This window comes from Rhodococcus sp. AZ1 (assembly GCF_054979605.1).
In genome coordinates this window covers 345,549-448,058 of the sequence record NZ_JBUEQF010000002.1, presented here as the reverse complement: position 1 = coordinate 448,058, position 102,510 = coordinate 345,549, and the positions used below count along the sequence as shown (strand labels likewise).

Genomic DNA, 102,510 nt, shown 5'->3' with positions numbered 1-102,510 from the left:
CCGGGATGGTGGTGCCGTCCCCGCATTCCCGGTTCCGCCGCCCCTGATCGCGATCGGCCGCCTCCGCGCGATCGTGCAGACGCGCGATCACACGCAGCTGCTCGGCGGCGGCGAACGCCACCACCCGCTCCAACGACCCCAACGCCCGCTCGAGGCCACCATCGGACAACCCGTCACCGACCCTCAGAGCCGACCGCACCACCGCCTCGTCCACCCCCGCACCGACCACTGCTCGACACCCCCTCACCGGCATCCCCCGACGCCTCCGCCCACCCTACCACACAATAGAACATATGTTCTATACAAGAGTGGCAATTTCTGGGATCAGCTCGTCGGCTCCGTGGGTGCGCTTCGGGCCCCGTTCCCGCGTCCAGGTACTTGTCTCGCACCCTGCGCAGTAGGTACCGTCTGCCCACCTCCGAGCGAATTCGGGAGCGAGAGGACGCGTCGTGACCCAACCCGGCTACGACGCCCTGGCGCAGGTGTACGCCGAGCGATTTCCGGACCCGTTCCAGTCGCCGACGGAGCTTCGCGCCGCGATCCTCTTCGCGGACCGGGTGGTTGAGGGCGGGTGCGTCGTCGATATCGGGTGCGGCCTCGGACACGTGACCCACGTTCTCGGGCAACGGGGTCTGACCGTTATCGGCTGCGACCCCAGCGAAGCGATGCTCCGACTAGCCCGCGATCACTACCCCGAAGCCGAGTTCGTCCGTGGCGACGCCACTCTCGCGGCATTGTCCGACTGCGCGTTCGACGGAATCATCGCGCGATTCAGCCTGATTCACATCGAACCGGTCGACATCCCGGCCATCCTGCACTGCTGGCGGACACGCTTGGTCCGCGGGGCACCGGTACTGGTGGCGGTCACCGGGTCCGACACGGACGGTCCGCCGGCGCCCTTCGATCACGCCGTTGCACCCGCCTGGCGCTGGCACCCGAATGAACTCGCCAGACACCTGACGGCTGCAGGTTTCGTCGAGGAATGGCGCTGCGTCGACGAACCGAACAGCAGAAACCGCTTCCCAGCCGTGCACCTTCTGGCGAGAGCCTGACGCGCGCAATTCGCTCAGAGGTGGGCACAACGTACCTACCACCAGGATCTGGCGGGTACGTCACCCGGATCAGCTCGACCCGAACAACCCCCCACCGCTGGACCCGAAGCCGCCACCGGCCGGCGGGGTCGGGGCGCCGGGGAGAACACGCACCACCTGCGGGTCGTGGTCGGACGTCTGATCGGCGAAATCGGCGTTGAGGTGGATCACCTCGTACCGCGCCGTCCCGGTGAGGGTGCGGCCCAGGACGATGTGGTCGAGCACCTGCGAGACACCGTTGAACACGTATGTGTACTGCTTCTCCGGGGGCAGGGTGGTGATCATGTCGGTCAGCCCGGTACCCCCGCCGGTCAGCGTGGCCAGGGCGGGGCTGAACTGGTAGTCGTTCAGGTCACCGGCGATCACGATGTGTGCGTTCGGGTCGATGGCCTGCAGCGACTTCACCCAGGCGTTCTCCACCGTCGCCTGAGCCACACGCTGGGTCTCGGACGAGCGGACCGGCGGCTGGAACCGGCCGTCCGCGGACTGGTCGCCACCCTTGGAGTTGAAGTGGTTGCCCACCACGAACACCGTCTGCCCGCGGAACACGAACTCCCCCACCAACGGCTTGCGGCTGTTGTTCCATGCCGGATTACCCGGGTCGATGCGGCCGGGAGAGAGCGAAATCTGGGCGACACCGGGCCGATCACCCTGCTGCGCAACAGTTCCCACCGTCGACGACGGCGTACCGCGGTCGGTGAAGCTCACCCGTGCCGGGTTGAACAGGAACACGATGCGAATGTTGCCGCCGGGCTGACCGCCGTCGGCACCGTTCACCGGGTCGATGCTGCGGCTCTGGTATTGCGGACCTCCTGCTGCGGTCACCGCCGCGGTGAGGGTGTCGATGGTGGTCTGGGCGGCGACGGTGCCGTCGTCGGTGGCCCCGGAGTTGTCCTGAACCTCTTCGAGCGCCACGACATCCGGGCTACCGAGGTTGGTCACGATCCCGCGGGCGAGCGCGGCGAACTTGGCCGGTGGATCCTTCGGCGCAAGGTTCTCCACGTTGTAGGTGGCCACCGACAACTCGGACGGGTCGGCGCCCGAGACCACGGTCGGCGCGATCCCACCGGGTGTCACCGCAGGCAGGGTGGACGCGTTGACGGTGTAGCCACCGAACTTCGACCAGTCCACCGGCCCGACCAGCGAGCCGGAGAACCGGTCACCGACGAACAGCTTGGGCTTGGCCCCATCGAGGGCGAGCACGTGCACCCGGCCGGTGGGCAGGTTGTAGTCGGTGACCAGCGCACCGCCGTTGGGTGTGCGCGGGGCGTCAGGCTTGGTGGTGACGTAGACATCGCCGAAACTGTTGGAGGGGGCCACAACTCGCGGCGAGTCGATCTGCACACGCTCACCTTCGAGCGACTCCCAGTACTCCTGAGCCGAGCCCTGCGGGTTGACGCGCGGCAAGGTCTCGACGTTGCCGCCGGCCACCGTCGGCGCGAACAGCGTGGGCACCGACTGCGGGGTCACCACAACCGGAGCGGGCAGCGGGTTGCCACTCGAGACCACGGTGACATTGGGCTTCTCGATCTCGGTCACCGACATCGAGTCGACGGTGGTGTCGCCCGGCGAGGTGGCATCGGCGCGGAACTCCCCGACGGTGCCGTCCACGGTCACCGCGTCGCCGACGGCGACGGTGGGCACCGCATTGGTGAACACGAACACCCCGTCGGAGGTGGATGGGTCGGCGTCCGGCGTGGCCGACTGGATCCAGAACCCGCGCGAACCCTTGGTGCGCAGCGCTGTCACGATGCCGGGCACACCGGTGACGGCCTGGCCCACCAGAGGTGAGGTGAAACCGCTGCCCTGGATCGCAGCGATGGTCACCGGATCACCGGGGGCGGCAGAGGCCGTGCCGAGGGAGGTGGTGGCGGCGGTTCCGAAGGACACGGCCAGGGCGAGCGCGGTCAGCGCGGACGAGGAGCGTCGTGAGATCACACGAAAACATTAGCTGCGCTGACTACTGGTAGGTGAACACCACGCAAACTCTCAGCGGCGGGTGAACACCCCCGTGCTCTCGTCGTCCTGGTAGTACTCGATGATCATGTTCGGGCCGTCGAAGCCGACCTTCGAGATCGACCCCAACTCGGCGTTCTCGGCGCGCAGGGTGAAGGTGAAGGTGTTGCCGTCCCACGGCTCGAGCGTGTGGGTCACCTGACCGCCCGGCCCGAGGGCCAGCTGCAGCGCTCCCCCCACCTCGGTGACCACTGCGGGACCGTAGAACGGGTTCTCGTAGGTACCGACGTACGAGGCGAGCGGTGCGGGCGCAGCGGCGCCGGCAGGTCTGCTCTGGCCGACCAGCGACCCGAAGGGCTTGCCGTATTGCGCGAAAGCGTTGCGGTACAGCCCCGCCCAGTCCTGCGTGACGCGACCGTACTGCACCTGATCGACGAACTCGGCGCCGATCGCCTCGGCCACCCCGATCGGAGCGCCGTTGGTGAGGGTCACGATGGCGACGTCGGCGGACGGGATCACCACGAAGTTGGTCGCCGCGCCCGAGCCGAAGGCCCCCGAGTGCGAATACGTCACCCGACCGTCGGAGGTGACCGACGAATTGAAGCCGTAGCCGTAGAAGCCGGTGCGGTCGGCCGAGGCGGCCGGTGGATTGGAGACGATCTTCGGCGAGTGCGCGGTGATCAGCTGATCGGCTTCGACCACCTGCGCGCCGTTGAACGAGCCGTCCGCGAGCAGCATCTTCAGCCAGGCGGACAGATCTCGCACCGACGAGCTCACCCCGCCCGCGGGAGCCTGCCCCTCGTACGAGCGGGCGATCGGCGAGACGATCCACGCTCCCGACTGGTCACGCACGTGGGCGGTCGCCTTGTTGGTGCGTGCGGTGAACTCGCTGTATCGCGAACTGGTGGAGGACATTCCGAGCGGGGTGTAGAGCACGTTCGCCGACAGTGTCGCCCAGTCGGTGCCCGCTTTCGCCGCCACGGCCTCGGCCGCCGCCGTCAGCCCGTAGTTGGTGTACTCGTACTGGGCACGGAACGGCCCCAGTGGTGCTTGGCGCACCCGCGCGAAGATCTCCTGCTGGGAGTAGCCGAGGTCCTCGAGTTTGTCGCCGATGTGCTCGGGTAGGCCCGATCGGTGCGAGTACAGATCTGCCACGGTCATGTTCGCCGTCACCCACGGATCGGCCACCACGAAGCCGGGCACCAGGGGCGCGATGGGCATCTCCCACGTGGCGGCGCCGACACCGACCTGGTGAGCGACGACCGACGCGCCGATGGGCTTGGACAGTGAGGCCAGCGGGAACACGGTGTCGGGGTCCACTGCGGCCCCGGACCGCAGGTCGGTGGTGCCGAAGCCCTTCAGATACGGCACCTGACCGGCGTGCACCACGGCCACCGCCACACCGGGCACCCCGGAATCCTTCATCAACCGCTCGACGATGCCGTCGAGCTGGGCCACGGCCTTGTCCACGGCATCGGGAGCGAGGTCGGTGCCGGCCTGCTCGTCGACCTGCTCGACGCTCGCGGTGCCCGGAGGCGGCGGGGGTGACGAACTGCAGGCAGCGAGCATCACGCAGGTCAGGACGAGAATCATCGGTCGTCCGACGGTCATGTCGATCTCCCAACACCAGTCTTGGGCCCCGGATATGCATCGAACGGTAACCCTCCACGATGTCCACAATGGTGCATTTGCCGGAAATCGACTCGCGCCCTGATCCCGGCTGGGAACCGGTGATCCTCGACACCGCGCCGGTCGGCGGCGACGGCAAACCTGCGAGCACCGCGTACAGTGGGCCGTGCTGCCGCGCCTACTGCGCGGCGTACGTCGTGGAAAATTGACACGAATTCTTCTTACGGCGATCGGAACTGCCCACCGGCAGTCTCGCCCTTCTCGCGCTCGTCACCCAGGCGCGCCGATGCCCGAAAGGCACTCGACTCCTTCATGACCTCCGACCTCGGTACCACCACGCCCTCCGGCACCAACCCCTCCAGCACCAACCCCGGTTTCGCGGCACTCGGCGTGCCCGACCGCCTGGTCCGCGCACTCACCGCCGCGGGTATCGCCTCGCCGTTCCCCATCCAGGCCGACACACTGCCCGACACGCTCGCCGGAAAGGACGTCCTCGGACGCGGAAAGACCGGCAGCGGAAAGACTCTCGCGTTCTCGATCCCCATGGTGGCTCGCCTGGCCACCAGCGCCCCGAGCGTGCGGGCGGCCGGTCGCCCGCGCGGGTTGATCCTCGCTCCCACCCGCGAATTGGCCACGCAGATCGCCGCCGCACTCGAGCCGATGGCCCTGGCCACCAACCTGCGCGTCACCACCATCTTCGGTGGGGTGTCCCAGAACCGGCAGACCACGGCGCTCGGCCGCGGCGTCGACATCGTCGTCGCCTGCCCCGGCCGCCTCGAGGACCTGATGAAGCAGGGTTTCGTCCACCTCGACAAGGTCGAGGTCACCGTGCTCGACGAGGCCGATCACATGGCCGACCTGGGCTTTCTACCCGGCGTCACCCGCATCCTGACTGCCACCCCTGCGGGCGGGCAGCGGCTGCTCTTCTCCGCCACACTCGACAACGGTGTGGACAAGCTGGTCACCCGCTTCATGAACCGTCCCGTCCAGCACTCGGTCGACGAGGCCAACTCCCCGGTGGCCGCCATGACCCATCACGTGTTCGAGGTGGGCGGCGTGGACACCAAGAGGGCGCTGGTGCATCGCCTCGCATCCGGTCGCGGCCGCCGAATCCTGTTCATGCGCACCAAACATCAGGCGCGCAAGCTCGCCCGCCAGCTCACCGAGGCCGGTATCCCGTCGGTGGATCTGCACGGCAACCTGTCCCAGGCCGCACGCGATCGCAACCTGCTCGCCTTCTCCAGCGGCGACGCGCGGGTGCTCGTTGCCACCGACGTCGCCGCCCGCGGTGTGCACGTCGACGACGTCGAACTGGTGGTGCACGTCGACCCGCCCGCCGAGCACAAGGCCTACCTGCACCGCAGCGGCCGCACTGCGCGCGCGGGAAGTGCCGGCGACGTGGTCACCGTGGTGCTGCCCGAGCAGCGACGCGACCTGAACGTGCTCATGCGCAAGGCCAAGATCGACGTGACCCCCGTGCGTGTCACCGCAGACTCCGAGCGTGTACACACACTCGTCGGCGAAGCGGCTCCGCACGTCACACCCACTCCCGCTGCACCGGCCGCCGCGCCGTCACGGCAGCAGCGCGCTCCGCGCAGGCCCGGCGGCGACTCGGGCGGCGGCCAGGGTGATCGCCGCCGGCGCGCACCCTCGGGCGGCCGCGGCCGGGGCGGGGCTGCTGGTCGGGGCGGGGCTGCTGGTCGGGGCGGGGCCGGCGGTCGGGGCGGGGCCGGCGGTCAGAGCGGGTCGTCGGGCCGTCGGGGCTGATCGGTGAGCCGGACTCCACGGGCCCCGCTTCGTCCTGCGGAAATGGCCACGGGATCGGTGATGGCCGCCCTGGCCGTCGCCTTCACCGTGGTGGGTGCCGTGATTCCGGCTGCGGCGGCTCTGCAGATCGTGGCCATCGTCCCGCTGGCCGTGGTGGCCCAGCGCCATCGAGTTCGGGCCCTGGCCGTGACATCGACGGCAGCGGTGATCGTCTCGTTCGTCGCGGCCGGGTTCGGCGCCGCTCTCACCATGGCCATCTCGGCCGTGGTCGGGGCCATCGTGGGGCGCACCAAGCGGCTCGGGCGGGGATTGCCGAGCGTGGTGGTCCAGTCGAGCGTGGCCGGCCTGGGTGTCGGCCTGTTCACCACCGTCATGCTGCTGATCCTCACACCGCTGCGGACGCTGTTCCTGAAGGCGATCGAGAACACCGTCGACGCTCTCGCGCGCCTGATCGGGTCGATTTCCCCCCTGGCTGGGGCGGCGAACGCGGTGGCCGACGCCGTCGGTGTGATGGTGCGTCTGTGGTGGGTGGTGGTCTTCTCCTCCGGTGTCGCCTCGACCGTCTTCAGTGCCGTCGTCGCATGGTTCGTCCTGGGTCGGCTGCTCGATCGACTGCAGGGCCTCGAATCGGTCGACTCGCTCGACGCGGTACTCGCCGCACCGGGTGAACCCGCACCGCTGCCGGTGCGGCTGCATCAGGTCGGCTACCGGTATCCCGATGCCAATTCCGCTGCGGTGGAGGATGTTTCGCTCGACATCGGAATCGGCGAGTTCGTCGCGGTGGTCGGGGCCAACGGCTCCGGGAAGTCGACGCTCTCGCGCATCCTCGTCGGCCTGGAACCGAGCACCGGCACCGTCACCCGCCCCGGATCACCCGGCTTGGGACGCACCGGCGGGACGGCGCTGATCCTGCAGCACCCCGAGACCCAGGTTCTCGGTTCACGCGTCGCAGACGACGTGGTGTGGGGCATCCCGATCGCCGAGCGACCCGACGCCCGAGGGATCGACGCACTCCTGGCCGAGGTGGGGCTGGCGTCGATGGCCGACCGTGAGACCTCGAGCCTGTCCGGCGGCGAACTCCAGCGCCTGGCGGTGGCCGCCGCACTCGCCCGAACACCTCGTCTGCTGGTGGCCGACGAGGCCACGGCCATGATCGATCCCGACGGGCAACGTGACCTGGTTCAGCTTCTCGCCGACCTGCCACGCCGACACCGGATGTCGGTGGTGCTGGTCACCCATCGCATCGAGGAGGCCGAGCGCGCCGACCGCATCGTGCACCTGCACTCCGGTCGACGCGTCGAGCACGTGCGCGACTGGATGACCCCGGTGGCGTCCCGACCTCCGGCGCGACCACCCGTGGCCACTCCCGCGCAGCTCGAGCTTCGCGGCGTCGGGCACGTCCACAGTTCCGGAACACCCTGGGCCACAAGGGCTCTGCAGGGGATCGATCTCACGATTCATCGGGGCGAGGGCCTGCTGGTGGTGGGCGACAACGGCTCCGGAAAGTCCACGCTCGCATGGATCCTGGCGGGGTTGATCAAGCCCACCGAAGGCACGTGCACCATCGACGGCAAGGCGGTGGCGGCCACGGTCGGCACTGTGGCCCTGGCCTTTCAGCACGCCCGCCTGCAACTACTACGCCGCACCGTGGCGGAGGACATCGCGTCGGCCGCGGGCTCGCGCGGTGGATCACGAGCAGTGTCGGAGGTCCTGGACAAGGTCGGCCTCGACCGCCACCTCGCCGGGCGCGGGGTGGACGAACTCAGCGGAGGGCAGATGCGTCGTGTCGCCCTGGCCGGGCTGCTCGCTCGCCGACCTTCGGTTCTGGTTCTCGACGAGCCGCTCGCCGGCCTCGACCCGCCCGGGCGCCAGGAGATCACGGGCGTGCTCGCCGATCTCCGGGCGAGCGGGCTGACGGTGGTGGTGATCTCGCACGACTTCGAGGGCATGGAATCGGTGTGTACCCGTGCGGTGACCCTGCGGCAGGGCACCCTGGTCGAGGCGGCGATGTCATGAGCGCCACCCTGTTGCGACAGATCCCCGGCACCTCCGTCGTCCACCGGCTCTGGGCGGGAACGAAGTTGATCTCCGTGGCGGTGATCGGTGGGTGCCTGATCGCTCAGCCGAGCTGGCCGGTGCTCGCGGCCGTCTCCCTGCTGCTCGTTCTCGCGTGCGCCCTCGCCCACGTCACGCCGGGAGCGGTCCCTCGACCCCCGCTGGTGCTGATCATGCTCGTCGTGGGCGGGGCTGCGGTGAACACCGTTCTCGGACTCGACGCGGTACTGGTGTACGGGCGGAGCTTGCTGTTCGCGTTGGTTCTGCTGTGGGCGTCGTTGACGTTGGCGTGGACCACCCGAATCGCCGACATCGCCCCCGCCGTCGCCACGATACTGGCGCCCCTGCGTGTGGTTCGCGCACCGGTCGACGAGTGGGCGGGGTCTCTGTCGCTGCTCCTGCGGTCGCTACCGCTGATCGTCGACGACATCATGACCCTGATCGCTGCGAGAAAGCTGCGGCCCCGCACAGGTGCGGCGCAGGAAGGCTTCGTGGACTGGCTCGTGGTGATCGTCTCGACCACCATTCGCCGCGCCACGGAAATGGGTGTGGCCATCGAGGCTCGCGGGGGCACCGCGCTGATCACCGAGGATCGGACGCGACCCGGCCTGGCCGATGCTGTGGCTCTGATCGTGGTGCTCGGGGCGTGCGGTGCGGGACTGGCTGTTACGGTCGCGACATGACCGGGTCCGAACCGCAGCGATACACCACCGGCGAGCGGGTGTTCGGGCCTCCGAGGGGAACGTTCGACCCCGATTGGGCGGCCACCGCCCTGCGTTCGAATCGGCCCGACCTGGACTTCCCCACCTCGGTACGGCTCGTCGAGCTGGCCTGGGATCTGCTTCGAAGCGAGGACCTTCGCGGCGTCGACCTCACGGCGGCACTACAGGACCGGCACGGTGTCGACCCGGACATCGCGGCGGCGGTGTCGGCCGTGGCCACCGAGATCGCGACCTTCTACCTCGACCGGGAGTAGTCGGCCGAGCCCTGCTCAGCCGGCGTAGAGCGCGAGGAACTTGTCGAGCGAGCCACGTACGTCGCCCTTGAGCGCATGCGCGACCGTGGCACCGACGGGCCCGAACAGGGCGCGGCCACTCATGTCGACACGAAGTTCGAGAATCGACGCGTCGTCCTTGGGGGTGACGATCAGGGCCAGATCCAACTTGACGCCCGCCTTGCCCTTGCCGAGCAGGCGCAGCTTGTGGGGCGGCTCGCACTCGACGACGGTCCAGTCGACCCGGGTCCGCAGCCCCTTGACGCTGACGATGGAGGTCATCGTCAGGTCCTTCTCCAGTGTCTCGGGTACCGGACCGCGCCAGTCCTCGTGGATGGTGAGCCAGTCGCCGTAGTCCGCCGGATTCGACGCGTGCCCCCAGGCCTTCGCCGGGGTGAGGGGGACGTCGATCGCCAGATCCAGTTTCGCCATGGCGGACACTGTAATAATTCGACGCGACAGCACGCCGCCCGGGTCATGGAGCCGGGCGGCGTGCTGCGGCGGTTCGTCGTTCCGGAACTGCAACGGCGCGGGGTATACCGCACCGAGTACACCGCGGGCACCCTGCGTCACAAGCTGCTCGGGCGCGGCGACCGCCTGCCTGCCGAGCACCGCGCCGCGCAGTGGGCTCGGCGCACCGGCGCCGGAACTCCCCCGCACCCAGCGGTTCCGGTCGCCTGACATTCTGTACAACTTTTCTGTACAGTCTCGTACATGAGCGAGCAGTCCATCCCGATATCCGAGTTGCGAGAACGGCTTGCCGCCGTCATCGAGGATCTCCCCGGCCACGGCAAGGCGGTCACACTCACACGCCACGGCGCACCGGTGGCGGTGCTGATGGGCTACGACGCGTTCGAGGCCCTACTCGATGACCTCGACGATGCGGACGACTACCGAGCGCTCGCCGAGCATGACGCCGATGACGAAGCCGAGCACGACACCATTCCGTGGGCGCTCGCGGCCCGGGACCTCGGAGTTGCGTGAGTTGTTCGGTTCACCGCACTCGCGCCGCGGACAAGACCCTGCGCGGGCTCGAGAAGCGGGATCGTCTGCGGATCGAAGGGGCGATCGCACTGCTCGCAGACACTCCACGGCCACCGCGAGCAACGAAGATGGTCGGATATGCAGACCGGTGGCGTATCCGCATCGGTGACTACCGAGTGCTGTACTCGATCACCGACGAGCGGCTGACCATCCTCGTCATTCGCATCGCGCACCGGCGCGAGGTGTTTCGCTGATCGTTGATCAGCGCCGGCAGTATTCCCCGCCAGAAGACCCCGCAGGCCTGATTCGCGGCCCACGGGGTCTTCTCGATGTCGCGGCGGGGCTAGTGCGCGACGGCCTTCTCCACGCCGACGCCCGTGTGCGAGCGCACCTCCATCTCGGCCGACTTGGCCCGATCCTCGTTGTCCTTCGAGGTCAGGGTGCCGATGATGCCGAGCACGAACGCCAGCGGAATGGACACGATGCCGGGGTTCGAGAGCGGGAAGTAGGCGAAATCGCTGCCCTTGATCATCGCCGTCGACGATCCGGAGACCGCCGGCGAGAAGATGATCAGCACGATGGTGGAGATCAATCCGCCGTACATCGACCACAGCGCACCGCGAGTGGTGAACCTCCGCCAGAACAGCGAGAACAGGATGGTCGGCAGGTTCGCCGCGGCCGCGACCGCGAAGGCCAGGGCCACCAGGAACGCCACGTTCTGACCGTTGGCCAGGATGCCCAGGCCGATGGCCACCACACCGATCACCACGGCGGTGATGCGCGAGACGGTGATCTGCTTGTTCTCGTCGACCTTGCCCTTCTTGATCACCCCGGCGTAGATGTCGTGGGCGAAGGACGCCGACGCGGTGATGGTCAGACCCGCGACCACCGCCAGGATGGTGGCGAACGCGATGGCCGAGATGATGCCCAGCAGCACCACGCCACCGAGTTCGAAGGCCAGTAGTGGGGCCGCCGAGTTCTGACCACCCGCAGCGGCGAGGATACGATCCGGGCCCACGATGGCCGCGGCGCCGTAGCCGAGCACCAGGGTGAACAGGTAGAACGCACCGATCAGGCCGATGGCCCACACCACGCTCCGGCGCGCTTCCTTGGCGGTGGGCACGGTGTAGAAGCGCATGAGCACGTGCGGCAGGCCGGCGGTACCGAGCACCAGCGCGAGCCCCAGGGACAGGAAGTTGATCTTCGAGGTGGCCGATCCGCCGTACTGGGCACCGGGTTCGAGCACATCGCGCGCGGCGACACCCTTGGTGGTGGCCTCGGAGACCGTCTTCTGTGCACTGCCGAGGATGTCGGAGAGGTTGAAGCCGAACTTCGCCAGCACCAGCACGCTCATGATCCCGGCGCCCGCGATGAGCAGCGCCGCCTTGATGATCTGCACCCAGGTGGTGCCCTTCATGCCGCCGACCAGCACGTACACGATCATCAGGATGCCCACCACCGCGATCACGATGGATTGTCCTGCGCGATCGGTGATGTCGAGCAGCAGTGCCACCAGACCACCGGCACCGGCCATCTGCGCGAGCAGGTAGAACAACGACACCGTGAGGGTGGACAGCGCGGCGGCCGTGCGCACCGGGCCCTGCTTGAGGCGGAAGCTCAGCACGTCGGCCATGGTGAATCGGCCTGTGTTCCTGAGCATCTCGGCGACGAGGAGAAGGGCGACGAGCCAGGCGACGAGGAAGCCGATGGAGTAGAGGAACCCGTCGTACCCGTACACGGCGATAGCCCCCGCGATGCCGAGAAAGCTTGCGGCAGAGAGGTAGTCACCGGCGATGGCGACGCCGTTCTGCGGCCCGGAGAACCCACCGCCGGCGGTGAAGAAGTCGGATGCGGTCTTGTTGTTGCGGCTGGCCCGGATCACCACCACCATCGTCACGGCCACGAAGATGCCGAAGATGGTGATGTTGACGGCCGGGTTACCCACCTTCTCGGAGGCGGCGGCCAATACGGAGACGTTCATGCGGCGGGTCCTTCCAACTTCTCGCGCAGCGCGGCGGCGCGGGGGTCGATCTCACGCCCGGCGAACTTCACGTACAGGCCGGTGATCGCGAAGGTGGTGACGAACTGCGCCAGGCCCAGCAGGAGCCCGACGTTGATGTTGCCGATGACCTTGATGCCCATGAAGTCGTGGGCATAGGCGCCGAGCAGCACGTACGCGGCATACCAGACGAGGAAGAACGCCGTCATGGGGAAGATGAACCTGCGCAGGCGACGCTTGAGGTCGGCGAACTCCGGGCTCGCCTGCATGTCGATGAACTCCTGCGGAGTGGGGGTGCGCCGCGCCACCCCCAGCGGGGGTGTGGCGGTGGGTGACGAATCGGTGGTCACAACTGCTCCTGACGCTGCTCGGGCCGAACTCTCTCGAGGCAAACCTAGGGAGACGCCCGTCACAGCGGAACGCTATGGCGCCGGTCACACGGTGGCCGGTGCGCCTGATCGACCAGCGGTCGGTGAGGCGCGACGAGCGGCGGGTACGGTCGAAAGTTATGTCGTCGACATTTCGCCAGTTCGTCTTTCGACGCCCACTGTTGCGGACGGGCGGTCCGACCCGGCTGGACTGGTTCGTCGCCTTCGGCTCGCCCGCCTTCATCGGGGTCGGCTTCGCCTTTGCCCGGCTGCTCTTCCCGTCCGAGTCGGCGATCATGCAGCTGCTGACAGGGGTCGCCGGAGGAACTCTCACGGGACTCGCATTCCTGTACGGCGCGTACCGCGTGGAACGGCACAGGGGTACTGACGCGGAACCTTAGCCGAGACCAGCAAGGAGAAAAGTGTGGCGGGCCTGAAATTCTTTGGCGGTTGTGTTCAGTTGAATCGGGTATACGCGCTGCACCATTGTCGATTTCCGTCTCCAACCATCAGACGTTCGAGAGATAGGTTCGTGCGCGTGCGAGGATAGCTCGTCGATTGTCGATCTCGTGTCAGACCGCTCATCGGTTTCCTTGGTAACGTGAGATTACATTCGGATGAGCGTCACTGTCAGTATCAGCGAAAGATCTCGGCCTGCTGATCGAGGAGGACCTGATTGGGGATGGTAGCTCCGAAACGGCGGAGAAGAAGCTGAGCGAGCTTGACCCCAGTCCCCCGGGTGTCGGTGAGCAGGCTCGCGGTATCGATGCTAAGTCGATCCTGCATTCGGCTTGAAGTGAATAACAGACCGTCGGGCAGTTCACGTTTATTCTCGCCAGCGATGAGTTGTCGTCCGCCGATATTGTCAAGGGCAACATCAAACGTAATGGCATCAAGACGGAGAGCCGTTGCCCAGCGGGCACCGAATTCGGCTATCTCGATCATATAGAGCAGCACATCCCATACTGCGACCACCCCGGTGGCACAAGGGTGGTTGGCAGCGAACTCGTGGCGGTTGGGGCTGCGATCAGTGGCGAGGGCTCGGCGGTGCAGGAATTGTGCACTCGTGAACAACCGCCATGCTTCTTCGTGGTCGACGAATTGGGCAGAGATGTCCTGTGCGATCCACGTGCTATGCCGGCCTACCGGCTTTCGCTGATCGACCATCGGAACTGGCCAACCGCGAAGTCTCACGACGTGGTCGACCAGGAGTGACTCAAGACGATCGGGCCCTATTCTATTTGAATTATAGGTGGCGGGTTTGATGGAAATGTCGGTGTAGGCCATGGCACCGAAAAACTCTCCTGATTTCCCTGCCGCCGGGCCAGGGTAGCTGATGTGCGGGATCTTCCAAGCAATGATTCGTTCTTCGTTGTAAGCGGCCTCTCCCGAGTTCAAATCCTCGCCGGAGGTGGCAACTACTAATCCAGCGGCGCCTGCACGGCGGACGAAGTCGCGCACACCTTTGTCGATGGCGATATCGAGCAGGTCTCGCATTTCTGAGGATGAGGGTACAGCAATCGATTCCGGCTTTCCTCGTGGCCGAACGTAGGTCAGACCTTTTTGAAGGACATCAGGGTAGCCCTTCCTGCATACGTGAGGGACACTCTCGAATTCATCGATTATCAGAATGCACACGGTTGCATCCGTTGAAAGGGTGCAACACATAAGGTCGAACGTGACTGGGGGATCGCTGTAACTTGCCAGTGCCGCACTGACTCTGTCAAAGTCGGACCATTCCGTCGCCTGCTCGGGGTTCAGCCCCGGTGTCATATCTCTGATTCGATCATCGTCTATTCCAAGACAAACGATACCGCCGTCGCTAAGATTTCCCATCGCCATGGCTGCACGTGCCACGCGAGTAAGGTACTGCTTGTCGGCCAGAGAACCGGGCCCCTTGACTTCGAACGCACGCGTTTCGTGGCCCAGCGCGAGCTGGTCCTCGACCTCCTGCTGACTGATCATGGACAGATACTACGTAGCTCTAGGCGGCCGTCGAGGAACCCGTGGATTCTGAAACGAGAAACTGTCCCGGCGTTCGTACGATCGGCGGATCTGGCACCACGAGAAAAAGCATCGCAACCAGCGCGGCGCGCTTCGACTGGCTGACGTGCATCCGTGAGACCACCGTGCGGACCGCGACAGTGTGGGCCGCGTCGATCGAGCGCCGTCTCTAGAGCCGGGTTTCCGAGGCAGGTTCTCGTCGACTGCGCGTCGAATGATATCGGCGACAGGATCGCCAACAACTCGAGCGTGCCGATCGATCTCCGCTCGCATGGCGTCCGGGAATCGGATAGACATCGCGGGTGTGTTGCCACCTTTGCCTGCGCCGACGCGGGGCCGCCCGAAACCGAGCGCGGCGGGATCGACTTCGGCGGCGATGACCTCGTCGCAGGTCGGCGGGTTGGCGGCATAGTCGTCGGCCATTGCCGCGTAGTCGCCGTCGCGCAGTGGATGTGACATGAGGTCCCTACGGTAGCGGCAGCCTCACTGCGGCGGATGCCGCCACCACGCGCGCTCCCGGGGCGATCGCCGACCGAGAAGCGGCACAGGTCGCCGTCACAGAACCGGTCGACATTCTCCGTGAATCAGCCGCCCTGTCCGACGTAGCCCGACGAATCGCGATCAACCGCGCGAGATGGCGGAGACGGGCGACAAAGTAGCGCTCGTCGTCCTGTCCGTGCAGACCACCTACAACCGCTCGACACCCATTCCCAGCCGCTCGGGGGCGTGCATGCGGGTCATGATGCGGCCGACGTCGGCGGGGATGAATCGGCGGGTGAGCAGGCTGACGGCGACCATCACCACGAACGCCGCGGGCACGCTCACCGCGGCCGGGTACCCGACGACGGCCGACGGCCACCCGCCCAGCAGATCCGCCGGTAGGCCCCCCGCGACGGTGATCGCGGCGGCGGTGCCCGAGAGCGCCGCCCCCACACCGATCCCCGCCATCGCCCCCGCGGCGGTCAGACCGCGCCACCAGATGCCCACCACCAGCAGCGGGCAGAGGGTCGAGGCGGCGACCGCGAACACCAGACCCACCGTGCGGGAGAGGTCGAGAGAAACCAGGCCCACCGACAGTCCCAGCGGGACGACGGCCGCCACCACCGCGGCGACGCGGAAGTCGCGCACTCGGCCGCGCAGCACGTCGGTGCTGATCACCCCCGCGATGCTCACCAGCAGACCCGACGACGTGGACAGGAACGCCGCGATCGCACCGGCGGCCACCAGCGCCGCGAGCAACTCCCCGCCCCACCCACCGATGGCCGACGAGGGGAGCAGCAGCACCGCCGCATCGGAGGCACCGGTGATGAGCAGCTGCGGCACGTACAGGCGGGCGAACACCCCCAGCAGCGTCGGGAACAGGTAGAACAGCGACAGCAGACCCACCACCGCGAGAGCCGTGCGCCGCGCCGCGGGGCCGTCGGGGTTGGTGTAGAAGCGCACCAGCACGTGCGGCAGGCCCATGGTGCCGAAGAAGGTGGCGATGAGCAGCGAGTACACCTGGTACAGCGGGAGCGGGCCACCGAGCCCGCCGCCCGGGGTCAGCCACTGCTCCCCCGAACTCGGCGCACCGGCCACCACCGGCACCGCGGCCCCGGCGGGCAGGTCCAGCACCGTGCCCGCCGCCAGGGTGTGCTCGCCCGCGGGCAGGGTCACGGGCCCGTCGATCTGCTCGCCGTCGAGACGACCGTCGACGCGGACGGCGATCGGCGCCGTCACCTGCACCGTCACATCGGTGGTGACGTCGACGGTGGTGGCGCGGTCGAGCGTCGGCGGGGCGGGGGTACCCACCGCCCGCCCCTCGCCGGCGACGTGCATCGCCAAAACCAGGGCCGGGAGCGCGATCGCGGTGAGTTTGAGCCAGTACTGGAACGCCTGCACGAAGGTGATCGAGCGCATGCCCCCGCCGACCACGTTGATCACCACGATCGTCGCGATCACCACCGCACCCACCCAGCCCGGCACGCCGAGCAGGATGCGCAGCGTGAGCCCGGCACCCTGGAACTGCGGCACCAGATACAGCCCGCACACCGCTGCCACCACGATCATCGCGATGGTGCGCAGGCGAGGTGAGCCGAGGCGGAACTCCGCGAAGTCGGGCACCGTGTACGCACCGGACCGCCGCAGCGGCGCGGAGACGAACACCAGCAGCCCGACGTACCCGACGGTGAATCCCACCGGGTACCACAGTGCGTCGGCGCCGTACTTGGCGATCAGCCCCGCGACACCGAGAAACGATGCCGCCGAGAGGTATTCACCGGATATTGCCGCGGCGTTCCATCGAGGCCCGACACTCCGGGAGGCCACCAGGAAGTCGGACGTGGTGCGTGCCAGGCGAACTCCGTACACCCCTACCGCCACCGTGGCGACGGCGGAGGCGATCACCGCCACCAGCGTCGCGTAGCCGCCGACGTGCCCGTCCATCGGCGCGGATCAGTCCTCGACCAGGTCCACGAACTCCCGCTCGTTGCGAGCGGCGGCACGCACGAACAGCCACCCGGCGCCGATCATCACCGCGTACGCCACCACGCCGAGCACGATCCACGGCAACCGCACCCCCAGCACGTCCCCCGCTGCCACGGCAGGTAGGAGTACTGCAACCAGGGGAAACGATCCGACCAGTGCCAACACCACCGCAGCAGTGCGCACGGCCAGCGCACGCTGGGTGCGAATCAGGCCGCGCACGAGGGCCTCGCCCACCTCGGTCTGCTCCTGCACCTCGACTCGCGGACGCACCACCCGCGCGCCGCGCCGCGCCGCGAGCACGACGCGTTCACGCTCGCCGGTCATGTGCTCACCCGTCGCGGGGCGCGAACCAGGCGGTCGCGCAACTCGCGCGCGTGCCGTCGACTGACCGGAAGTTCCACCGCCGGTGAGGTTCCCGAGTCGCGCACGCACACCACCAGACCCGAACCGACGGTGCGGATACCGGTGATGAGCGCGCGCGAGACGAGGTACGAGCGGTGCACCCGGATGAAACCGTGCCGCGACCACCGCGATTCCAACGTCGACAGCGGGATTCGCACCAGGTGGCGCCCCGCCGAGGTGTGCAGGCGCGCGTAGTCGCCCTCGGCCTCCACCCAGACCACCGAACTCCGCTGCACCAGTGTGGTCACCCCACCGAGTTCGACGGGGATGACCTCGTCGGCCGACTCGGCCGCACCGGCACCGGCCGAACTCCGCGCCACCACCCGCTCGACGGCCTCGGCCAGCCGCGACCGGCGAATGGGTTTGAGCAGATAGTCGACGGCTCCGATCTCGAACGCGGCCACCGCGCGGTCGTCGTGGGCCGTCACGAACACCACCGCGGGCGGTGACGCGAAGTTGGCGAGCACCCCCGCGAGCTCGAGCCCGTCCAGGCCGGGCATGTCGATGTCGAGGAACACCGCGTCGAACCCGCCGTCACGCAGCAGCCGCAGAGCCGTCGTCGAATCCTGCGCGGCGGCCACCGATTCCACCGCGGTCTGCGCGCTCAGCAGGTAGGTCAGTTCGTCGAGAGCCGGGCGCTCGTCGTCGACTGCGAGCAGCCGCAGCGCGCGGGGCGGATGCGTGGAGATGTCCATCGGTTGCCATGCTCCCACGACGGCCTCGCCCGGTGGGGCGATCGGGTCAACCTGCGAGCAGGCGTGCCACCGCACCCGCGGCGCGAGTGCCCGAGGCCAGCGCGCCCTGGATCGAGGGGGTATCCCGGTGATCGCCGGCTACGAACAGCGACGGGCCGACCCGCTGCGTGCGGCGGGTGGCCATGCCGGGTTCCTGAATCGGCAGCGCGTGCACCACGTCGTGCCGGGTCAGCAGACCCCACGACGACGCCGACGCGCCCCACAGGGTGGACAGATGGGCGCGCACGTCCTTCTCCCGGGCGGGTCCGTCCCCGCGCAGCAGTGTCGTGGCCTGCACCAGCGTGCGTCCCGGCGGGGCATACCGCGCGGCGGTGGCCGACATGTTCGCGGTGTTCACCAGCGGCGACGGGCCGCCTTTGGCCGGCACGCGGAGGAACTTCTCCGCCGGAGCGTCGTCGGCTGCGAACCACCAGGTCGACAGCCCGCGCATCCCGGCGATGCCGATGCGGGTGAGACGGTCCGCGGTGGGCGGGTCGGTGGCCACCACCACCGCCCGAGCCCCGATCGTCTCCCCGCCCGCGGTGGTCACGGACGTGTCCGTGACGGACTCGACGGCAGTGTCGTAGGTGATGTCGAGACCGGTGGCCAACTGCGCGGGTAGTGCAGCCATCCCGAGCGCGGGCACCCCCGGTGTCCCACGCAGAAAACTTCGAAGCACAAGCCGCACATAGCGATCGGAGGTCTGCCCGCCGTCGTCACCGAGCACCCCGGACAGGAACGGTGCGAGCAGGTCATCGCGCAGCGGTCCCTCGACACCGAGCCGCGACCAGTCCTCGCCCATGGCTCGGTCGCGGTGGGACTCGAGCGTCGAGACCTTGCCCACCGCGGGCAGAGCCCAGCGGACCGCGCCCACGGCGCTGCGCGGACGCACGTAGCGGCCGATCAGGGCCGTGACGGTCGACGCGATCTGCCCCGGGTGCGCGAGCGGGTCGGCGAGGGTGTGGATGGTGCCGTCGGTGTCGACGACGCGCACACCGCGCCCGAACTGGCCGAGGTCGAGCGCATCGACGTCGACGTGTCGCCGCACCGCCGGGTAGGCCGGGTTGAGCAGCTGGAATCCCCGATCGCACCGGAAGCCGTCGATGACCTCGGTGCACACTCGTCCGCCGGGAACGGACGCCGCTTCGAGCACCCGCACCGACACCCCGCGTGCCCGCAGCGCCCCCGCGCAGCGCAGACCGGCCAGGCCCGCACCGACGACGAGAACCTCCGCCTCGCTCACTCGCCCTTCTCGACGATGATGCTCACGTCGTCGGGCCCCTCGTGATCGGCCGCGTCGACGCCGGTGCCGTCGCTGTTCTCGTCGAGGATGCTCACCGACATCCCGTAGGGCAGGAACCGCACGCGGCGCGCCGGGTCGGTGTTGTCCCGGTGCGCCCGCAGGGCGTCGATCTCGGAAGCGAACACCCGCTCGATGTGCGCGGACCCGTCGTCGGAGATGGTGAGGATGCTCCACACGCCGTCGCCGGTCTCACCCGCCGTCTCCGGTGCCCCGGCCGGACGCCGGGACCTGACGGTGGAATCGCCGAAGAAGGAGAACGACGGGTTGCCGTCGGCGGAGCGGAAGAACTGGCCCAGCACCTCACGCGCCGCGCGTTCGAAATCCTCGGGCTCGAAGCCGAAACGTCCGTTGCTCATACCACCAGTGTGCCCGAATTCGACCGATCAGGCCGTGACCCCGGCGCGGAACTTCGGAACCCGCATGCTCACCTTCGTCCCGGCGCCCACCCCGGTGTCCACCACCAACCCGTAGTCGTTGCCGAATGCCGCGCGCAGCCGATCATCGACGTTGGCCAACCCCACATGGGCGCCGTCGCCGGCGTCGAGGCCGCCCGAGCGCAGGAACTGCGGGTCCATACCCACACCGTCGTCCTCGACGCTGATCAGTGCGTCGGGACCACCGTCGGCGGCCACCACGGTGATGCGGCCCCGGCCGCGGCCGGCGATGCCGTGACGTACCGCGTTCTCGACCAGCGGTTGCAGAGCCAGGAACGGCACCACCACGTTGAGCACCTCGGGTGCGATCTGCACACTCACCTCGAGTGCGTCGCCGAAGCGCGCCCGCTCGAGGGTGAGGTACCGGTCGATGTTGCGCAGCTCGTCCGCCAACACCGTGTACTCCCCGGCCGAGCGGAACGAGTAACGGGTGAAGTCCGCGAACTCGAGCACCAGCTCGCGCGCCCGGTCGGGATCGGTGCGCACGAAGGACGCGACCGTGGTGAGGGCGTTGTAGATGAAGTGCGGGCTGATCTGCGCTCGCAGCGCGCGCACCTCGGCACGATCGAGACGCGCGCGGGAGGCGTCGAGCTCGGCCAGTTCCACCTGCGCACCGACGTAGCGGGCCACCTCCGACGCCGCACCGAGCATGCCGGGTCCCGGCTCGGCGGCGGTGACGGCACCGAGAACGCAGCTGACCTCACCGCCGTCGATCACCACCGGTTGCACGAGCAGCGAACGCGCCGGGCCGGCGTCGTCGGCGGGAATCCGCACGAGCACCTGACGACGGCCGTCGACGGCGCGGGCCAGTGCGTCGGCGAACTGCGGCTCGTGACGGCCCGGAGGTGAGCAGGCCAGCACCGCGCCGTCGGCGTCGGCGATCACGATGGCCTCCGCGCTCATCAGCGCCATCAGGTGCGGGGCGGCCTCGGCGGCGGACTCGGCGTTCACCCCGCGCCGCAGTGGACGGGCGGCGAGCGAGGCGGTGTGCAGGGTGGCGTGCACGGCGCGCTCGGTGGGGGTGGTCAGATCCGACCGCGAGCGCCGTGCGATCACCACCAGCGCCGCCGCGGCTCCCGCCACGATCACGGCGAGCACGGCGATCGCGGGAACGGTCACGTGCTCTGCTGGTCGAGGCGGGCCAGCAGGGCGGCCGGGGCGACGGCGCGGTAGGCGTCGACGATGACCGTCTCGAGGCGATCGTCGTCGACCCCGGTGTCGAGGTACACCCCCACCCAGCCGCGGCTGCCGACGTAGGACGGGATGTAGAAGAGATCCGGATCGCTGCGCAGCCACACCTGCTGCGCACCGTCGGGGGCCGCCGCCCACAGCCCGATCCGTTGGTCGTGGTGGTGGTCGGCGAACATCGCGAACTGCGGGGACCTGCGGACGAACCACGCGGGCTCGCCGTGGCTGATGCGCTCGGTCGCCTCCGGGAGGGCCATCGCCATGGCCCGCACCCGCTCGATGTGCGCCCGCGCCGCCGCGCTCGGTCGATCCGGCCTGCTCACGGCAGTGACGCGCAGGAATCGGTGGTGGCACCGCCGTTGATCAGCGCCGTCACCCACGCGATGCCCTCGGCGTTGCCGGCCGGTTCGGCGTGGTTCTGGGCTGGTCGGGGACGGTAGTCCACGCGGTCGCCGAGCGCGCACGCCCGCTGCACCGCGGCGCGGGTCCACGCCGCCGGGATCAGCGAATCCTGACCGCCGACCAGCACCATCATCGGTGCCGCGATGCGTTTGGTGGGCAGGGTGTTCTCGGTGAGCCACTGAGTGAGGGTGGACTGCGCCTGCTCGGTGGCCGGGCCGACGTCCGCAGGATCGATCCGCGCTATCGCGGCCATCTTGTCCTCGGCCATCGGGCCGGTGCACGAGATGATCGCGTCGAGGTCCTTCGCCGTCGACCCGCGTAGGTAGTCGCTCTCGACCAGGCCCGAACGCACGGCGGTCAGTCCCTCGTAGATCAGCGGGAACAGTTGCCGCTGCGCCGGGGTCAGCGTGAAGGTCCCGCCGGCGACGATCGGGCTCAGATCCAACGCGGGCGAGAGCACCGCACCGCCGAGGAACTGCAGGCCGTCGCCGTACGAGTCGGACATCTCGGCGGCCGCCCAGGACGCCTGCCCCCCTTGCGAGACCCCCAGCGTGGCCCATCTGGGCGACGAACCGGGTGCGACGGCGCGGGCGGCGCGCACCGCGTCGATCATCGAGTATCCGGCGGAATCGGCGTCGAGGTAGGGGTGCGGGCCGTCGGTGCCCAAACCCTCGTAGTCGGTCATCACCACCACGAACCCGGCCTGCACGAGCGGGGTCACCAGCCCGATGTTGCCGAGGAGGGACGGGTAGATCGACGGGGCACACTCGTCGGTCACCCCGGTGGTTCCGTGGCCGAGGCTCACCACGGTGCGCCCGCCTGCGGGATCCGGCCCGCCCGGCACGAACACCGTTCCGGAGACCACGGTGTTGCCGCCGGTGATCCCGGAGGTGGATCGGTACGTCACCCGATGCTGGGTTTCGCCGAGGTTGCGGATGCTCTGATCCGGTTGTCCGAGAACGTCGTCGGACACCAGAGAGCCACGCTGCTCACCGACGGGCGGTGGGACGGCCGCGGTGGTGGGTGGGGTCACCGCGGCGCTGGTCTCGGTTGCGCGCGGGGACGAACACCCGCCGGCCACCAGGGCCAGTGCCAACGCTGCGCACAGCATCACTGCGCGCGCCGGAACGGTGCCCGATCGGCGACGGGGCGAGGTGCGCCCACCCCGCGCGGCGAGCACCGTTCCGGATCGCATCAGCGGTGCTCGGTCACTGCTTGTCGCCGAGCGCCTTCTTCGCGGCGTCCTGCACCTTGTCGACGGTCTCGGCGTACTTGCCGCCGGTCTTCTCGTCGATGAGGTCGCCGGCCTTGTCGACAGCGCCCTCGATCTTGTCGCCGTGCTCGGCAGCAAGCTCCTTGCCCTTGTCGACGATGCCCTTGAGCGAATCTCCGATACCCATGATGTGTCTCCTTCGACGTGTCGATGGTGTGCCGATCGATGTGCGAAATGGTGCGGAACTCACCCTACCTACGCGGCTCTCTCCCGCGCACCGGTGATGCGGTGGGCAATTTCCACCAGCACGGCCCCGGCCACGCCGATCGCCAGCGCCGTGAGGGTCATGGTGGTGTCGGACGGGTCGAGTTGGAAGAACTCGCGGAAGAACGGCACCGAGAACAGCACCACGTACCCGCCCGCGGAGGCCACCAGCAGCAGCACCTTCCACCACACGTAGGGCCGCGCGACCACGGCCAGCACCCACAGCGCCACGGTGATCAGGGTGAGCAGCGCGGCGGTACCCGCCTGCACGGTCTGGGTCTGGGTCGACTGCGGTCCGGAATACGCCAGCAGGTACGACGCGAACGTGGCCACACCCACGATCAATCCGGACGGCACCGCCAAACGCACCACGCGTCGCACGAAACCGGTGCGGGCTCGTTCGTTGTTCGGCGCCAGCGAGAGCAGGAACGCGGGGATGCCGATGGTGAACCACGCCGCGATGGTCACGTGCCGCGGCAGGAACGGGTACGGCAGCGGGTCGGTGCCGATGATCTGCGACAGCGGCCCGGACACCCCGACCAGGAACGCCAGCACCACCGAGTACACCGTCTTGGTCAGGAAGAGGTTGGACACCCGCTCGATGTTGCCGATCACCCGCCGACCCTCGGCAACCACGTACGGCAGGGTGGCGAACCTGTTGTCCAGCAACACGATCTGCGCGACGGCGCGGGTCGCGGAACTGCCCGAACCCATCGCCACGCCGATATCGGCATCCTTGAGGGCCAGCACGTCGTTGACCCCGTCGCCGGTCATGGCCACGGTGTGGCCACGGGACTGCAACGCCCCCACCATGTCTCGCTTCTGATCGGGGCGCACCCGGCCGAACGCGGTGGAGGTGGCCAGCACGTCGGCGAGCGAATCGCGCTCGGCGGGCAGGGACCGTCCGTCCACGGCGCCACCGGCGGAGGTCAACCCCAGCGACGACGCGACCGCACCCACGGACACCGCATTGTCACCGGAGATCACCTTCACCGACACGTCCTGCGAGGCGAAGTACTCGAGTGTTCCGCGGGCGTCGCCGCGCACCTTCTGCTCGAGCACCACCAGCGCGCGCGGGGTCACCTCACCGGGGGCGTCGGGGGCGTCGACGGGGCGATCGGACTCGGCGAGCAGCAGCACACGCAGCCCGTTCGAGCCCAGTTCCTCGGCGCGGGTCGCCGCTGACGACGACGGGTCGAGCAGCACGTCCGGCGCGCCCAGGAGCCAGTTGCCCTTCTCGCCGAAGGAGAACCCGCTCCACTTGCGGGCCGAGGAGAAGGGGGCCTCGGCCGTGGCCGTCCATCCCGGTGCCTGCGGGTGAGCGTCGGCGATGGCCTGCACGGACGCGTTAGGGTGCTTGTCGTTGGCTGCGAGCGAGGCCAGAGCGTCGGCGACGGCAGTGCTGTCGGCGACGGCACCCCCGCTGCCGACGGCCTCGACGTCGGAGACGCGCATGCCGTTCTCGGTGAGCGTTCCGGTCTTGTCGGCGCACACCACGTCCACGCGAGCGAGGCCCTCGATGGCGGGCAACTCCTGCACCAGGCATTGGCGCTGCCCGAGTCTGATCACACCGACGGCGAACGAGATGGAGGTCAGCAGTACCAACCCCTCCGGCACCATGGGTACCAGCGCCGCCACCATGCCGTTGAGAGCCTTGGGCAGGCTCTGCTCGCTGGCGAACAGCTGGTTGTAGATGATCAGGGCGCCCGCCGGGATCAGCAGGTAGGTGATGATCTCGAGGATGCGGTCGATGCCGCTGCGCAGTTCGGACCTGACCAACGTGAACTTCGACGCCTCGGCGGCCAGCTTGGCCGCGTACGCCTCACCGCCCACCTTGGTTGCGCGGTACGCGCCGCTGCCGGAGACCACGAAGCTGCCGGAGAGGATCTGCGCGCCCTCGACCTTGTGCACCGCGTCGGCCTCACCGGTGAGCAGCGACTCGTCCACATCCAGGCTCGCCGCCTCGAGCACCTCGCCGTCGACCACGATCTGGTCGCCGGGGGCGAGTTCGATCACGTCGTCACGCACCAGCTCCGACGCCGCCAGCTCCACCACCGAACCATCGCGGCGCACCGTCGGCTTGGCGGCCCCGACGATGGCCAGCGCATCGAGGGTCCGCTTGGCGCGCACCTCCTGAATGATCCCGATCGCGCTGTTGGCCACGATGAGGAAGCCGAACATCCCGTCGATGAACGAGCCGGTTGACAGCACGATCACCAGCAGCACGCCGAGTATGGCGTTGATGCGCGTGAACACGTTGGCCCTGACGATGTCGGAGACACTGCGACTCGCGCGGACCGGAACATCGTTGGACAACCCATCGCGCCGGCGCTGCTCGGCTTCTTCCGTGGTCAGGCCCGCGATCGTTGCAGTCACGGGACCAGAGTAGTCACGGCACGCTAGATCGACCGCCACCATCGCGCGGGCTCATCCACCGGCATGGTGACATCGACTCGCTGACCCGGCTTCGGCACGGTGGTGCTCACCCCTCGCCGCCCGGCCTCGGTGGTCAACCGCTCCGCCGGTTCTGCCCACGGGTGCAGGGCCAGGTTGAACGTGGCCCAGTGAATCGGCACCACCACCCCGCGATCACCCACCCCACCTTGGAGATCGATGTGCGTGCGCACCGCCTCCTCCGGATCCATGTGGATGTCACGCCACTGCTCGTTGTACGCCCCCACCGGCAACAACGTCAGATCGAACGGCCCGTGGGCATCGCCGATGTCGGCGAACGCCGGGGTGTACCCGGTGTCGCCGCCGAAGAACACTCGATGCGACGGCCCGGTGATGGTCCACGACGCCCACAGGGTGGTGTCGCGAACAAGGCTCCGGCCCGAGAAGTGCCGAGCCTCGGTGCAGGTGATCTCCAGCTCGCCCACGATGGTGGAGTCGTTCCAGTCCAACTCCACGATGCGGGCGTCCGGAACGCCCCACATCCGCAGGTGCTCCCCCACACCGAGCGGCACCACGAACGGCATGCTCTGATGCTCTGTCAGATCTCGGATGGTGGCGCGGTCGAGGTGGTCGTAGTGATCGTGGGAGATCACAACGGCGTCGACCGTGGGTAGCGTGCGCAGCGGGGCGGGCACCGGATGCAGACGGGCCGGCCCCACGATCTGCGACGGCGAGACCCGTTCGCTCCACACCGGGTCGGTGAGGACGCGATGCCCGTCCACCTCCACCACCGCCGAGGAGTGGCCGTACCAGGTGACGGCGCACTCCGCTGCCTGCGCCGGGGCGAGCGGGGTGGCCAGCGGGATCACCCCACCGGGCCGACCGGCTCGCAACTTGGTCACGGCCTCGACCATCAAACCCGGGGTCGGGGTGGTCAGCGGCGAGCTGGGCAGGGTGTTGCGGAATCGCCCGCCCGCGTAGTTCGGTGACGCCTGCGCCACCGGTGCGATGCGATCGCGCGAGGCACCCAGCTCCGACGGCAGGTTCCACGCGGCGCGCGCCACCCACCCGGCACCGACCGCTGCGGCCGTCAGTGCGCCGGCGAGGGGCGCGGGACCACGACGGTTACTCACCGCGAAAAACCGGCTGCCGCTTCTCCGTTCGGGCGGTGTACGCCTCGAGCAGATCCTTGCTGGCCCACGCGGCGTCGTGAGCGGCCTGCTGCTCCTCGGACTGCGGGTTGAGCGCACCGTCGTCGTTGAGAACCATCTTCAGATGCGCCAGGGTCAGCGGTGCCAGGCCCGCGATGGCGTGGGCGTACTGCTGCGCAGCAGCCAGATCACCGATCTCACTGGCCAACCCACACGCGAGAGCCCGATCGGCGTCGATCTTGGCGGCCGCGAGCAGGATCGACCGGGCGATACCGCCGCCGGCCACCGCGCTCAGACGCCGCACCGTCCACGCGTCGAGTCCCACGCCCAGCTTGGCCGCCGGGATCGCGAAGTGTGCCTGCGGCGCGACCACCCGCAGATCGGCGGCGATGGCCACCTGCACACCTGCGCCCACGGCCGGGCCGTTCACCGCGGCTATCACCGGCAGGGGTGAGCCGAGCACCGACTTGTGCATGCCGGTCAGCGCGTCGATGAACGGCGAACTCACCCCGCCCGTCAGGTCCGCGCCGGCGCAGAAACTGCTCCCCTGCCCGGTGATGACGATGGCGCGCACGCCCTCGTCGGGCGCGGCGACGACGGCAGAGCGCACAGCGTCGCAGACCTCCGAGGTGAGCGCGTTGCGCCGCTCCGGTCGCTGGAACTCGATGGTGAGAACGTCGCCGTCCCTGCTCTTCCCGATGGTCATCGACCCGATCCTGCTTTCCTCGCAGCTGTGCTGTCAGCTCGAGAATACGGTCCGCCCGACAGCGCGGTCAGCTCGAGAACTCGTCGGGGTGGGGGCCGACCCGCCCGTCGGCGGCATCGAGGGCCGCGATGGCGGCCATCTCGCCGTCGGAGAGCGTGAAGGAGAAGACGTCGAAGTTCGACGCGATACGCGACGGCGTCGCCGACTTCGGGATCACGATGTTGCCCAGCTGCAGGTGCCACCGGATGACCACCTGCGCGGCGCTGGCGGAGTGGGCGGCGGCGATGTCGGTGAGCACCTCGTGGTCGAGCAGGGTGCCCTGTCCGAGCGGGCTCCACGCCTGAGTGGCGATGCCGTGCTGGGCGTGGAAGGCGCGGAGCTCGACCTGCTGCAGGCGCGGGTGCAACTCGACCTGATTGAGCACGGGCACCTCACCGGACTCGGCGATCAGCTTCTCGAGGGTGGGGGCGGTGAAGTTGGAGACGCCGATCGACCGAACGCGTCCGTCCTTCTTGATCTGCTGGAACGCCTTCCAGGTGTCGAGCCACTTGCCGCGGTCGAGCTGCTGCCAGTGGATGAGGTACAGATCGAGGTAGTCCAGCCCCAGCCGCTCCATGCTGGCGTCGAAGGCCGCGAGGGTCGAGTCGTACCCCTGGTCGTCGTTCCACAGCTTGGTGGTGATGTAGATGTCCTCGCGGGCGATGCCCGACTCGGCGACCGCGCGGCCGACGCCGGTCTCGTTGCCGTAGATGCGGGCGGTGTCGATGTGGCGGTAGCCGACCTGCAGCGCGGTGGACACGGCGTCGAAGGCCTGATCATCCGGGATCTGCCACACCCCGAAGCCGAGCTGCGGGATGGTGGTGCCGTCGTTGAGGGCGGTCGCGGGGGAAGTCGTTAGTTCAGCCATGTAGCTGCCAACGTCGAGCGGACGCGGGATTGTTCCTCGGGGGCAGCGATACTTGGATCCCATGACGGCTGTCCTGCGACTATCCGACCTCGGCGCGCACCGCGGGGACCGCACTCTGTTCACGGGCCTGAACCTCACCGTCTCTCCCGGGGACGTGATCGGGCTCGTGGGGGCCAACGGCGCGGGCAAATCGACGCTGCTCTCACTCGTCGCGGGCGAGAGCACCGCGGAGAGCACCGGCACCGTCGCCGTGACACCCCCCGATGCGACCATCGGCTACCTGACGCAGGAGATCGGGCGCGGCCCCGGCGAGGGTGGCACCGAATCTGTTGCCGAGTTCCTGGCCAGGCGCACGGGCGTCGCGGCCGCGGAGGCCGCGATGAACGCCGCCGCGCAAGCCCTGGCCGACGGCGTCGTCCAGGACGGGGGTTCGCAGGATGCGTACACACCCGCACTCGAGCGCTGGCTCGCCCTCGGCGGCGCGGATCTGACCGAACGCATGCACGTGGTGCTGGCCGACCTCGGGTTCGAGGTGGGTGTGGACCTGCAGATGTCCGCGCTCTCGGGTGGGCAGGCCGCGCGAGCCGGCCTCGCTGCGGTGCTGCTCTCGCGGTACGACGTGCTGCTGCTCGACGAACCGACCAACGACCTCGACCTCGCCGGACTCGAGCGGTTGGAACGCTTCGTGGTCGAGACCGAATGCGCGTTGATGCTCGTCAGCCACGACCGAGAATTTCTCGCCCGCACGGTCACCGGCATCGTCGAACTCGATCTCGCGCAGCAGCAGATCGCCGTGTACGACGGCGGGTACGAGGCGTATCTCGTCGAACGTGAGGTGGCTCGTCGACACGCGCGGCAGGAGTACGAGCAGTTCGCCGATACCAAGGCCGAGCTCGAGGATCGCATACGGATGCAACGCAATTGGCTCGAACACGGTGTGCGCAACGCGCGTCGCAAGTCCACGGACAACGACAAGATCGGTCGCAAGTTCCGCGCCGAGTCCACCGAGAAGCAGGCCGCCAAGGCGCGCCAGACCCAGCGCCGCATCGAACGCCTCGACGTGGTGGCCGAACCCCGCAAGGAATGGGAGCTGCGCATGGAGATCGCCGCGGCGCCGCGCGGGGGTTCGGTGGTCTCGGCGTTGAACAGTGTTGTGGTCGAACGAGGTTCGTTCACGCTCGGCCCGGTGACCACACAGATCGACGCCGGCGATCGCATTCTCGTCACCGGCCCCAACGGCTCGGGCAAGTCCACGCTGCTCTCGGTGATCCTGGGGCGCGTGCAGCCCACGAGTGGTTCGGCGATGCTCGGCTCCGGTGTCGCGATCGGCGAGATCGACCAGGCACGTGCCGCTTTCGTCGGTTCGGCCTCGATCGCCGAGGCGTTCGCCGCCGAGGTGCCCGACTGGACGCAAGCCGACGTGCGCACCGTGCTCGCCAAGTTCGGTCTCCGCGGCGACAACGCTCTGCGCCCGTCCACCGCACTGTCGCCGGGTGAACGCACCCGCGCCGCGCTGGCCCTGCTCCAGGCGCGCGGGGTGAACCTGCTGGTGCTCGACGAACCCACCAACCACCTCGACCTGCCGGCCATCGAGCAGGTGGAGTCGGCCCTGGACTCCTTCGACGGCACCCTGCTGCTGGTCACCCACGATCGACGCATGCTCGACTCCGTCCGCAGCACCCGCCGGTGGGCGCTCGAGAACGGGGTGCTCACCGAGTCGCTCAGCTGAGTACTCGTCGAACCAATTTGTGCTGACATCTTGACAATGCATTGGGTTTTTACAACACTTTGATGCATGAGTCCGGTACGACGTGGGGACACCCTCCCTATCCACAACCGCATCGCCGTCCTGCGGGCCGAGCGACGCATGACCCGTGCTCAGCTTGCCGAGGCAGTCGAGGTCAATCCACAGACCGTCGGCGCCCTCGAACGCGGGGACCACTATCCGAGCCTCGACCTCGCGATGCGCATCTGCGACGTGTTCGCGCTGCCCATCGAAGCGGTGTTCTCGCGCACCGAGTTCACCCCCCTATCCGCCGAGGTCTACCGATCCGCCGAGAAAGGCCAGTCATGACCGAATCCACACTGCTCGACCGCTACCAGGACTACCGCACCCGCCGCTTCATCGAGAACCAGAACCGGACCAGCTCGTGGTTGCCGACATGGCGCACCCAGCGCCGCCGCCGGGTACTCGTCGTCACCATCCTGACGGCGCTGGCGCTGTGGCTGGCGATCTCGGTTCTCACCATGATCGACGGGGAATTCAGTGCGCTACTCCTGCTCGTCGGGCTGGTGTTCCTACCGGCCTGGACGATGCTGCAGATCGTCACCGCACGGGTCGGCGACGCCCCGCAGGACAGCCTCGACGAGTGGGAGTTGCAGCGCCGCAACCTCGCCCGATCGATCGGGCTCACCATCACCGGCGCCCTGGTCGCACCCGCCGCCATCGTGACGGTGTACCTCCCGATTCTTCTCGACACCGACCGCGACTTCACGATCGGCTGCGGCCAACTGGTGCTCGGCGCCCTGCTCCTCGGTAGCTGCAGCCCGGCCATGATCCTCGGCTGGAGCACTCCGGACGCCGATCCCGACCCCGTCTCCTGACCCGCACAGCACCGTCTCCCGACCCGCACGGCACCGCTCACCGACGAGGAATCTCATGACCAACCTGACCATCGACTCGATCCACAAGCGCTACGGTGGGAAGGTTGCGCTCGACGGCGTCAGCTTCGACGTGCGGCCCGGCGAGATGTTCGGCTTCGTCGGCAGCAACGGCGCCGGCAAGACCACCACCATGCGCATCATCCTCGGCATGCTCACCCCCGACGCCGGGCAGGTGCGCCTCGACGGCCGACCGATCGACCTCGACGTGCGCCGCCGCTTCGGATACATGCCCGAGGAGCGCGGCCTCTACCCGAAGATGAAGGTCGGAGCGCAGTTGACGTACCTTGCCCAGCTGCACGGATTGTCGACCGCACACGCCCGCGAGGCCGTGGGGCGTTGGACGGACCGACTCGGCATCGCCGACCGGGTGAACGACACCGTCGACTCGCTGAGCCTGGGCAATCAGCAACGCGTGCAGTTGGCCGCCGCGCTGGTCCACGATCCCGACGTCCTGGTTCTCGACGAACCGTTCTCCGGACTCGATCCCGTCGCCGTGGACGTGATGAGCACTGTGCTGCAGGAGAAGTCGGCCGCCGGGGTACCGGTGCTGTTCTCGAGCCACCAGCTCGAGCTGGTGCAGCGACTGTGCGATCGCGTCGGGATCCTCGTCGGCGGATCCATGAAGGCCGTCGGCACCGTCGACGAACTGCGCGGATCTGCCCCTGCGCGGCTCGCGGTGGTCGCACCCGGCGCACCCGTCGGGTGGGCGTCGAACCTGCACGACGTCACGGTGATCGAGCACCGCGGCGATCGCACCACGCTGCAACTCGAACCCGGCTCCGACGATCAGGCCGTTCTCGCTGCCGCGCTGGCCACCGGGCCGGTGCACGAGTTCACCGTGGTAACCCCGTCCCTGACCGACCTGTACCGAGAGGTTGTCGCATGAGCACCACCGAATCGTCGAACCGCCTGACCCCCACCCGCGCGATCGGTTTGATCGCCAAGCGCGAGTTCGTCGTTCAGGTTCGCAAGAAGAGCTTCATCGTCTCCAACGCGCTCGTGGTGCTGGTGATCGTCGGCGGGATCATCGCCTACTCGCTGTTCTCGGGCGGGAACGAACCGGACCGATCGACGGTCGGACTGGTGGGCGACCAGGCACTGTCGTCGTCGATCACCGCCCTCGGCGACCGCGTCGGATCACCGGTCGAGGTGCGCGAGATCGCCTCCGCCGAGCAGGCACGGTCGCAGGTGTCGGCGGGCGACCTCGACGTCGCGCTCGTCACCTCGCCGAACGGATCCGCAACGGCCATAACCGATTCCGAGATCGGCCCGGCGCTGCGCTCGGTACTCGACGCCGCGGTGTCGTCGGCCGCACAGAACCGGGCGCTGACCGAACGCGGCGTCGATCCCGGTGACGTGGCCGCCGCTGCCTCCGCCGCCGTGGTCACCGTCGACGCCATCGATCCCCCCGATCCGGAGGCCGGCCAACGCACGGCTCTCTCCTTCGCGGCGGCGCTTCTGCTGTTCGGTCAGATCCTCGCCTTCGGCACCTACGTGGCGATGGGTGTGGTGGAGGAGAAGTCCTCGCGCGTGGTCGAGCTTCTGCTCTCGACGGTCAAGCCGCTGCATCTGCTGTGGGGCAAGATCCTCGGTATCGGAGCCGTCGGGCTGGTTCAGCTGGTGTTCTACGGCGGCGCCGGGCTGGCAGCGGGTATCGGCACGGGGGTACTGACCGTCACCGGCGCCGCGATCGGGGTGTTCGCGAGCACGCTCGGGTGGTTCATCCTGGGATTCGCCTTCTTCGCGGTGCTCTACGCCGCGGGCGGCTCACTGGTCTCGCGGCAGGAGGACGTCAACTCCACCACCATGCCGATTCTGCTGGTGATCATGCTCATGTACTTCAGCGCATTCAGCGTGATCGGAGATGTTCGCGGCACGTTGTCCGAGACGCTCAGCTGGGTGCCGCCGTTCTCGGCCATCCTGATGCCGCTGCGCATCGCCTCCGGCGTCGCCCCGGTGTATCAGATCGTGGGCACCGCGATTCTCATGCTGGTGGCAACGGTGGCGCTCGCCGCCCTCAGCGCCCGCGTCTACCAGCGCTCCATCCTGCGGATCGGGTCCTCCATCTCCTGGAAGCAGGCCCTCACCGCCCGCTGACCCCTCCCGACCCCGCGAGCGCACGGATTTTCCACGACACCGGCAACTGCTGCTCGCGGGCGGATTACAGTGCCAACCATGACCGAGACCGGGGCATATCGGGCGGCCTTCGACGCTGCCGCACAGGATCCGAACACCTTCTGGCTCAGTGCCGCCGAGGCCGTGGACTGGGATGTAGCGCCCACCACGGCGCTCGACGACTCGGCCCCGCCGCTCTATCGCTGGTTCCCCGGGGCGCGGCTGAACACCTGCCACAACGCCCTGGATCGTCACGTCGCGGCGGGGCACGGCGATCGCGCCGCGCTGGTGCACGACTCGGCCATGACCGGCACCGTCACCACCTACACCTACGCCGAACTGCTCGACGCCGTCGCGCGCTTCGCCGGGGTTCTCACCGCCCGTGGCGTACGCACCGGCGACCGCGTGATCGTGTACATGCCGATGATCGCCGAGGCCGCGATCGCGATGCTCGCGTGCGCACGCATCGGCGCCGTGCACTCGGTGGTGTTCGGCGGGTTCGCCGCCAAGGAACTCGCCGCGCGTATCGACGACGCCGAGCCGGTGGCCGTTCTCACCGCCACCGGCGGCCTCGAACCCGGCCGCGTGGTGGAGTACCTGCCGCTCGTCGAGGCGGCGATCGAGATGTCCACGGCATCGCCGTCGACCGTGGTGGTCAAGCACCGCGACGAGATACCCGGCGCCGCCCCGACGGGATGGCTCGACTGGGACGCCGAGGTTGCGGCGGCGGAACCCGTTGCACCGGTCAGCGTTTCGGCCACCGACCCGCTGTACGTGCTCTACACCTCAGGGACGACGGGTAAGCCGAAGGGCGTGGTGCGCGACAACGGCGGCCACGCCGTGGCGCTGGCGTGGTCGATGCGCAACATCTACGACGTGGGCCCCGACCAGGTGATGTGGGCCGCCTCGGACGTGGGCTGGGTGGTGGGGCACTCGTACATCGTCTACGGCCCGCTCATCGCCGGCGCCACCACGGTGATGTATGAGGGCAAGCCCGTGGGCACCCCGGACGCCGGCACGTTCTGGCGCGTGATCGAACAGCACGGCGTGCGCGCCCTCTTCACCGCCCCGACGGCCCTGCGGGCGATCCGCAAGGTCGATCCCGACGCCGCGCTGCTGGAGAACTACGACATCTCCTCTCTGACAACGCTGTTCGTGGCCGGTGAGCGTCTCGATCCCGACACCTACGAGTGGGCGGGCCGGGTACTGGGCCGCCCCGTGGTCGATCACTGGTGGCAAACCGAGACCGGCTGGGCGATCTGCGCGAACCTGCGCGGCCTCGAGCCGATGCCACTGAAGGCAGGATCGACGTCCGTGCCGTGCCCGGGATTCGGTGTCCGCATCGTCGATGCCGCGGGCGCGCCGCAACCACCGGGCACCGAGGGCAACATCGTCGTCGAACTACCCCTGCCCCCCGGGGACATTGGCCGGTCTGTGGCGTGACGACGAGCGGTACGTCGCGTCGTACCTCACGGCATTTCCCGGCCACTACCTCACGGGCGACTCCGGGATCGTCGACGCCGACGGGTACGTCACCGTGCTCGGGCGCACGGACGACGTGATCAACGTGGCCGGGCACCGACTGTCCACCGGCAGCATCGAAGCGGTGGTGGCCACGCACCCGGCGGTGGCCGAGTGCGCCGTCATCGGCATCCACGACGATCTCAAGGGCCAGCGCCCCAGCGGCTACGTGGTGCTCAAGTCCGGGGTCGAGATCGACGACGACACCCTGCGCGCCGACCTGATCGGCATGGTCCGCGACCAGATCGGTCCCGTCGCCACCTTCCGCGACGTGACCGTGGTCGCCGGTCTGCCCAAGACGCGCTCGGGGAAGATCCTGCGCAAGACCATGCGACAGATCGTCGACGGTGAGGAGGTGGTGATCCCGTCGACCATCGAGGACGTCGCCGTACTCGACGCCCTCGAGCAGCTGCTGCGGGACCGCACTACTTGATCTTCGCGAACCGGTCGAGCGAGACCTGCCGCTCGTGCGCATGGTCGACGATCGGATCGGGGTACTGCTCCGGCCGCCCGGTCTTCAGCGCGTGCACCGCCTTGCCGGGCACCGAGCGCAGTTCGGGCACCCAGCGGCGCACGTAATCCCCCGTGGGATCGAACTTCTCCCCCTGCGTGGTGGGGTTGAAGATGCGGAAGTACGGCGAGGCGTCGGTGCCCGTTCCCGCGGTCCACTGCCAACCGTGGGAGTTCGACGACAGATCACCGTCGACGAGCTTGTCCATGAAGTACCGCGCGCCCCGCCACCACGGGATGTGCAGATCCTTGACCAGGAACGAGGCCACGATCATCCGCACGCGGTTGTGCATCCAGTTCTCCGAGTTCAGTTGCCGCATACCGGCATCGACGATCGGATAGCCGGTTCGCCCCTCGCACCAGGCGCGGAATGCCACGTCGACGGACGGGCCGGTGTCGTGCTCGATGGCGTCGAACTTGGCAATGTAGTTCTCGCGCGCACTGTCGGGTCGACGATGCAGGATCTCGGCGTAGAAGTCGCGGAAGCACAGCTCACGCCGATACGACTGCGCCCCCGCGGACGGCGTCGCATTGCGCCCGATGTCGGCGAGCAGCGTTCGCGGATGCACCGTGCCGTACTTCAGGTGCACCGACATCCGGCTGGTGGTGTCCAGGTCGGGGCGGTTGCGCTCGTCGTCGTAATCACGAATTCGGCTGTCGTAGAAGTTTTTCCACTGCTCTAGCGCCGCGAGCTCGCCCGCCGCGACGCGTGCGCCGGTCGGCTCCGAGGGGATCGCCACCCGCGCCGGACCCCACCGCACATCGTCGGGGTCGATCCAGCGCGCGGTCTCGGCGGAGGTGTCCGCCGGTGCCCGCCACCCGTGCTCGAGCCAGCGTCGGTAGAAGGGCGTGAACACCTTCAGGCCTTCCCCGTCGTCCTTGGTGATGCGTCCGGGGGCCACTGCGTAGGGCGACCCGGTGGCGATCAGCGGCACCTCACCGAGGGCCTGCGCCACTGCCGCGTCGCGGGTACGCCCGTACGGGCCGTAGTCGGCGCTGATGTGCACCGAGGCGGCACCGACGGCGTCGACGACGGCCGGAACCGCCTCGACGGGATCACCGCGGACCACCATCAGTCGGCCGTCGAGCTGAGCGTCGAGGGCAGCGAGGTTGCGGTACAGCACATCCCGCCGGACGGCCCCGGATGGGCCGAGCAGCTTCTCGTCCAGGACGAACAGCCCGACAACCCCGTCGCCCTGCTCGGCGGCGAGGCCGAGGGCGGGATGGTCACCGACACGAAGATCGCGACGGAACCACAGGACGGCGGGGGTGTCGGTCATGACCCCATCATGGCAGGGCCCTACACCGGGGACCGGCAGATGCGGCGGGTCAGAGGATGTAGAGCATCTCCTGGTAGGTGGGCAGCGGCCACAGATCGTCGGCCACCAGCGCCTCGAGCGCATCCGAGGCCGTGCGGACGGCCTCCATCGCCGGCAGCACCGCATCCTTGGCGTGCTGAGCGTTGGCGAGGGAGTCCTCGACGTGCTCGTGCGCGATCGCCGCGGTCAGGCTCGCCAGCCCCGCACGCAACGCCGTCACCTGTGCGGTGACCGCCTCAAGGTCGGCGGTGTCGGCGTCGATCCCCGCCGCCTTCAGGGCGGTGACGTTCTGCGCCAACTCCGTCTGGTAGCGCACCGCTGCGGGCAGGATCGAGGTGCTGCCGACCTCGAGGGTGATGTTGGCCTCGACACCGATCGTGAGGATGTACTGCTCGAGACCGACCTCGTAGCGCGAGTGCATTTCGCGGTTGTTGAACACCCCGTACTTCTCGAACAACTCGAGCGCCTCGGGCGAGATCAGTTCCGGCAGAGCGTCGACCGTGGTCTTGAGGTTCTTGAGCCCGCGCGACTGCGCCTCGATGGGCCACTCCGCCGAGTAGCCGTCACCGTTGAACACCACGGCGCCGTGCTCGGTGATGATGTCGGTGAGCAGGTTCTGCACCGCGGTGTCGAAGGCGGTTCCGCCCGCGACGGCAGCCTCGAGTTGGCCGGCGATGAAGTCCAGCGAGTCCGCCATGATCGTGTTGATCACCACCATCGGCACGTTGACCGTCTGCATCGAACCCGGCGCGCGGAACTCGAAGCGGTTGCCCGTGAAGGCGAAGGGGCTGGTGCGGTTGCGGTCGCCGGGATCGGTGGGCAGCACCGGGAGGGTGTCCACGCCGATCATCATCGAACCCTTGCCGCGCGAGGAGGTGGCCGCACCCTTGGCGATCTGGTCGAAGATCTCCGCCAGCTGATCGCCCAGGAAGATCGAGATGATCGCGGGCGGGGCCTCGTTGGCGCCGAGGCGGTGATCGTTGGTGGCCGAGGCCACCGAGGCGCGCAACAGACCCCCGTACCTGTGCACCGCGCGAATGACAGCGGCGCAGAACACCAGGAACTGCGCGTTCTCGTGCGGGCTGTCGCCCGGGACGAGCAGGCTGCCGAGTTCGGCGTTGCCGAGAGAGAAGTTCACGTGCTTACCCGAGCCGTTGACACCGGCGAACGGCTTCTCGTGGAACAGACACTCCATGCCGTGCTTCTTGGCGATGGCCTTGAAGGTGGTCATCAGCAACTGCTGGTGATCGGCGGCGATGTTGCTCATCTCGAACATCGGCGCGATCTCGAACTGGCCGGGGGCCACCTCGTTGTGCCGGGTCTTGGCCGGAATACCGAGCTTGAACAGCTCCCGCTCGGTATCCATCATGAAGCCCAGCACGCGCTCGGGGATGGCGCCGAAGTAGTGATCGTCGAACTCCTGCCCCTTGGGCGGCTTCGCGCCGAACAGGGTGCGCCCGGCATTGAGCAGGTCCGGACGGGCGAGGAAGAAGTGCCGGTCCACCAGGAAGTACTCCTGCTCGGGACCGCAGAAGGAGACGATGTTGCCCGGCTTCTCGTGCCCGAAGAGCTCGAGGATGCGGGCGGCGTGCGTGCCCATCGCCTGCTGGCTGCGCAGCAGCGGGGTCTTGTGGTCGAGCGCCTCGCCGGTCATGGACACGAACACCGTCGGGATGCACAGGGTGTTGCCGTTGGGGTTCTCGAGCACGTAGGCGGGACTGGTGACGTCCCAGCCGGTGTAGCCGCGCGCCTCGAACGTGTTGCGCAGGCCACCGTTGGGGAAGCTCGACGCGTCGGGCTCGCCCTGGATGAGTGTCTTCCCGGCGAACTCCGCCAGCGCCGTTCCCTCCCCGGTGGGGTCGAAGAAGCTGTCGTGCTTCTCCGCGGTGAGGCCGGTCAGCGGGTAGAACACGTGCGCGTAGTGGGTGGCGCCCTTCTCGAGTGCCCAGTCCTTCATGGCCGAGGCCACGGCGTCGGCGACGAGCGGGTCGAGCTTCTTGCCGTTCTCGATGGTCGCGATCACGGACTTGAAGACCGACTTGGGCAGTCGCTTCTGCATGACGACCTTGCTGAAGACGTTGTCGCCGTAGAAGTCGCTCGGGGTCTCCGACACCGAGAAGTCGAACTTCGGCGGCACGTAGCCCTCGACATTGACGATCGCCTGCAACCGGGCTGCGTTACCACTCATGTTCTCTTCTACTCCTCGCGAGCTTTCCGATGTCGAACTCTTCCGATCCGCAACGGTTTTGCGGACCCCGACGCGGGCGACTCTACGAAGCACCCGTGGCGGGAGTGTTACGTAGCTGTGACCGTTGCGAACCGGGCAGAATGACCGTGTGCAGGACAAACGAGCCACCGTCCTCGTCGTCGACGACGATCCCGACGTTCTGGCATCCATCGAACGCGGGCTGCGACTGTCCGGGTTCACGGTGCTGACCGCCGTCGACGGCGCGCAGGCCCTGACCGTCGTCGGCCAGGACGTTCCCGACGTGATCGTTCTCGACATGAACATGCCCGTGATCGACGGCAACGGGGTGGTGACCGCACTGCGGGCGAGCGGCAACGAGACCCCGGTGTGCGTGCTGAGCGCCCGCAGCTCCGTCGACGACCGAATTGCCGGCCTCGAATCCGGCGCCGACGACTACCTGACCAAACCCTTCGTCCTCGCCGAGCTGATCGCCCGGATCAACGCGATGCTGCGTCGTCGCGCGGCCACCGCCGCCGCCCCCACCGAACCCACCACCGCGCAGCTGCGGGTCGGCCCTCTGCTGGTCGACGCCGACGGTCACCGCGCCACGATCGGCGGACGTGAGCTGGAGCTGACCAAACGCGAGTTCGAACTGCTCACGGTGCTCGCCCGCAACGCCGGAGTGGTGCTCAGCCGCGAGCGGCTGCTCGACCTCGTGTGGGGATACGACTTCGTCGCCGACACCAACGTCGTCGACGTGTTCGTGGGCTACCTGCGTCGCAAGATGGAGTCCGACGGCACCGCGCGCCTGCTGCACACCGTGCGCGGCGTCGGCTTCGTGCTGCGGGTGAACTCGTGAGATCCGGCCGCAGGGGGTCGGCTCTCCTGCGGATGCGCCCGGTGTCACTGCGGGTGCGCCCGGTGTCGCTGCGGGTGCGGGTGGCTGCCGCGGCTGCGCTGGGCGCCCTGGTGATCGTCACGGCGATCGGGGTGTACGTGGCCCTCGCGATCTCGCGCAACAACCTCTTCCAACTCGACCGACGACTTGAGATCGCCTCGGAGGTCGTGGTGGCCCGCGCGCCGACCTTCGAGATGTTCCTGGGCAGCCTCTCCGAGTCCCGCGCCTTCGGGGTGACCATCCGCGATCAGAATCGAGTGCGCGCCACCACACGGCCGGAGATCCCCGAACTGCCGCTCGGGTCGGCCACCACCAACCTCGCGGGGGTGGACTTCCGCGTGTTCACCGCCGTGGTGCCGGACGACCCGACCGTGGTGGTCTCGATCGCCGTACCGCTGGCCGAGGCCCGCGACGTCAGCAGTTCCCAGCAACGGTCGGTGGTGCTCGGCGGCATCATCGCCGTCACCGCGGCCGCCGCGTTGGGCTGGGTGTTCGGTGGTCGAGCGGTCCGCCCACTGACCCGACTGACCCAGCAGGTGGGCGCACAACCTCCCGTCGCACCGAACACGGACACCGGTGTGCGTGAGGCCGACGAACTCGCCGCAGCCGTCGGTGGCATGCTCGAACGACTCTCCGAGGCCCGCAGCCGCACCGAGGCCGCCCTCGACACCGCCCGCGACTTCGCCGCCGTCTCGGCGCACGAGCTGCGCACCCCTCTGACCGCCATGCGCACCGACATCGAGGTGCTGCGCACGCTCGACCTCGACGACCGGCAGCGACAGGAGATCCTCGCCGACCTCGACCGCACTCAGGGGCGCGTCGAGGCCACTCTTTCGGCGCTGGAACGCCTGGCCTCGGGCGAGCTGAGCCGCGACGACGATCGCATCGCCACCGACCTCACCGACATCGCCGACATTGCTGCTCAGGACGCCGTGCGTCACTACCCGGACCTACGCGTACTGGTGGACGCGGATGGCCCCGTCGTCGCCCGGGTTCATCCCACCGGAGTGCGCCTGGCCCTGGACAACGCCCTCGCCAACGCCGTGCACCACGGCGGGGCCGACACCGCGACGATCGGGATCGCCGGCGACGGCACCGACGTGGTGATCACGGTGGACGACAACGGCTCCGGCGTACCCGAGGCCGACCGCACACGTGTTTTCGGGCGCTTCGAACGCGGCGCGAACGCCGCCACCAGAGGCTCCGGACTGGGCCTGGCCCTGGTAGCTCAGCAGGCCGAACTACACGGCGGCACAGCCCATTTCGAGGACAGCACAGGGGGCGGAGCCCGCCTGGTGCTGCACCTGCGCGGGGTCAGCGCGCGCTGAGGAGGTCGATCACGAAGACCAGGGTCTTGCCCGACAGCGGGTGACCCGACCCGGCCGGACCGTACGCCAGATGCGGCGGGATGGTCAGCTGGCGGCGTCCACCGACCTTCATGCCCGGAATGCCGTCCTGCCAGCCCTGGATCAGCCCCTGCAGCGGGAATGTGATCGACTCGCCCCGCCCCCACGACGAGTCGAACTCCTCGCCACTGTCGAACTCCACACCCACGTAGTGCACCTCGACCGTTCCACCGGGCACCGCCTCGGCCCCGTCGCCGACCGTGATGTCGGCGATGGTCAACTCGGTGGGGGCGGGACCGTCCTGGAACTCGATCTCGGGCTTGCTCACGTGGCTTCTCCTCCTGCTGTGCGTCGGTCGTGCGGATATCGACGACCGAACCGTCGGTGATCCTCGAACCCTATAGTTGGGCACCGACAGGGTCGGCGGGGGCACCGACAGGGTAGGCATGGCCACCGAGCAGGAGGACGACGGACGTGAGAATCGGGCTCGCCCAGATCTGCTCCACCCGCGACCCGGCGGCGAACCTCGCGCTCGTCGCGGCCGCCATCGCCGAGGCGGCGCAGCGAGGTGTGCGTCTGCTCGTCTTCCCCGAAGCCACGATGGCCAACTTCGCCGGACCCGTCGTCGACCTCGCCGAGCCCACCGACGGTCCCTGGGCCGACGCCGTCCGCGCACTGGTGCCCGACGGCATGACCGTCGTCGTCGGCATGTTCACCCCCGGCGACGACGGGCGCGTACGCAACACGCTGCTCGTGACCGGGGCGGGGGTGTCGGCGACCTACGACAAGATCCACCTTTTCGACGCGTTCGGATTCACCGAATCCGTCACCGTGGCACCGGGTTCGGAGCCGGTGGTGATCGATGTCGACGGCGTCGGCGTCGGACTCGCCACGTGTTACGACATCCGATTCCCGGGTCTGTTCACCGCCCTCGCGGACGCCGGAGCCCGGGTGATCGCGGTACCCGCCTCGTGGGGACGCGGGCCGGGCAAGGTCGATCAGTGGACCCTGCTTGCCCGAGCGCGCGCACTCGACTCCACGTGCATCATCGCCGCCTGCGACCAGGCCGACCCCGGGCCCGCTGCAGCCGGCTCGGCCCCGCTCGGCGTGGGTCACTCGATGATCGTCGGCCCCGACGGCACCGTCCTGGACTCATTGACCGACGCCCCGGGACTGCTGGTGCACGAGCTCGACCTCGCGACCGTCACCGCAACCCGCACCACCCTCCCCGTCCTCCTCAACCGCCGGTTCTGACCCACGGCAGACCGTACCCAATGTCACATTGGGTCATCTGGGATGACCCAATGTGACATTGGGTACGGAATCGAGGGCCATCGACGGCGGTCGGGGGCCTAGGTGGAGGGGTAGGGGCGCTCGGTGTGGCCGGTGTAGATCTGACGGGGGCGGCCGATCTTGGCGGTCGGGTCCTCGTGCATCTCGCGCCAGTGAGCGATCCAGCCGGGCAGGCGACCGAGGGCGAAGAGAACGGTGAACATGCGGGTCGGGAAGCCCATCGCCCGGTAGATCAGACCCGTGTAGAAGTCGACGTTCGGGTAGAGCTTGCGCTCGATGAAGTACTCGTCGGTCAGTGCTGCTTCCTCGAGCTGCATGGCGATGGTGAGCAGTTCGTCGTTGCTGCCGAGCTTGGAGAGGATGGTGTGTGCGGTCTTCTTCACGATCGCCGCGCGGGGGTCGTAGTTCTTGTAGACGCGGTGGCCGAAGCCCATGAGCTTGACCCCGTCCTCCTTGTTCTTGACCTTGCGGACGAAATCCTTGCCGTCGCCGCCGGCGGCCTTGATGCCGTCGAGCATCTCGAGGACCGCCTGGTTGGCGCCACCGTGCAGCGGCCCCCACAGGGCGTTGATGCCGCCGGAGATGGAGGTGAAGAGGTTGGCGTCCGACGACCCCACCAGACGCACGGTGGAGGTGGAGCAGTTCTGCTCGTGATCGGCGTGCAGGATCAGCAGCATGTCGAGTGCGGCGACCACCTCGGGGTCGGCCTCGTAGGGCTCGGCGGGCAGCCCGAAGGTCATGCGCAGGAAGTTCTCGACGTAGCTCTTGGAGTTGTCCGGGTACAGGAACGGCTGACCGACCGACTTCTTGTACGCATACGCCGCGATGGTGGGCAGCTTGGCCAGCAGTCGGATGGTGGACAGCTCCACCTGCGCGGGATCGAAGGGGTCCAGCGAATCCTGGTAGTACGCCGACAGTGCGTTGACCGCACTCGAGAGCACCGGCATGGGGTGCGCGTTGCGAGGGAAACCGTCGAAGAAGCGCTTGAGGTCCTCGTGCAGGAGGGTGTGGCGACGAATCTTGTCGGTGAACGCCTCGAGCTCGGCGGGCGAGGGCAGCTCGCCGTAGACGAGCAGGTAGCTGACTTCGATGAACGTCGACTTCTCCGCCAGCTGGTCGATGGGGTAGCCCCGGTACCGCAGGATGCCGGCGTCGCCGTCGATGTAGGTGATGGCCGACTTGGTGGATGCGGTGTTGACGAACCCGCCGTCGAGGGTGGTGTAGCCGGTCTCGGCGAGCAGCTTGCCGAGGTTGATGCCGTCGTTGCCCTCGGTGGCGGTCGAGATGGTCATCTCGAACTCGCCACCCGGGTAGGTGAGCTTGGCCTTGGGTGTCGAGTCGACGTTCTCAGCGGACACGAAGTGGTCCCTCTCGCGTTCAGGTGGCAGGCACGGCGTGAAACGAACTTCTCGCCTAGAAACTAGTCGCCTTCGAGCTCGCTCGCCCAGGGAGGGTCCGCGCCCGGTCTGGAGACGGTGATCGCAGCGGCGCGAGCGGCGAACTCGAGGGCCTGTCGCCACCGATCGGCGCCGAGGGTGGCCAGTTGTGCGCGCCCCAGCGACCCATCGCGCGACAAATCGTGCAGGAGAGCGCCGTGCACGGTATCGCCTGCACCGATGGTGTCCGCGACGGTGACCGGTGGCGACGCGAGGTCGACGCTCAGAGTGTCGGTCACCACCGAGAGCCCCTCACCCCCACGAGTGACGACGACGGCTGTGACCCCCGCCTCGATCCAGTCCCGCACGGCAACTTCCACCTCGCCGGAGGCCAGCCACTGCGCATCCTCCACCTCGCCGGAGGCGAGCCACTGCGCATCCTCGACGGAGACCTTGAGCACATCCACCGACGGCAGCCAGGTGCGGAACCGGGCGCGGTAGGCATCCGGATCGTCGATCGCTGCCGGGCGGATGTTCGGGTCGAGCATCGTGGTCACACCGAGCCCGTGCAGGTGTGCGAGCAGCTCGGAGTAGACGGTGGCGCCCGGTTCGAACAGCAGCGACAGGGTGCCGAACGAGGCCGCCACGAGATCACCGGGCAGCTCGGCAGGCGCGGTGACGAGGCGGTCGGCGGTGCCTCCGGCGTAGAAGGAGTACTCCGCTGCGCCATCGGGATCGAGCGAGGTCAGAGCCAGGGTGGTCGGCTGGTCACTGCGCTGCAGGATCGACGTGCGCACACCGGCGGCGTGCAGACTGCCCACCAGCTCCCGACCGAAGGCATCGGTGGAGATGCGGGAGAAGAACTCCACGTCGCCGCCGAGCCGCCCGAGCGCGACGGCCACGTTGAACGGTCCGCCACCGAGCCGCGGCGAGAGCAGGGGCCCGTCGTGACCGGCGACCGTCGTCGGCACCAGATCGACCAGGCCCTCCCCACACACAAGGATCGTCACGACGAGATACCCCAGCTCCCGCGCCACGTCCGACCCGGCGCGAGCACCACGCGCCCGATACCGGTGTTGAGAGAATCGGCCGGTCCGGTCATCGGTTCCACGGCCAGCGCACGGCCGCGATCCGGGTACCCCTGATCGTTGACGGGATCGGCGATGAACACCTGCACCCACGGGAAGGCGTCGTCTGTCCACAGCACGGTCGGCGGTCCGTCGGGCGGGGTCAGCACGGTCCGCGCGACGGCCGCGTTCGAGGTTCCTGCGCCCGACTGCAGGCCGCCCAGGGGGGTGTCGAGCTGGGCACCGGCCAGCGAGCGGGCCGAGGTGAAGTCGAGGTCGGTGCCGATCACCGACACGGGGTCGCCGACGGGGATGAGCCGCACGGGATCCAGCGGCACGGTGAGCGTGGCGGGAACGGTGAGCGTGCAGGTGTCGAGCGGGGCGTCGCCGGCGCGCAGGAACGTGTGCACCCCGAGCGCGAAGGGCGCGTCGACGTCACCGAGGTTGGTGGCGGTGTGGACGGCGACGAGCCCGTCGGGTGTGAGTTCGTGCACCACGCCCAACCGCAGTGGGTACGGCCATCCCGGCTCGCCGCCGATGTCGATGGACTGCTCGACGCGATGCGAGCTGTGCTCGATCAGCGTCCAGTCGCGCCGCCGGACCAGACCGTGACTGGCGTTCGACCGGGAGGGCTCGGTGATCTCGAGTTGGTGCTCGACACCACCGAAGTTGTAGCGGCCGTCGCGAATTCGATTGGGCCACGGCGCCAGAACCAGTCCGGCTGCCAGCGGCGGCCGGGTGCCCACGGGCCAGGTCTCGGTGAGAGCTCGCCCGGAGCGTTCGAGTACCCGCAGGCCTGCACCGGTGGCGGAGATGTCGGCGCGGTAGTCGCCGAACTCGATCTCATACGACCCCGTCATGTGATGGAGGTTACCGTCCGACGCCCCCGGCCCCGATCGACTCCGGCCGCCCGGCACCGCTTTCTTGCTACGTTCGACAGGTGACGCTCGCTGTACCGAACAAGGCTGTTCCCGCGCTCGACGCCGTGCCGCCTCCACGTTCGCGCTGGTTCAACCGAACGGTTCTCGACATCGTCGTCGTGGTTGCCGCACTCGTGGTCTTCAACATCACCGCCAACTTCGCCCCCACCCCGCTCGCGGTCGCCGCGGTTCCGATGGGCGCCCTGATCCTGCTGGCCTTCGCGCGCTGGCGCGGACTGCACTGGAGCGATCTGGGTCTGAGCCACCTCGGCCGGGGCGCCAAACACGGCGCCGCCGCGGCCGCGGTGACGCTGCTGGTGGTGGCCATCGCGGCGTCGATCCCCTTCACCCAGAGCGCGTTCCTCAACGAGCGTTACGGGGTGAACGTCGGGGCCACCCTGTTCGCCGCGCTGGTGATCATCCCGCTCCAGACCGTGGTTCCCGAGGAACTCGCCTTCCGCGGCGTACTGCACGCCAAGCTGTCGCGGCGGTTCGGCATTCGCGGCGTAGCGATCGTGGGATCGGTGCTGTTCGGGCTGTGGCACGTGGCGTCGTCGCTGGGGTTGACCTCCGGCAACGCCGGCTTCTCGAGCGTGCTCGGCAGCGGTGCGTTCGGGCAGATCGTCGGGATCTGCGGTGCCGTCGCCGGAACCACACTCGCCGGGTTCGTCTTCACCTGGCTGCGACACCGCGGCCGCAGCATCCTCGCCCCCATCGGCCTGCACTGGGCCCTCAACGGGGCCGGCGCACTGGCCGCCCTCGCGGTATGGCACCTGACCGTGCACTGACGGCCACAACCACCAGGCGCTCTACGACTCGACGGGCCGCAGTCGGTACCGCGTGAAGGCCGGGAAGGCCAACGCGGCGGCCAGCACCAACACGATCACCAGAACCCCACCGCCGGCCGCGGCTGCGGCGGTTCCCACCGCGGCCGCCGCAGCACCGTGAGCCACATCGCCCAGACGCGGACCGCCGGCGACGACCACGGTGAACACCCCCTGCAGGCGTCCCCGCATCTCGTCGGTGGCGACGGTCTGGAGCATCGAACTGCGGAAGGCCGCGGAAACCATGTCCGCCGCACCGCCGATCGCCAGGAACGCCAGGGCCGCGTACAGGGCCCACGACGCGCGCCCGACCACGGCGACCGCGACACAGATCCCGAACCCGGTCATCGCCGCGCCCCACACGGCGATGGCTGCGATCACCGCCGCACCCTGCCGCTGAACACGCGGGAGCCAGCCCGAGAACACGCCACCGAGCACCGCCCCGGCGGCCAGCGCGGCGAACAGCATCCCGAGGATCGGTCCGCCGTCGAGCGGGTCGCCGAACGTCTCGTGCGCGATCTGCGGGAACAGTGCGCGCGGCATGCCGAAGACCATGGCGATGATGTCGACGACGAACGACGCCAGCAGCACCTTCTGAGTGGCGAGGTAGACGAACCCGTCCAGAACATCGCGCAGGCTCGCCCGTCGCGTCTGCCCGGCAGGGGGCATGGCCGGGAGCGCATACACCGCCCACAGCGTCGCGAGCAGGAACACCGTGTCCAGCAGGTAGAGCGTGGACAGACCCAGCGGCTTGATCAGCACTCCCGCCAGCAGCGGACCGGCGATGGCCCCGATGTTGAACACGGTCATGTTGAGCGAGTTCGCCGCCGGGAGCTGTTGCGGCGGGAGAAGTCTGGGAATGATGGCGTTACGGGTGGGCGAGTTGACGGCGAAGAACGCCTGCTGCAGCGACAGCAGCGCGAGCACCACCCACACGTTGTTCAGGCCGGCGAAGGCTTGAGCCCACAGCAGCAGTGACGTCGATCCGATGCCCGACGTGCTGATCAGCAACAGCGTGCGACGGTCCATCACATCGGCCAGCGCACCGCCGTAGAGTCCGAAGACGATGAGCGGGACGAGCGCGAACACACCGGCCAGACCGACATAGGCCGAACTCTGGGTGATCGCGTAGATCTGTTGCGGCACAGCGACGATGCTCAACTGAGCGCCGATCACCGTGACGATGCCGGACACCCAGAGACGCCGGAAGGCCAGGTTCTGGAGCGGGGTGGTGTCCGCGAGAATGCGGGGGCTCACGGCTGCAGGCGAATCAGGGTTCGGGACCCGTCGGCTGCGATGTCCACCCGTATCCGGTTGTGCAGCCGGTTCTGCCAACCCTGCCAGAACTCCACCGACATCGGCTCGATCCGCAGGCCACCCCAGTGTGGTGGCACCGGGATCGGCTGACCGTCGAACCGCGCCGTGACCTCGGCCAGCTGCCGTTCCAGCTGCGCGCGGTCGGCAAGGACCTGCGACTGAGCCGACGCCCACGCGCCGAGCTGCGATCCACGCGGGCGCGTGTCCCAATACTGCTGCGTCACCGCCGGATCGACGCGCACCACCCGGCCTCGAAAGGTCACCTGACGTTCGATCCCGATCCACGGGAACGTCGCCGACGCGACAGGTCGCGCCGCCAGGTCCTGCCCCTTGGCCGAGCCGTAGTTGGTGTAGAACGTCACCCCGCCGGTGTCGAGGCCCTTGCACAGCACCGTGCGGGTGGCAGGGACCCCGGCGCCGTCGACGGTGGCGAGCACCATCGCGTTCGGTTCCGGGATCCTCGCCGCCACCGCGTGCGCCAGCCAGGAACGCATCACCGGCAGCCAGCCGTCGGAGAGGTCGTCGAGATCGAGGCTCGGGATGTCGGCGACGCGGTCGCCACCGTAGCTCTCGCGCATGTGCGCCAGGCTCGGGAGCTCGGCGGCGTCCCGCTCGCCGGAACCGGGCACATCGGGACTGTTCGTGGGCGTCACGACCCTCGACGCTACTCTCGAGTATCCGCCGACGGTTCGCACCGGGGACGGGACTAACGTGTGGGCCGCAGGACTGGGGTCCGATCAGCGAGGAGTGTCATGTCCGATCAGAAGGTGCCCGACGGGTTCGTCGGTGGTCTCGAGGGCGTCGTGGCGTTCACCACCGACATCGCCGAGCCGGACAAGGACGGCGGCGCTCTGCGCTACCGCGGCGTCGACATCGAGGACCTCGTCGCCAAGGGCGTGACCTTCGGCAGCGTGTGGGCTCTACTCGTCGACGGCCGTTTCGGCCCCGGGCTGCCGCCCGCCGAGCCGTTCCCGCTACCCATCCACACCGGCGACGTACGCGTGGACGTGCAGGCCGGCCTGGCGATGCTCGCTCCGATCTGGGGATACGAGCCGCTGCTCGACATCGACGACGACACCGCGCGCGAACAACTCGCGCGTGCCTCGGTGATGGCCCTGTCCTACGTCGCGCAGTCTGCTCGCGGCATCTACCAGCCGGCTATCCCGCAGAAGAAGATCGACGAATGCTCCACCGTCACAGCACGTTTCATGACTCGATGGAAGGGCGACCCGGACCCGGCGCACATCGAGGCCATCGACGCCTACTGGGTCTCCGCCGCCGAGCACGGTCTCAACGCCTCCACCTTCACCGCGCGAGTGATCGCATCGACCGGCGCGGATGTGGCGGCCGCGCTCTCCGGCGCCATCGGCGCGATGTCCGGGCCGCTGCACGGAGGAGCACCGGCGCGTGTACTGCCGATGATCGAGGAGGTCGAGCGCACCGGAGACGCGCGGGCCCTGGTGCGCGGCATCCTCGACCGCAAGGAGAAGCTGATGGGCTTCGGGCACCGGGTGTACCGCGCCGAGGACCCGCGCGCCCGCGTGCTCCGTGCCACCGCCGCACGCCTGAACGCCCCCCGCTACGAGGTCGCCGCCGCACTCGAGCAGGCCGCGCTCGCGGAGTTGCGTGAGCGTCGCCCCGACCGCGCCATCGAGACCAACGTGGAGTTCTGGGCGGCGGTGATCCTGGACTTCGCGGAGGTCCCCGCGCACATGATGCCCGCCATGTTCACCTGCGGGCGCACCGCCGGGTGGTGCGCGCACATCATGGAGCAGAAGCGCCTGGGCAAGCTGGTACGCCCGGCGGCGATCTACACCGGGCCCGCTCCCCGCAGCCCCGAATCGGTGGAGGGCTGGGCCACCATCGCCTGAGGCGCGCCCTCCGTCCTCGTACCCGGCCCCCGCGCGCCCAATTGCTGGGCGCGCGCGCAATCAGGGGTGCGTGCGACGAGCCGGGGTGCGCCCACGAACGGTGGTGGGGGCGGGCATCGTGCCGGCGATGGTGAAGGCCCGCCGCAGCCGCTCGAGTTCGTGCCGGCGGGCAGTGCCCGCCCCGACGCCGAGCACCCCGAGAACCCCCACTGTAAGGGGCCGGATCGGGCATCCACAGGACTGTTCTGGCACGCGCACCTGCCGGGTGCGCGCCCAATAGTGCGCGCGCTCGGCAACTCGGGGTGCGCGGGGATCGGGGGCAGGCCCCCGACTACCCTTGGGTTTCGCCCCCTCCCCACAGCGAAGGACGCTCATGGCCGACACCGTCACCATTCCCGCCGACCTCAAGCCGAGCGACGGCCGATTCGGGTGCGGGCCGTCGAAGGTGCGGCCCGAGCAGCTGGCGCACCTGGTGGACGTGGGTGCGAGCGTGTTCGGCACCAGCCACCGCCAGAAGCCGGTCAAGGACGTGGTGGGTCGAGTGCGCTCCGGTCTGCGCGAGCTGTTCTCCGTTCCCGACGGCTACGAGGTGGTGCTCGGCAACGGCGGGTCCACTGCCTTCTGGGACGCCGCCGCGTTCGGGTTGATCCGCGAGAAGTCGCTGCACCTGACCAACGGCGAGTTCAGCTCCAAGTTCGCCTCGGTGGCCAAGGCCAACCCGTTCGTCGGCGAGCCGATCGTGATCTCCGCCGACCCGGGCAGCGCACCCGAGCCGACCTCCGACCCCTCCGCCGACCTGATCGGGTGGGCGCACAACGAGACCTCGACGGGCGTGGCCATCGCGGTGCAGCGGCCGACCGGTTCCGAGCACGCTCTCATCGCCATCGACGCCACCTCGGGCGCGGGTGGTCTGCCGGTGAACGTCGCCGACGCCGACGTCTACTACTTCGCGCCGCAGAAGTGCTTCGCTGCCGACGGCGGGTTGTGGGTGGCTCTGATGAGCCCCGCGGCGCTGGCGCGAGTGGACGAGATCGCGTCGTCGGGTCGGTGGGTGCCGGACTTCCTGTCGCTGCCCATCGCCATCGACAACAGCACCAAGGACCAGACGTACAACACCCCGGCGCTGGCGACACTGCTGCTCTTCGCCGACCAGATCGAGTGGATCAACGGCCAGGGTGGGCTGGACTGGGCCACCGCGCGCACCGCGGACTCGTCGTCGCGTCTGTACGAGTGGGCGGAGCGCTCGGAGTACGCCACACCGTTCGTCGCCGATCCGAAGAACCGCTCACAGGTGGTCGGGACCATCGACTTCAGCGACGAGGTCGACGCCGCGGCGGTGGCGAAGACATTGCGCGCCAACGGCATCGTCGACACCGAGCCGTACCGCAAGCTCGGCCGCAACCAGCTCCGCATCGGGATGTTCCCGGCCATCGAGCCCGACGACGTCTCAGCGCTCACCGCCTGCATCGACCACGTGGTGACCGCGCTCGCCTGAGCGCAGCACGCGGCAGCGTGTCTCACCCCGTTCCGGCAGGTCGGTGCTCTAGAGTCGGTCTCGGCCCTGTGGAATCGCGCTCACGCGTCGACGGGGCACCGGATCCGGGAGGAGGGATCGTGCGCGACATCCACGTGGTCGGCCTGACACCGGATGCCTCGCATGTGATCTGCACCGATTCGTCCGGGCAGCGGTTCAGGATTGCAGCCGACGAGACACTGCGCGCCGCTGCGCGCGGTGACACCACGCGGCTCGGACAGATCGAGATCGAAATGGACATGTCGATCCGCCCCCGCGAGATCCAGTCGCGCATTCGCGCGGGAGCGTCCGTGGCGCAGGTGGCCAAGGAATCGTCGATGCCGTACGAGAAGATCGAGCGGTACGCCTACCCGGTTCTGCTCGAACGCACCAGGGCCGCCGAACTCGCCCAACTCGGACACCCCGTCCGCGCCGACGGGCCCGCCGTGCTCACCCTCGCCGAGATCGTCGCGCTGGCCTTCCGCGGCCGGGGACACTCGATGGACGGCGTGGACTGGGACGCGTGGAAGGACGACGACGGTCACTGGGTGGTGCAGTTGCACTGGCAGGCCGGCAGAACCGCGAACGCCGCCCACTGGCGCTTCACCCCGGATGCGCACGGCGGCAGCATCGAGGCGCTCGACGAAGCGGCGCGTGAACTCATCGACCCCGATTTCGGCCGCCAACTTCGGCCCGTGGGAGCCCACGATCCGGCTCCGTCCCAACAGACCCTCGACGACTACTACGGCGTCGACTCCTCCTCAGCCGAAGAACCTGCTCCGACGCACGACGCGCGACCGGCACAGCCGAATCCGGGCACCAAGGGCAAGCGCGGTAAGCCCGCGATGCCATCATGGGAGGACGTGCTGCTCGGCGTTCGTGGCAACGGGCGCTAGATTCTCCAGAGGGAGAACGCAGTAGCCGTCGGGGTCTTTCGCGGACGGTCCGGACGAGAGGAGCATCGCCGTGGGGATCGGGTCAGCATCGATCTGGTACGTCGACGTGCCCGACGCGTCGGCGGTCCTGCGCAGCGGTGAGCCGTCCGACCCCGCCGCTGCCGAGGCCCTGACCCGTCGGCTGTTCCCCGGCCTCGAACCCGTCCCGATGGGCACGGCGCCCGTCACGTCGTTCACCCTCTCCACCGATCCCGCGCGGGTGCTCGTGGGCTGCTACCCCGGAGTGACCGTGGTGTGCACCAGCGACGCAGCGGTGCTGACCCCGTCGACCATCGACGAGAAGTGGATCCGCCCTCTCGCGTCCGAGCACACCTACCTGATCGCGGCCGAGAACGCCCACGCGTGGGGCGCGTTCGCGGAATGGGAGCGCGGGATCCTGCGGCGCTCGTTCAGCGCGAGCCTGGCCTACATCCACGAGAACGAGGGGCTGCCCCGCACGTGGGAGCGGCCCTACTGGGCCGGTGAGCACCCGATCGCCTTCCCCGACGGGGCACTGCCCGATCCTCAGGCCCTGCCGTTCCACCCCCAGCAGTTCGCCGACGCCGCGAGCGCACAGTGGTTGGGCACCACCGTCATCGGCGGCCCGATGGGCGAGCTGATCGACCCGAACACCGTGATGGTCTCGGACTTCGTCCTCCGGGACCCGGCGTCCGTGCCCGTCGCCGAGCAGCCCGCTGCGAGCGCGCCGCGCAAGTCCTTCTTCGGCAAGTTCAAGCGCGCAGCGTCCTGAGCGCAAGCACTCACAGTGCGGCGATCACGGTCATCGCGAGGCCGACCAACGCGCCCACCGCAACCCCGCGAATCAGCCAGCGCCACACCGGCCGACGTCGTCGTCGAAGCAGGGTGGGTGCGGCGCCACCGATCATCACGATCAGCAGGGCCACGGCGAACACCGGGTTGATGCGGACCAGTTCCACGCCGAGAGAACCCACCGCTGCCGCGGTCAGTACCGCGAGGAGCGCGAGTGCGACGATTCCGATGCCCCACGGGGTCTGCTCAGCCCGCACCGCGCACCCGTTCGTAGAAGGCCATCGCCGCGGCCGTGGCGACGTTGAGCGAATCGGTACCCGGCGCCATGGGGATGCGGGCTCGAACGTCGGTGGCGCGCATGGCATGTTCGGTCAGACCCGGACCCTCGGCACCGAGGAGCACCGCCACCCGCTCGCCGGTCATGGCCGTCGCCAGTGGCACGGCCGCGGGGTCGGGGGTGAGCGAGATCAGCTGGAAGTTGCTCTCTCGCAGCGCAGCGAGCCCGCGGGGCCAGTCCGGAACGGTGGCGAACGGCACCCGCAGTACGTGCCCCATCGACACTCGCACCGCGCGCCGGTAGAGCGGGTCGGCGCATCCGGCACCGAAGAGCACGGCGTCCACGCCGAGGCCCGCCGCGTTGCGGAACATCGATCCGAGATTCTCGTGGTCGTTGACCCCCTCGAGGACCGCCACGGTGCGGGCGCCGTCGAGGGCCTCGGACAACTCGATCGGATCGGGTCGCGCCGCGGCGGCCAGCACACCACGGTTGAGGTGGAAACCCACCACCTCGGCCATGACGTCCGCCGTGGTGCGGTAGAAGGGAACGTCGACGTGGGCGAGATCGGCGTCGAGTTCACGTAGTCGACGATCGACACCCAGCAGGGACAGGGTGCGAAACCGCGATGTCACCAGGCGCTGAACCACCAGGACACCCTCGGCGATCACCAGCCCCTTGCCGCCGGGAAGGTCGGGGCGACGGTCCGAGGAGTTCAGGTGACGGAAGTCGTCGAGCGCGCGATCCTGCGGATCGGAGATATCGACGACGTGCACCACCGCACCATCCTCGCAGCCCTGCTCCGCCCCCGCGGAACCCGGCCGTGTGTGACGGGAACTGCCCACTGTGTCAGGCTCGTGAGGATGACCGACACCGAACACACTCATCGCGCCGCGACCGAACACACTCATCGCGCCGCGACCGAACACACTCATCGCGCCGCGACCGAACACACTCATCGCGCCGCGACCGAACACACTCATCGCGCCGCGACGGGTCACACCGCTCCGATCGGCCTCCGACCGGCCACCGACGACGACTGGGACGCGATCGCGCTCCTCGACGCCCAGGCGTTCGGTATCTCCCACATCGAGGAGGAGATCGCCGAGACGCGGCGGTTGACCTCGAACGAGAACGTCGTGCTGGCGTGCGACGACGACCGACCCATCGGTGTCACGATGCACTTCCCCATGACCGTGACCGTGCCCGGCGGCGCGGGCCTCGCGGCGACGGGCGTGTCGTGGGTGTCGGTTGCGCCCACCCACCGCCGTCGTGGGGTGCTGCGGTCGATGTTCACTCGGCAGCATCAGCAGTTCGAGGCTGCAGGTGCGCCCCTGTCGGTGCTGACCGCGAGCGAGGCGACCATCTACGAGCGGTTCGGCTACGGCCCGGCGACGACCGAGATGTCGGCGGTTCTCGATCGACGCCGAAGCGCGCTGCGCTCGCACATCCCCGACGAGGGCGGTGTGGCCCTCGTCGACGGCACCACTGCACGCGCGGTGCTGCCGGGCATCTATCAACGGTGGCACCGGATCACAGCCGGCGCCCAGGCCATGCCGGAGCCGCGGTGGGAGCGCACGTTCGCCGACCGCGAGAACCGACGCAACGGGTTGGGACCGCTGTTCTACGCCGTGCACGAGGACGGGTACGCGCTCTTTCGCCGGGGGTCGCGCGACGGGCGACGCATCGCGCGCGTCGAGCACTTCGTCGCGGTCACCGACTCGGCCCGAGCTGCACTGTGGCGGGTGCTGTGCAGCCTGGACCTGGTCGACGACATCGAGGCCACCCTGGTGCCCGAGGATCCGCTGACGGCTCTGCTGGCAGATCGACGCGCCGCCAGGGTGACGGGCAGTTCGGACGGGATGTGGGTGCGGCTGATGGACGTCGCGGCGGCGCTGAACGCACGCACCTACTCGACGGACCTCGATCTGGTTCTGCGCGTCGACGATCCGTTCCTGAGCGCCGGTGGACTGTTCCATCTGCAGGTACGCGACGGGCAGGGTCGGGCCACCCGGGTCGAGGATTCGGCGAGGTCGGCCGATCTCACGCTGCCACTGCCGGTTCTGAGCAGCATCTACCTCGGCGGACACCGTCTGACACCGTACGTCGCGGCCGGAATGGTCACGGCCTCGTCCCCGACGGCGATCAGGGCTCTGGATCTGGCGTTCGCGACCGATCAGCCGCCGCAGATGGGCTGGTTCTTCTGATGCTCTCGCGCCCCATCCGCAGCGCGCGGGCGGCGCAGACGCCGGCCAGGAGCGCCACCAGGCCACCGATCACCAGGGGGGCGCGGGGATCGATGAGGTCGGCGAGCTTGCCCAGCAGCGGACTCCCGATCGGTGTTCCACCCAGGAAGCACAGCATGTAGATCCCCATCACCCGACCACGCATCTCGGGCGGCACCGACGCCTGCAGGATGGTCATGGCCGAGGTGGTGAAGGTCAATTGCGCTGCGCCGGTAGGGATCAGGAGCACTGCCGCGAGCACGAACGTCGGCATCACGCCGGTGAGCATGGACAGCACACCGAACACCAGGGCGGACCCGACGAACAGCCGGATCGCCTGCCGCTGACCGTCGAGAGCTGCGGAGGCGTCGACCGCGGCGGATCCGCGTCGCGCGGCGAGTGTGGCGCCGATGAGCGTTCCCACCGCCAGGACCGTCGAGAGCAACCCGTAGGCGTCGGCGCCCTTGCCGAACGCGTTGCGCGCGAGCACCGACAGACTGAGAGGAAAGTTGATGCCGAAGGTGGAGACCGCGAAAACCGTTGCCAGCAGCACGATCAGGTCACGGCGGCCGGCGACGTACCGGAAGCCTTCGCGTATCTGCCCTTTGGCGCGGGGGGCCCGCGGACCGCGGTAGAGATCGCCCGGCCGCATCATCGCCAGCGCTGCGAACACCGCGGCGAACGACGCCGCGTTGACCAGGAACACCCACCCGGTCCCGACGGCGGTGATCATCACGCCCGCGATGGCCGGCCCGACCACCCGGGCGGTGTTGAAGGTCATCGAGTTCAGCCCGATGGCGTTGGACAGCCGCTCGGGTCCGACCATCTCGATGGTGAACGACTGCCGTACCGGCGCGTCGATCGCCGACGAGCACCCCAGGGCGAGCGCGAGCAGGTACACCTGCCACAGAGAGACCATGTTGCCCACGTCGAGAAGGCCCAGAACGAGCCCGAACACCGCCGCGGCGGCCTGCGTGAGCATGAGGATCCGACGCTTGTCGTAGCGGTCGGCCAGTACGCCGCCCCACACCGAGAGCACCAGCGTCGGCCCGAACTGCAATGCCATCACCACGCCGACGGCGAACCCGTTGCCGCCGGAGAGAGTCAGCACCAGCCAGTCCTGGGCGACGCGCTGCATCCAGGTTCCGACGAGCGAGACGATCTGCCCGGAGGCCCAGAGGCGGTAGTTGCGGGTGCGCAGCGCGGAGAACAGGCCGGAGCCCGCTGTCGGTCGCTGCGTCGATGTCACAAACTATTAAGTTACGCTCACGATCAGCGGCCGTGCTACTCGGACTCGTTGACCAGCGCCGTCATGATGTCGACCGCCACGCGAATGGACGCCAACTGCTCGGGCGAGAGGTTGCGGAGTTGCTCGGTGAGCCACGCCTCGCGGGCGTTGATCTCGTCGGCGACCACCTGCCGACCCTCCTCCGAGAGCGCGACGATGATCTGGCGCCCGTCGGTGGGATGCGGCATGCGGGTGACGAGCCCGAGGTCGCCCAGCGAGGCCACCACCCTGGTCATGGACGGTGGCTGGACGCGCTCACGCGCTGCGAGCGTGCCCGGGGTCATCGCGCCCTCACGGGCCAGGGTCGACAGTGCGGACAATTGGGTCAGCGAAACCTTGCTGTCCGCGCGACGCCCTCGCAGGTGGCGCGTCAAGCGCACGACCGAAAGTGACAGATCACCCGCGAGCAGACGGAGTTCCAGAGGCATGGGCGGACAATACCTCACAACACCCTTAGCTACTACGTGCGCAACGTAATTGCCCCTCGGAACACCGCGCCGAGTATTGTTCGCGTGGTGAGCGAATCATCCGACCAATCGACAATTCCGGATATTCCGCGCCGATGGTCCGAGCCCACGCCGGTTATCGCCGGGGGAATTGTTTTATGGGTGATCGCTACGGTCGCGGTGTATTTCGGTGGCGCCGAGTGGGAGTCCGCCCGCAACACGTGCTGGGCCGGGATCGGAGTCGGAGTTGCCGGATTCGTCCTGTTCACCGCTCAGCGGGCGGCTGCGCGCCGCGGAGCGAAGACCGCCCAGCGCGGGCTCACCTGAGCCGACGCCACCTCTTTCAGGCCTGGAGTATCGACGCAGCAGCGCATACCCCACCCACACCCAGATCACGCCGAACAGCCACCCCGCCAGCACATCCGAGAGCCAGTGCGCCGCGAGGTAGATGCGCGAGATTCCGATCAGCGCGGCCCACAGACCCAGCAGGATTCCGACGAGAACGCGGCGACGGCGCACCGCGATCGCAGTGATCGACGCGGCGAACACCGCAGCCACCATCGCGTGTCCGGACGGGAACGCATACGTGGAGATCTCCGACAGGCGCGGCGGCATGGGCGGTCTCTCTCGCCGCACCGCGTACTTGATGCCATTCATCGCCAGCCACCCGGTGAACCCGATCACCACGAGCCCAGCGGCGTCGCTGCGCCGGCCACGACGGGCGAGGACGACGGCGACGGCCACCGTGATCACCGCGATCGCGACCGTGCCACCCACCACGCTGATCGCCGTGAACACCGAGGTCAGCCATGGGACGCGAACCCCGACCACCCAGTCGAGAACCCGCTCGTCGATCATCGCGTCACCTCCTGAGCCCACCTCGCCTGCACGTGTACGGACTCGTCTTCCACCCAGAACGGCACTCGAAACACACGCGGCGAATTTTCCGAGCCCTCGATCCTCACGCGCACGAGCAACTCGTCGTGCACCTCGATCGGTTGATCGGGCGATGCACGCAGCAGCGTGGAGCCCGAGGGTCCGGCCAGGGCCGCGAGTGCGATCACCAGCGGGACGCAGGACCCCACAGTGCTCACGCGACCCCGCGTCGTCACCTCCGTTCGCACCCGTTCCGACGCGACGGGCAGATCGAGCAGGTCCGCGAGCGCCTCGGACCCCGCCTGCTCGGACCCCGCCTGCTCGGACCCCGCCTGCTCCAGCGGCCCGGCCACCAGGGTCGCCGGGTCGAGAACCATCGCCAACCACGCACGGTCGAGCACCATCGCCTCCGCGGCCGCGCACACCGAGCCGTCGACGGCACGAACAGCCTCCGGTGGATCGAGACGCGCAACGTCCACCGCACCTGTCAGCACCGCATCGGCCAGCAGCCTGTGCGCCCGCACCGCCGCCTCGGGGCCGATCACGATGTCCGCGTCCGCCAAGCGGGTGAGCAGCACGCGCGCCAACTCCGCGGAGTCCACGCGATCCGGCGCCAGCACCGTCGCCAGCCGCGCCGCGTCGGGATGATCGAGTTCGGGCAGCAGTTCGTCGAACACTGCAGAGCCGGGACCACGCAGGTGACCGAGCAACTCGCCACCGACGCGCGCGTGCGTACGCAGCCACCACGCGGTGTACCCGTCGCGGTCGGACAGCGCCCGCGCGACGGCCGGATCGGCCACGAGCATCGACAACGCCCGCGGCCACGCGTCGTCGTCGACGAGGTCGAGATCGCGCACCGCCACCAGCGGTCCGGAATCGGCGCCGGGGGCCCGTGCCCCCGAGGTCGAATCCAGGCTCTCCCACCACAGTTCCTCGTCGGCCAGGTGGTGATCGGGACCGACCGGATGCTCGTCGACCAGCACCGAGAACGACCACCCGACGCCCACTGCCCGCAAGGCCGACGTGCCATGGGCGGTGACCACCGCGGGTGCCACGGTCGTGAACGGATGATCGGCCACGAGCACCCTCGCGAGGGGCGCATCGGGCAGCAGCAGTTCGTCGGCCGCCCGCACCTCGCCGTCGACGTCGGGCAGCGGCAGGGCACCCAACCCGTCGATCGCGGAGCCGTCCGGCGGCGCGGCGAGACCCGCGAGGGTGAGCACGGCGGCCACGGTGTCGGGATCCGGGTCGGGGAGATCGGGATCGGACGGGTCGAGCATCGCTGTCAGCGCGGGGTCCGCGAGCAGGTCCGCCGGGCGCGCTTCCCGCGCCCCGAGTCGAGTCAGCAGCGGGTGCATCGCCTCGGGATGGACCAGTCGCGCCCAGGACACCGCAGCGACATCGGCGGTGCCGTCCGGTCCCGGATCGACGTACACCACCGTGCGCGGGCCGGTGACGGTACGGCCATCGGAGAGCGGAACCGGCAGCGCTGCACACTCGCCGAGCTCCACCGGCCCGGTCAGCACCGGGTCGAGAGCAGTGTAGAGGCCGTGCCACCAGCCGGGCTCGCGCGCGATCCCTGCCACCCGCGCCGTCACGTCGGCCCAGCCGAGATACTCCATTCCCAGACTGCGGCATTGTGATTCCGGCATCCCGGCAGCGAACTCCGGGTCGACGAGCCCGTCGATCGCCTCGGCGAGAACCCCGCACAGCGCAGTGTCCGCCCCGCCGATCACCACGGCGCGCGAGGGCCGCACGTCGGGCCCCGCCACCGTGGGGACCCACGTCGACGCCATCAGATCGTCGACAATCGCGCTGCGCAGAACCGAATCGACCTCGCCGACCGCCAGGGACGGGGTCGGCACGAGGGCCACTCGCTCGGCGGGCGCACGGCCCGCCACCCCGGCGCTGTACCCGCGAGCAAGACCGGCGACGTCGGCGCCGGGCATCACCCGTCGCCGGTCGGGAGCGAGTTCGATCCCGGTCGTGATCACCAACGCGGGTAGAGACAACGCCTCGTCCGAGCGGGTGGGTGCCCGCAGGACATCACCGATGACCGGTACCAGTCGACCGTCGACCTCGGGCACCAACCAGCGCGCACGATCGGTGCTCCAGCAGTACCACCGCCGGTCACCGACTGTGATCGACGATCCGTCGATGACACGCCGAATTACTCTGCCCTGCAGGGTGATCGACTCGAGAGCCGGAAGTTCGAGGAGCAGGTCGACGACCTCTGCTTCGGTGCCGGCGAGCAGGGTTCGCTCGTCGCCGCGCACGGTGATCACCACTTCGGAGTCCCACCCGTCGGCGGGTGGCACGTCGATCGCGAACGGCAGCCGCAGAATCGGCGGTCGCTCCACCCCGGCCACCGCGATGCCCGCGGACTCGAGGGCGTCGGCCGTCGCACCGGCATCGAAGACCACCGATCCCGTGGTCGATCGGAACTCGACACGATCGCCCACCGACACGGTGGACGTGAATCCCACACCGTAGCGGCCGGTGTCGGACGCACCCGTCTTGCTCGACGCCCGCAACGACGCCAGCGAATGCAACCCCGCGGCGTCGAGTGGGGCCCCGACGTTGGCCACGTGCAGTCGGCCGTCCGCCAGCCGTATCGACATCGCCCCGGGTACTCCCGCCCGCGCTGCGGCGTCGGCCGCGTTCTGGGCGAGTTCGGTGAGCACCCGATCGCGGTACCCGCCGTCGACCAGATCGCGCTCGGCCGCCGCATCCTCACGGAGCCGAGTCGGCGACGCCGCCCACGCTGCGATGACGGCAGCGCGCAGGCCCGCGGTGTCGAACGGGTCGGTCACTCAGCAGTGTGTACGACGGTCTCGAGCGCGCCGTCGTCGTACGGGTCGAAGCTGGGCGACCCGGCACCCGTCGGACCCGTGGTGTCCGAATGCGCGCCGCAACCGTAGCCCGCGTGCACCACGCGACCGTCGGCAGCGAGCTCGTTGCCGCACACGCCGAACGCCGCCTTGAGCGAACCCGCGATGGGCAGGTAGAAGCCACAGTTCACGCAGGTCGAGGGGGCAGCCTTCGCCATCGCGGAGTCGGGCCCGAACTCGCCGTCGGCCCACCGCTCGGCGGCATCGAGACGACCCTCGAGGCTCATCACGCGGCGACGACCGAGGCCGATCTCGAGTGCGACGTCGTCCACCTCCGGATCACCGGTGGCCACGTACCCGGGGACGAGGCGGGGATCGTCCGGCCGCGGCGGCAGCAGATCGCCGGGGGCGAGATCGCCCGGTCGAATCCGCTCGTCCCACGGCACCCATGCGGGCGCGACGACGGCGTCCGGACCGGGCAGCAGCACGACCTCGCTGACGGTGGGGGCCTGCGCGGACGGGGGCGCGGCCAACACGACGGCCCACTGCCACCCGCGGTAGCCGGGCAGCTGCGCCTCGAACCGGTGGACTGCGGCGCTGTCGCCGACGCCGTCGACGCCGAGATGCGCTCCCACCGGGCCCTCACCGAGGTCGACCACCGCGGCACGGGCGATGTCGACGGCTCCGGCGAACACGTCGCGGACTGGTTCGGTCTGGGTCTGCGCACTCACGGTCTCAGTTTGCCGCATGAGAGCGCACATCGGTGTCGGCGGGGCATGATCGAGCGCGTGCGTTTCTGGCGGGCGGTTGTGGTGATGACCCTGGTGGCGGCAGTGGCCGGGTGCGCACAATCCGGATCGGGCACCTCCACAGCACCGTCGTCCACCGCGAGCGCGGCGCCCGCGCAGTGGGGTGTGCGGATCGAACGCACCCTCCCACACGACCCCACCGCGTTCACCCAGGGATTCGAGATCGACGGCGGACGTCTGCTCGAGGGCACGGGCCTCACGGGCCGATCGCGGGTGACCGCGACCGACCTCACCACCGGCGTCACGCTCGCTCGCGTCGACCTGGACGGTTCCCTGTTCGGCGAGGGGATCACCCTCGCCCGCAGCGCCACGCCCCCCACCCTGTGGCAGCTGACCTGGCGTGACGGCGTCGCCATCGCCCGCGACCCGTCCACGCTCGGCGAGCGTCGGCGAGTTCCGCTCGACGTGGAGGGATGGGGAATCTGCACGCTCGGCGACGGCTCGGTGATCACCAGCGACGGGTCGGCCACCCTCACCCGGCGAGACCCGACGACCTTCGCGGCACGCTCCACCGTCACGGTCACCTCGGGCGGGGTTCCCCGCCGGCAACTCAACGAACTCGAGTGCACACCCGACGGCGTCTACGCCAACATTTGGCAGACCGATACGATCGTGCTGATCGACCCGGACAGCGGGACCGTCCGCGCCTCGATCGATGCGTCGCCGCTCCGCGTGGCACTGGGGTCTGCGGGCGAGAAGGTGGACGTACTCAACGGCATCGCCGCCGTGCCCGGCACCGATCGGTTCCTGCTGACCGGCAAGCTGTGGCCCTCGATGTTCGAGGTCACCCTCGTGAAGGGGCCCTGACCGGTCTGTCCCTCATTCGCGGGGCCCTCACTCGTGAACCGCTGACTCGTCGGGCGCGGGCTCGTGGGGGAAGATGGTCCTGTGGGGGACAATGGGTTCGTGAACACCGACGGCGATCCCTCGCACCCGTCGCGGCACCCCGGCTGGAACAACTACCACCCTGGTGAGCGCGCACGCGGGGCCCCGCCGAGCGGGCACGATCGCGCACGCTCGGGGCGTCGCACCCCGCTCCCGCCGCTGCATCCACCCGCCTCCCCGCCGCAGCAGCCAGCCGCTCCTCCGCCGCTCCCCCCGGTTCCTCCGCAGCCCGCGGACTCTCGCCGAGCGCCGGAGCGGATGCCTCGCAAACTCACCGTCACCCGCGTCGCCGCGCTGCGCGGACGCGAATTCGTGGGCCGTGGCGTGGACTCGTTCGTCCGCGCGGCGACGGCCGACGGTGCCGACAAGTCGGGGCTGACCGCGCTCACCTACGCGACGATGGCGAACTTCGCCTCCGACGCCGCCATGGCCGTCGCGCTGGCCAACACCCTGTTCTTCTCCGCGGCGACGGGTGAGGACAAGACCAAGGTGGGCCTGTACCTGCTGATAACCATCGCTCCGTTCGCGATCATCGCCCCCCTCATCGGTCCGATGCTCGACCGCCTGCAACACGGTCGGCGCGTCGCGCTCGCCACGTCGTTCGTGCTGCGCGCGGTTCTGGCCGTGATGCTGGTCTTCACGTTCGGCACCTGGGGTCTGTATCCGGAAGCGCTGGCGATGATGGTGCTGAGCAAATCGTTCTCGGTGCTCAAGTCCGCGGTCACCCCGCGTGTTCTGCCGCCGGACATAGATCTGGTGCGTGTGAACTCACGGCTGACCGTGTTCGGCCTCCTCGGCGGCACCCTCGGTGCCGGCGCCGTGGCCGCGGGCGTCGCGTTCCTGTTCGGCTCGGCCGGAGCGCTGTGGTTCGCCTTCCTGATCTCGGTCCTCGGGGCCTACCTGAGCATGCGGATCCCAGCATGGGTGGAACGCACCGAGGGCGAGGTCCCCGCCACCATCAGCTACCACGCCGAGGCCGTCACCGAGGTCATTCCAGCGACGGTGGCTCCCAGTAAGCGTCGTCAGCCGCTGGGCCGCGAGGTGCTGACCGGACTGTGGGGCAACGGCACCATCCGCGTACTCACCGGCTTCCTGACCCTCTACATCGCGTTCGTGGCCAAATCCCGCACCGAGCACGAGCCGCTGCAGCAGGCCGCGATGCTCGGGCTGGTCGGGGCCGCCGCGGCCCTGGGCAACTTCGCCGGCAACGGGGTCGGGGCCCGGCTCAAACTGGGCCGACCGAGTCAACTGGTGGTGCGCTGCACGGCGGCGGTGACCGCGGTGGCGATCATCGCGGCGATCACCGACCATCTGATCGCCGCTGCGGTGGCCGCCCTGGTTGCGGCGGCGGCGAGTGCGCTGGCCAAGGTCTCCCTCGACGCGTCGCTGCAGAACGATCTGCCGCCGGAATCGATCGCATCGGGGTTCGGGCGCAGCGAGACCGTGCTGCAGCTGAGCTGGGTCATCGGCGGCGCCCTGGGTGTTCTGCTGCCCACCAGATTCTGGATCGGTTTCACCGTCGTATCGGTGGTCCTGGTCCTGGGTCTGCTCCAGACCTACCTCACCTACCGAGGGACATCGCTGATTCCCGGGGTCGGCGGTAACCGCCCGGTCCGGGCCGGGCAGGAGGTCACGCGCGGCAACGTCGTGGTGGCCGAACCGCCCCCCGACACCCGGGCCGGCCGGCCGGGTACATCGCACTACCGATCAGGAGGACAGACTCGATGAGCCTGCGCACCCGTGGGGCGAAGATCGCTGCCGCCGTCGTCGCTTCGGCGGCGGTGCTGGCAATCGCCTTCGCCGCGCTGATGGTGGTGTTGATCCGCAACGCTCCGGACCGCCCGCCCACGGTCGCGGTCTTCGGCGACGGCAAGTACGAGGACGTGGCGCCGTTCCGATACTGCCCGGTGCGCGAGCCGCTCTGCTCGTACGACGGGCAGACCAGCGAGATCCCGTTGCGCGCGGGCCGCCCACTGCAGATCTCGCTGCCGAAGGAGATCTCCGGGGCGCCGTGGGGCCTGGCGACGGTGTACCAGCGCGCGGACGGCTCGGTCGTGGAGAACGACGTGTTCTACGAGCCCGATTCCACGGTCGCCATCACCGTGCCCGGCACCGACGCCGACGGCGGTTCGCTCATCGGCGTGGAGGTGCGACTGCCGTCGGGCGTCATCGACTCCGACACCGCCAAGGAGGAGATCGTCAGCCACGCGATCTGGTCGATCGCGACGCCGCCGAGGGACTGACCGGTACGCACTGCCCCCCGGCCCGGACGGAAGCCGCTCTAGCTGTCCAGCTCGCGCGCGACGGCGCGGACCACCTCGGAGATCTTTTGGGCGGTCTTGCGATCGGGATACTTGCCCTTGCGCAGTTCGGGCTGAACGGTGGCCTCGAGCAGGGTGATCATGTCCTCGACCATGCCGTGCAGTTCGTCGGGGGTGTGCTTCTTGGCCGTCTCCTTGCGGGCGGCCGCAACGTTCTGGCGCACCGAGGGCGCAGGCTCGAGGACGGTCACCGACAGAGCCTGCGGCCCGCGCCGACCGGCAGCCATGCCGAACTCCACGCGCTGGCCTGCCCGCAGGCCCTCGACCCCGGACGGCAGCGCGGAAGCCCGCACGTACACGTCCTCACCCTCGTCCTGCGAGAGGAATCCGAAGCCCTTGTCGACGTCGTACCACTTCACCTTGCCGGTCGGCACCGATCTCACCCGATTCGCGTTGTTCCCGATGTTCGATCACGAGCCTGCTCAGGTCGACCCGTGACCATAGAAATAGCGCGCCGCAACACGGCGCGCGTGTCACGGAATGCTACCCCCAGCAGCACGCGGTCAGCACCGGGGTTTTCGGGCGGCGGTAACCTTTCCGGGGTGTCCGAGAAGCGATCCACCTCCACCCCACCTCTGTTGACGGCGTCCTTCGTGTGCTTCGCGCTGGGGTTGCTGTCGATCGTGGTGATGTTCACGATCAAGTTCGCGGGCGGCTCGCCCGGTCTGTGGCTCTATCTCGCGGCGATGTTCTTCCTCCCGGTGGGCTTCCTGCTGGCGTTGATCCTCGCGCTGCGATCGGGTCGTCGTAGTCGGAGACCGTGAGCGCACGTCGTGATTTATGTGAAATAGATCACATCACGACGCGATAACGGGTGGGCGTCCACTGCGATAACGGCCACGTTTCGGCGCGCTAGCTGCGACGACGATCCGATGCGCGTCCAGAGCCCCGGACCAGCACCGAGACACCGGTAGTTATCGAACAGTGACATTGGCGCGTCGTCCCCGATATGTTGACCTCGGCCACTGAACCGGCCACGTCCGGCCCGCCGCGCCAAGCCTCGTCCCACGGGTCCGGACCACCTACTGAGCCTTGTCAGGGACGAGGGCGGGGGACCCACACGTCCTCACAGATATCGACCGCGAGCCTCACGCTCACGGTCTCGGGGTGAAGCCGAACCGACCATCCAGGTCGGAGCGGCCGGGCCAACCTCTTCCGGCCCGAATCCGACAGCTGACCTCGCAGGCGCGTGTGGAGAGGATCCGAACGACACATGACCGGACGCCATCGCAAACCCAGTACCACCGGCCGGACAGTCGCCAAGGTCGCCGTCACCGGCGCCATCGTCGGCACCGCGAGCATGGCCTTCACGGCCGGCACCGCGAACGCCGCCCCCGACAACGACTGGGACCGCCTCGCGCAGTGCGAATCCGGCGGCAACTGGGCCATCAAGACCGGCAACGGCTTCGACGGCGGACTGCAGTTCTCGCCGAGCACCTGGACCTCGCACGGCGGTGGCGCCTTCGCCCCGTCGGCCAACCAGGCCACTCGCGAGGAGCAGATCGTCGTCGCCGAGCGAGTTCTCGCCAGCCAGGGATGGGGTGCTTGGCCGTCCTGCTCGGCGCGCCTGGGCCTGAGCAGCGGGCCGACGGAACGCAGCGCACCGGCCGCGCCGGCCCCGGCTCCTGCCGCCCCGGCGCTGCCCGCTGCCCCCGACGTCGCCGCGATCTCCCAGAACATCACCGACCAGATCACCACCGCGGTCAAGAACTTCACCAACGACCCCACCGTGGTCGCCTTCGTGGAGAACGCCACGGCCAACCTCCGTCAGAACCCGCAGCTGGTGAGCTTCTTCGCGGCCAACCAGAACCTGCTCCCGCGCTGACGCGTACGCCCCGCACGCAGAACACCCCCCGACCGCCAACGGTCGGGGGGTGTTCTGCGTATGTCGGGGTTCGGGCTGCGAACTCCGTACCGGGCTACTTGTTGATGCGGGTCACCGGGTGCGCGTACGGGAGGGTCTCCACCGGCACGGGGAACTCCGTCTCCTCACCGTACGGGGAGAGGTTGCCCGCTCGCGAGGACGACAGCTCGGTCACGGGGTGATCATGCTCGTCCACGCCCTGAGGCCAGCCTGGATCGACGTAACGGGTCTTCGGTGAGTTAGCCATGGCCCATTTTGACATCCGCCCAGGCACGGGCGCCAGTGGGCGTGTATTCCCGCCGGGGCGTCCGGCCCCGACGCCTCTACTGTGGGAGGCGACATGAGCGATATCGAACGCGAGACCGCCGAATGGCTGTCCGCACGCACCGACGACGACATAGCCGAGCTGCTGAGGTTGCGGCCGGATCTGACCGTTCCACCGGCCTCGAGCTTCGAGGTGCTGGCAGGTCGCCTGCTCCAGCGCGCGTCGGTGATTCGGGCGTCCGAGGACCTCGACACCCTGGCCCTGACAATCCTCGAACATCTGCTGCTCGACGGCGCCGACGTCGAGCCGGTCGCTCGCCGCACGCTCGACGGGCACCTGTCCGGCCGCGCGCCGAAGAAGGCGGTGGACGCCGCGCTGGCACACCTGCGAGCGCGAGCTCTCGTCCGCGGCACCACCGAGATCTCTGCGGCCCCGTCCGCGCGGGACGCGGTGCCGTGGCGGGTCGGCCGAATTCGGTCGGTGAAATCGGACCTGACCGAGGACGCGGTACGGGCCGCCCTCGAGGATGCGGGCACCCGCGAGTACGAGTTGCTCTACACCCTGGCCGCGTCCTCGACCATCGGACGCACTCGCGACGCCGCGCCCGGCACGCCCGCCGACCGTCCGGTGCAGAAACTGCTGTCGGCCGGGCTGCTGACGTGGTTGGACGAGAGCACCGTGGAGCTGCCGGCGCAGGTCGCGCAGGTGCTGCGTGGGGAACCGGTCACCGACCCGTCCATTCTGACGCCACCGAAGGTCACCGCGATCGCCCATGCTCCCCCCGATGTCGACGCCGCAGCCGCCGGCGAAGCCCTCGAGCTGTTGCGGCAGTGCGCGGCGGTCATCGAGGTCCTCGGGCTCTTTCCCGCGCCGGCACTTCGGGCCGGGGGCCTGGGTGTGCGGGAGGTCCGCAGACTGGCCAAGAGCACCGACGTCGACGAGACGCGGGTGGGTCTGATCCTCGAGTTGCTCGCCGGGGCCGGGCTCATCGCCTCGGGCCTACCCGACCCCCCGCCGGCCGGCGACACCGGTTCGCTCGACGACATGTGGGCGCCCACCGCGGCCGTCGACACCTGGGTGAGCGCCACCCCCGCCGCCCGCTGGGCCACCCTGGCCCGGGCCTGGCTGGACCTGGCGCGGTCGCCGGGGCTGATCGGGCTTCGCGACCCCAACGACAAGCCCATCGCCGCTCTCTCGGACGAGGTGCGCTCGGGCGCCGCACCGCGCGATCGACGAGTTCTGCTCGACATCCTGGCCCGCCAGAAGCCGGGTCATGCACTCACCGACGCCGACCTCGCGCGGCTGGCGGGCTGGTTCCGACCGAGGCTGAGCGCTCGCTTCGCCCTCGCTCCGGTGGCCCGGTTCCTCGCCGAGACGCAGGCGCTGGGGATCACCGCGCGCGGCGCCCTCGGCAGCGCGGGACGGGCGCTGCTCGAGGATTCGGGCGACCTCGCGGACGCGATGGACCGCACGATGCCCGAGCCCGTCGATCACGTCCTGATCCAGGCGGACCTGACGGTGGTCGCCCCGGGCCCGCTCACCGCCGACCTCGAGATGCGCATGAAAGCGCTGGCCGACATCGAATCGACCGGAGCGGCGACGGTCTACCGGATCACCGAGGCATCCCTGCGCCGCGCGCTCGACGCCGGCACCACCGCCGCCGAGATCGCGTCGTTGTTCAGCACTCACTCGCGCACCCCGGTTCCGCAGGCGCTGACCTACCTCGTCGAGGACGTCGCCCGCCGTCACGGACGGCTGCGAGCCGGGGTGGCGTCGTCGTTCGTGCGCTGCGAGGACCCCGCTCTACTGGCCGAGGTCCTCGCCTCTCCGGCTGCGTCGGCCCTCGCCCTGCGCTCACTCGCGCCGACGGTCGCCATCTCGCAGGCACCCCTGGCCGACGTGCTCGCACGTCTGCGCGATGCCGGATTCGCCCCGGCCGGTGAGGATTCCAACGGCACCATCGTCGACCTGCGACCGAAGGGATCACGTGTGCCCGCCCGTCGTGTCCGACTCGGCTACCGTGGCCCGACCGCGCCGACGGACGAGCAGCTCACCCGGCTGATCACCGAGATGCGTGCCGGCTCGCGGGCAGCGACGATGCGTCGACACCGGGGCGTGCGCGCCGACGGGACACGGGCGTCCGGTGCGGCCACGATCTCGCTGCTCCAGCAGGCCGCGATGAAGCGCTCGTCGGTGAGTATCGGGTACGTCGACGTACACGGGGTGGCCACCCATCGGGTGGTCGAGCCGGTGACCATCGGAGGCGGTCGACTCGACGCATGGGATGCCACCACCCAGACGATGCGGCAGTTCACTCTGCACCGGATCACATCGGTGGACCTGGTGAGCTGAGGGCAGCCTTCGGCACAATGGTGTGGTTACCCCGTCGACGACACGCCTCGGTGGGTACGTGAGGAGTGAATGTGACCGACGGGCCCCTGATCGTCCAGTCCGACAAGACCCTGCTGCTCGAGGTCGACCACCCGTTGGCCGCGCAGGCTCGGGCCGCGATCGCACCGTTCGCCGAGCTCGAACGGGCGCCCGAGCATGTTCACACCTACCGGGTGACCCCGCTCGCGCTGTGGAACGCGCGCGCTGCCGGGCACGACGCCGAGCAGGTGGTCGACGCCCTGGTGCGCTTCTCCCGCTACTCGGTACCGCAGCCGCTGCTGGTGGACGTGGTGGACACCATGGCTCGCTACGGGCGCCTGCAACTGGTGAAGAACCCCGTGCACGGGCTGTGCCTGGTGAGCCTGGACCGGGCGGTGCTCACCGAGGTGATGCGCAACAAGAAGATCGCCCCGATGCTCGGAGCCACCATCGACGACGACACCGTGCTGGTGCATCCCAGCGAGCGCGGGCGCCTGAAGCAGATGCTGCTCAAGGTGGGCTGGCCCGCCGAGGACCTCGCGGGGTACGTCGACGGTGAGGCCCACCCGATCGACCTGGACTTCTCCGACGGGCAATGGGAGCTGCGCGACTACCAGCAGATGGCGGCGGACTCGTTCTGGGCCGGCGGCTCGGGAGTGGTGGTGCTGCCGTGCGGTGCCGGCAAGACGATGGTCGGTGCGGCCGCGATGGCGAAGGCCGCCGCCACCACGCTGATCCTGGTGACCAACACCGTGGCCGGGCGTCAGTGGAAGCGAGAGTTGTTGGCGCGCACCACGTTGACCGAGGACGAGATCGGCGAGTACTCCGGGGAGCGCAAGGAGATCCGGCCGGTCACCATCGCCACGTACCAGGTGATCACTCGTCGGACCAAGGGCGAGTACAAGCACCTCGAACTCTTCGACTCCCGCGACTGGGGCCTGGTGATCTACGACGAGGTGCATCTGCTGCCGGCGCCGGTGTTCCGCATGACGGCGGACCTGCAGTCGCGTCGTCGTCTGGGCCTGACCGCCACCCTCGTGCGCGAGGACGGGCGCGAGGGCGACGTGTTCTCCCTGATCGGCCCCAAGCGTTACGACGCGCCGTGGAAGGACATCGAGGCCCAGGGGTGGATCGCTCCCGCCGACTGCATCGAGGTTCGCGTCACCCTCACCGACGCCGAGCGCATGGCCTACGCCGTGGCCGAACCCGAGGAGCGCTACAAGCTGTGCTCGACCGCGCACACCAAGATCGCGGTGGTGAAATCCATTCTGGCGCAACATCAGGACGCGCCGACACTGGTGATCGGGGCGTACCTGGACCAGTTGGACGAACTCGGCGCGGCACTGAACGCGCCGGTGATCCAGGGCTCGACCAAGAACAAGGAACGCGAGGCGCTGTTCGACGCGTTCCGACGCGGTGAGATCGGCACGCTCGTGGTGAGCAAGGTCGCCAACTTCTCCATCGATCTGCCGGAAGCGTCGGTGGCGGTGCAGGTTTCGGGCACCTTCGGCTCACGCCAGGAGGAGGCGCAGCGGCTGGGTCGACTCCTGCGGCCCAAGGCCGACGGCGGGCAGGCGCACTTCTACTCCGTGGTCGCTCGCGACACCCTCGACGCCGAATACGCCGCTCACCGGCAGCGCTTCCTCGCCGAGCAGGGCTACGCCTACCGAATCACCGACGCCGACGACCTGCTCGGCCCGGCCATCTGATTCCCGCTCACGCGAGAGCGGGAATCACCTCGCGCTCGAACAGCTCGATGCCCGAGGTGTCGTAGGCGGCCTCCGGGAAGTAGAAGATGCCATAGGTCATGCCGAGTCTCTTCAGCTCGGTGAGCTTGTCGACGATCTGCTCCGGCGTGCCGACGGCGGGGAGCCCACGATAGGCGGCCATCGACGCCTCGGCCTTCTCCTCCCCCACGTATGGGATCAGCCTCTCCTTGGCTGCTCGAAGCCGTTCCTGCACCTGAGCTTGCGTGGATCCGATCGCCACGTTGTAGTTCGAGGAGCGCACGATGGCGTCGAAGTCGGTGCCGACGCTCTCGCAGTGCCCGCGCAGCAACTCGGACTTGCGGGTGAACCCCTCGACGGTGCCGTCGAAGTTGGTGTACTGGGCGTACTTCGCCGCGATCTTCAGCGTCACCTTCTCGCCGCCGCCGGCGATCCACATCGGAATCCCGCCCTCCTGCAAGGGAAGCGGACGTACCCGGGCACCGTCCACCTGGTAGTACTTGCCGTCGAGGGTCGCGCTGCCCGTGGTCCACGCCTGGCGCATGATCTGCACGCCCTCGTCGAGGCGGCCCAATCGTTCACCGGCGGTGGGGAACCCGTAACCATAGGCGCGCCACTCGTGCTCGTACCAGCCGCCGCCGATGCCCATCTCGACGCGCCCACCGGAGATGATGTCGGCCGTGGCCGCCACCTTGGCCAGGTAGGCGGGGTTGCGATAGCCCATCGACGTGCACATCTGCCCGAGCCGCACCCGGTCGGTCACCGCCGCGAACGCGGAGATCAGCGACCACGCCTCGTGCGTGGCCTCCTCGGTGGGCTCGGGGACGGTGTGGAAGTGGTCGTACACCCACAGCGACTCCCACGGGCCGGTGTCCGCGCGCTGGGCGAGGGACTTCATCACCGCCCACTGCTCCTGCGGGGCGATGCCCACCAGATCCAGCCGCCAACCTTGAGGTACGAACAATCCGAATCGCATGGCCACAATCGTAGCGACGGCAACGAGTTGGTAACACCGATTCGAGGCACACGACTACGCTCGGACCCATGTCCGCACCGACGACGAGTCGCACCGTGGGTCGGCTCCGCCCGTTCGCGGCCACGATCTTCGCCGAGATGACGGCTCTGGCGGTGGCACACGACGCGGTGAACCTCGGGCAGGGTTTCCCCGACACCGACGGACCGGCGGCGATGCTGGAGATGGCGCGCGAGGCGATCGCGTCGGGAGTCAACCAGTACCCGCCGGGACCGGGCATGCCCGCGCTCCGGGAGGCCATCGCCCGCGATCGACAACGCCGCTACGGCACGAGCTACGACCCGGCTACGCAGATCCTGGTGACGGTCGGGGCCACCGAGGCCATCAGCGCAGCAATGTTGGGGCTGCTCGAACCGGGCCGCGAGGTGCTGCTGATCGAGCCGTTCTACGACTCCTACGCGGCGGCGATCGCCCTGGCCGGAGGGGTTCGCCGGACGGTTCCCCTGGTCGCCGACGGCGACGGATTCGCCCTCGACCTCGATGCCCTGCGCGCCGCGGTCGGAGAGAACACGTCGATGATCGTGGTCAACTCGCCCCACAACCCGACCGGCACCGTCCTCACCCGCGCCGAGCTGACGGCCATCGCGGAGGTGGCGTGCGAGCGCGATCTGCTGGTGATCACCGACGAGGTGTACGAGCACCTGGTGTTCGGCGGGCAGGGTGACGCCGGGCAGGGTGACGGGCATGTGGCGATCGCAACTCTGCCCGGGATGTTCGAGCGCACGGTCACCGTCTCCAGTGCGGCGAAGACCTTCAACGTCACCGGCTGGAAGACCGGGTGGGCGTGCGGACCCGCACCGCTGATCGACGCCGTGCGGGCAGCCAAGCAGTTCATGAGTTTCGTCGGCGCCGCACCGTTCCAACCTGCCGTCGCCTACGCTCTCGATCACGAGCAGCAGTGGGTGCTGGGGCTGCGAGAGTCGTTGCAGCACAAACGCGATGTTCTCAGCGCAGGCCTGCGCGAGGCGGGGCTCGACGTGCGGACCACCGAGGGAACGTACTTCGTGTGCGCCGATGTTGCGGCGCTGGGGGTGGGCAACGGCGACCAGTTCTGCCGCGCCCTCCCGGCCGCCGCCGGAGTCGCCGCGGTGCCGGTGTCCGCGTTCGTCGACGACTCCGAGCCGCCGGGTTCCGCCCCGTGGGACACGCTGGTGCGTTTCGCGTTCTGCAAGCGCGACGACGTCCTCGCCCTGGGCGTGCAGCGGCTGATCGCGTGGGGTTCGACGAGGTGACCGTCTCCTACGTCCACGGGGGCACGATCCCCCTCGACTTCGTCCGCGCTGCAGTGACACTGGGGTCCGAGGCCGGGGTCGACGTGACCCCCGCCCTGCGCGCGGCCGAGATCGACGACCGGGCCCTGCTGACCAAGGACGCGCGCATGACCTCGGAGCAGGTCACCGTGTTCACCCGCGCGCTCTGGGACATCACGGGCGACGAACTGGTGGGACTCGGATCGGCGCCGGTGCGACGCGGCACGTTTCGCGTGGTGTGCCTGACCCTGATCCACTGCCCCGACCTCGGAAGCGCGCTCGCGCGCATGAACGAGGTGGTGCAGGTGTTCCCCGGGGTTCCGCAGTCGTCGCTGATCACCGATGAGAACACCACGACGCTCGAGATCCACCGCACACGGTCGATCCTGGCGGCGGCGCTCTCACCGTCGTCGGCCGAGCTGGCATTGCGCCTCCAGGTGGATTTCCTGCTGATCCTCTGGCACCGCTTCTCGGCGTGGTTGGTCGGTCGTCGGGTGCGTCTGGCCGCGGTGCACATCCCCTTCCCTCCGCCGACGGCGATGCGGGCGCGGGTGTACGACGACATCTTCGGTGTCCACGTCACCTTCGATGCTCCGGACGCATCTCTGCGCTTCGAGAACTCGATCCTCCGCTCGCCCGTCGTGCAGACCGAGCAGACACTGGCCGACTACCTCCGCCAGTCCCCGAATCTGCTGTTCTCCGAACGTGATTACGACACCAGCGCGTCAGCTCTGGTACGCCGTGCGCTCGAGACGGGTATTCGAGGGCGTGCCGCGACCGCTACGGACATCGCCGCGATGCTCTCGGTGAGCGTGCCGCACCTGCGACGACTGCTTCGCCAGGAGGGCACCTCGCTCGGCGGTATCCGCGAGGAGGTGCTGCGCGACATGGCAATTGCCGGTCTGGGGCGCGGAGAATCCGTGGACGACCTCTCCGCTCGGCTCGGCTTCTCCGAGCCCAGCGCCTTCCGCCGCGCGTTCAAGCGCTGGACCGGGTCTACGCCGGGGGCGTATAGGTAAGGACGGCCCGGCCGGGCAGTTCGTTATCTAGATGTTATCGAACATATGTTCTAAGCTGCGAAGATGTCGCGTACGGTTGGACCATGACCACGGGGGGTTCGGAGAGCGACAGCGCAACAGGCGCAGGTGATTTCGCCGATCCCGCGCTCCTGCCGGATGGCACGGTCCTGACGGATGCCACGGTCCTGACGGACGCCACTGTGGCGGACCGCATCGAGGATTTCCTCGACACCGTGCGCGTGTTCACCTCTGCCGATACCTCTCGGCTGTCGGCGACCATGGCCCTCGAGCTGTACGGCGCACTCCAACACGCGGGCGCCCTCCTGGCGGGCATGGCGCCGAGCCTGTTGGCCCGCGTCATCGCCGACGGCGGCCTCGCACCGCACGGACGCACACCGAAAAGTGCGCTGGTGTCGCTCTACGGCCTCTCCGACCGCGACGCCGCCCGGCAGGTGGTGCTGGCGAGCAAGCTCGGACCGCGGCGCGAACTCGGGCAGGTGCTGCCGCCCGAGTGGGAGCACGTGGCCGCGGCGGTACGAGCCGGCGCGATCACCGACGGCCATCTGACGGTGATCATCGACTTCTTCGCCAAACTCCCCACCTCCGTGGACCCATTCACCCGCACGGACTGCGAACGGACGCTGGCCGATGTTGCGCGCACCGTCTCACCGGCAGGCCTGCGAGCGGTGGCCACACGGCTGCTGATGTGGATCGATCAGGACGGCGACGAACCCATCACCGGACCCGAGCCCACACCCACGCCGTACCTGCACCTCGACGCGCAGGATTCGCATGGCTTCAGCAAGGGTCGCCTGTACGTCAGCGCCGAGGCCCGCCTGTTCCTCGAGGCGATCTTCGCCAAATGGGCTCGCCCCGGTGTCAACAATCCCGCAGACAGCACACCGGTCACCGATTCACCCGACACCGAGGGGCCGGCCACCGGGCCACCCGACACCGAGGGGCCGGCCACGGAGCCACCCGACACCGAGGGGCAACCGCCCGACACCGTGCCCGATACTCGCACCGTCGGCGAGCGACAGCACGACGCGCTGGTGGCCGTGCTGCGGGCGATGCTGGCCTCGGGTCAGCTGAAGCAGCATCGAGGCAGCCCGGTGACGGCCGTCATCACCGCCACACTCACCGATCTCGAGTCCCGCACCGGGCTGGCACTGACCGGTACCGGCACGGTGCTGCCGATCCGTGATGCCATCAGGCTCGCCTCGCACACCAGCCCGTACCTGCTCCTGCTCGGCGAGGACGAGCGGCCACTGTTCCTGGGCCGCACCAGACGCATCGCCAGTCACGATCAGCGCCTGGCACTGACCGCGTTCGACCGTGGCTGCACATTCCCCGGATGCACCCGCCCCGCTGCCCTCAGCCAGGTTCACCACCGCACCGAATGGGCCGACGGTGGATGTACCGACATAGACCAGCTGACATATGCCTGCGACCACCACCACGCACTCGTCGGTGACGGCCCGACGCAGTGGCGTACCACCGCTGCGCCTGTCGGACACGAGCATCGGGGGCGAACGCTCTGGCACCCGCCGGCGTGCATCGACCCGAGGCGCGAAGGCCGAGTCAACCTCTACCACCACCCCGAGGACCTGCTCGCCGGCGCGCGAGCGAATCGGACCGCCCCGCGGCAGGAGCAGACCAACCCGGGACGGCGGGAGGCCGAGCGTCGAGCTCGTCAGGCCCGTGGCGTAACAGACCGCGAGGGAACGGACCGCACGGGAATCGACACCGCCGTCAAGCGACGATCAGGTCTGCCGCCTTCTCCCCGATCACCACGCTCGGTGCGTGGGTGTGGCCGCGAATGATCGACGGCATGATCGACGCGTCCGCCACCCGCAGACCCTGAACGCCCCGAACCCGCAGTTCGGGGTCGACGACGCTGCCCGCGTCCCGGCCCATCCGACACGTACCCACCGGGTGGTACAGCGTGTGCGAGAGCTGTTCCAGCGCAGCGACGATCACTTCCTCCGACGGAGTGGTCGACGGGAGGGCGGGGCGCACCAGGTCGCCGAGGAGGCCCTTCAACGGCGGGGACGACGCGATGGCCTCGCAGTACCGCAGACCCTCGAGCATCGCGGCGCGGTCCACGCCCCCGCTGTCGCTGAGGTACCGGGGATCGATGATGGGCTTGTCTCGCGGATCGGCGCTCGCGAGCTCGATGACCCCGCGGCTCTCGGGCTTGAGCAGGATGGTTCCGACCACGGCGGCGTGACCGGGATGTGTTCGAAGGCCCTCGTCGAAGAACGGGGCCGGACCGAAGATCAACTCGAGGTCGGGAAGCGCCAGATCCTCACGGCTGCGGGCAAATCCGTAGGCCTCGCCAACGTTCGAGGTGAGCATCCCACGCCGTCGAGTCAGGTAGTTGACCAGTTCGGGAATCTTCTCCGCCGCGTACAGCGTGTCCCCCGAGGCCTCCCAGCCGAGCATGGAGACGAGGTGATCCATGAGGTTGCTGCCCAGCTCCGGCGCGTCGGCGACCACCTCGATGCCCTTGGCCCGAAGGTCCGCAGCTCGGCCGATACCCGAGAGCATCAACAGGTGCGGCGAGTTCACCGCGCCCGCGGAGAGGATGATCTCCTTGTTCGCCCGCACGGTCTGGGTGCGACCACCCGAGATGTACTCCACCGCGACGGCGCGGGTGCCCTCGAACACCACCCGCGTCACCAGCGCCTCGGTGATGAGCGAGAGGTTTCGGCGGGCAAGGGCGGGCCGGACGTACGCGTCGGCGACGCTCCATCGTGCGCCCCGCTTCTGGGTGACCATGGTCTGCGAGACACCCTGCGGCTCAGCGCGATTCGCTCGCTCGGTGGGAAATCCCACCTGCCCTGCCGCCTCCAGGAAGGCGGAGGTGATCGGCCGCGGACTGCGCTGGCGGGACACCTGGATGGGGCCGCCGGTCCCCTGGTCCGGATCGGCCGCGCCCTCGGTGTTCTCGATTCGCGCGAAGTACCGGGACACCTCGGTGAAGCCCCACCCGGCGCCGGCGTGCTCGGCCCACTCGTCGTAGTCGGCCGCGAAGCCGCGCACCCACATCATCGCGTTCATCGACGAGGATCCGCCGAGCATCTTCCCGCGCGGCCAGTAGATGCGACGGTCCGCCAACCCTGCCTGCGGCACCGTCGTGTAGTCCCAGTCCACGTCGCTCTTGAAGAGCTTCGAGAACCCAGCGGGGATGTGGATGAACTTGTTCTTGTCGCGCGGCCCCGCTTCGAGAACCACCACCGAGTCGGAGGTCTTCTCCGCCAATCGCGCAGCGAGAACGCCACCCGCAGAACCCGTTCCGATGACGATGTAGTCGGCCGAGGCTGGATTGCTCATGGTGGCTCCGTTCTACTGCGGTGGGTCTACTGGAGGATCTCTACTGCAGGGGTTGTCAGCCGCGCAGGGCGGAGGCGAACAGGGCTGGCATCTTGGCCCAGGAGGGTGAATCGGCGAACTCGGCGAGCAGCCGTCCGGTCTTGGCACCGGTCTTGTTGGTGACGAACCACGGCGGCTTCGGGCTCATCGACATCTCACCCGCCGCGAACGACCGGGGCGCGGGCCGGAACGGTCCTCGCACGACGCTGCGTTCGGTGTCGGCCATCAGGAAGCCGTTGTGCACCACGCCGATCCCGCTCTGCACGTCGTCGCGGGTGTGGCCGGGGAAGGCGCCCCAGGTTGCGTGCGCGGAGAGGTAGGCCAGGGCGGTCCAGGCGTTGACGGCGACGGTGCCGTAGCGGAGGGACTCGATGACGTTGTCGAGTTCGCTGCCCATGTCGGAGAGGGTCTTCGGGTGCGCGATGATGTTGACCCCGAGTGTGCCGACGAAGTCGTCGTTGACCGTTTGCACGGCCTTGGCGACGTACTCCCGACCGGAACCGGGCAGCTCGATCACACCCAGAACGGGTGAGAAGTACTCCGTCTGCAGCAGCGGGCCGTACTGATCGGGCTGCAGATCGGTGACGAACACCCGGCCGCCGCCCGGCCCGCGCCGCTCGGCATCGGGGTAGCTGGCGAGGGCCGACTTCACCCGGGTGTCGCTGCCGGGGTAGTACGCCGGGCGCGCCGGTGCCTCGTCGAGGTACTTGCGCACGGCGTCGAGGAACTCCGCCTTCTGCGGCCACTCGGCCGAGACCACGATCACCTGCGAGGCGACGCAGTTGTAGCCGCTGTTGTGCAGCCGCTGGGTTGCCACGTGCTGGGCCTGGAAGTCGATGTCGGCCTTGCTCCACACGCCGGGGAGCACGATGGTGGGCGAGACACCGCCGAGTTCGCTGGTGATCGGCTTGTCCAGCAGAGGTGTGTCGGCGCTCTTGCGAGCCGCGCCCTCGTCGCCGGGGCCGTAGACGATGACGTCGTGCGTGATGGCGCTGCCGGTCATGTGGACGTGCGCCACGTCCTCGTGATGAACGAGGTAGGTGCCCACATCGGCGCCGCCGGTGAGGATCCGCACGGCTCCGACCTCGATGAACGGGGCCAGCACAGCGGCGAACACGTCATGGAGCGGATCGGTGACCGGGTTGAGCTTGAGTGCGACCACACGGTTGTTCGCGTAGAGCTCGTACAGCGTGTCCAGCGGAGCGATCGAGCTGATGTTGCCCGCGCCGAGAACCACGCCGATGCCGCCGGTGGCCGTCGGGTCGAGCTGCGCCAGGCCCGCGTCACGGCGGGCGCTGTCCGCGCTCACGCCGGGCCGCAGCCACACCTCCCCGCTGAACCCGCTCATCAGAAGCGTGTCGAAGACGTTGAGCGGCAGCACCTTCACCGTGGTGCGGCCACCGGGTGCGGTGCCGAAGGTGGCGTCGGCCAACGGGCTCGAGCCCTTCTCCAACTGTGCCAGGGACCCCATGAGCGCCCGGGCGGAGCTGATCACCGGGTACGGTCCGGCCATCCACTCCTCGCCGGCCAGCGGCGAGTCGGTGGACAGACCCTTGATCGACAGCGCCGCCGTCACCCACTGCTCGGCGTGCTTGCCGGTCAGTTCGGCTGTGCGCTGCAGCAGACCGCGACGATCCGCCAGGGTCAACGTGGCCCACTTCTTCTCCCCGGCCCTCAGATCGGCGATCGCGCTGTCGACATCGGGGAAGGCAGGAGTGGACGCGCTGGAGAGACTGGTGTCTGCGGTGTTGGTCGTCATGAGTGTGATTGTCGTCTCTTCCCTGCCGATGCGGCCATAGGCCGATGCTCTCAATGTGAGCGGGGTCATTGTGCAGCTGCACAAACCGCAGTGTGGTGCACACAACACCGGGCGTCTAGGCTCGGACCATGACCACCGTCGACTCGGTTGTGCCCGCGCTCGCCGCCCGCCCCGACACGGCGCTCCACCAGCGAGCACGCCTTCGCATCGAGCTGGTCGACATGCTCACCGACTCGACCCCGGTCATGGTGACGGAGCTGATGGGCCGAATTCTGGACGCCGAACAGTCCTATCGCGATGCCACCCGCCTCACCGAGGACCAGCTGCGCACCGCCTGCGAGGCCAACATGGTGGCCATGCTCGCGGCACTGCGCGGCGACGGGCCTGTGCAGCTCGACAGCGCGCGAGCCGCGGGTCGACTCAAGGCGCGGCAGGGGGTGCCGCTGGTGGCGTTGCTGCACGCGTTCCGTCTCGGTGGGCGAATGATCTGGGAACACCTCACCGCACTCGACGACGGGACTCGGACGGCGTCGCTGCTCCCGATGGCGACAGACGTGTGGGCGATAGTCGACGACTTCTCCGATGCCGCGTCGGACGCCTATCGGGAGGAGGCCGACCGTGCGGCCCGCGAACACAGCGATTCACGGCGCATGCTCATCCGAGCTCTGTTCGACGACGACGCGTCCAACCCCGCTGCGATGGAGGATGCGTTGCGGGCGTTCAGGATTGCGGACATCGGCTCCTTCGTGGTGGTGGCTGCGGAGGTGACGCCGGAGACCGGCGCAACCCTGGACGTCGCCTCGCAGCACCTCACCGACATCGGTGTCGACACCGTGTGGGACACCGACGTCGACGGTCACCTCGGCCTGCTGTCCGCATCGTCGACCGAGGCACTCGAACGTGCCCTCACCAGGATCGGCGAGACGCACGCAGCCGTCGTCGGCGTCAGTGAGACCTACACCCATGCTCGCGAGACGGCCGCGGCGGTGCGCCAGGCCCGGCTGGCCCGCAAGTGCGCGCCGGCGGGCCGCGCGGCACTCTCGCGATACGGCTCCTCGCCGGTCGCGTTGATGGTGGTGGGGCTGCCCGACGCGGGACGGCTGGCCGCGCAGCAGATCCTGGGGCCGCTGCTCGAGCTACCCGCACCCGAGCGCGAGAGCCTCCTCGACACTCTCGAGACCTGGTTCGCCGCCCGCGGGTCGACTGCCGACGCGGCCGCACGGCTGCACTATCACCGCAACACGGTGCTGTACCGGCTGCGGCGCATTCAGGAACTGACCGGACGGGACTTCAGCGATCCGGTGGGTGCGACGGAGCTGTTCGTGGGGCTGACCGCGATCTCGCTGCTTCCCTCGTGACACCCACCAGCCGAGAGCCACCAGCCGACATCCACCGGCTGACATCGACCCCCGCACAGGACTGTCGCCGCTCGATTTTTGATATGTGAACAATTCAGTTGTGCACTATCTAATTGTTCGCTACAGTTGTCCTTGTGACCACGATGCCGACTCTCGAACAGCACCTGTGCTTCGCGCTGTACACGGCGTCGCGGGCAGCCACGGCGGCGTACCGCCCGCTCCTGGCACGTCACGGCATCACCTATCCGCAGTACCTCGTTCTGCTCACACTCTGGGAGCGCAACGGCCTCACGGTCAGCGAGCTCGGCCGGCGTCTGGATCTGGACTCGGGGACCCTGTCACCGCTGATCAAGAGGCTGGAAACACTCGGTTTCGTCAGCCGTCGGCGCGAGTCCGACGACGAGCGCCGTGTCACGGTCCACCTCACCGACACCGGGACCGCGCTGCAGAGCGAGGCCCGCGACATTCCCGAATGTATGTACGACGCATCGGGTCTGACCGTGGACGAGATCGCAGAGCTCACCGAACGGCTTCGGTCGCTCACCGCGCATCTGCGCACCTCGCAGTAACACCACCGCACCACGAGCACCACCGACAGTGCACCACCGACCGCACAGAAGGGACAGTCATGAAGACCATCTACACCGCAGAGGCCATCGCCACCGGAGAGGGACGCAGCGGCAACGGGCGCAGCAGCGACGGCATCCTCGACGTCGTCCTGACCCCGCCGAAGGAAATGGGCGGCTCGGGTGAGGGCACCAACCCGGAACAGCTCTTCGCCGTCGGCTACGCCGCGTGCTACCTCTCGGCTCTGCGGCTCGTCGCCAAGGGCGCGGGCGCCGACGCCACCGACGCATCCGTCGGCTCGCGCGTGGCCATCGGCCCCAACGACGACGGCGGTTTCCAGCTCGCCGTCGAACTCGAGGTGACACTGCCGCACCTCGACGCCGCCACCGCGCAGGACCTCGCCGACAAGGCCCACCAGGTGTGCCCGTACTCCAACGCCACCCGCGGCAACATCGACGTCACCATCACCGTCGCCGACGACTGATCGGTCGACGCGAGCCAGCGACGTGCCCGGCGCGCCCCTGCCGATCAGGGACGGACTCAACCCCACGCGAATCCGCATGCCGGATCCGCGTGGGGTTGCGCGCGTATTCGAGAACGGTTCGGTAGCGACCGTCCTCGGCTACCTCGTCGCGCGATTTCCCGCGGACGCGACGCGCCTGCGTGAGAAGGTTGCGGCCGGCGAGATAGTCGATGCCGACGGTCGCCCGATCGAGCCGACCACCGAACTGGTGGCCGGCTCGGACATCTACCTCTACCGCGATCCACCGCCGGAGTCGCGTGTTCCTTTCGACATCGAGATTCTCCACCGTGACGAGCACCTGCTGGTGGTGGACAAACCGCATTTCCTCGCCACGACGCCACGCGGGCGGTTCGTCGTCGAAACCGCGCTGGTGCGGTTGCGCCGCGAACTCGATCTGCCGGACCTCGTTCCGGCGCACCGGCTCGATCGACTCACCGCCGGAGTGCTGGTGTTGGTGATGCGCCCCGCTGATCGCGCGCTCTACCAGCAATTGTTCGCCGATCGCTCCGTCACCAAGGAATATCTGGCCCGCGCGCCGCATCGGCCCGATCTCACCTTCCCGCGCACAGTGCGAAGCCGCATCGTCAAGAACCGCGGCAGCCTGCAGGCAGTGGAGGAGCCCGGCGAGGTCAACGCGACAACCGATATCGACGTCACTGCGGTGCACGCCCCGCTCGGCCTCGCGGACTACCGGGTGAAACCACGCACCGGAAAGACCCACCAGATCCGAGTTCACTTCAACTCACTGGGAATACCACTACTCGGCGACCCGCTGTATCCGGCGGTTCGAGACATCGCACCCGACGACTACTCCACTCCGCTCGCCCTCATTTCTCGCAGCATTTCCTTCGTCGACCCGATCAGCGGGCGCGACCGTTGTTTCACCTCGGCGCGAACACTTCCCACCCTGCAGGAGGCGCCACCGGCCGACAATGGCTGATAATGGCCGCATGGTCCGCCGTGTCACGCTCAGCGATACCGCATTGACCACATTCGTGGCCGCGGTGGGACACCTCGCTCGTGCCCGCGATCTCGACGAGATTCTCACCGTCACCGTGCGCACCGTGATCGACGTGATCGAGTTCGACGCGGTCGCGATCAATGTGTTGCGAGCGGACGGCACCTTGGAGGTGCGCGCAGTGACCGGACCGCCCGAGGTGGAATCGGTCAGGGGTGGGCGACTACCCGAACCGCAGTGGCGGGAGGTTCTCGCGGCGTGCGAGCAACGGGGCGGGCTGTACCTGACCCGAACGTTGGACTTCTCCGTTCCCGTCCCCGCCGCGAATCCGTGGGTCGAACGCATACGTACGCCGCTGGAAACCGACGCCGCGCACCCCATCCCCGGATTCCCCGCCACCGAGGCGTGGCAGGACCAGTACGCACTGCTGGTGCCGGGCTGGGTCGACGGGCGAGTCGGCGATCGCCTGCAGAGCGTGATCAGCGTGGACATCCCGCGCAGTGGTCGTACCCCCGACCCCCAGCAACACATCCTGCTGGAACTGCTCGGCAGTGAGGTCGCCGCCGCGATCGGCCGTGTGTGCGCGCTCGACCGACACGACGACCGGATCCGCCTCTACCGCACGGCGTTCACCGAGTCACCACACGCGAGTGCGCTCCTGGACTGCGCTCTCCGATTGACCGACGTCAACGGCGCCCTTCTCGAGCTGGTCGACGCCGTACCCGGCGAGTTGGACGGGCGTCCGCTCTCCGATGTCGTCGACGTCGACCACGACGACCTCGTCTCGCACTTCGCCCACCTCGGACCCGATCGAGCCCTCACGTCGTCGTTCGAGTGCGCACTGCGACACCCACGCGGCGTGCCCTGGAACCGATCGGTCGACGTGACCGCACGCAGGGTCGACGGCATCGACGACGAGCCCCGATACGTCTGCACCGTCACCGATCACACCGAGGTACGCGAGCAGCTCGACGCCATGCGTCATCGAGCCGACCACGACGACCTCACGGGCCTGAGCGTGCGGGCAGTGTGGCTGGCAGAACTGGATGCGCGCGTGGTTCCACCGCTCGATGCACCGCCGCACCCGGACGGCCCCGTCGTGGGAGTGCTGTTCTGCGACCTGGACGGGTTCAAGACCGTCAACGACGTCGCCGGTCACGGTGCCGGGGACGGCGTCCTGGTGGCGGTGGCCGAGCAACTGGTGGCAACTGCAGCAGCCACGGACACGGTGTGCCGCTGGGGCGGGGACGAATTCGCGATCGTCGCGAACAGGGCGACGGTGGCCGAGATCGTGGCGTTGGCGAACGCGGTCACCGACGCCGTGCGCACCCTTGCTCGGGCCTCGACACCCACCGACCCGGCGGCCGGGCTGTCGATCTCGATCGGGATCGCCGCGGTGGAGAACCCGACCGCGGTGGGCACGCTGACGGGCTTGGTGGAAATGGCCGACACCGCGCTCTACGAGGTCAAGAACGACCCGGAGCGACGCACGCGCGTGAGGGTGGTGTGAGAACAGTGCTGTGAGAACAGTGCTGTGAGACGAATGGTGGCCAGGGCCGGGATCGAACCGGCGACCTTCCGCTTTTCAGGCGGACGCTCGTACCAACTGAGCTACCTGGCCGGACGGCACCGGAACTGCAATGCCTTTCGGGACCGGATGAACCGGCGTGTGCGACCCTGACGGGACTCGAACCCGCGACCTCCGCCGTGACAGGGCGGCGCGCTAACCAACTGCGCCACAGGGCCTTGCTTGATGCCGTGAATCCTACGAACTCGCGGCTGTCATGTCGTGCTGTGAAGCTCATTCAGAACTGTGAAGCTCATTCAGTTGTGACGCACAGGACCGGAATCCCGTGAGTACCCCCTACGGGATTCGAACCCGCGCTACCGCCTTGAAAGGGCGGCGTCCTAGGCCGCTAAACGAAGGGGGCCCGCCGAAGACTTCCGGCTGTACCCCAACGGCGTTCCGTTGGGAGCGTTGGTAGCTTAAGCCACCGCCAAGGTAAACCCAAATCAGCAGGTGAGACGGCTATTCGGCGTTCTCACCGGAGGGCTGGGGCCAGCCGTCGCGGTGCCACTTCTCGAGCCAACTCGGCGACGCCATCGCAGCCAGGACAACCTCGAGGGACTCCTGGAACAGTGCCGGCAGATCCGTTTCCCATCCGAGGAGGTCGGCCATGTAGCGCTGGCCCGCCAGACAGGCGATGAGAACACGGGTGAACTTGTCGGGATCGACGTCCTCGCGCATGAGTCCGAGCTCGGCAGCTTCGCGTGCCAACCGACTCGCAGTCGAGCCCCACACGCGGCCTGCGTTCTCGCGCATCGCGGAGTAGAACTCCGGTTCCACGATGAGTCGGAACTCGGCTTGGACCACCACGCTCGTCTGGAAGACGTTGGCCAGCTCGAGCACGACCTGGTGCATGCGCTCGAAGGGATCGAGGTCGCTACTGCGTTCCTTCGATGTGATCGCGGTGAACGCTTCCGTCGCCGACTCGAGGACGGCGCGCGCGAGCTCTTCCTTCGACGAGAAGTGGAAGTACATTGCGCCCTTGGTTGCGCGCGAGCCCTCCAGGATGGTGTTCACCGACGCAGCGGCGTAGCCGCGCTTACTGAACTCGAACGCCGCAGCCTCGACGAGTGCAGCGCGAGTCTTCCTGGCGCGTTCCTGCTGTGCCATCCCTTGCAAGCCTTCCCAAACCCGTATCGTCCCCCGCGGGATCATTAAATCCGGCACTACACTAGCCGACGTTTCGCTCGGCTCGGTCCACCGACCCGGGCGGGTCGGATCGGCACGGCCGCAACCCGGTCCTGTGTGCTCTCAGCTGGACGTTCACCACTACATCGAACGATTTACGTACGTTTGGGACACTTCCCGAAACGAGTGCGCACGGCTCGTGGTGTCCGATGAACGGATGACATGAACAGCGGTGCCCGAGCGGCCCGTGCCGACGGTGATCCAGACGCGGGCGCTGGTGATCTAGACTCGGTCGCTGCCGGCCCCTATAGCTCAGTTGGTAGAGCTACGGACTTTTAATCCGCAGGTCGTAGGTTCGAGCCCTACTGGGGGCACTCGCGCCACCGTTCGCCGATACTTACCGATCCCTCAGGCTGGGTGTCCATCGGCGCCCACAGAAGCGAATAGTATGGACCAGTCACGGTCCGCACGCGGGCTGTGCGCGCTCCACGGGATGACACATCTTCCGGTGGCGAAGATGTCGATGCCCATCAGCGACGGAGGTACACCATGGCCAGAGATCTCACCGACCTCGAACTGCTCGGAGAGCTGTCGGGTGTGGCCGAGGAGAACCTCAACCGGCATCTGGCCGTCGCCAAGGACTGGAACCCGCACGACTACGTTCCGTGGGACCAGGGCCGGAACTTCGCCGCCCTCGGCGGCAAGGACTGGAGCCCGGAGGAGTCCGCGCTCGACGAGGTGGCCAAGGCCGCGATGATCACCAACCTCCTCACCGAGGACAACCTGCCGTCGTACCACCGGCTGATCGCGCGCAACCTCTCGCAGGACGGCGCGTGGGGCACGTGGGTCGGTCGCTGGACCGCCGAGGAGAACCGCCACGGCATCGTGATCCGCGACTATCTCGTGGTGACCCGCGGCGTCGACCCGGTGGCGCTCGAGGCCGCGCGCATGGAGCACATGACGGCCGGGTTCGGGAACGAGTCCGCGTACGGCGAGCACCGTCAGTTCCTGCGCTCACTGGCGTATGTGACGTTCCAGGAACTTGCAACACGGGTGAGCCACCGAAACACCGGCTACGCCTGCAAGGACCCCATCGCCGACGCACTGCTCCAGCGCGTCGCCGCCGACGAGAACCTGCACATGATCTTCTACCGCAACGTGTGCGCGGCGGCACTGGACGTGGCGCCCGACCCGACCATGGAGGCGATCACCCTCGTCCTCACGCACTTCCAGATGCCCGGGCGATCGATGCCGAACTTCCGGCGCAACGGCGTTCTGATGGCCAAGCACGGCATCTACGACCTGCGTCAGCACGTGGAGGACGTCGTGATGCCGGTGCTGCGCCGGTGGCGGATCTTCGAGCGCACGGACTTCGGACCGCGCGGCGAGAAGAGCCGTGAGGAACTCGCCGCGTACCTCGAGGATCTTCGAGGCCAGACGATCAAGTTCGAAGAGCAGCGCGATCGCCTCCTCGCACGTGAGGCCAAGCGTCGCGAAGAGCGAGCGTCCTGACCCCGGGAACAGCAGTGCCCCTACGTATCGGCTCACTCGAGCTCGCCAGCCCGGTGATCCTGGCCCCCATGGCAGGAATCACCAATGTCGCCTTCCGCACTCTGTGCCGCGAACTCGAACTCGAACGCGCCGGAAGTACGTCCGGCCTGTACGTCTGCGAGATGGTCACGGCGCGGGCGCTGGTCGAGCGCCAACCGGCCACCTTGCACATGACCACGTTCGGGCCCACCGAGACGCCGCGATCACTGCAGCTCTACACCGTCGACCCCGACACCACGTACGCCGCCGCGAAGATGATCGTCGACGAGAACATGGCCGATCACATCGACATGAACTTCGGCTGCCCGGTTCCCAAGGTCACCCGCAAGGGCGGAGGAGCGGCTCTTCCGTACAAGCGTTCGTTGTTCGGGCGCATCGTGGCGGCCGCGGTCAGGGCAACCGAGGGCACCTCGATCCCGGTCACGGTCAAGTTCCGGATCGGGATCGACGAGAACCACCACACCCACCTCGACGCGGGCCGCATCGCAGCCGCCGAGGGTGCCGCCGCCGTCGCGCTGCACGCGCGCACCGCCGCCCAGCGGTACTCGGGTACGGCCGACTGGTCACAGATCACAGCGCTCAAGGACCACGTGCGCGACGTGCCCGTGCTGGGTAACGGCGACATCTTCTCCGCGGCGGATGCAGCGCGGATGATGGCCGAGACCGGGTGCGACGGGGTGGTGGTCGGCCGCGGTTGCCTGGGTCGACCGTGGCTCTTCGCCGAGCTCTCGCGCGCTCTGCGCGGGCAGCCCGAGCCCACCGCGCCCACCCTCGGAGAGGTGGCGACGATCATGCGTCGACACGCGGAACTTCTCGCCGACCATCACGGCCAGGACCGCGGTCTACGGGAAATGCGCAAGCACGTCGCGTGGTACCTGCGCGGCTTTCCGGCTGGATCGGACCTGCGTGTCGCGATGGCGACGGTCTCTACGCTCGACGAGCTCGATCACCTGCTTGCCCAACTCGACCCCACCGTCCCGTTTCCGAAGGACGCCGAAGGGCCGCGAGGTCGGCAGGGCTCCCCCGGCACGGTCTCCCTGCCGGACGGCTGGCTCGACGACCCCGACGACCTCGCCGTTCCCACCGGCGCCGAGCTGATGCACTCCGGCGGATGACGGTTAGTATGGCGAGGACCGTCGGATCGATGGTGTGGGTCGACGGACACCGAAAGGCCAGGTCACAGCGTGGTTGAGAATGACGGGCCGGGTATGGGTACGCCCGGCGCGGGTCGCCGCGCACCCTGGGAACGTGGGCTCTCCACCGTCAGCCTCCCGGCCGTGCGCCCACCGTCGCAGGCCCTTCCCGTTCAGCCTGCGGCGCCTGCCGTCCCCCCCGACCACCAGCACGACGACTCCGAGGACGACAAGCCCACCGCGGTCATCCCGTCGGTCGCCGACGAGCCGGCGCCCGCATCTCCGGAGGCCGGTTCGCCGGCTGCCGCACCCACACGCCTGGCTGCTGGTCGCGCCCGCAAGCGTCGCCGCTATCGGACGGTCGGACGGGTGCTCGTCTCACTCGTCTCGGTGACGACACTCGTGTTCACGGGTGTGGTGTGGTCGTACCTACGCGCAACGGACAACGCATTCGCCCAGGTGGCGGCACTCGATCCCGACTCGACCGACGTGGTCGACGCGCCGGGCCAGTACGGCGACGAGACATATCTGATCGTCGGTACCGATACCCGCGCCGGCGCCAGTGGGCAGGTGGGCGCCGGCACCACGGCCGACGCCGAAGGTTCGCGCTCCGACACGATCATGCTGGTGAACATCCCCGCCGATCGCAGCCGGGTGGTAGCGGTGAGTTTCCCGCGTGACCTCGACGTCTCACGCCCGCAGTGTCAGGCATGGGATTCGAACACCGGCCAGTACACCACCGACACCTACCCTGCGGCCGACGGCGACAAGCTGAACGCCACGTATGCCCTGGGCGGGCCGAAGTGCCTGGTCAAGGTGATCCAGAAGTTGTCCGGTCTGAGAATCGGGCACTTCGTCGGGATGGACTTCGCCGGTTTCGAATCGATGGTCAACGAGGTGGGCGGGGTCAACGTGTGCGTGACGGCGCCGCTGATCGACGGCGAGCTCGGCACGATTCTCCCCACGCCGGGCAACCAGCTGATCAACGGCGCGACCGCACTGAGCTACGTGCGTGCCCGCAAGGTCGAGGCCGAGGGCACCGGCGACTACGGGCGCATCAAGAGGCAGCAGCTGTTCCTGTCGTCGTTGCTACGTTCGGTGCTCTCGAACAAGGTCCTCTTCGATCCGGGCAAGCTCAACGGCTTCGTCAACGCCTTCACCGCCGACACGTTCGTCGAGAACGTCAAGACCTCGGATCTGCTGACACTGGGTAAGTCGCTGCGCGGGGTCGCGGCCGGGGCGGTGACCTTCCTGACGGTGCCGACCGCGGGAACCAACGAGGCCGGCAACGAGATCCCTCGTAAGTCCGACATCACCGACATCTTCGAGGCGATCATCAACGATCAACCGCTGCCGGGCGAGAAGCGGGCCGAGCCGAGCAGCACCACAGCGACCTCCCCGGCGACCCCGACCACCCCCACCGCACCCCCGGCGCGAATCGCCATGGACCCGTCGGAGGTGTCCGTGCAGGTTCTCAACGGCACCGGCACCGTCGGCAGCGCCACCACCACCGCGAACAACCTCTCCACCTACGGGTTCCAGATCGTCGGCGCGGATACCGCCCAGCAGAGCATCGCGCGCACCGTGGTCCGGTACGGACCCGGCCAGGATGCGGCCGCGGCCACCGTGGCGAGCAGTCTGCCCTCGGCAGTTCTGCAGGAGACCGCCGATCTCGGCGGCGTCGTCGAGGTGGAGCTGGGGACCAACTTCACCGGCCGAGTCATTGCTCCCACCCCCGCCGGTGAGGCTCTCCCGGCGATCACCAGCACCGCACCGGCCACGAGTACCACGCCGATCCCGCTGCCGAGCGATCTCACCGTCACCAACGCCGGCGACACCACCTGCTCCTGACCACCACGTGTGGCCGCGCATTCACCACACGTTCACCGCCGTTGCGCGGTGACCAGGTGCGCATGCACGTAAAATCTTCGACATGCGCGTGGTGATGACCGAACAGATGACCGAATTGGCCGACCTGCTGAGCCAGATGGCCGACCTGGCAGGTGTTGCCATGGAGCGCGCCACCCAGTCCCTGCTGCAGGCAGATCTCCAGATCGCCGAGCAGGTGATCACCGACCACGATCGCATCACGGAGCTGAGCGCGGCCGCCGAGGAGCGCGCATTCGCTCTGCTGGCCCTCCAGGCGCCGGTTGCCGGCGACCTGCGCTCGGTGGTCTCGGGGATCCAGATCGTCGCCGACATCGAGCGGATGGGCGCCCTCGCCCTGCACGTTGCCAAGATCGCGCGGCGCCGCCACCCCGCCCATGCCCTCCCCGAGGAGGTCAACGGCTACTTCGCCGAGATGGGCCGAATTGCGGTCTCGCTCGGCCACGCGGCCAGTGAGGTGCTCGAGACTCGCGACCCCGAGCGTGCTGCCCTCCTGCACGAGGAGGACGAGGCGATGGACGATCTGCACCGTCACCTGTTCACCGTGCTGATGGATCGGGAGTGGAAGCACGGTGTCGCCTCCGCTGTCGACGTCACCCTGCTGGGCCGTTTCTACGAACGATTTGCCGATCACGCCGTCGAGGTCGGTCGTCGCATCGTCTTCCTGGTCACCGGCACTCCCGTCGCCGAGCAGGAGACCCCGGCCGCGAGCTGAGCGCCACCACGCGAGAGAACCTCACGCACGACTCGGGCCCCCGGCGAGATCGCCGGGGGCCCGAGTCGTGAGCAGCGGCCGGGTCGTGAACCGGCCGATCGTGCCTATCCGAAGCGCCCCGAAATGTAGTCCTCGGTCGCCTTCTCGGTGGGGTTGGAGAAGATCTTCTCCGTCGAACCGATCTCGACGAGGCGACCCGGCTTACCGGTGGCCTCGAGGTTGAAGAAGGCCGTCTGGTCGCTCACACGGGCGGCCTGCTGCATGTTGTGCGTGACGATGACGATGGTGAAGTCCTTCTTCAGCTCCGTGATCAGATCCTCGATCGCGAGCGTGGAGATGGGGTCGAGGGCCGAGCAGGGCTCGTCCATGAGCAGCACGTCCGGCTGCACGGAGATGGCGCGGGCGATGCACAGACGCTGCTGCTGTCCACCGGAGAGGCCGCCACCGGGCTTGTCGAGCCGATCCTTGACCTCGTTCCACAGGTTCGCGCCCCTGAGCGAACGCTCGGCGATCTCGTCGAGTTCGCTGCGGGAGCGGCGACCGGCGAGCTTGAGCCCGGCGACGACGTTCTCCTTGATCGACATCGTGGGGAACGGGTTGGGACGCTGGAACACCATCCCGATGGTTCGACGAACGCCGACGGGATCGACGCTGGCACCGTAGATGTCCTCGCCGTCGAGCAGGATCGAGCCCTCCACACGGGCGCCGGGGGTCACCTCGTGCATACGGTTCATCGAGCGCAGCACCGTGGACTTGCCACAACCGGACGGGCCGATGAAGGCGGTGACGTTGCGCGGGGGTACCGACAGGCCCACATCGGCCACGGCGTGGAACTTGCCGTAGTAGATGTTGACGTCCTTGAGATCGAGGCGCTTCGCCATGATCGGTTTCCTCTACTTTCCCTTGACGGCTGCGAACCGTCCGATGAGCTTGGCGACGACGTTGAGCAGGGCGATGATCAGGATCAGCGTGAGCGCCGCACCCCAGATGCGGTCGGCGCCGGCGTCGGTGGGGTTGTTGGTCTCGGCGACCATGACGCCCGGCAGCGAGCCCATCTCCCCACCGAAGAGGTCGGTGTTGATGAAGGGCGCGTAGCCCACGAGGATCAGCAGTGGTGCGGTCTCGCCGAGCACGCGGGCCAGGGCGAGCATGATGCCGGTCAGAATGCCGGGCAGGGCCGTGGGGAGCACGATGCGCACGATGGTCTTCCACTTGGGAACACCGAGCGCGTACGACGCCTCCCGCAGGTCCTGCGGCACGATCCGCAGCATCTCCTCGGTGCTGCGCACCACGACGGGAACCATCAGCAGCACCAGGGCGAGCGAGACGGCGAACGCGGACTTGGGGAAGCCGAAGGTGGCGATCCACAGCGCGTAGATGAACAGCGCGGCCACGATCGACGGCACACCGCTGAGGATGTCGACCATGAACGTGGTGACCTTGCCCAGCCGCGTTCCCGCGCCGTACTCGACGAGGAAGATCGCGACGAACAGGCCGAGCGGGATGGACACCAGCGCGCACACCGCGCCCTGCATGAGCGTGCCGACGATGGCGTGGTAGACGCCGCCACCGGAGCTGGCGGAGGTGAGGCCGCTGAGCGAGTTGGTGAACCAGGTGGGGCTGGTGATGGCGTCGAATCCGCGCGCGATCACCGTGAAGAGCACCCACACCAGGGGCACGAGTGCTATCAGGACGGACAGGGTCACCAGCACGGTCGCGATGATGTCGCTGAGGCGGCGGCGGCCGCTCACACCCTGGAACGTGGGGGCCTTGACAGGCTGATCGAGCGGCTCGATCGTCGTGGTCTGCGTCATCGGATCAGTCCTTCTTCTTGCCGGCCACCGCGGCGCGCGCCCCGGCGTTGACCACGAAGGTCAGCACGAACAGCACCAGACCGGCCGCAATGTAGGCACCGGCCTGAATGTCGTTGTTGAACTCGGCGTAGCCGAGGGCGATCTTCGACGCGATGGTCGACCCGCTGTCGAAGAGCGAGAACCCGAACGGCGCCGCCGTGGTGCGCAGGATCAGATACAGGGCGATCGTCTCGCCGAGTGCGCGACCCAGACCGAGCATCGACCCACTGATGTATCCGGACTTGCCGAAGGGAAGCACGGTCATCTTGACCACTTCCCAGCGGGTTGCACCGAGCGCGAGCGCCGCCTCGATGTGCGAGGTGGGGGTCTGGATGAACACCTCTCGCGTGACGGCGGTGATGATCGGCAGGATCATCACGGCCAGGACGATGCCGGCGGTGAAGACGGTGCCGCCACCGGTCACCGACCCCGTGCCGTCACTGAAGAGGAACAGCCATCCGAGGTTGTCGTTGAGCCAGACCGCGACGGGCTTGATCGCCGGTGCGAGCACGAGCAGACCCCACAGGCCGTAGACGATGGACGGCACAGCGGCGAGCAGGTCGATGATGTAGGCGAGTGGGCCGCGAAGGCGCTTGGGCGAGTATTCGGTGAGGAAGATCGCGATACCGAGGGCGATCGGCATGGCCAGGACGAGCGCGAACAGGGCGACCATCGCGGTGACCTGGAACAGATCGAGTACACCGAAGGCCATCTGGTCGATGTTGGTGGTCAACCACTGACGCGAGGTGAGGAAGTTAGCCTCGTTGCGGCTCAGCGCCGGTACCGCGCGCCAGACGAGGAACACACCGATCGCGGCGATCAGCACCGTGATCAGGCCCGCCGAGCCGCTCGCCAGCGTCGAGAAGATGCGGTCGGCCGGTCGCACGACGGGCTTCGGCGCCTTCTGCTCGGTGCCTGTCGGGGGGGCCTCGATGGTGCTGATGGATGCCTCCGTGGTTCCGGGCGGTTGCGCACTCGAGTTCCCGCGTGCCGCGGACGAGCGGTGGACCGACTGGGTTGGCGCGTCACTCATGGGCGCTCGCTTCTCTTCTCGGTGAAACGGTAGTGCGTGTCGGGTGTCGACGCGACCGTCGGGTGTGGGTGGGCTGTGGACCCTGCGCCACGTCGGCCGCGTCGACCCCGTTCGGCGTCAGCTGATGGCGGCGATGGATGCCGTCAGCTTCTCCTTGAAGTCGGTCGGCAGCGGAACGTAGCCCTGCTCGGCCAGGTTGGTCTGACCCTCGTTCGCTGCGCTCGTCAGGAACGACTTCACAGCGGCGGCGGTCTCGGCGTCGTAGCCCTTCGAGCACACGATCTCGTAGGTGGCCAGCACCAACGGGTACGCACCTGCGGTCGAGGTGCCGTAGATGGACTTCAGGTCGAGGGTGAGGTCACCGGTTCCCGAACCCGCGAAGGTTGCACCCTCGATGGCCTTGGTGGCCGTGTCGACGGTGAGCTCGACCGGTCCGCTGCCGTTGTCGATCTTGGCCTTCTTCAGCTTGTTCTGATCAGCGAAGGACTTCTCGACGTAGGTGATCGAGTTGGGAGCGGACGCGACGGCCTGAGCGACACCGGCCGAGCCCTTCGCACCCTCACCGACGCCACCGACGAAGTCCGAGCCCGCACCCTGGGTCCAGGCGCCCTTCGAAGCGGTGGTCAGGTACTGCTGGAAGTTGTCGGTGGTGCCCGAGGAGTCCGAACGGTGGATCGAGGTGATGGGCGCGTCGGGCAGCGTGGCGCCGGGGTTCAGCGCGGCGATGGCCGGGTCGTTCCAGGTCTTGATGCCGCCGTTGAAGATCTTGGCGGTCACCTCGGCGTTGAGAACGAGGTTGTCCACCCCGTCGAGGTTGTACGCCAGGGCGACGGGGCCGAACACCAGCGGGAGGTTCCAGGCCTCGCCACCGACACACCGGGCAGCCGCCTGGGTCTTCTGATCGCCCTTGATGGGCGAGTCGGAGCCGGCGAAGTCGATCTGGTTGGCGATGAACTGGGTGCGTCCGTCACCCGAACCGCTCGGGTTGTACGCGACGTTCACGGTCTTGTTCTTGGCCTGGCACACGCTGATGTACGTGGCGACGAAAGAGTCCATGGCGTTCTTCTGTGCGGACGATCCGGCGGCCGAGAGATTGGCCTTGCCCTCGCACGTCGCGGTCGACTTCGAGGTGTCGACGCCGGTCGACTGTGCGTTGTTGTCGGAGCCACAGCCTGCGAGAGCCATGGCGCCGAGGGACACCGCTGCCATGACGGCTGCGCTGCGATGGAATTTCACCTGTTTCCTCCGGAAAGAGTGCGTCGGCCGCGAGCCGAGCACGAACGACCTGGACGTGATCGCTGGGCGAGCACACCGAGCCGCCCGAGGGGCGGCCCGGTGCTGAAGTTAGGGGGTGTCGATGGACGGAATGCCGTGGATAGGTGAACGGAAGGTGAACAGACCCACCCGCGACCGGTCACACCCTCGCGTACGCCACGTCGGTGTGGAACCGAGTGAAACCCAGGCCGCGGTAGGTGTGCACGGCGGCGGTGTTGTCGGCCTCGACGTAGAGCAACACCGCCGGGCCGACGCCGCGCAGGTGGTGCAGACCGATCAGGGTGAGCGCGTTGCCGAGCCCACGCCCGTGCGCGGCGGGATCGACCGCCACGACGTAGACCTCACCGAGCGAATTCACCTCTCCCGCTTCGGGATCGGGCTCGTGCACCTTGGTCCAGTGAAAGCCCACCAACCCGCCGCCGACGCGATTCTCGGCCACGAACAATCCCGCCGGATCGAACCAGGGCTCGGCGAAGCGGACGTCGAGGTCCCGGCGGGTCCACCCACCCTGCTCGGGGTGCCAGGCGAACGCGAGGTTGTTCACGCGCAGGATCTCGTCCTCGTCGCCGGGTCGAAACGTGCGCAGGAGCACATCCTGGCGCTCGGGAACGCCGGGGAGGGCGTCGACGGTCGGCCGACGCATCTGCCAGAGCTCACGCACGGGGTGCAGCGACAGCTTGGACGCGACCTTTTGTGCCGCAGGCAAATTACCGTGCGCCCAGACGCGGGTGACCGACCCGAGCACTGTGCTCACGAGCGCGGTCCCGATGCCTCGACCCCGGTGCGCGGGGGCGACCGCCACCTCGCCCATCCCCTCACCGTCACCGGGAAGGACCACCGCGATGCCCACCACCACGTCGTTGTCGACCGCGAGGATGTGGGCGGAGTCGGCGTCCCCGGTCACCACCCGGATGCCCTGTTCGGACAGCGGTGCGGAGCCGTCGGAGGCCGCGCCGGCCGCCAACAGGGCCTCGACGGCCACGATGTCGGCTGCGGTCAGGGGGGCGTCGGAGAACCGGGGTGACTCCATGGGGTCAGCCTGGCAGGTCAGTGGTTCGGGGCGTCGGACGGGGTGACCCCGGACTCCGACAGGGCCACCGACGCTGCGTCGCCCGAATCCCCCGGCTCGTCCTCGTCGCCGGAGAAGTCCTGCCCGCCGAGCTTGCTCGACCCTCGGCTGGGACGCACGGCCTTGTACCCCACGTTGCGTACGGTGCCGATGAGCGACTCGTATTCGCTGCCCAGCTTGGCTCGCAGACGACGCACGTGCACGTCCACGGTGCGCGTTCCGCCGAAGAAGTCGTATCCCCACACTTCCTGCAGCAGTTGGGCGCGGGTGAACACCCGGCCGGCGTGCTGGGCGAGGTACTTCAGGAGTTCGAACTCCTTGTAAGTCAGATCCAGGGGTCGTCCGCGCAGCCGTGCGGTGTACGTGCCCTCGTCGATCACCAGTTCCCCCAGGGTGATCTTGCCCGACGCCTCGGGCGAGGCGACCCCACCGCGGCGTCCGACCAGCAGCCGCAGACGAGCGTCGAGTTCGGCGGGGCCGGTCGTGGGCAGCAGTACGTCGTCGACACCCCACTCGGCGTTGACGGCCACCAGACCACCCTCGGTGAGGACGGCCACCACCGGAACAGCCGAGCCGGCGCTCCCGAGGAGGCGGCACAGGCCGCGTGCAGCGGCGAGATCGGTGCGCGCATCGACCAGGGCCACGTCGGCGGCACCGGCCTCGAGTAGAGCCGAGACCTCGGTGGGCGCGGGCCGCACGGTGTGGGCGAGCAGGGACAGCGACGGCAGAACGGAATCGGGGTCGGGATCGGAGGTCAACAGAAGCAGTTCCACGTCGCCTCCAATCCGTTGCCGAATCACTTGACCGCTGAATCGACTCACCTGCCGAATCGATTCACCAGCCGGTATCCCGCGACGGCGACGTTGCCGAGGCGAGACGATTTCGTATCGTTCTCGGGTCACAGACTAGCGTGAGGACGGCCGGTACCGTCGACGAGTACCGCCCATCTCCCTGCGAGAACCGCCTGCGATCAACCTCGGGCGACCACCAAGCGACCCAGCAGAGGTGCCACGTGCGAAAACTGATCCTCGGGATCGTCGTCGTCCTCGCGATCGGAGTCGGGGTGGACTTCGGAGCCGCCGCCTACGGCGAATACCGGCTCTCGCGCGAGTTGCGAGCGGACGGCGGACTCACCTCCGATCCGGCCGTGACCATTTATGGCTTTCCATTTCTTGCGCAGGTTGCCAAGGGTGAATACGACCGGATCGAAATTCGAGCGGACGACGTGCCCACGGAATACCTCGACAAGACCACCGTGGAGGCGACGCTGCGCGGGGTTCGCGTTCCGGCGTCCGATCTGCTGAACGGATCGGTGCGAACCATTCCCGTCGAGCAGCTCGACGCACGGGTGCGGATCGACGCCACGGAGCTCGGACGCTTCCTGTCCATTCCCGACCTGCAGGTTTCCCCACCGCCACCGACGGACTCGACGTCCGGTGCCAACGAGGTGGCCGGATCGAAGGGGGCGGTGGTGCTGAGTGGGACGGTCCCCGTCGGGCCCGTGTCGGCGGCGGTGTCGGTGACGGCGGAACTGCGCCTCGACGGCGACAAGGTCTCGATCGTGGCCACCGATCTGTATTTCGGGCCCCGCGGCAATGCCGATTTCACGGTTCCCGATCTTCTGAAGCCTGCTGTTCTCGCGCTGTTCACCAGAACAGTCGATCGACAGTCCCTCCCGTTCGGGATCACGCCGACGATCGTCTACGCCGAAGGCGGGCGGATCGTGGTGGGCGGGACGGCGCGCAACATCACGGTCGACACCGCTGCGGTGCGCACCCGGTGAGCGGCCCGCTGATCGGAGGGGCGGCAGCGCTATGACCGGAATCACAATCGTCGTGGTCGTATTGGTACTGGCCACCGTCGTCGGATTCTGGCTGCGCCACCGCGACGGACGGGTGCGTTCCTCGCGCGTCGTCGACCACGCCGCCGACAGTCCGCGCACGAGGGAACTGCTGGCCGCAGGGGTGCCCGAGGGCGCGGTGACGGTGCTGCACTTCTCGGCGTCGTGGTGTCGGCCCTGCGTCGCCGTCCGCCGGGTCGTCGCCGAGGTGGTGGCCGGCGCCGCCGATCCCACGGTCGACGTGGAGGTCGACATGGACGCCAACCCCGACCTCGCTCGCATCATGGGGGTGATGAGCCTGCCCACCACCTTCGTGCTCGACGCCGAGCTGGCCGAGCGGTTCCGGGTCTCCGGGGTGCCGTCCGCGCAGGACCTCTCGCCGGCCGTCGAAGCCGCCCGGATCAGGCGATAGTTGTCGCCGGGGCCGGGCAGGGTAGCCTGTTGCCCGTGACCGCCCCCCGCGAGCTTCTGCTCACCCGCCGCCGCACGGTCGACCTGTGCCGCCTCGGGGGCTGTTCCTGCCGCTGTCGCCCAAGCGCGGCCATCCTCGATCGGTGAGCTCCTGACGTAACGGGCGATCGTCCCGTCGTCCTCCCACCATCGACGTCGTACCCCCGCAGCCGACTGCCGAGGCACGATGCGCGCTGCAAACACCTGAGATCTCCTCCACCGGACACCCCACACTCATGCGAGGTCCCGCCATGACGACCACCCAGAACTCCGCCACCACCACCGCCGGACCGCAGATCGACGTACGCGGCCCTCGGTTCAGCGCCTGGATCACCACCACCGTGCTGGTGATCGTCCTCGCCCTGTCGACGTTCTCGCCGACGGCGGCCGCCGTCCTGCTCGCGCTGCAGGGCGTCGCGTTCACTCTCGGTGCGTTCATCGGACCCGCCGCCAGCCCCTATGGCCGCATCTTCGCGCGGTTCGTCGCGCCACGCCTGTCGCCTGCCACCGAACGAGAGCCGGTGGCTCCGGTGCGCTTCGCCCAGCTCGTCGGCCTGCTGTTCGCCGTGGTCGGCACCCTAGGATTCGCGACCGGCCTGACGGCCGTGGGCTACGTCGCGACCGGCTTCGCGCTGTTCGCCGCATTCCTCAACGCGGCGTTCGACTTCTGCCTCGGCTGCAAGATCTACCCGCTCGTCGCTCGCCTGCGTCGCAGCAACTGATTCCCTCGAACTTCACCTCGTCACCATTTCCCCCATCACCGTTTCGCCTGAAAGGAACACCATGACCCGCTCCGACGTGCTGGTCTCTGCCGACTGGGTCGAGCAGAACCTCGACACACCCTCCGTCGTCCTCGTCGAGGTCGACGAGGACACCTCCGCCTACGACGGCGGCCACATCGCCGGTGCGGTCAAGCTCGACTGGAAGACCGACCTGCAGGACCAGGTCCGACGCGACTTCGTCGACCGTCAGCAGTTCTCGGATCTGCTGTCCGCCAAGGGAATTTCCAATGACGACACCGTGGTGCTCTACGGCGGCAACAACAACTGGTTCGCCGCCTACGCCTACTGGTACTTCAAGCTCTACGGGCACACCGACGTCAAGCTCCTCGACGGCGGCCGCAAGATCTGGGAGCTCGAGGGCCGCGAGCTGAGCACCGACACCGTGGTACGCGAGAGCACCACTTATGTTGCGGCCGAACCGGATCTGAGCATTCGCGCGTTCCGCGACGAGGCGATCGACGCCATCGGCACCAAGAACCTGGTGGATGTGCGCAGCCCCGACGAGTTCACCGGCAAGATCCTCGCACCCGCGCACCTGCCGCAGGAGCAGAGCCAGCGCCCCGGCCACATCCCCACCGCCATCAATGTGCCGTGGTCGAAGGCCGCCAACGAGAACGGCACCTTCAAGAGCGACGACGAGCTCGCCGCTCTCTACGCCGAGGCCGGCCTCGACACCGGCAAGGACACCATCGCGTACTGCCGTATCGGCGAGCGCAGCTCGCACACCTGGTTCGTGCTGCACGAGCTGCTCGGCCATCAGAACGTCAAGAACTACGACGGCAGCTGGACCGAGTACGGTTCGCTGGTCGGCGCACCGATCGAGTTGGGGGAAGCAAAATAATGTGTGGAGCACCCGTTCAGAGCCAGACCCTGCCCGCGGGCGTGGATGTGGAGAAGGAGACGGTGATCACCGGTCGCGTCCTGGCGGCCGACGGTCAGCCGGTGGGCGGTGCGTTCGTTCGCCTGCTCGACGGCTCCGGGGAGTTCACCGCCGAGGTGGTCGCCTCGGCCACCGGTGACTTCCGCTTCTTCGCCGCACCGGGTTCGTGGACGGTGCGTGCCCTCTCCGCCGGCGGCAATGGCCAGAGTGCCGTCGCTCCGGAGGGAACCGGCGTGTACGAGGTAGACGTCACCGTCGGCTGAGCAAGCCGTCACCCACTCCACCCACTGGCGAACGGTAGAATCTGCGCGTGGTCATTTTCTTCGAAGCACTCCTGGTCCTGGCGTCGCTCCTCATCACCTGGTTCGCGGGTTACGCCGTGTACCGGCTGGTCGTCGACACGGACAGGTGACCGACTCGGGCAACCCGGTTCCCAGCGGGTCCGAGGCGGTCGCCCGCGCGGCTGATCGCGCCCGGGCGAGTGCAGCGCTCAACATCGCCGAGTTCGACGGGTTACCGGCGCCCGCGGACACGGCGAACCTTCGTCTGGGCCCGGACCTGTCCCCCGCCGTGCTGGCACTGCTGCCCCTGGTGGGCGTGTGGCGCGGTGACGGGGAGGGCCACGACCCCGATACGGGCGTCGACTACCCGTTCGGGCAGCAGATCGTGGTCAAGCACGACGGCGGTCCCTACCTGGCGTGGGAGTCGCGGTCGTGGCGTCTCGGCGAGGACGGTGGGTACCAGGGTCCGGACCTGCGGGAATCGGGTTTCTGGCGAGTCAGCGGTGACGGCATGCCAGGCTCCGACAACGAGGAGACCATCGAGCTACTGCTCACCCATGCATCGGGTGTGGTGGAGCTGTACTACGGGCACGCGCTGAACCAGTCGTCCTGGGAGCTGGCCACCGACGTGGTGATTCGCTCCACCTCCGCCGCTCTGATGGGTGGCGCCAAGCGGCTCTACGGCATCGTGGACGGTGGGGATCTCGCGTACGTCGAGGAACGAGTGGGTGCGGACGGCGACCTGCGCCCCCGACTCTCCGCGCGCCTGACCCGCCAGATCGGCTGACGGCACCCCGAGAAACACGACGACCCCCGAGCCGTACCGCCGCGCCACCGGGGGTGGGTGGTCGGGGGTCCCGGTCTGGACGGACCGGGGGCTCGGGGGTCGGGTAGCTGCCTGGAAATAGCCTGCCGCTCGCGCGGAAAGCGTTCCGTCAGCGGTTGCGGCTAGCTGGCAGCCACCTCACGTGTCCAAGATCTACTCAATTCCAGACCACCTCCTTCCTCGTGTAGCGACCACGCTACGCGGAGGTCACGGGCGCGGCAACGGGATTTTTCCGGTGCGTCGCGGATGTGAGAGTCACGGTGTCCACGCCCGCGGGAACGGGCCGATGAGTGATCACCAGGACCGCGCGATCGGTGTGCAGCAGTGGCGATTCCGACCCGAGGATCTCGCCGAGCAGCGCGCGCGAGGACTGGTCGTCGAGATGCTCGGTGGGCTCGTCGAGGATCAGGACAGGTGCCGCCGAGACCAGGGCACGGGCGAGCAGAAGCCGCCGACGCTGTCCGCCGGAGACCGCGCGGGCACCGCCGTCCAGAACGGTGTCGATCCCGTCGGGCAGCCCCGCGACCCAGGGGCCGAGACCGACCTGCTCGAGCACCCGCCGCGCCTGCTCGGCCTCCAGATCTCCCCGCGCCACCCGCAGGTTCTCGAGCACGGTGGTCTCGAACAGGTGGGCATCCTCGGCGAAGAAGGTGACCGTGCGCCGCAGGTACTGCGGATCGACGGCGGCGAGGTCGGTCCCGCCCAGGCTCACGCTGCCGCTCTGCGGGGCCACCAGGCCGGCCAGGGTCGCCGCCAGGGTCGTCTTGCCCGACCCGCTGGGGCCGACCACGGCCACTCGCGCACCGGGGGCCAGGGTGATCTCCACGGGATCGGTCACGACCGCCGAGCCCGGCCGCCGACACCGTAGACCGCGAGCGACGAGCGTCGTATCGGCCGGTTCACCGGTCGGTCCGGCGTCGGCGATCTGGCCGTCGACGAGGGCATCGATGCGGGTCGCCGCTGCGCGGGCGCGGTTGAGCGCGGTGGCCGCCGCGGGCAGCGCGCCGACGGCCTCGAAGGCGGCGAGCGGCAGCAGCACGATGATGGCGAACGACATGGGGTCGGTGCCCCCGGAGAAGCCGCTGCCGGTACCCATCGCGGTGACGGAGAAGGCGAGTGCGCCCAGCACCGAGACCGCCATGGCGAGCGGGGTGGCGGCAGTGGCGAACGCGGCGCGTCGCACCGCCCGATCCGCGCGTCGCGATCCCTCGGACTGCGCTCGGTGGGCGAGGGCCAGGGCATCGTCGAGACGCCCGGCCACCCGCAGCTCGGATGCGTGGTCGAGCACCGTGGTCACCGCGGCGGTGAAGTCGGTGCGTGCTGCCGAGGCGGCTGACTCGGCTGCTTCCGTGGCCTTC

The 102,510-nt window shown here is 68.7% G+C and carries 97 protein-coding genes, 4 tRNA genes, 2 pseudogenes and 1 riboswitch (1 of these 104 cut by a window edge); of the genes and pseudogenes, 51 read left to right on the top strand and 52 right to left on the bottom strand.

The window, feature by feature from the left end:
• Positions 1 to 229: hypothetical protein (locus ACY48E_RS04485; RefSeq protein ID WP_462870888.1), on the bottom strand; the 229-nt coding region annotated here is incomplete at its 3' end.
• Positions 230 to 449: 220 nt separating this feature from the next.
• Between ACY48E_RS04485 and ACY48E_RS04480 the strand changes: the two genes are divergently transcribed.
• Positions 450 to 1,052 (top strand): class I SAM-dependent DNA methyltransferase, encoded by a 603-nt coding sequence (locus ACY48E_RS04480; protein WP_462870887.1) that lies wholly within the window; start codon positions 450 to 452, stop codon positions 1,050 to 1,052.
• Positions 1,053 to 1,121: 69 nt separating this feature from the next.
• Here ACY48E_RS04480 and ACY48E_RS04475 read toward each other — a convergent pair whose 3' ends face one another.
• Both ACY48E_RS04475 and ACY48E_RS04470 read right to left on the bottom strand, forming a co-directional pair.
• Positions 1,122 to 3,029: an endonuclease/exonuclease/phosphatase family protein gene (locus tag ACY48E_RS04475; protein ID WP_462870886.1), complete on the bottom strand. Its 1,908-nt coding sequence runs from the start codon at positions 3,027 to 3,029 to the stop codon at positions 1,122 to 1,124.
• A 51-nt stretch (positions 3,030 to 3,080) separates the two neighbouring features.
• Complete coding sequence (locus ACY48E_RS04470) at positions 3,081 to 4,658, bottom strand: serine hydrolase (protein ID WP_462870885.1); 1,578 nt, start codon at positions 4,656 to 4,658, stop codon at positions 3,081 to 3,083.
• Between the two features lie 330 nt (positions 4,659 to 4,988).
• Here ACY48E_RS04470 and ACY48E_RS04465 point away from each other — a divergent pair, with 330 nt between their 5' ends.
• From ACY48E_RS04465 to ACY48E_RS04450, 4 genes are read left to right on the top strand one after another with little or no spacing between them, the layout of a single operon-like run.
• Positions 4,989 to 6,443, top strand: a complete 1,455-nt coding sequence (locus ACY48E_RS04465; RefSeq protein ID WP_462870884.1) for a DEAD/DEAH box helicase — start codon at positions 4,989 to 4,991, stop codon at positions 6,441 to 6,443.
• A 42-nt stretch (positions 6,444 to 6,485) separates the two neighbouring features.
• The gene (locus ACY48E_RS04460; RefSeq protein ID WP_462870883.1) at positions 6,486 to 8,459 is read left to right on the top strand and encodes an ATP-binding cassette domain-containing protein; all 1,974 of its coding nucleotides are present in this window, start codon (positions 6,486 to 6,488) and stop codon (positions 8,457 to 8,459) included.
• Positions 8,456 to 9,181, top strand: coding sequence for a CbiQ family ECF transporter T component (locus ACY48E_RS04455; RefSeq protein WP_462870882.1), 726 nt, complete (start codon positions 8,456 to 8,458; stop codon positions 9,179 to 9,181). Before ACY48E_RS04460 ends, ACY48E_RS04455 begins: the two co-directional genes overlap by 4 nt.
• Positions 9,178 to 9,474: a hypothetical protein gene (locus tag ACY48E_RS04450; protein ID WP_462870881.1), complete on the top strand. Its 297-nt coding sequence runs from the start codon at positions 9,178 to 9,180 to the stop codon at positions 9,472 to 9,474. Before ACY48E_RS04455 ends, ACY48E_RS04450 begins: the two co-directional genes overlap by 4 nt.
• A 15-nt stretch (positions 9,475 to 9,489) precedes the next feature.
• Here the strand turns inward: ACY48E_RS04450 and ACY48E_RS04445 are convergent, their stop codons facing one another.
• The gene (locus ACY48E_RS04445; protein ID WP_462870880.1) at positions 9,490 to 9,924 is read right to left on the bottom strand and encodes a type II toxin-antitoxin system Rv0910 family toxin; all 435 of its coding nucleotides are present in this window, start codon (positions 9,922 to 9,924) and stop codon (positions 9,490 to 9,492) included.
• A gap of 60 nt (positions 9,925 to 9,984) precedes the next feature.
• Here ACY48E_RS04445 and ACY48E_RS04440 point away from each other — a divergent pair, with 60 nt between their 5' ends.
• Genes ACY48E_RS04440 through ACY48E_RS04430 form a run of 3 tightly spaced genes read left to right on the top strand, consistent with a single transcriptional unit; the run spans position 9,985 to position 10,730 of the window.
• Positions 9,985 to 10,173, top strand: a complete 189-nt coding sequence (locus ACY48E_RS04440; RefSeq protein ID WP_462870903.1) for a hypothetical protein — start codon at positions 9,985 to 9,987, stop codon at positions 10,171 to 10,173.
• A gap of 33 nt (positions 10,174 to 10,206) precedes the next feature.
• Positions 10,207 to 10,476: a type II toxin-antitoxin system Phd/YefM family antitoxin gene (locus ACY48E_RS04435; protein ID WP_462870879.1), complete on the top strand. Its 270-nt coding sequence runs from the start codon at positions 10,207 to 10,209 to the stop codon at positions 10,474 to 10,476.
• Positions 10,473 to 10,730, top strand: a complete 258-nt coding sequence (locus ACY48E_RS04430) for a type II toxin-antitoxin system RelE family toxin (RefSeq protein WP_462870878.1) — start codon at positions 10,473 to 10,475, stop codon at positions 10,728 to 10,730. The genes ACY48E_RS04435 and ACY48E_RS04430 overlap by 4 nt, the downstream gene beginning before the upstream one ends.
• An 89-nt stretch (positions 10,731 to 10,819) precedes the next feature.
• On the opposite strand, the gene ACY48E_RS04425 is transcribed toward ACY48E_RS04430, so the two are convergent.
• Positions 10,820 to 12,457: a solute symporter family protein gene (locus ACY48E_RS04425; protein ID WP_462870877.1), complete on the bottom strand. Its 1,638-nt coding sequence runs from the start codon at positions 12,455 to 12,457 to the stop codon at positions 10,820 to 10,822.
• Entirely contained in the window at positions 12,454 to 12,744 is a 291-nt protein-coding gene (locus ACY48E_RS04420; RefSeq protein WP_462870902.1) for a DUF485 domain-containing protein, read from the bottom strand. Before ACY48E_RS04420 ends, ACY48E_RS04425 begins: the two co-directional genes overlap by 4 nt.
• Positions 12,745 to 12,923: 179 nt before the next feature.
• Here ACY48E_RS04420 and ACY48E_RS04415 point away from each other — a divergent pair, with 179 nt between their 5' ends.
• Positions 12,924 to 13,244 (top strand): hypothetical protein, encoded by a 321-nt coding sequence (locus ACY48E_RS04415; protein ID WP_462870876.1) that lies wholly within the window; start codon positions 12,924 to 12,926, stop codon positions 13,242 to 13,244.
• A 235-nt stretch (positions 13,245 to 13,479) separates the two neighbouring features.
• Here ACY48E_RS04415 and ACY48E_RS04410 read toward each other — a convergent pair whose 3' ends face one another.
• The 14 genes from ACY48E_RS04410 to ACY48E_RS04345 form a co-directional block, all read right to left on the bottom strand.
• Entirely contained in the window at positions 13,480 to 14,808 is a 1,329-nt protein-coding gene (locus ACY48E_RS04410) for an AlbA family DNA-binding domain-containing protein (RefSeq protein WP_462870875.1), read from the bottom strand.
• Between the two features lie 726 nt (positions 14,809 to 15,534).
• The gene (locus tag ACY48E_RS04405; RefSeq protein ID WP_462870874.1) at positions 15,535 to 17,271 is read right to left on the bottom strand and encodes a sodium/solute symporter; all 1,737 of its coding nucleotides are present in this window, start codon (positions 17,269 to 17,271) and stop codon (positions 15,535 to 15,537) included.
• A gap of 9 nt (positions 17,272 to 17,280) precedes the next feature.
• The gene (locus tag ACY48E_RS04400) at positions 17,281 to 17,637 is read right to left on the bottom strand and encodes a hypothetical protein (RefSeq protein WP_462870873.1); all 357 of its coding nucleotides are present in this window, start codon (positions 17,635 to 17,637) and stop codon (positions 17,281 to 17,283) included.
• Positions 17,634 to 18,410, bottom strand: a complete 777-nt coding sequence (locus ACY48E_RS04395; RefSeq protein WP_462870872.1) for a LytR/AlgR family response regulator transcription factor — start codon at positions 18,408 to 18,410, stop codon at positions 17,634 to 17,636. Before ACY48E_RS04395 ends, ACY48E_RS04400 begins: the two co-directional genes overlap by 4 nt.
• A 46-nt stretch (positions 18,411 to 18,456) precedes the next feature.
• Positions 18,457 to 19,692, bottom strand: coding sequence for an FAD-dependent oxidoreductase (locus ACY48E_RS04390; protein WP_462870871.1), 1,236 nt, complete (start codon positions 19,690 to 19,692; stop codon positions 18,457 to 18,459).
• A complete protein-coding gene (locus ACY48E_RS04385) occupies positions 19,689 to 20,108 on the bottom strand; it encodes a hypothetical protein (protein ID WP_462870870.1) in 420 nt (139 codons plus the stop codon). The genes ACY48E_RS04390 and ACY48E_RS04385 overlap by 4 nt, the downstream gene beginning before the upstream one ends.
• Positions 20,109 to 20,135: 27 nt before the next feature.
• Complete coding sequence (locus tag ACY48E_RS04380) at positions 20,136 to 21,305, bottom strand: sensor histidine kinase (RefSeq protein ID WP_462870869.1); 1,170 nt, start codon at positions 21,303 to 21,305, stop codon at positions 20,136 to 20,138.
• The gene (locus ACY48E_RS04375; protein WP_462870901.1) at positions 21,302 to 21,637 is read right to left on the bottom strand and encodes an MmcQ/YjbR family DNA-binding protein; all 336 of its coding nucleotides are present in this window, start codon (positions 21,635 to 21,637) and stop codon (positions 21,302 to 21,304) included. Before ACY48E_RS04375 ends, ACY48E_RS04380 begins: the two co-directional genes overlap by 4 nt.
• 56 nt (positions 21,638 to 21,693) lie before the next feature.
• Positions 21,694 to 22,971, bottom strand: a complete 1,278-nt coding sequence (locus tag ACY48E_RS04370) for a lipase family protein (RefSeq protein ID WP_462870868.1) — start codon at positions 22,969 to 22,971, stop codon at positions 21,694 to 21,696.
• A gap of 13 nt (positions 22,972 to 22,984) precedes the next feature.
• Positions 22,985 to 23,176 carry an antitoxin gene (locus tag ACY48E_RS04365; protein ID WP_462870867.1) on the bottom strand — a complete coding sequence of 64 codons (192 nt, stop codon included), beginning with the start codon at positions 23,174 to 23,176 and terminating at the stop codon, positions 22,985 to 22,987.
• Positions 23,177 to 23,244: 68 nt separating this feature from the next.
• Positions 23,245 to 25,629 (bottom strand): HAD-IC family P-type ATPase, encoded by a 2,385-nt coding sequence (locus ACY48E_RS04360; RefSeq protein WP_462870866.1) that lies wholly within the window; start codon positions 25,627 to 25,629, stop codon positions 23,245 to 23,247.
• A 23-nt stretch (positions 25,630 to 25,652) separates the two neighbouring features.
• A complete protein-coding gene (locus tag ACY48E_RS04355; protein ID WP_462870865.1) occupies positions 25,653 to 26,780 on the bottom strand; it encodes an MBL fold metallo-hydrolase in 1,128 nt (375 codons plus the stop codon).
• On the bottom strand, positions 26,773 to 27,504 hold the full coding sequence (locus tag ACY48E_RS04350) for an enoyl-CoA hydratase (RefSeq protein WP_462870864.1): 732 nt from the start codon (positions 27,502 to 27,504) through the stop codon (positions 26,773 to 26,775). The genes ACY48E_RS04355 and ACY48E_RS04350 overlap by 8 nt, the downstream gene beginning before the upstream one ends.
• Before the next feature lie 67 nt (positions 27,505 to 27,571).
• Positions 27,572 to 28,411 carry an aldo/keto reductase gene (locus ACY48E_RS04345; RefSeq protein ID WP_462870863.1) on the bottom strand — a complete coding sequence of 280 codons (840 nt, stop codon included), beginning with the start codon at positions 28,409 to 28,411 and terminating at the stop codon, positions 27,572 to 27,574.
• 61 nt (positions 28,412 to 28,472) lie between these two features.
• On the opposite strand from ACY48E_RS04345, the gene ACY48E_RS04340 reads away from it, so the two are divergent.
• The 6 genes and pseudogenes from ACY48E_RS04340 (at position 28,473) to ACY48E_RS04315 (ending at position 35,144) form a co-directional block, all read left to right on the top strand.
• Complete coding sequence (locus tag ACY48E_RS04340) at positions 28,473 to 30,140, top strand: ABC-F family ATP-binding cassette domain-containing protein (RefSeq protein ID WP_462870862.1); 1,668 nt, start codon at positions 28,473 to 28,475, stop codon at positions 30,138 to 30,140.
• Positions 30,141 to 30,206: 66 nt separating this feature from the next.
• On the top strand, positions 30,207 to 30,485 hold the full coding sequence (locus ACY48E_RS04335) for a helix-turn-helix transcriptional regulator (protein WP_462870861.1): 279 nt from the start codon (positions 30,207 to 30,209) through the stop codon (positions 30,483 to 30,485).
• Complete coding sequence (locus tag ACY48E_RS04330; RefSeq protein WP_462870860.1) at positions 30,482 to 31,015, top strand: hypothetical protein; 534 nt, start codon at positions 30,482 to 30,484, stop codon at positions 31,013 to 31,015. The genes ACY48E_RS04335 and ACY48E_RS04330 overlap by 4 nt, the downstream gene beginning before the upstream one ends.
• Positions 31,016 to 31,070: 55 nt before the next feature.
• A complete protein-coding gene (locus ACY48E_RS04325; RefSeq protein ID WP_462870859.1) occupies positions 31,071 to 31,961 on the top strand; it encodes an ABC transporter ATP-binding protein in 891 nt (296 codons plus the stop codon).
• Positions 31,958 to 33,172 (top strand): ABC transporter permease, encoded by a 1,215-nt coding sequence (locus ACY48E_RS04320; protein WP_462870858.1) that lies wholly within the window; start codon positions 31,958 to 31,960, stop codon positions 33,170 to 33,172. Before ACY48E_RS04325 ends, ACY48E_RS04320 begins: the two co-directional genes overlap by 4 nt.
• A gap of 78 nt (positions 33,173 to 33,250) precedes the next feature.
• A pseudogene (locus ACY48E_RS04315) lies at positions 33,251 to 35,144 on the top strand (AMP-binding protein).
• Here ACY48E_RS04315 and ACY48E_RS04310 read toward each other — a convergent pair.
• Both ACY48E_RS04310 and ACY48E_RS04305 read right to left on the bottom strand, forming a co-directional pair.
• On the bottom strand, positions 35,137 to 36,501 hold the full coding sequence (locus ACY48E_RS04310; RefSeq protein ID WP_462870857.1) for a cryptochrome/photolyase family protein: 1,365 nt from the start codon (positions 36,499 to 36,501) through the stop codon (positions 35,137 to 35,139). The pseudogene ACY48E_RS04315 and the gene ACY48E_RS04310 sit on opposite strands and share 8 nt — an antisense overlap.
• Before the next feature lie 49 nt (positions 36,502 to 36,550).
• On the bottom strand, positions 36,551 to 38,728 hold the full coding sequence (locus ACY48E_RS04305; RefSeq protein ID WP_462870856.1) for a glutamine synthetase III family protein: 2,178 nt from the start codon (positions 38,726 to 38,728) through the stop codon (positions 36,551 to 36,553).
• 148 nt (positions 38,729 to 38,876) lie between these two features.
• On the opposite strand from ACY48E_RS04305, the gene ACY48E_RS04300 reads away from it, so the two are divergent.
• Together ACY48E_RS04300 and ACY48E_RS04295 are read left to right on the top strand one after the other, a co-directional pair.
• Positions 38,877 to 39,587, top strand: coding sequence for a response regulator transcription factor (locus tag ACY48E_RS04300; RefSeq protein ID WP_462870855.1), 711 nt, complete (start codon positions 38,877 to 38,879; stop codon positions 39,585 to 39,587).
• A complete protein-coding gene (locus tag ACY48E_RS04295) occupies positions 39,584 to 40,954 on the top strand; it encodes a HAMP domain-containing sensor histidine kinase (RefSeq protein ID WP_462870854.1) in 1,371 nt (456 codons plus the stop codon). Before ACY48E_RS04300 ends, ACY48E_RS04295 begins: the two co-directional genes overlap by 4 nt.
• Here ACY48E_RS04295 and ACY48E_RS04290 read toward each other — a convergent pair.
• Positions 40,941 to 41,300 carry an FKBP-type peptidyl-prolyl cis-trans isomerase gene (locus ACY48E_RS04290; RefSeq protein ID WP_462870853.1) on the bottom strand — a complete coding sequence of 120 codons (360 nt, stop codon included), beginning with the start codon at positions 41,298 to 41,300 and terminating at the stop codon, positions 40,941 to 40,943. The two genes, ACY48E_RS04295 and ACY48E_RS04290, sit on opposite strands and share 14 nt — an antisense overlap.
• Before the next feature lie 146 nt (positions 41,301 to 41,446).
• Between ACY48E_RS04290 and ACY48E_RS04285 the strand changes: the two genes are divergently transcribed.
• Entirely contained in the window at positions 41,447 to 42,226 is a 780-nt protein-coding gene (locus ACY48E_RS04285) for a carbon-nitrogen hydrolase family protein (protein ID WP_462870852.1), read from the top strand.
• Positions 42,227 to 42,324: 98 nt separating this feature from the next.
• On the opposite strand, the gene ACY48E_RS04280 is transcribed toward ACY48E_RS04285, so the two are convergent.
• The 3 genes from ACY48E_RS04280 to ACY48E_RS04270 form a co-directional block, all read right to left on the bottom strand.
• Positions 42,325 to 43,623, bottom strand: coding sequence for a citrate synthase (locus ACY48E_RS04280; RefSeq protein WP_462870851.1), 1,299 nt, complete (start codon positions 43,621 to 43,623; stop codon positions 42,325 to 42,327).
• A gap of 62 nt (positions 43,624 to 43,685) precedes the next feature.
• Entirely contained in the window at positions 43,686 to 44,651 is a 966-nt protein-coding gene (locus ACY48E_RS04275; protein ID WP_462870850.1) for a carbohydrate kinase family protein, read from the bottom strand.
• On the bottom strand, positions 44,648 to 45,568 hold the full coding sequence (locus ACY48E_RS04270; RefSeq protein WP_462870849.1) for an aldose 1-epimerase family protein: 921 nt from the start codon (positions 45,566 to 45,568) through the stop codon (positions 44,648 to 44,650). Before ACY48E_RS04270 ends, ACY48E_RS04275 begins: the two co-directional genes overlap by 4 nt.
• A gap of 80 nt (positions 45,569 to 45,648) precedes the next feature.
• Here ACY48E_RS04270 and ACY48E_RS04265 point away from each other — a divergent pair, with 80 nt between their 5' ends.
• Positions 45,649 to 46,416 (top strand): lysostaphin resistance A-like protein, encoded by a 768-nt coding sequence (locus tag ACY48E_RS04265; protein WP_462870848.1) that lies wholly within the window; start codon positions 45,649 to 45,651, stop codon positions 46,414 to 46,416.
• Between the two features lie 21 nt (positions 46,417 to 46,437).
• On the opposite strand, the gene ACY48E_RS04260 is transcribed toward ACY48E_RS04265, so the two are convergent.
• Complete coding sequence (locus ACY48E_RS04260) at positions 46,438 to 47,709, bottom strand: MFS transporter (RefSeq protein WP_462870847.1); 1,272 nt, start codon at positions 47,707 to 47,709, stop codon at positions 46,438 to 46,440.
• Complete coding sequence (gene pdxH, locus ACY48E_RS04255) at positions 47,706 to 48,347, bottom strand: pyridoxamine 5'-phosphate oxidase (RefSeq protein ID WP_462870900.1); 642 nt, start codon at positions 48,345 to 48,347, stop codon at positions 47,706 to 47,708. Before pdxH ends, ACY48E_RS04260 begins: the two co-directional genes overlap by 4 nt.
• 174 nt (positions 48,348 to 48,521) lie before the next feature.
• On the opposite strand from pdxH, the gene ACY48E_RS04250 reads away from it, so the two are divergent.
• Positions 48,522 to 49,640, top strand: coding sequence for a citrate synthase 2 (locus ACY48E_RS04250; protein WP_462870846.1), 1,119 nt, complete (start codon positions 48,522 to 48,524; stop codon positions 49,638 to 49,640).
• A 60-nt stretch (positions 49,641 to 49,700) separates the two neighbouring features.
• Here the strand turns inward: ACY48E_RS04250 and ACY48E_RS04245 are convergent, their stop codons facing one another.
• Positions 49,701 to 49,835: a hypothetical protein gene (locus ACY48E_RS04245; protein ID WP_462870845.1), complete on the bottom strand. Its 135-nt coding sequence runs from the start codon at positions 49,833 to 49,835 to the stop codon at positions 49,701 to 49,703.
• Positions 49,836 to 50,013: 178 nt separating this feature from the next.
• Here ACY48E_RS04245 and serC point away from each other — a divergent pair, with 178 nt between their 5' ends.
• From serC to ACY48E_RS04230, 3 genes are all read left to right on the top strand, one after another.
• The gene (gene serC / locus ACY48E_RS04240; protein ID WP_462870844.1) at positions 50,014 to 51,135 is read left to right on the top strand and encodes a phosphoserine transaminase; all 1,122 of its coding nucleotides are present in this window, start codon (positions 50,014 to 50,016) and stop codon (positions 51,133 to 51,135) included.
• 119 nt (positions 51,136 to 51,254) lie between these two features.
• Positions 51,255 to 52,049 (top strand): septation protein SepH, encoded by a 795-nt coding sequence (gene sepH / locus ACY48E_RS04235; RefSeq protein ID WP_462870843.1) that lies wholly within the window; start codon positions 51,255 to 51,257, stop codon positions 52,047 to 52,049.
• A 70-nt stretch (positions 52,050 to 52,119) separates the two neighbouring features.
• Complete coding sequence (locus ACY48E_RS04230) at positions 52,120 to 52,839, top strand: DUF6928 family protein (RefSeq protein WP_462870842.1); 720 nt, start codon at positions 52,120 to 52,122, stop codon at positions 52,837 to 52,839.
• A 10-nt stretch (positions 52,840 to 52,849) separates the two neighbouring features.
• Here ACY48E_RS04230 and ACY48E_RS04225 read toward each other — a convergent pair whose 3' ends face one another.
• Complete coding sequence (locus ACY48E_RS04225) at positions 52,850 to 53,116, bottom strand: DUF2537 domain-containing protein (protein WP_462870841.1); 267 nt, start codon at positions 53,114 to 53,116, stop codon at positions 52,850 to 52,852.
• Entirely contained in the window at positions 53,106 to 53,912 is an 807-nt protein-coding gene (locus ACY48E_RS04220) for a TrmH family RNA methyltransferase (RefSeq protein WP_462870840.1), read from the bottom strand. Before ACY48E_RS04220 ends, ACY48E_RS04225 begins: the two co-directional genes overlap by 11 nt.
• A gap of 84 nt (positions 53,913 to 53,996) precedes the next feature.
• On the opposite strand from ACY48E_RS04220, the gene ACY48E_RS04215 reads away from it, so the two are divergent.
• Positions 53,997 to 55,340 (top strand): GNAT family N-acetyltransferase, encoded by a 1,344-nt coding sequence (locus ACY48E_RS04215; protein ID WP_462870839.1) that lies wholly within the window; start codon positions 53,997 to 53,999, stop codon positions 55,338 to 55,340.
• Here ACY48E_RS04215 and ACY48E_RS04210 read toward each other — a convergent pair.
• Positions 55,279 to 56,607 (bottom strand): MFS transporter, encoded by a 1,329-nt coding sequence (locus tag ACY48E_RS04210; protein ID WP_462870838.1) that lies wholly within the window; start codon positions 56,605 to 56,607, stop codon positions 55,279 to 55,281. The genes ACY48E_RS04215 and ACY48E_RS04210 overlap by 62 nt on opposite strands.
• A 35-nt stretch (positions 56,608 to 56,642) precedes the next feature.
• Entirely contained in the window at positions 56,643 to 57,074 is a 432-nt protein-coding gene (locus ACY48E_RS04205; RefSeq protein ID WP_462870837.1) for a MarR family winged helix-turn-helix transcriptional regulator, read from the bottom strand.
• A gap of 36 nt (positions 57,075 to 57,110) precedes the next feature.
• Between ACY48E_RS04205 and ACY48E_RS04200 the strand changes: the two are divergent.
• Positions 57,111 to 57,353 (top strand): annotated as a pseudogene (locus ACY48E_RS04200) (DUF2530 domain-containing protein); the annotation flags it as partial.
• Here the strand turns inward: ACY48E_RS04200 and ACY48E_RS04195 are convergent.
• Genes ACY48E_RS04195 through ACY48E_RS04185 form a run of 3 tightly spaced genes read right to left on the bottom strand, consistent with a single transcriptional unit; the run spans position 57,249 to position 61,548 of the window.
• The gene (locus ACY48E_RS04195; protein ID WP_462870836.1) at positions 57,249 to 57,950 is read right to left on the bottom strand and encodes a phosphatase PAP2 family protein; all 702 of its coding nucleotides are present in this window, start codon (positions 57,948 to 57,950) and stop codon (positions 57,249 to 57,251) included. The pseudogene ACY48E_RS04200 and the gene ACY48E_RS04195 sit on opposite strands and share 105 nt — an antisense overlap.
• On the bottom strand, positions 57,947 to 60,781 hold the full coding sequence (locus ACY48E_RS04190) for a sacsin N-terminal ATP-binding-like domain-containing protein (protein ID WP_462870835.1): 2,835 nt from the start codon (positions 60,779 to 60,781) through the stop codon (positions 57,947 to 57,949). The genes ACY48E_RS04195 and ACY48E_RS04190 overlap by 4 nt, the downstream gene beginning before the upstream one ends.
• Positions 60,778 to 61,548 (bottom strand): DUF3027 domain-containing protein, encoded by a 771-nt coding sequence (locus ACY48E_RS04185; protein WP_462870834.1) that lies wholly within the window; start codon positions 61,546 to 61,548, stop codon positions 60,778 to 60,780. Before ACY48E_RS04185 ends, ACY48E_RS04190 begins: the two co-directional genes overlap by 4 nt.
• A 27-nt stretch (positions 61,549 to 61,575) precedes the next feature.
• Between ACY48E_RS04185 and ACY48E_RS04180 the strand changes: the two genes are divergently transcribed.
• The 3 genes from ACY48E_RS04180 to ACY48E_RS04170 all read left to right on the top strand — a co-directional run bounded on the left by ACY48E_RS04180 (position 61,576) and on the right by ACY48E_RS04170 (position 64,736).
• Entirely contained in the window at positions 61,576 to 62,415 is an 840-nt protein-coding gene (locus ACY48E_RS04180; RefSeq protein ID WP_462870833.1) for a glutaminyl-peptide cyclotransferase, read from the top strand.
• A gap of 99 nt (positions 62,416 to 62,514) precedes the next feature.
• A complete protein-coding gene (locus tag ACY48E_RS04175) occupies positions 62,515 to 64,221 on the top strand; it encodes an MFS transporter (protein ID WP_462870832.1) in 1,707 nt (568 codons plus the stop codon).
• Positions 64,218 to 64,736: a DUF2771 family protein gene (locus ACY48E_RS04170; protein WP_462870831.1), complete on the top strand. Its 519-nt coding sequence runs from the start codon at positions 64,218 to 64,220 to the stop codon at positions 64,734 to 64,736. Before ACY48E_RS04175 ends, ACY48E_RS04170 begins: the two co-directional genes overlap by 4 nt.
• A gap of 38 nt (positions 64,737 to 64,774) precedes the next feature.
• Here ACY48E_RS04170 and ACY48E_RS04165 read toward each other — a convergent pair whose 3' ends face one another.
• Positions 64,775 to 65,188 (bottom strand): cold-shock protein, encoded by a 414-nt coding sequence (locus tag ACY48E_RS04165; protein ID WP_462870830.1) that lies wholly within the window; start codon positions 65,186 to 65,188, stop codon positions 64,775 to 64,777.
• A 168-nt stretch (positions 65,189 to 65,356) separates the two neighbouring features.
• Between ACY48E_RS04165 and ACY48E_RS04160 the strand changes: the two genes are divergently transcribed.
• The gene (locus tag ACY48E_RS04160) at positions 65,357 to 65,578 is read left to right on the top strand and encodes a hypothetical protein (RefSeq protein ID WP_462870829.1); all 222 of its coding nucleotides are present in this window, start codon (positions 65,357 to 65,359) and stop codon (positions 65,576 to 65,578) included.
• 249 nt (positions 65,579 to 65,827) lie between these two features.
• Positions 65,828 to 66,018, top strand: a riboswitch (cyclic di-AMP (ydaO/yuaA leader).
• A gap of 9 nt (positions 66,019 to 66,027) precedes the next feature.
• Positions 66,028 to 66,639, top strand: a complete 612-nt coding sequence (locus ACY48E_RS04155; protein ID WP_462870828.1) for a transglycosylase family protein — start codon at positions 66,028 to 66,030, stop codon at positions 66,637 to 66,639.
• A 94-nt stretch (positions 66,640 to 66,733) separates the two neighbouring features.
• Here the strand turns inward: ACY48E_RS04155 and ACY48E_RS04150 are convergent, their stop codons facing one another.
• Positions 66,734 to 66,925: a hypothetical protein gene (locus ACY48E_RS04150; RefSeq protein WP_462870827.1), complete on the bottom strand. Its 192-nt coding sequence runs from the start codon at positions 66,923 to 66,925 to the stop codon at positions 66,734 to 66,736.
• A 93-nt stretch (positions 66,926 to 67,018) separates the two neighbouring features.
• Between ACY48E_RS04150 and ACY48E_RS04145 the strand changes: the two genes are divergently transcribed.
• Together ACY48E_RS04145 and ACY48E_RS04140 are read left to right on the top strand one after the other, a co-directional pair.
• Entirely contained in the window at positions 67,019 to 69,295 is a 2,277-nt protein-coding gene (locus ACY48E_RS04145) for a helicase-associated domain-containing protein (protein WP_462870826.1), read from the top strand.
• 71 nt (positions 69,296 to 69,366) lie between these two features.
• A complete protein-coding gene (locus tag ACY48E_RS04140) occupies positions 69,367 to 71,022 on the top strand; it encodes a DNA repair helicase XPB (RefSeq protein WP_462870825.1) in 1,656 nt (551 codons plus the stop codon).
• Positions 71,023 to 71,029: 7 nt separating this feature from the next.
• Here ACY48E_RS04140 and ACY48E_RS04135 read toward each other — a convergent pair whose 3' ends face one another.
• Positions 71,030 to 72,016, bottom strand: coding sequence for an LLM class F420-dependent oxidoreductase (locus tag ACY48E_RS04135; protein ID WP_462870824.1), 987 nt, complete (start codon positions 72,014 to 72,016; stop codon positions 71,030 to 71,032).
• Positions 72,017 to 72,084: 68 nt separating this feature from the next.
• Between ACY48E_RS04135 and ACY48E_RS04130 the strand changes: the two genes are divergently transcribed.
• The 3 genes from ACY48E_RS04130 to ACY48E_RS04120 all read left to right on the top strand — a co-directional run bounded on the left by ACY48E_RS04130 (position 72,085) and on the right by ACY48E_RS04120 (position 76,165).
• Positions 72,085 to 73,305 carry a pyridoxal phosphate-dependent aminotransferase gene (locus ACY48E_RS04130; protein WP_462870823.1) on the top strand — a complete coding sequence of 407 codons (1,221 nt, stop codon included), beginning with the start codon at positions 72,085 to 72,087 and terminating at the stop codon, positions 73,303 to 73,305.
• The gene (locus ACY48E_RS04125) at positions 73,302 to 74,342 is read left to right on the top strand and encodes an AraC family transcriptional regulator (RefSeq protein ID WP_462870822.1); all 1,041 of its coding nucleotides are present in this window, start codon (positions 73,302 to 73,304) and stop codon (positions 74,340 to 74,342) included. The genes ACY48E_RS04130 and ACY48E_RS04125 overlap by 4 nt, the downstream gene beginning before the upstream one ends.
• An 83-nt stretch (positions 74,343 to 74,425) precedes the next feature.
• Positions 74,426 to 76,165 (top strand): HNH endonuclease signature motif containing protein, encoded by a 1,740-nt coding sequence (locus ACY48E_RS04120; RefSeq protein WP_462870821.1) that lies wholly within the window; start codon positions 74,426 to 74,428, stop codon positions 76,163 to 76,165.
• Here ACY48E_RS04120 and ACY48E_RS04115 read toward each other — a convergent pair.
• The gene (locus ACY48E_RS04115; RefSeq protein WP_462870820.1) at positions 76,095 to 77,678 is read right to left on the bottom strand and encodes a GMC family oxidoreductase; all 1,584 of its coding nucleotides are present in this window, start codon (positions 77,676 to 77,678) and stop codon (positions 76,095 to 76,097) included. The two genes, ACY48E_RS04120 and ACY48E_RS04115, sit on opposite strands and share 71 nt — an antisense overlap.
• 55 nt (positions 77,679 to 77,733) lie before the next feature.
• Positions 77,734 to 79,476 (bottom strand): aldehyde dehydrogenase family protein, encoded by a 1,743-nt coding sequence (locus tag ACY48E_RS04110; protein WP_462870819.1) that lies wholly within the window; start codon positions 79,474 to 79,476, stop codon positions 77,734 to 77,736.
• Between the two features lie 128 nt (positions 79,477 to 79,604).
• Here ACY48E_RS04110 and ACY48E_RS04105 point away from each other — a divergent pair, with 128 nt between their 5' ends.
• The 5 genes from ACY48E_RS04105 to ACY48E_RS04085 all read left to right on the top strand — a co-directional run bounded on the left by ACY48E_RS04105 (position 79,605) and on the right by ACY48E_RS04085 (position 84,392).
• Complete coding sequence (locus ACY48E_RS04105) at positions 79,605 to 80,834, top strand: PucR family transcriptional regulator (protein ID WP_462870818.1); 1,230 nt, start codon at positions 79,605 to 79,607, stop codon at positions 80,832 to 80,834.
• A 143-nt stretch (positions 80,835 to 80,977) separates the two neighbouring features.
• On the top strand, positions 80,978 to 81,403 hold the full coding sequence (locus ACY48E_RS04100; protein WP_462870899.1) for a MarR family winged helix-turn-helix transcriptional regulator: 426 nt from the start codon (positions 80,978 to 80,980) through the stop codon (positions 81,401 to 81,403).
• Positions 81,404 to 81,462: 59 nt separating this feature from the next.
• The gene (locus ACY48E_RS04095; RefSeq protein ID WP_462870817.1) at positions 81,463 to 81,885 is read left to right on the top strand and encodes an organic hydroperoxide resistance protein; all 423 of its coding nucleotides are present in this window, start codon (positions 81,463 to 81,465) and stop codon (positions 81,883 to 81,885) included.
• Between the two features lie 22 nt (positions 81,886 to 81,907).
• Positions 81,908 to 82,864, top strand: coding sequence for a pseudouridine synthase (locus ACY48E_RS04090; RefSeq protein WP_462870816.1), 957 nt, complete (start codon positions 81,908 to 81,910; stop codon positions 82,862 to 82,864).
• A 10-nt stretch (positions 82,865 to 82,874) separates the two neighbouring features.
• Entirely contained in the window at positions 82,875 to 84,392 is a 1,518-nt protein-coding gene (locus ACY48E_RS04085; protein ID WP_462870815.1) for a GGDEF domain-containing protein, read from the top strand.
• Positions 84,393 to 84,426: 34 nt separating this feature from the next.
• Here the strand turns inward: ACY48E_RS04085 and ACY48E_RS04080 are convergent.
• The 4 genes from ACY48E_RS04080 to ACY48E_RS04065 all read right to left on the bottom strand — a co-directional run bounded on the left by ACY48E_RS04080 (position 84,427) and on the right by ACY48E_RS04065 (position 85,559).
• A tRNA-Phe gene (locus ACY48E_RS04080) sits at positions 84,427 to 84,503 on the bottom strand.
• Positions 84,504 to 84,554: 51 nt separating this feature from the next.
• A tRNA-Asp gene (locus ACY48E_RS04075) sits at positions 84,555 to 84,628 on the bottom strand.
• Positions 84,629 to 84,740: 112 nt separating this feature from the next.
• Positions 84,741 to 84,813: transfer RNA gene (locus ACY48E_RS04070), tRNA-Glu, on the bottom strand.
• Between the two features lie 98 nt (positions 84,814 to 84,911).
• Positions 84,912 to 85,559: a TetR family transcriptional regulator gene (locus ACY48E_RS04065; protein WP_462870814.1), complete on the bottom strand. Its 648-nt coding sequence runs from the start codon at positions 85,557 to 85,559 to the stop codon at positions 84,912 to 84,914.
• Positions 85,560 to 85,878: 319 nt separating this feature from the next.
• On the opposite strand from ACY48E_RS04065, the gene ACY48E_RS04060 reads away from it, so the two are divergent.
• The 5 genes from ACY48E_RS04060 to phoU all read left to right on the top strand — a co-directional run bounded on the left by ACY48E_RS04060 (position 85,879) and on the right by phoU (position 90,863).
• Positions 85,879 to 85,951: transfer RNA gene (locus ACY48E_RS04060), tRNA-Lys, on the top strand.
• 175 nt (positions 85,952 to 86,126) lie between these two features.
• Positions 86,127 to 87,089: an acyl-ACP desaturase gene (locus ACY48E_RS04055; RefSeq protein WP_462870813.1), complete on the top strand. Its 963-nt coding sequence runs from the start codon at positions 86,127 to 86,129 to the stop codon at positions 87,087 to 87,089.
• 14 nt (positions 87,090 to 87,103) lie between these two features.
• The gene (gene dusB / locus ACY48E_RS04050; protein WP_462870812.1) at positions 87,104 to 88,243 is read left to right on the top strand and encodes a tRNA dihydrouridine synthase DusB; all 1,140 of its coding nucleotides are present in this window, start codon (positions 87,104 to 87,106) and stop codon (positions 88,241 to 88,243) included.
• A gap of 93 nt (positions 88,244 to 88,336) precedes the next feature.
• Positions 88,337 to 90,112 carry an LCP family protein gene (locus ACY48E_RS04045; protein ID WP_462870898.1) on the top strand — a complete coding sequence of 592 codons (1,776 nt, stop codon included), beginning with the start codon at positions 88,337 to 88,339 and terminating at the stop codon, positions 90,110 to 90,112.
• A gap of 82 nt (positions 90,113 to 90,194) precedes the next feature.
• On the top strand, positions 90,195 to 90,863 hold the full coding sequence (gene phoU, locus ACY48E_RS04040; protein WP_462870811.1) for a phosphate signaling complex protein PhoU: 669 nt from the start codon (positions 90,195 to 90,197) through the stop codon (positions 90,861 to 90,863).
• 104 nt (positions 90,864 to 90,967) lie between these two features.
• Here the strand turns inward: phoU and pstB are convergent, their stop codons facing one another.
• From pstB to ACY48E_RS04010, 6 genes are all read right to left on the bottom strand, one after another.
• Positions 90,968 to 91,744, bottom strand: coding sequence for a phosphate ABC transporter ATP-binding protein PstB (gene pstB / locus ACY48E_RS04035; RefSeq protein WP_462870810.1), 777 nt, complete (start codon positions 91,742 to 91,744; stop codon positions 90,968 to 90,970).
• 12 nt (positions 91,745 to 91,756) lie between these two features.
• On the bottom strand, positions 91,757 to 92,677 hold the full coding sequence (pstA, locus tag ACY48E_RS04030; RefSeq protein WP_462870809.1) for a phosphate ABC transporter permease PstA: 921 nt from the start codon (positions 92,675 to 92,677) through the stop codon (positions 91,757 to 91,759).
• 4 nt (positions 92,678 to 92,681) lie between these two features.
• Positions 92,682 to 93,749, bottom strand: a complete 1,068-nt coding sequence (gene pstC / locus ACY48E_RS04025; RefSeq protein WP_462870808.1) for a phosphate ABC transporter permease subunit PstC — start codon at positions 93,747 to 93,749, stop codon at positions 92,682 to 92,684.
• Positions 93,750 to 93,866: 117 nt separating this feature from the next.
• Entirely contained in the window at positions 93,867 to 94,958 is a 1,092-nt protein-coding gene (gene pstS / locus ACY48E_RS04020) for a phosphate ABC transporter substrate-binding protein PstS (RefSeq protein WP_462870897.1), read from the bottom strand.
• Positions 94,959 to 95,163: 205 nt separating this feature from the next.
• A complete protein-coding gene (mshD, locus tag ACY48E_RS04015; protein WP_462870807.1) occupies positions 95,164 to 96,054 on the bottom strand; it encodes a mycothiol synthase in 891 nt (296 codons plus the stop codon).
• Between the two features lie 17 nt (positions 96,055 to 96,071).
• On the bottom strand, positions 96,072 to 96,866 hold the full coding sequence (locus ACY48E_RS04010; RefSeq protein WP_462870806.1) for a winged helix-turn-helix transcriptional regulator: 795 nt from the start codon (positions 96,864 to 96,866) through the stop codon (positions 96,072 to 96,074).
• Positions 96,867 to 97,105: 239 nt separating this feature from the next.
• Here ACY48E_RS04010 and ACY48E_RS04005 point away from each other — a divergent pair, with 239 nt between their 5' ends.
• The 6 genes from ACY48E_RS04005 (at position 97,106) to ACY48E_RS03980 (ending at position 101,113) form a co-directional block, all read left to right on the top strand.
• On the top strand, positions 97,106 to 97,876 hold the full coding sequence (locus ACY48E_RS04005; RefSeq protein ID WP_462870805.1) for an LmeA family phospholipid-binding protein: 771 nt from the start codon (positions 97,106 to 97,108) through the stop codon (positions 97,874 to 97,876).
• Positions 97,877 to 97,907: 31 nt separating this feature from the next.
• Positions 97,908 to 98,345 carry a thioredoxin family protein gene (locus ACY48E_RS04000; RefSeq protein WP_462870804.1) on the top strand — a complete coding sequence of 146 codons (438 nt, stop codon included), beginning with the start codon at positions 97,908 to 97,910 and terminating at the stop codon, positions 98,343 to 98,345.
• Positions 98,346 to 98,634: 289 nt separating this feature from the next.
• Positions 98,635 to 99,105: a DUF4395 domain-containing protein gene (locus ACY48E_RS03995; RefSeq protein WP_462870803.1), complete on the top strand. Its 471-nt coding sequence runs from the start codon at positions 98,635 to 98,637 to the stop codon at positions 99,103 to 99,105.
• Between the two features lie 61 nt (positions 99,106 to 99,166).
• The gene (locus ACY48E_RS03990; protein WP_462870802.1) at positions 99,167 to 100,006 is read left to right on the top strand and encodes a sulfurtransferase; all 840 of its coding nucleotides are present in this window, start codon (positions 99,167 to 99,169) and stop codon (positions 100,004 to 100,006) included.
• Positions 100,006 to 100,308 (top strand): DUF1416 domain-containing protein, encoded by a 303-nt coding sequence (locus tag ACY48E_RS03985; RefSeq protein ID WP_462870801.1) that lies wholly within the window; start codon positions 100,006 to 100,008, stop codon positions 100,306 to 100,308. The genes ACY48E_RS03990 and ACY48E_RS03985 overlap by 1 nt, the downstream gene beginning before the upstream one ends.
• A 145-nt stretch (positions 100,309 to 100,453) precedes the next feature.
• Positions 100,454 to 101,113, top strand: coding sequence for a heme-binding beta-barrel domain-containing protein (locus tag ACY48E_RS03980; RefSeq protein WP_462870800.1), 660 nt, complete (start codon positions 100,454 to 100,456; stop codon positions 101,111 to 101,113).
• A 235-nt stretch (positions 101,114 to 101,348) separates the two neighbouring features.
• Here ACY48E_RS03980 and cydC read toward each other — a convergent pair whose 3' ends face one another.
• Positions 101,349 to 102,510, bottom strand: the 3' portion of a protein-coding gene (gene cydC, locus ACY48E_RS03975; protein WP_462870799.1) for a thiol reductant ABC exporter subunit CydC. The gene runs 521 nt beyond the window's last position; 1,162 of the gene's 1,683 nt are visible here — the last part of the coding sequence; the start codon falls outside the window, past its right edge; its stop codon occupies positions 101,349 to 101,351.

Coding starts and splice junctions, on each gene's coding strand:
- ACY48E_RS03995 (WP_462870803.1), top strand. CDS start 98,635: ATGACGACCACCCAGAACTCCGCCACCACCACCGCCGGACCGCAGATC.
- ACY48E_RS04435 (WP_462870879.1), top strand. CDS start 10,207: ATGAGCGAGCAGTCCATCCCGATATCCGAGTTGCGAGAACGGCTTGCC.
- ACY48E_RS04450 (WP_462870881.1), top strand. CDS start 9,178: ATGACCGGGTCCGAACCGCAGCGATACACCACCGGCGAGCGGGTGTTC.
- ACY48E_RS04335 (WP_462870861.1), top strand. CDS start 30,207: ATGAGTCCGGTACGACGTGGGGACACCCTCCCTATCCACAACCGCATC.
- ACY48E_RS04130 (WP_462870823.1), top strand. CDS start 72,085: ATGTCCGCACCGACGACGAGTCGCACCGTGGGTCGGCTCCGCCCGTTC.
- ACY48E_RS04460 (WP_462870883.1), top strand. CDS start 6,486: ATGGCCACGGGATCGGTGATGGCCGCCCTGGCCGTCGCCTTCACCGTG.
- ACY48E_RS04145 (WP_462870826.1), top strand. CDS start 67,019: ATGAGCGATATCGAACGCGAGACCGCCGAATGGCTGTCCGCACGCACC.
- ACY48E_RS04470 (WP_462870885.1), bottom strand. CDS start 4,658: ATGACCGTCGGACGACCGATGATTCTCGTCCTGACCTGCGTGATGCTC.
- ACY48E_RS04135 (WP_462870824.1), bottom strand. CDS start 72,016: ATGCGATTCGGATTGTTCGTACCTCAAGGTTGGCGGCTGGATCTGGTG.
- pdxH (WP_462870900.1), bottom strand. CDS start 48,347: ATGCGCGAGAGCTACGGTGGCGACCGCGTCGCCGACATCCCGAGCCTC.
- pstA (WP_462870809.1), bottom strand. CDS start 92,677: ATGACGCAGACCACGACGATCGAGCCGCTCGATCAGCCTGTCAAGGCC.
- phoU (WP_462870811.1), top strand. CDS start 90,195: ATGCGCGTGGTGATGACCGAACAGATGACCGAATTGGCCGACCTGCTG.
- ACY48E_RS04400 (WP_462870873.1), bottom strand. CDS start 17,637: ATGACCGGCGAGCGTGAACGCGTCGTGCTCGCGGCGCGGCGCGGCGCG.
- ACY48E_RS04095 (WP_462870817.1), top strand. CDS start 81,463: ATGAAGACCATCTACACCGCAGAGGCCATCGCCACCGGAGAGGGACGC.
- ACY48E_RS04320 (WP_462870858.1), top strand. CDS start 31,958: ATGAGCACCACCGAATCGTCGAACCGCCTGACCCCCACCCGCGCGATC.
- ACY48E_RS04370 (WP_462870868.1), bottom strand. CDS start 22,971: ATGCGATCCGGAACGGTGCTCGCCGCGCGGGGTGGGCGCACCTCGCCC.
- ACY48E_RS04185 (WP_462870834.1), bottom strand. CDS start 61,548: ATGCGGCAAACTGAGACCGTGAGTGCGCAGACCCAGACCGAACCAGTC.
- ACY48E_RS04385 (WP_462870870.1), bottom strand. CDS start 20,108: ATGAGCAACGGACGTTTCGGCTTCGAGCCCGAGGATTTCGAACGCGCG.
- ACY48E_RS04420 (WP_462870902.1), bottom strand. CDS start 12,744: ATGCAGGCGAGCCCGGAGTTCGCCGACCTCAAGCGTCGCCTGCGCAGG.
- ACY48E_RS04105 (WP_462870818.1), top strand. CDS start 79,605: ATGACCACCGTCGACTCGGTTGTGCCCGCGCTCGCCGCCCGCCCCGAC.
- ACY48E_RS04000 (WP_462870804.1), top strand. CDS start 97,908: ATGACCGGAATCACAATCGTCGTGGTCGTATTGGTACTGGCCACCGTC.
- ACY48E_RS04085 (WP_462870815.1), top strand. CDS start 82,875: ATGGTCCGCCGTGTCACGCTCAGCGATACCGCATTGACCACATTCGTG.
- pstS (WP_462870897.1), bottom strand. CDS start 94,958: ATGGCAGCGGTGTCCCTCGGCGCCATGGCTCTCGCAGGCTGTGGCTCC.
- ACY48E_RS04150 (WP_462870827.1), bottom strand. CDS start 66,925: ATGGCTAACTCACCGAAGACCCGTTACGTCGATCCAGGCTGGCCTCAG.
- mshD (WP_462870807.1), bottom strand. CDS start 96,054: ATGGAGTCACCCCGGTTCTCCGACGCCCCCCTGACCGCAGCCGACATC.
- ACY48E_RS04195 (WP_462870836.1), bottom strand. CDS start 57,950: ATGATCGACGAGCGGGTTCTCGACTGGGTGGTCGGGGTTCGCGTCCCA.
- ACY48E_RS04305 (WP_462870856.1), bottom strand. CDS start 38,728: ATGAGTGGTAACGCAGCCCGGTTGCAGGCGATCGTCAATGTCGAGGGC.
- ACY48E_RS04270 (WP_462870849.1), bottom strand. CDS start 45,568: ATGACGGGGTCGTATGAGATCGAGTTCGGCGACTACCGCGCCGACATC.
- ACY48E_RS04395 (WP_462870872.1), bottom strand. CDS start 18,410: ATGGACATCTCCACGCATCCGCCCCGCGCGCTGCGGCTGCTCGCAGTC.
- ACY48E_RS04100 (WP_462870899.1), top strand. CDS start 80,978: ATGCCGACTCTCGAACAGCACCTGTGCTTCGCGCTGTACACGGCGTCG.
- ACY48E_RS04110 (WP_462870819.1), bottom strand. CDS start 79,476: ATGACGACCAACACCGCAGACACCAGTCTCTCCAGCGCGTCCACTCCT.
- pstB (WP_462870810.1), bottom strand. CDS start 91,744: ATGGCGAAGCGCCTCGATCTCAAGGACGTCAACATCTACTACGGCAAG.
- ACY48E_RS04155 (WP_462870828.1), top strand. CDS start 66,028: ATGACCGGACGCCATCGCAAACCCAGTACCACCGGCCGGACAGTCGCC.
- ACY48E_RS04445 (WP_462870880.1), bottom strand. CDS start 9,924: ATGGCGAAACTGGATCTGGCGATCGACGTCCCCCTCACCCCGGCGAAG.
- ACY48E_RS04065 (WP_462870814.1), bottom strand. CDS start 85,559: ATGGCACAGCAGGAACGCGCCAGGAAGACTCGCGCTGCACTCGTCGAG.
- ACY48E_RS04465 (WP_462870884.1), top strand. CDS start 4,989: ATGACCTCCGACCTCGGTACCACCACGCCCTCCGGCACCAACCCCTCC.
- ACY48E_RS04115 (WP_462870820.1), bottom strand. CDS start 77,678: ATGAGCAATCCAGCCTCGGCCGACTACATCGTCATCGGAACGGGTTCT.
- ACY48E_RS04340 (WP_462870862.1), top strand. CDS start 28,473: ATGACGGCTGTCCTGCGACTATCCGACCTCGGCGCGCACCGCGGGGAC.
- ACY48E_RS04365 (WP_462870867.1), bottom strand. CDS start 23,176: ATGGGTATCGGAGATTCGCTCAAGGGCATCGTCGACAAGGGCAAGGAG.
- ACY48E_RS04045 (WP_462870898.1), top strand. CDS start 88,337: ATGGGTACGCCCGGCGCGGGTCGCCGCGCACCCTGGGAACGTGGGCTC.
- pstC (WP_462870808.1), bottom strand. CDS start 93,749: ATGAGTGACGCGCCAACCCAGTCGGTCCACCGCTCGTCCGCGGCACGC.
- ACY48E_RS03985 (WP_462870801.1), top strand. CDS start 100,006: ATGTGTGGAGCACCCGTTCAGAGCCAGACCCTGCCCGCGGGCGTGGAT.
- ACY48E_RS04215 (WP_462870839.1), top strand. CDS start 53,997: ATGACCGACACCGAACACACTCATCGCGCCGCGACCGAACACACTCAT.
- ACY48E_RS04410 (WP_462870875.1), bottom strand. CDS start 14,808: ATGATCAGTCAGCAGGAGGTCGAGGACCAGCTCGCGCTGGGCCACGAA.
- ACY48E_RS04425 (WP_462870877.1), bottom strand. CDS start 12,457: ATGAACGTCTCCGTATTGGCCGCCGCCTCCGAGAAGGTGGGTAACCCG.
- ACY48E_RS04345 (WP_462870863.1), bottom strand. CDS start 28,411: ATGGCTGAACTAACGACTTCCCCCGCGACCGCCCTCAACGACGGCACC.
- ACY48E_RS04180 (WP_462870833.1), top strand. CDS start 61,576: ATGATCGAGCGCGTGCGTTTCTGGCGGGCGGTTGTGGTGATGACCCTG.
- ACY48E_RS04205 (WP_462870837.1), bottom strand. CDS start 57,074: ATGCCTCTGGAACTCCGTCTGCTCGCGGGTGATCTGTCACTTTCGGTC.
- ACY48E_RS04350 (WP_462870864.1), bottom strand. CDS start 27,504: ATGACCATCGGGAAGAGCAGGGACGGCGACGTTCTCACCATCGAGTTC.
- ACY48E_RS04375 (WP_462870901.1), bottom strand. CDS start 21,637: ATGGCGATGGCCCTCCCGGAGGCGACCGAGCGCATCAGCCACGGCGAG.
- ACY48E_RS04310 (WP_462870857.1), bottom strand. CDS start 36,501: ATGACCGACACCCCCGCCGTCCTGTGGTTCCGTCGCGATCTTCGTGTC.
- ACY48E_RS04330 (WP_462870860.1), top strand. CDS start 30,482: ATGACCGAATCCACACTGCTCGACCGCTACCAGGACTACCGCACCCGC.
- ACY48E_RS04055 (WP_462870813.1), top strand. CDS start 86,127: ATGGCCAGAGATCTCACCGACCTCGAACTGCTCGGAGAGCTGTCGGGT.
- ACY48E_RS04405 (WP_462870874.1), bottom strand. CDS start 17,271: ATGGACGGGCACGTCGGCGGCTACGCGACGCTGGTGGCGGTGATCGCC.
- ACY48E_RS03990 (WP_462870802.1), top strand. CDS start 99,167: ATGACCCGCTCCGACGTGCTGGTCTCTGCCGACTGGGTCGAGCAGAAC.
- ACY48E_RS04455 (WP_462870882.1), top strand. CDS start 8,456: ATGAGCGCCACCCTGTTGCGACAGATCCCCGGCACCTCCGTCGTCCAC.
- ACY48E_RS04325 (WP_462870859.1), top strand. CDS start 31,071: ATGACCAACCTGACCATCGACTCGATCCACAAGCGCTACGGTGGGAAG.
- serC (WP_462870844.1), top strand. CDS start 50,014: ATGGCCGACACCGTCACCATTCCCGCCGACCTCAAGCCGAGCGACGGC.
- ACY48E_RS04170 (WP_462870831.1), top strand. CDS start 64,218: ATGAGCCTGCGCACCCGTGGGGCGAAGATCGCTGCCGCCGTCGTCGCT.
- ACY48E_RS04120 (WP_462870821.1), top strand. CDS start 74,426: ATGACCACGGGGGGTTCGGAGAGCGACAGCGCAACAGGCGCAGGTGAT.
- ACY48E_RS04250 (WP_462870846.1), top strand. CDS start 48,522: ATGTCCGATCAGAAGGTGCCCGACGGGTTCGTCGGTGGTCTCGAGGGC.